Annotated in this window: 87 protein-coding genes, 2 tRNA genes and 2 pseudogenes (1 of these 91 only partly in view); 53 read left to right on the forward strand and 38 right to left on the reverse strand. The window is 51.3% G+C overall.

The features are described from left to right. From C2M36_RS17085 to creD, 11 genes are all read left to right on the forward strand, one after another. A protein-coding gene (locus tag C2M36_RS17085) for a S8 family serine peptidase (RefSeq protein ID WP_158678831.1) crosses the window boundary here: on the forward strand, window positions 1–2,397 show its 3' portion. The gene continues 813 nt to the left of window position 1, outside the view; only the last 2,397 of its 3,210 coding nucleotides appear in the window; its start codon lies beyond the left edge, outside the window; the stop codon is at window positions 2,395–2,397. Further along, window positions 2,315–4,051 (forward strand): Ig-like domain-containing protein, encoded by a 1,737-nt coding sequence (locus tag C2M36_RS16760; protein ID WP_158678832.1) that lies wholly within the window; start codon window positions 2,315–2,317, stop codon window positions 4,049–4,051. The genes C2M36_RS17085 and C2M36_RS16760 overlap by 83 nt, the downstream gene beginning before the upstream one ends. Before the next feature lie 199 nt (window positions 4,052–4,250). Then, the gene (locus C2M36_RS01355; protein WP_158678833.1) at window positions 4,251–5,114 is read left to right on the forward strand and encodes a MipA/OmpV family protein; all 864 of its coding nucleotides are present in this window, start codon (window positions 4,251–4,253) and stop codon (window positions 5,112–5,114) included. After that, window positions 5,114–5,506, forward strand: a complete 393-nt coding sequence (locus tag C2M36_RS01360) for a DUF3019 domain-containing protein (protein WP_105253390.1) — start codon at window positions 5,114–5,116, stop codon at window positions 5,504–5,506. The genes C2M36_RS01355 and C2M36_RS01360 overlap by 1 nt, the downstream gene beginning before the upstream one ends. Beyond that, window positions 5,506–6,222 carry a response regulator transcription factor gene (locus tag C2M36_RS01365; protein WP_105253391.1) on the forward strand — a complete coding sequence of 239 codons (717 nt, stop codon included), beginning with the start codon at window positions 5,506–5,508 and terminating at the stop codon, window positions 6,220–6,222. Before C2M36_RS01360 ends, C2M36_RS01365 begins: the two co-directional genes overlap by 1 nt. A 5-nt stretch (window positions 6,223–6,227) precedes the next feature. Next, complete coding sequence (locus C2M36_RS01370; protein WP_105253392.1) at window positions 6,228–7,427, forward strand: ATP-binding protein; 1,200 nt, start codon at window positions 6,228–6,230, stop codon at window positions 7,425–7,427. A 67-nt stretch (window positions 7,428–7,494) separates the two neighbouring features. Beyond that, window positions 7,495–7,944, forward strand: a complete 450-nt coding sequence (locus C2M36_RS01375; protein WP_199882997.1) for a response regulator — start codon at window positions 7,495–7,497, stop codon at window positions 7,942–7,944. 17 nt (window positions 7,945–7,961) lie between these two features. After that, on the forward strand, window positions 7,962–8,165 hold the full coding sequence (locus tag C2M36_RS16865; RefSeq protein ID WP_234399071.1) for a winged helix-turn-helix domain-containing protein: 204 nt from the start codon (window positions 7,962–7,964) through the stop codon (window positions 8,163–8,165). Further along, window positions 8,152–9,402: a two-component system sensor histidine kinase CreC gene (creC, locus tag C2M36_RS01380; protein WP_234399062.1), complete on the forward strand. Its 1,251-nt coding sequence runs from the start codon at window positions 8,152–8,154 to the stop codon at window positions 9,400–9,402. The genes C2M36_RS16865 and creC overlap by 14 nt, the downstream gene beginning before the upstream one ends. Then, window positions 9,380–9,631, forward strand: coding sequence for an ATP-binding protein (locus tag C2M36_RS16945; RefSeq protein WP_234399064.1), 252 nt, complete (start codon window positions 9,380–9,382; stop codon window positions 9,629–9,631). The genes creC and C2M36_RS16945 overlap by 23 nt, the downstream gene beginning before the upstream one ends. Before the next feature lie 76 nt (window positions 9,632–9,707). Continuing rightward, the gene (creD, locus tag C2M36_RS01385) at window positions 9,708–11,006 is read left to right on the forward strand and encodes a cell envelope integrity protein CreD (RefSeq protein WP_105253393.1); all 1,299 of its coding nucleotides are present in this window, start codon (window positions 9,708–9,710) and stop codon (window positions 11,004–11,006) included. A gap of 68 nt (window positions 11,007–11,074) precedes the next feature. Here the strand turns inward: creD and C2M36_RS01390 are convergent, their stop codons facing one another. The 3 genes from C2M36_RS01390 to C2M36_RS01400 all read right to left on the reverse strand — a co-directional run bounded on the left by C2M36_RS01390 (window position 11,075) and on the right by C2M36_RS01400 (window position 15,326). Further along, window positions 11,075–12,367, reverse strand: a complete 1,293-nt coding sequence (locus C2M36_RS01390; protein WP_233998359.1) for a LysM peptidoglycan-binding domain-containing protein — start codon at window positions 12,365–12,367, stop codon at window positions 11,075–11,077. Between the two features lie 253 nt (window positions 12,368–12,620). After that, window positions 12,621–13,916 carry a sensor histidine kinase gene (locus C2M36_RS01395; RefSeq protein ID WP_105253394.1) on the reverse strand — a complete coding sequence of 432 codons (1,296 nt, stop codon included), beginning with the start codon at window positions 13,914–13,916 and terminating at the stop codon, window positions 12,621–12,623. 6 nt (window positions 13,917–13,922) lie between these two features. Continuing rightward, window positions 13,923–15,326 carry a sigma-54-dependent transcriptional regulator gene (locus C2M36_RS01400; RefSeq protein WP_105253395.1) on the reverse strand — a complete coding sequence of 468 codons (1,404 nt, stop codon included), beginning with the start codon at window positions 15,324–15,326 and terminating at the stop codon, window positions 13,923–13,925. 226 nt (window positions 15,327–15,552) lie between these two features. Here C2M36_RS01400 and C2M36_RS01405 point away from each other — a divergent pair, with 226 nt between their 5' ends. The 12 genes from C2M36_RS01405 (at window position 15,553) to C2M36_RS01460 (ending at window position 33,379) form a co-directional block, all read left to right on the forward strand. Continuing rightward, the gene (locus C2M36_RS01405) at window positions 15,553–16,806 is read left to right on the forward strand and encodes an efflux RND transporter periplasmic adaptor subunit (RefSeq protein WP_105253396.1); all 1,254 of its coding nucleotides are present in this window, start codon (window positions 15,553–15,555) and stop codon (window positions 16,804–16,806) included. Between the two features lie 10 nt (window positions 16,807–16,816). Continuing rightward, window positions 16,817–17,521, forward strand: a complete 705-nt coding sequence (locus C2M36_RS01410; RefSeq protein ID WP_105253397.1) for an ABC transporter ATP-binding protein — start codon at window positions 16,817–16,819, stop codon at window positions 17,519–17,521. Window position 17,522: 1 nt separating this feature from the next. Then, entirely contained in the window at window positions 17,523–19,919 is a 2,397-nt protein-coding gene (locus C2M36_RS01415) for an ABC transporter permease (protein WP_105253398.1), read from the forward strand. Between the two features lie 55 nt (window positions 19,920–19,974). Continuing rightward, window positions 19,975–22,377: an ABC transporter permease gene (locus C2M36_RS01420; protein ID WP_105253399.1), complete on the forward strand. Its 2,403-nt coding sequence runs from the start codon at window positions 19,975–19,977 to the stop codon at window positions 22,375–22,377. A 92-nt stretch (window positions 22,378–22,469) separates the two neighbouring features. After that, entirely contained in the window at window positions 22,470–22,772 is a 303-nt protein-coding gene (locus C2M36_RS01425; RefSeq protein WP_105253400.1) for a DUF6482 family protein, read from the forward strand. Between the two features lie 148 nt (window positions 22,773–22,920). Then, complete coding sequence (locus tag C2M36_RS01430; protein ID WP_105253401.1) at window positions 22,921–23,691, forward strand: DeoR/GlpR family DNA-binding transcription regulator; 771 nt, start codon at window positions 22,921–22,923, stop codon at window positions 23,689–23,691. A 55-nt stretch (window positions 23,692–23,746) separates the two neighbouring features. Beyond that, a complete protein-coding gene (gene glmS, locus C2M36_RS01435; protein WP_105253402.1) occupies window positions 23,747–25,567 on the forward strand; it encodes a glutamine--fructose-6-phosphate transaminase (isomerizing) in 1,821 nt (606 codons plus the stop codon). Window positions 25,568–25,711: 144 nt separating this feature from the next. Beyond that, a complete protein-coding gene (locus C2M36_RS01440) occupies window positions 25,712–26,542 on the forward strand; it encodes a TnsA endonuclease C-terminal domain-containing protein (protein WP_105188718.1) in 831 nt (276 codons plus the stop codon). Continuing rightward, a complete protein-coding gene (locus C2M36_RS01445; RefSeq protein ID WP_105188717.1) occupies window positions 26,526–28,604 on the forward strand; it encodes a DDE-type integrase/transposase/recombinase in 2,079 nt (692 codons plus the stop codon). The genes C2M36_RS01440 and C2M36_RS01445 overlap by 17 nt, the downstream gene beginning before the upstream one ends. Next, entirely contained in the window at window positions 28,604–30,259 is a 1,656-nt protein-coding gene (locus C2M36_RS01450) for an AAA family ATPase (protein ID WP_105188716.1), read from the forward strand. Before C2M36_RS01445 ends, C2M36_RS01450 begins: the two co-directional genes overlap by 1 nt. A gap of 1 nt (window position 30,260) precedes the next feature. After that, entirely contained in the window at window positions 30,261–31,769 is a 1,509-nt protein-coding gene (locus C2M36_RS01455) for a TnsD family Tn7-like transposition protein (RefSeq protein ID WP_105188715.1), read from the forward strand. Beyond that, the gene (locus tag C2M36_RS01460; protein ID WP_105188714.1) at window positions 31,766–33,379 is read left to right on the forward strand and encodes a Tn7-like element transposition protein TnsE; all 1,614 of its coding nucleotides are present in this window, start codon (window positions 31,766–31,768) and stop codon (window positions 33,377–33,379) included. Before C2M36_RS01455 ends, C2M36_RS01460 begins: the two co-directional genes overlap by 4 nt. A gap of 280 nt (window positions 33,380–33,659) precedes the next feature. On the opposite strand, the gene C2M36_RS01465 is transcribed toward C2M36_RS01460, so the two are convergent. Continuing rightward, window positions 33,660–34,316: a TetR/AcrR family transcriptional regulator gene (locus tag C2M36_RS01465; protein WP_105188713.1), complete on the reverse strand. Its 657-nt coding sequence runs from the start codon at window positions 34,314–34,316 to the stop codon at window positions 33,660–33,662. A 181-nt stretch (window positions 34,317–34,497) separates the two neighbouring features. On the opposite strand from C2M36_RS01465, the gene C2M36_RS01470 reads away from it, so the two are divergent. Genes C2M36_RS01470 through C2M36_RS01480 form a run of 3 tightly spaced genes read left to right on the forward strand, consistent with a single transcriptional unit; the run spans window position 34,498 to window position 38,583 of the window. After that, complete coding sequence (locus tag C2M36_RS01470) at window positions 34,498–35,982, forward strand: efflux transporter outer membrane subunit (RefSeq protein WP_105188712.1); 1,485 nt, start codon at window positions 34,498–34,500, stop codon at window positions 35,980–35,982. Further along, entirely contained in the window at window positions 35,979–37,535 is a 1,557-nt protein-coding gene (locus tag C2M36_RS01475) for an MFS transporter (RefSeq protein WP_105188711.1), read from the forward strand. The genes C2M36_RS01470 and C2M36_RS01475 overlap by 4 nt, the downstream gene beginning before the upstream one ends. A gap of 13 nt (window positions 37,536–37,548) precedes the next feature. Beyond that, window positions 37,549–38,583 carry an HlyD family secretion protein gene (locus C2M36_RS01480; protein WP_105253403.1) on the forward strand — a complete coding sequence of 345 codons (1,035 nt, stop codon included), beginning with the start codon at window positions 37,549–37,551 and terminating at the stop codon, window positions 38,581–38,583. A 55-nt stretch (window positions 38,584–38,638) separates the two neighbouring features. Here the strand turns inward: C2M36_RS01480 and C2M36_RS01485 are convergent. Together C2M36_RS01485 and C2M36_RS01495 are read right to left on the reverse strand one after the other, a co-directional pair. Further along, a protein-coding gene (locus C2M36_RS01485; RefSeq protein ID WP_105188710.1) for an IS3 family transposase occupies window positions 38,639–39,801 on the reverse strand; the annotation gives its coding sequence in 2 pieces (ribosomal slippage) (window positions 38,639–39,546 and window positions 39,546–39,801; 1,164 coding nt in all). Window positions 39,802–40,786: 985 nt separating this feature from the next. Continuing rightward, window positions 40,787–42,229 carry a serine hydrolase domain-containing protein gene (locus tag C2M36_RS01495; protein ID WP_105253405.1) on the reverse strand — a complete coding sequence of 481 codons (1,443 nt, stop codon included), beginning with the start codon at window positions 42,227–42,229 and terminating at the stop codon, window positions 40,787–40,789. A 414-nt stretch (window positions 42,230–42,643) separates the two neighbouring features. Between C2M36_RS01495 and C2M36_RS01500 the strand changes: the two genes are divergently transcribed. Beyond that, window positions 42,644–45,112, forward strand: coding sequence for a cation-translocating P-type ATPase (locus C2M36_RS01500; RefSeq protein WP_105253406.1), 2,469 nt, complete (start codon window positions 42,644–42,646; stop codon window positions 45,110–45,112). 117 nt (window positions 45,113–45,229) lie between these two features. Here C2M36_RS01500 and C2M36_RS01505 read toward each other — a convergent pair whose 3' ends face one another. Continuing rightward, window positions 45,230–45,730, reverse strand: a complete 501-nt coding sequence (locus tag C2M36_RS01505; RefSeq protein WP_105253407.1) for a hypothetical protein — start codon at window positions 45,728–45,730, stop codon at window positions 45,230–45,232. A 761-nt stretch (window positions 45,731–46,491) separates the two neighbouring features. Here C2M36_RS01505 and C2M36_RS01510 point away from each other — a divergent pair. Further along, a complete protein-coding gene (locus C2M36_RS01510; protein ID WP_105253408.1) occupies window positions 46,492–47,262 on the forward strand; it encodes a hypothetical protein in 771 nt (256 codons plus the stop codon). 141 nt (window positions 47,263–47,403) lie between these two features. Here the strand turns inward: C2M36_RS01510 and C2M36_RS01515 are convergent, their stop codons facing one another. Further along, window positions 47,404–48,846 (reverse strand): amidohydrolase family protein, encoded by a 1,443-nt coding sequence (locus tag C2M36_RS01515; RefSeq protein ID WP_105253409.1) that lies wholly within the window; start codon window positions 48,844–48,846, stop codon window positions 47,404–47,406. 223 nt (window positions 48,847–49,069) lie between these two features. Here C2M36_RS01515 and C2M36_RS01520 point away from each other — a divergent pair, with 223 nt between their 5' ends. Together C2M36_RS01520 and C2M36_RS01525 are read left to right on the forward strand one after the other, a co-directional pair. Next, the gene (locus C2M36_RS01520; RefSeq protein WP_105188704.1) at window positions 49,070–49,303 is read left to right on the forward strand and encodes a TIGR02647 family protein; all 234 of its coding nucleotides are present in this window, start codon (window positions 49,070–49,072) and stop codon (window positions 49,301–49,303) included. A gap of 161 nt (window positions 49,304–49,464) precedes the next feature. Continuing rightward, window positions 49,465–49,836: a DUF3703 domain-containing protein gene (locus tag C2M36_RS01525; protein ID WP_105188785.1), complete on the forward strand. Its 372-nt coding sequence runs from the start codon at window positions 49,465–49,467 to the stop codon at window positions 49,834–49,836. A 78-nt stretch (window positions 49,837–49,914) separates the two neighbouring features. Here the strand turns inward: C2M36_RS01525 and C2M36_RS01530 are convergent, their stop codons facing one another. From C2M36_RS01530 to C2M36_RS01560, 7 genes and pseudogenes are all read right to left on the reverse strand, one after another. Next, complete coding sequence (locus C2M36_RS01530) at window positions 49,915–50,547, reverse strand: response regulator transcription factor (protein WP_158678834.1); 633 nt, start codon at window positions 50,545–50,547, stop codon at window positions 49,915–49,917. Continuing rightward, window positions 50,540–54,025 carry a hybrid sensor histidine kinase/response regulator gene (locus tag C2M36_RS01535; RefSeq protein ID WP_105253411.1) on the reverse strand — a complete coding sequence of 1,162 codons (3,486 nt, stop codon included), beginning with the start codon at window positions 54,023–54,025 and terminating at the stop codon, window positions 50,540–50,542. Before C2M36_RS01535 ends, C2M36_RS01530 begins: the two co-directional genes overlap by 8 nt. Window positions 54,026–54,063: 38 nt before the next feature. After that, a complete protein-coding gene (locus C2M36_RS17090; protein WP_105253412.1) occupies window positions 54,064–57,798 on the reverse strand; it encodes a S8 family peptidase in 3,735 nt (1,244 codons plus the stop codon). 18 nt (window positions 57,799–57,816) lie between these two features. Beyond that, on the reverse strand, window positions 57,817–60,066 hold the full coding sequence (locus C2M36_RS01545) for a hypothetical protein (protein WP_105253413.1): 2,250 nt from the start codon (window positions 60,064–60,066) through the stop codon (window positions 57,817–57,819). Window positions 60,067–60,435: 369 nt separating this feature from the next. After that, a pseudogene (locus tag C2M36_RS01550) lies at window positions 60,436–60,816 on the reverse strand (YbaN family protein); the annotation flags it as partial. Window positions 60,817–60,959: 143 nt separating this feature from the next. After that, window positions 60,960–62,279, reverse strand: a complete 1,320-nt coding sequence (locus tag C2M36_RS01555) for a porin (protein WP_105253414.1) — start codon at window positions 62,277–62,279, stop codon at window positions 60,960–60,962. A 226-nt stretch (window positions 62,280–62,505) separates the two neighbouring features. Continuing rightward, a complete protein-coding gene (locus tag C2M36_RS01560; protein WP_105253415.1) occupies window positions 62,506–63,000 on the reverse strand; it encodes a MarR family winged helix-turn-helix transcriptional regulator in 495 nt (164 codons plus the stop codon). Between the two features lie 204 nt (window positions 63,001–63,204). Between C2M36_RS01560 and C2M36_RS01565 the strand changes: the two genes are divergently transcribed. Continuing rightward, a complete protein-coding gene (locus C2M36_RS01565) occupies window positions 63,205–64,059 on the forward strand; it encodes a D-hexose-6-phosphate mutarotase (protein WP_105253416.1) in 855 nt (284 codons plus the stop codon). A 125-nt stretch (window positions 64,060–64,184) separates the two neighbouring features. Here C2M36_RS01565 and C2M36_RS01570 read toward each other — a convergent pair whose 3' ends face one another. Next, the gene (locus C2M36_RS01570; protein WP_105253417.1) at window positions 64,185–65,339 is read right to left on the reverse strand and encodes a tetratricopeptide repeat protein; all 1,155 of its coding nucleotides are present in this window, start codon (window positions 65,337–65,339) and stop codon (window positions 64,185–64,187) included. 465 nt (window positions 65,340–65,804) lie between these two features. Here C2M36_RS01570 and C2M36_RS01575 point away from each other — a divergent pair, with 465 nt between their 5' ends. Next, a complete protein-coding gene (locus tag C2M36_RS01575) occupies window positions 65,805–66,419 on the forward strand; it encodes a PQ-loop domain-containing transporter (protein ID WP_105253418.1) in 615 nt (204 codons plus the stop codon). Window positions 66,420–66,482: 63 nt separating this feature from the next. On the opposite strand, the gene C2M36_RS01580 is transcribed toward C2M36_RS01575, so the two are convergent. Further along, window positions 66,483–69,008, reverse strand: a complete 2,526-nt coding sequence (locus C2M36_RS01580; protein ID WP_105253419.1) for a zinc-dependent metalloprotease — start codon at window positions 69,006–69,008, stop codon at window positions 66,483–66,485. Between the two features lie 394 nt (window positions 69,009–69,402). On the opposite strand from C2M36_RS01580, the gene C2M36_RS01585 reads away from it, so the two are divergent. From C2M36_RS01585 to C2M36_RS01605, 5 genes and pseudogenes are all read left to right on the forward strand, one after another. After that, window positions 69,403–70,560, forward strand: coding sequence for an efflux RND transporter periplasmic adaptor subunit (locus C2M36_RS01585; protein WP_105253420.1), 1,158 nt, complete (start codon window positions 69,403–69,405; stop codon window positions 70,558–70,560). A gap of 9 nt (window positions 70,561–70,569) precedes the next feature. Then, a pseudogene (locus tag C2M36_RS01590) lies at window positions 70,570–73,700 on the forward strand (efflux RND transporter permease subunit). A 311-nt stretch (window positions 73,701–74,011) separates the two neighbouring features. After that, the gene (locus tag C2M36_RS01595; RefSeq protein WP_234399065.1) at window positions 74,012–74,617 is read left to right on the forward strand and encodes a chitin-binding protein; all 606 of its coding nucleotides are present in this window, start codon (window positions 74,012–74,014) and stop codon (window positions 74,615–74,617) included. Window positions 74,618–74,837: 220 nt separating this feature from the next. Next, on the forward strand, window positions 74,838–76,904 hold the full coding sequence (locus C2M36_RS01600) for a S9 family peptidase (protein ID WP_234399067.1): 2,067 nt from the start codon (window positions 74,838–74,840) through the stop codon (window positions 76,902–76,904). Beyond that, a complete protein-coding gene (locus tag C2M36_RS01605; RefSeq protein ID WP_105253423.1) occupies window positions 76,894–77,487 on the forward strand; it encodes a DUF938 domain-containing protein in 594 nt (197 codons plus the stop codon). The genes C2M36_RS01600 and C2M36_RS01605 overlap by 11 nt, the downstream gene beginning before the upstream one ends. On the opposite strand, the gene C2M36_RS01610 is transcribed toward C2M36_RS01605, so the two are convergent. From C2M36_RS01610 to C2M36_RS01620, 3 genes are all read right to left on the reverse strand, one after another. Next, a complete protein-coding gene (locus C2M36_RS01610) occupies window positions 77,464–78,612 on the reverse strand; it encodes a GNAT family N-acetyltransferase (protein WP_105253424.1) in 1,149 nt (382 codons plus the stop codon). The two genes, C2M36_RS01605 and C2M36_RS01610, sit on opposite strands and share 24 nt — an antisense overlap. Further along, window positions 78,605–79,945: an alpha/beta hydrolase gene (locus tag C2M36_RS01615; protein WP_105253475.1), complete on the reverse strand. Its 1,341-nt coding sequence runs from the start codon at window positions 79,943–79,945 to the stop codon at window positions 78,605–78,607. The genes C2M36_RS01610 and C2M36_RS01615 overlap by 8 nt, the downstream gene beginning before the upstream one ends. A 102-nt stretch (window positions 79,946–80,047) precedes the next feature. After that, window positions 80,048–80,533, reverse strand: coding sequence for an Lrp/AsnC family transcriptional regulator (locus C2M36_RS01620; RefSeq protein WP_105253425.1), 486 nt, complete (start codon window positions 80,531–80,533; stop codon window positions 80,048–80,050). Window positions 80,534–80,654: 121 nt separating this feature from the next. Here C2M36_RS01620 and C2M36_RS01625 point away from each other — a divergent pair, with 121 nt between their 5' ends. Then, window positions 80,655–81,827: a PrnB family protein gene (locus C2M36_RS01625; protein ID WP_105253426.1), complete on the forward strand. Its 1,173-nt coding sequence runs from the start codon at window positions 80,655–80,657 to the stop codon at window positions 81,825–81,827. Between the two features lie 3 nt (window positions 81,828–81,830). Next, window positions 81,831–82,940, forward strand: coding sequence for an aminotransferase class V-fold PLP-dependent enzyme (locus tag C2M36_RS01630; protein WP_105253427.1), 1,110 nt, complete (start codon window positions 81,831–81,833; stop codon window positions 82,938–82,940). On the opposite strand, the gene C2M36_RS01635 is transcribed toward C2M36_RS01630, so the two are convergent. The 4 genes from C2M36_RS01635 to C2M36_RS16870 all read right to left on the reverse strand — a co-directional run bounded on the left by C2M36_RS01635 (window position 82,923) and on the right by C2M36_RS16870 (window position 84,391). Next, window positions 82,923–83,432 carry a DUF4124 domain-containing protein gene (locus tag C2M36_RS01635; protein WP_105253428.1) on the reverse strand — a complete coding sequence of 170 codons (510 nt, stop codon included), beginning with the start codon at window positions 83,430–83,432 and terminating at the stop codon, window positions 82,923–82,925. The two genes, C2M36_RS01630 and C2M36_RS01635, sit on opposite strands and share 18 nt — an antisense overlap. A gap of 437 nt (window positions 83,433–83,869) precedes the next feature. Further along, window positions 83,870–83,962, reverse strand: a tRNA-Ser gene (locus C2M36_RS01640). A 23-nt stretch (window positions 83,963–83,985) separates the two neighbouring features. Further along, window positions 83,986–84,076: transfer RNA gene (locus C2M36_RS01645), tRNA-Ser, on the reverse strand. A gap of 174 nt (window positions 84,077–84,250) precedes the next feature. Further along, complete coding sequence (locus C2M36_RS16870) at window positions 84,251–84,391, reverse strand: hypothetical protein (RefSeq protein ID WP_199882998.1); 141 nt, start codon at window positions 84,389–84,391, stop codon at window positions 84,251–84,253. A gap of 277 nt (window positions 84,392–84,668) precedes the next feature. On the opposite strand from C2M36_RS16870, the gene C2M36_RS01650 reads away from it, so the two are divergent. Continuing rightward, window positions 84,669–85,529, forward strand: a complete 861-nt coding sequence (locus C2M36_RS01650; RefSeq protein ID WP_158678836.1) for a diacylglycerol/lipid kinase family protein — start codon at window positions 84,669–84,671, stop codon at window positions 85,527–85,529. Between the two features lie 9 nt (window positions 85,530–85,538). On the opposite strand, the gene C2M36_RS01655 is transcribed toward C2M36_RS01650, so the two are convergent. Then, the gene (locus C2M36_RS01655) at window positions 85,539–86,453 is read right to left on the reverse strand and encodes a DMT family transporter (RefSeq protein WP_105253430.1); all 915 of its coding nucleotides are present in this window, start codon (window positions 86,451–86,453) and stop codon (window positions 85,539–85,541) included. 97 nt (window positions 86,454–86,550) lie between these two features. Here C2M36_RS01655 and C2M36_RS01660 point away from each other — a divergent pair, with 97 nt between their 5' ends. Continuing rightward, window positions 86,551–88,014, forward strand: coding sequence for an aminotransferase-like domain-containing protein (locus C2M36_RS01660; RefSeq protein ID WP_105253431.1), 1,464 nt, complete (start codon window positions 86,551–86,553; stop codon window positions 88,012–88,014). On the opposite strand, the gene C2M36_RS01665 is transcribed toward C2M36_RS01660, so the two are convergent. Next, on the reverse strand, window positions 88,011–88,793 hold the full coding sequence (locus tag C2M36_RS01665) for a YggN family protein (RefSeq protein ID WP_105253432.1): 783 nt from the start codon (window positions 88,791–88,793) through the stop codon (window positions 88,011–88,013). The two genes, C2M36_RS01660 and C2M36_RS01665, sit on opposite strands and share 4 nt — an antisense overlap. Before the next feature lie 342 nt (window positions 88,794–89,135). Here C2M36_RS01665 and C2M36_RS01670 point away from each other — a divergent pair, with 342 nt between their 5' ends. Beyond that, window positions 89,136–89,324: a PA3496 family putative envelope integrity protein gene (locus C2M36_RS01670; protein WP_105188682.1), complete on the forward strand. Its 189-nt coding sequence runs from the start codon at window positions 89,136–89,138 to the stop codon at window positions 89,322–89,324. 26 nt (window positions 89,325–89,350) lie between these two features. On the opposite strand, the gene C2M36_RS01675 is transcribed toward C2M36_RS01670, so the two are convergent. Further along, window positions 89,351–89,650: an AzlD domain-containing protein gene (locus tag C2M36_RS01675; protein ID WP_105253433.1), complete on the reverse strand. Its 300-nt coding sequence runs from the start codon at window positions 89,648–89,650 to the stop codon at window positions 89,351–89,353. Continuing rightward, window positions 89,647–90,294 (reverse strand): AzlC family ABC transporter permease, encoded by a 648-nt coding sequence (locus C2M36_RS01680; RefSeq protein WP_442792634.1) that lies wholly within the window; start codon window positions 90,292–90,294, stop codon window positions 89,647–89,649. Before C2M36_RS01680 ends, C2M36_RS01675 begins: the two co-directional genes overlap by 4 nt. A 178-nt stretch (window positions 90,295–90,472) precedes the next feature. Here C2M36_RS01680 and C2M36_RS01685 point away from each other — a divergent pair, with 178 nt between their 5' ends. Together C2M36_RS01685 and C2M36_RS01690 are read left to right on the forward strand one after the other, a co-directional pair. After that, on the forward strand, window positions 90,473–91,108 hold the full coding sequence (locus tag C2M36_RS01685) for a cytochrome b/b6 domain-containing protein (RefSeq protein ID WP_105253435.1): 636 nt from the start codon (window positions 90,473–90,475) through the stop codon (window positions 91,106–91,108). A 196-nt stretch (window positions 91,109–91,304) separates the two neighbouring features. After that, the gene (locus tag C2M36_RS01690; protein WP_105253436.1) at window positions 91,305–94,688 is read left to right on the forward strand and encodes a S8 family serine peptidase; all 3,384 of its coding nucleotides are present in this window, start codon (window positions 91,305–91,307) and stop codon (window positions 94,686–94,688) included. A 60-nt stretch (window positions 94,689–94,748) separates the two neighbouring features. Here the strand turns inward: C2M36_RS01690 and C2M36_RS01695 are convergent, their stop codons facing one another. Together C2M36_RS01695 and C2M36_RS01700 are read right to left on the reverse strand one after the other, a co-directional pair. Further along, window positions 94,749–95,201 carry a c-type cytochrome gene (locus C2M36_RS01695; RefSeq protein ID WP_105253437.1) on the reverse strand — a complete coding sequence of 151 codons (453 nt, stop codon included), beginning with the start codon at window positions 95,199–95,201 and terminating at the stop codon, window positions 94,749–94,751. Between the two features lie 115 nt (window positions 95,202–95,316). Continuing rightward, the gene (locus C2M36_RS01700; protein WP_105253438.1) at window positions 95,317–95,787 is read right to left on the reverse strand and encodes a DUF2721 domain-containing protein; all 471 of its coding nucleotides are present in this window, start codon (window positions 95,785–95,787) and stop codon (window positions 95,317–95,319) included. Between the two features lie 144 nt (window positions 95,788–95,931). Here C2M36_RS01700 and C2M36_RS01705 point away from each other — a divergent pair, with 144 nt between their 5' ends. Both C2M36_RS01705 and C2M36_RS01710 read left to right on the forward strand, forming a co-directional pair. Beyond that, on the forward strand, window positions 95,932–96,303 hold the full coding sequence (locus C2M36_RS01705; protein ID WP_105253439.1) for a DUF4870 domain-containing protein: 372 nt from the start codon (window positions 95,932–95,934) through the stop codon (window positions 96,301–96,303). 62 nt (window positions 96,304–96,365) lie between these two features. Further along, the gene (locus C2M36_RS01710; protein WP_105253440.1) at window positions 96,366–96,800 is read left to right on the forward strand and encodes a YqaA family protein; all 435 of its coding nucleotides are present in this window, start codon (window positions 96,366–96,368) and stop codon (window positions 96,798–96,800) included. Window positions 96,801–96,809: 9 nt separating this feature from the next. Here C2M36_RS01710 and folX read toward each other — a convergent pair whose 3' ends face one another. The 4 genes from folX to nadE all read right to left on the reverse strand — a co-directional run bounded on the left by folX (window position 96,810) and on the right by nadE (window position 99,461). After that, complete coding sequence (gene folX, locus C2M36_RS01715; RefSeq protein WP_105253441.1) at window positions 96,810–97,172, reverse strand: dihydroneopterin triphosphate 2'-epimerase; 363 nt, start codon at window positions 97,170–97,172, stop codon at window positions 96,810–96,812. A gap of 8 nt (window positions 97,173–97,180) precedes the next feature. Then, complete coding sequence (folE, locus tag C2M36_RS01720; protein WP_105188672.1) at window positions 97,181–97,735, reverse strand: GTP cyclohydrolase I FolE; 555 nt, start codon at window positions 97,733–97,735, stop codon at window positions 97,181–97,183. A gap of 11 nt (window positions 97,736–97,746) precedes the next feature. Further along, a complete protein-coding gene (gene folM, locus C2M36_RS01725; protein WP_105253442.1) occupies window positions 97,747–98,454 on the reverse strand; it encodes a dihydromonapterin reductase in 708 nt (235 codons plus the stop codon). A 164-nt stretch (window positions 98,455–98,618) separates the two neighbouring features. Beyond that, window positions 98,619–99,461 (reverse strand): ammonia-dependent NAD(+) synthetase, encoded by an 843-nt coding sequence (gene nadE / locus C2M36_RS01730; RefSeq protein ID WP_105253443.1) that lies wholly within the window; start codon window positions 99,459–99,461, stop codon window positions 98,619–98,621. Window positions 99,462–99,730: 269 nt separating this feature from the next. Between nadE and C2M36_RS01735 the strand changes: the two genes are divergently transcribed. The 4 genes from C2M36_RS01735 to C2M36_RS01750 all read left to right on the forward strand — a co-directional run bounded on the left by C2M36_RS01735 (window position 99,731) and on the right by C2M36_RS01750 (window position 105,674). Continuing rightward, window positions 99,731–101,989, forward strand: a complete 2,259-nt coding sequence (locus C2M36_RS01735; protein WP_105253444.1) for a penicillin acylase family protein — start codon at window positions 99,731–99,733, stop codon at window positions 101,987–101,989. A 150-nt stretch (window positions 101,990–102,139) separates the two neighbouring features. Then, complete coding sequence (locus tag C2M36_RS01740; protein WP_105253476.1) at window positions 102,140–103,006, forward strand: MBL fold metallo-hydrolase; 867 nt, start codon at window positions 102,140–102,142, stop codon at window positions 103,004–103,006. Window positions 103,007–103,066: 60 nt separating this feature from the next. After that, on the forward strand, window positions 103,067–103,996 hold the full coding sequence (locus C2M36_RS01745; RefSeq protein WP_105253445.1) for an SPFH domain-containing protein: 930 nt from the start codon (window positions 103,067–103,069) through the stop codon (window positions 103,994–103,996). Between the two features lie 277 nt (window positions 103,997–104,273). Further along, on the forward strand, window positions 104,274–105,674 hold the full coding sequence (locus C2M36_RS01750; RefSeq protein WP_105253446.1) for a fasciclin domain-containing protein: 1,401 nt from the start codon (window positions 104,274–104,276) through the stop codon (window positions 105,672–105,674). A 70-nt stretch (window positions 105,675–105,744) separates the two neighbouring features. On the opposite strand, the gene C2M36_RS01755 is transcribed toward C2M36_RS01750, so the two are convergent. The 4 genes from C2M36_RS01755 to C2M36_RS01770 all read right to left on the reverse strand — a co-directional run bounded on the left by C2M36_RS01755 (window position 105,745) and on the right by C2M36_RS01770 (window position 112,049). Continuing rightward, window positions 105,745–106,080, reverse strand: a complete 336-nt coding sequence (locus tag C2M36_RS01755; RefSeq protein ID WP_105253447.1) for a helicase-related protein — start codon at window positions 106,078–106,080, stop codon at window positions 105,745–105,747. Continuing rightward, window positions 106,041–109,922, reverse strand: a complete 3,882-nt coding sequence (locus C2M36_RS01760; protein WP_105253448.1) for a DEAD/DEAH box helicase — start codon at window positions 109,920–109,922, stop codon at window positions 106,041–106,043. The genes C2M36_RS01755 and C2M36_RS01760 overlap by 40 nt, the downstream gene beginning before the upstream one ends. 100 nt (window positions 109,923–110,022) lie before the next feature. After that, window positions 110,023–111,177 carry an iron-containing alcohol dehydrogenase gene (locus C2M36_RS01765; protein WP_105253449.1) on the reverse strand — a complete coding sequence of 385 codons (1,155 nt, stop codon included), beginning with the start codon at window positions 111,175–111,177 and terminating at the stop codon, window positions 110,023–110,025. A gap of 17 nt (window positions 111,178–111,194) precedes the next feature. Further along, window positions 111,195–112,049, reverse strand: coding sequence for a type 1 glutamine amidotransferase domain-containing protein (locus C2M36_RS01770; RefSeq protein WP_105253450.1), 855 nt, complete (start codon window positions 112,047–112,049; stop codon window positions 111,195–111,197). Between the two features lie 106 nt (window positions 112,050–112,155). Between C2M36_RS01770 and C2M36_RS01775 the strand changes: the two genes are divergently transcribed. From C2M36_RS01775 to C2M36_RS01785, 3 genes are all read left to right on the forward strand, one after another. Next, entirely contained in the window at window positions 112,156–113,064 is a 909-nt protein-coding gene (locus C2M36_RS01775; protein WP_105253451.1) for a LysR family transcriptional regulator, read from the forward strand. Window positions 113,065–113,466: 402 nt separating this feature from the next. Next, window positions 113,467–114,999: a carbon-nitrogen hydrolase family protein gene (locus tag C2M36_RS01780; RefSeq protein ID WP_105253452.1), complete on the forward strand. Its 1,533-nt coding sequence runs from the start codon at window positions 113,467–113,469 to the stop codon at window positions 114,997–114,999. Further along, window positions 114,999–115,316 (forward strand): DMT family transporter, encoded by a 318-nt coding sequence (locus C2M36_RS01785; RefSeq protein WP_105201118.1) that lies wholly within the window; start codon window positions 114,999–115,001, stop codon window positions 115,314–115,316. Before C2M36_RS01780 ends, C2M36_RS01785 begins: the two co-directional genes overlap by 1 nt. Window positions 115,317–115,343: the final 27 nt, after the last annotated feature.

Genomic DNA, 115,343 nt, shown 5'->3' on the forward strand with positions numbered 1-115,343 from the left:
ATTTATTCTTACCCTGAAATCACTAATACCTACAGCGACCCTGTGTTTGCAGAGTCACGTCCGGCCTATGGTGAAGACTACAACAGCCACGGTTCACACGTAGCGGGTACTGCAGCGGGTAACATTCTTTATGATGTGCCATTTAAGCTGGCCTCGGGCGAAGCGCAATCAACGGGTGTGGAAACGGATCTGGTCTTTGAAGAAGTATCGGGTATGGCACCGCATGCGAATATCATTTCTTACCAGGTATGTTGGCCCGGTGGGGGCGGTGACCCCTATGCTGGCTGTCCAACTACCACTATTCTAGCCGCGATTGAACAGTCGATTATCGACAATGTTGATGTCTTGAATGCATCACTGGGTGGTCTTGAAGAAGATCCATGGCTTGACCCAATCGAACAAGCATTTTTCAATGCCGCTAATGCGGGTGTCTTCGTTGCCGTTGCAGCGGGTAACTCTGGGCCAGAGCTAAGCACAGCTGACCACTCATCACCTTGGGTAACTACGGTTGCTGCTCATTCACCGTCTTCAATTGTTGACTTCGGTGCAAAGTCGTTGGAAAACATGTCTGGCGGTGACACTGCTGCGCCGGCTGCTATCAAGGGTTACTCTTCAACATTTGAAGAAGTAACCGGCCTTATTGTTAAGGCGGAAAACTTTGAGAACCCGGGTACAAACTCATTCAACATCGCGGATTGTGATATCCCATTCCCTGCTGGTACATTTGATTTAGCGGATGACCCGGCAACGGCAGATATCGATGAAAGCACACAAGACGTGATTGTTACGTGTCGTCGTAGCTCGCGTCCGCTGTACGAAAAAGCAAATAACGTTGCTGCGGGTGGTGCTGAAGGTGTCATCATTTACAACCGCTTTAGCTTCCAAGACAGTGCGACAATCCCTGTTATTCCTCACCCACTTCCAGCGATCCACATCACTAATGAAGACAGTGTTGAGCTAATGGAGTGGTTGGACTCAGGTTCAGCGCACATGGGTACAGTCACGGGTGCTCAGAGTGAGGTTGTGCCGGTAGACAAAGAGCGCGTAGCCTACTTCTCAGGCCGTGGCCCATCTTATTTCGGTATTGATACCATGTTGGTGGATATTGCCGCACCAGGTGTTGATATTTACGCGCCTAGCTCGGATGACCAGCCATTTACCAACAACCCACGCACTGCTGATTGGCAAACCATGTCGGGTACCTCAATGGCGAGCCCACACGTAGCCGGTGCCGCCGCATTGCTACAACAATCTCACCCAGAGTGGTCAATTGCCCAGGTGCAATCAGCCTTGATGCTAACAGCCGGTAACGATCTCACTAATGCCCGCTTCTTAAGCAACTATAAAGATGATGGCATCAAGTCCAGCTTGCAGGACATGGGTGCAGGCCGTATGCGTGTTGAGTTGGCCGACAAAGCCGGTCTAACGCTGCATCAAGATATTGCTGACATGGCAGATGCGAATCCGGCAATGGGTGGCCGTCCTGAGGATATGAATACGGCGTACGCGGTTGATAATACATGTCCAACAAGCTGTACATTCGTGCGTGAGTTCACCGCAACAGAAGACGCAAGCTGGACTGTACACACAGAGGAATGGATTGGTGCGTTCGAATTAAAAGCCGAGCCTGCCCAATTTGATATCAAGGCGGGTGAAACGCAGCAAATCGTTATTACCGCCACCAGCAAGCCAAATTCAAGTGCAGCAAGCTATATCGACTTGAGTGGTAACCAAGGCCAAGTAACCCTGGTATCAAGCAACAGTGCGTCGCCAGTGCTAGAGCTGCCGGTATGGACATTCACCGGTGATCGCGGCTTACCTGATTATGTCAAAGTAGACGCACACCGTACTTCAGCTGAAATTGAAGTGGGTCCGTTTAACACTGCGGAAGTAACTGACTTCACCGCACGTAGTTACGGCATGGTTAAAGGTGATGCGAAGACAGTTAAACTCTTCTCTGATCCAACTGCAGGCGACCCGTTTGACCTTCATGAAGAAGAAGGGGAAATGGTTAACATCAACCACGTTGAATGGACACAAGTGCCAGAAGGCAGCAAGATGTTTAGCGCAAGTGTAGTGGGTGCTGAGCCGGTAGAGCGTGTGATTCTGTTCACGGGTCAAGACGCTAACGGTGATGGCATGGCCAGCATGGACGAAGTGCTGTGTATGTCGACCAACTACAGCATCAATAACTTCTGTAATATCGTTGAGCCGAATGCGGGCGACTACTTCACCGTGTTTATGAGCACCGCTTATATTCAGTATGGCGAAGTTGATGAAGGTCGCGATGTAACCATTGCAACCGGTGTTGTAGGTGAAAACAACGGTGGGTTTAATTGTCAGTGCCGAGCAGCAAATTTCTGGCTACGAGCAATACAATGTAAACCTGGCTTATAACCTTCCTGAAATGGAAATCGGCGATATCTACTTTGGTGGTTTCGACCTAGGTTCAAACCCGCAAGACGCGGGTAACTTGGGCTATGTGCCGGTACTTATCTCGCAAATTGACGATGACGTGACCTTCACTGCAGACAAGCACCAGGCAAGCCCGGGCGATGTTGTTAACTTCACGGTTGATGTGATTGCGAACAATGAAGCACAGGCGCGTAACTTTGCTCTGACTACGGACTTCCCTGAGGGTATCCAGATCATTGCCGACAGCATAGTGACAACCGCATCGACACCTGTTGCTCCGGAAGTTGCAGACAATGTGTTGTCATTGGTGGGCGTACAAGAAACGACGAAAGATGTGGTTCGCAACTACATCATGACGACCAATGTAACCGACCAAAAATGTTCGCTGTTAGCGGGTAATTCACCTTACCCGGATTACCTGAACTTACGTGACTTAGGTTGGCGTACCCTTGAGGGTGTTGAAGGTCGTTACTACAACGAGTACAAGTACTCCTTTAAAGAATTGATGCAAACCGATATGGATGTGTCATTCCCATTCTTTAACAAATATCACTTTGACTCAATCAAGCTAAACCCAGCGGGTCTAGTGACCTTTGGCGACCAAGGCCGTACCACGCCGTTCCACGTTGAATTCCCACGTGCAGCGAGCATGCCGCCTCCGCCTCCTTACATGATTGCCCCTTTCTGGGTGGGTGATAACACGATTCCTGAGCGCATCGATGCCAGTTCACGTGTTCCTGGTGATCCGAACGCGGGTATCACGCCAACCTTTACTTACTCCCGTGAGTGGTTGGTACTGGAGTGGGATAACGTTGAGCGCGCTTACTCGGACGGCCAGAGTGTCGACTTTGAAATGTTCATGCGTATGGGCATCAACTATGAGCCGGGTGAGTACGAACTAATGTTTGCTTACGACAATGTTAACCTGGTTGATAATCAAGGCTCTATCGGCTTTAAAGCTGCCGATGGTCGTATCCTAGTAGATGGCGACATGCCCATGGATATCAACTTGGGTGACGGCTTTGCCTATAACAATATCGACGAAGTTGTGCATGACGGCTTAGTGGTTTGTATGGACTACACAGGTCCTGAAATCTCTAAATTCAGCGTAAGCTTTGATGCCTATGTTTCTGAAAAAGCGGCTAACCAGGTACACACCTTGTACTTGAATAATGGCCTTGAAGGTTCAGACACAGAGCGCTTGAGTGTAGAGCTTGATGTGATGGGTAACATTACCTTGGTTGACCTAAAAGACCTTTCTGTTGCTGAGAATGAGTCTGTTAGCTTTGATGTTATCTACGCAGACAAAAACGGTGTAAGTAATGAAATCCTGGTAACCGGTGACAACGTCGCCGCTCAAGTGAGTGGCCATGAGTCTGGTTCAACCGTGACCTTAACGCCGGATGCAAACTTCCACGGTGAAACGCACATTACCGTGATGGTTAAGGACAGTGTTAACGGTACCGATATGGCCTCGCAAACCTTTATGCTAAGCGTAGTGTCAGACGGTAAAGAGCCGGAAACATCAACCGAAACCGAAGACGCAGTGAAAGCAAAATCATCAGGTGGTTCAATGGCCTGGATGCTACTGCTATTCATGCCGTTAGCGCTGCTTCGCAGAGCTCGTAACGGTTAACTTTCATAGACCCTAGTAAGTAAAAGCCAATTGGAAACAATTGGCTTTTTTTCTTACGCAAAAACATTTTTTAATTATTAATAGAGTTTCCAAATTGTTACAAAAGTGTACATTAATTGCGTTGACTGAGACCCCCCCTCAGGCGATGCTGCTACCTCAATTTAAGCGGTGTTATTCATTAACGAGAGTCGGTAGCAAGGTGTATAAGGCAGGGCTATTACTGGTTATTGCGCTATTCAGTGGCGCTCTGAGTGCGAGTGAAGAGACAATCTACACCGCTCATTCAGGATGGCAGTTTGGTCTTAGTGCCGGTTATGGTGAAATCGAAAACCCGATTCATGATGCCGATGATATTCCCCTGTATGTGATCCCCAAGGTCGAAGTGTTTTACGGCGACTTTGCCTTTAGCAATTTTGAGCTGTCTTGGACCCCTTTGAGTAATGACAACCACCAGTTGTCCTTCGTCAGTAAAATGAATCGTGATGGTTTGTATTTTATTGACAGCCTGGCAGCGAGCTCGGTTGTTGCGTCGTTGACATCCACTGTGATGCCGGGGGCTCCGCGTCCACCCAGTGCGCAGCAACAGCCCAGAGACACCAAAAAAGTCGGTGATATCACCAAAATTCGTGATCGTGAGCTGTCTTTTTTGGCCGGTGCCCAATATTTATATGATTGGCAACAATGGCGTCTTAGTGCCAGCTACTTTACTGAAATCACTCACTATCATCATGGTCAAGAAGGCTCGCTGGTGCTTTCCCGTTATCAGCAATGGCACAAGCACTTACTGGTGGCTGCGGCGGAAATTCAGTACCAAAGTAATGAGATAACCAAGTACTATTACGGTAGTCAGCGCCAGGAAATTGTTGCTGGCTTTTCCCGCTATCAGCCAGAGCACGCGTTCAATAAGAGCTTACAGCTAACCTACCAATATCAAATTAATGAAGATTGGCGATTTATTTCCGATCTTAAGTGGCAGGTGCTCGACAGCGAAATTGCCGACAGTCCGCTAGTATCGAAGCAGCACCTGCTTTCTTACTACGCTGGGGTGGCGTGGAGTTTCTGATGAGTCAACGTGTGGCTATGCAGTTTATCCTCCCCTTATTCCTGTTGCTGATACACAGCGGCAACGCCGGTGCGCTTGAAAAAAACTATATCAAGGCCAAACCGGAGACCTGCGTAACAACCCAGCCCAGCTGCCAGATAAACCTATTATTAAGTTGGCAAGGAGAGCCCACCACGACCTATTGCTTACAGGTTGAAGCCCGTGAGCCAGAACTAATTTGTGACGTCCCCAATCGTGCCCAGCACTATAAATTGGCATTGGAATCCGCTTCCGATGTGATGATTTATTTAGTGCGCAAGCAAGATAAACAGCGAGTTGCGCAGGTGATGATCGACGTTCAACGCCACTTTCTAAATCAAAAGCGTCGCAAGGTAGCTTGGAGTATTTTTTAATGAGTGAACAACAAAAATCTATTCTTTATGTCGAAGATGACCTGAAATTGGCCGAGCTTATCTCTTCCTTCCTAATTTCTAATGGTTTTGCTGTGACCCATATTAGTTCACCCCATATCGCTGCATTTGAGATGGTGAAGCGGCGTTACGACCTGGTGCTACTCGATATCGGTCTACCGGAGAGCGACGGCTTTAAAGTTTTTGAAGAGCTGCAGCGCCAGTATTCGGTGCCGGTTATTTTTCTCACCGCGCGACAAAGTCATGTGGATCACATTCATGCCCTGGAGCTTGGTGCCGAGGACTACCTTACAAAGCCTATTTCGCCCTCTATTTTGTTGGCGCGTATCAATCACTGCTTGCGTCGCAATGAGCTAAAATACTGTGCCAAGAACGCCGCTCAGTCGCAAACCCTGACCATAGGCAACCTGGTGATCAATCGTTATCAGCGTCAGGCGAGCTTAAATGGCGACCGCCTTGAGCTCACCACGGGTGAGTTCGACTTGTTGGAAAAACTCGCCTTTAACGTTGGTCAGGTGGTCAGTCGTGAGCATTTGTTCGAAGCCGCTATCGGCCGTAAGTACGATGGTCAAAACCGCACTATAGATGGTCGTGTCAGCCGTTTGCGCAAAAAGCTGGGCGATGCCGATGAACATCCAAGTCGCATTATCACCGTATGGGGTAAGGGTTATATCCTTTCACCGGATGCGTGGAAGTGAGCTAAGTGCTCAAGGTTTATGGTTACCTTTTCTCAACCCTGGTGCTGTGTCTAGGCATAAGCGCTTGGCTGATTAACAGCCATCTCGGCGACACCGCCATTGCCAGTGACGCCGAGCTTGCCCTAGCTCGGGGCATGCTGCAAACACCGAACCCACAGACTAGCCACCTGATCAGCGCAATAACCCTGAGCGATATTCACTTTGACCCCCACATAGACGAGCAGCTGCGCAGTGGTGCGGTAGTGCCCATGCTGGATCAAGATAGTCAGTTACTTTTTTACTACCTCGATGGTAGCCAACAACGGATCTTGATGCTCGGCCCCTTGCCGCGAGCGCAACGCGATTCGCAACAGACGCTGATCAGTATGTTGTTTTATACCAGCGTCGCGGTGGCCGTGCTGCTGGTGTGTTGGCCATTATTTCGCGATCTCACCCGGTTACGTCAGGCCAGTAAAAAAATCTCCGTGGGTAACTTTAGCGCCCAGGCCCGGCTGGGGCGTTTAAGTGCAATTAAACGCATCGGCGATGCCTTTGATGAGATGGCTGAAGAATTAAAAAACCAAAGTGATTATCAGCGCCAGTTGATCAATGCTGTATCCCACGACTTTTTCACGCCCATCAGCCGCGCTAAATTTGCCCTGGAAATGGCCGCTCACCAGCCAAGCGGTGCCGTCGACTGTAATAGCGTGCTGCAAGACCTCACCGAGCTGGAAATGCTGGTGGAGGAGTTTCTAACCTATGCCGAGCTTAATCAGTGCAAGCCGACGATCCGCCCGGTCGCCCATGATGCCAGGGAGTTGTTAGAGCAGGGCTGCGATAAATTTCGCATCTATAGCGATTTGAGCATACATATAGACTGTCACTGCGAGGTGATTGAGGTGGATAGGCGCAGTTTCTTGCGTATTCTTACCAACCTAATGAGCAATGCCGTACGCTTTGCCCACACCCAGATTCATATCAGTCTGCGTGCTCATCCCCATGGTATTGAGCTCACCGTGGCCGATGATGGCCCCGGCTTTAATGAGCAGCTCAGTCCCAGACTACTCCAGGCCTTTGTTAAAAATCACCAAGTTGCCCAGCGCGAGCACACCGGCGTGGGCCTAGGCCTATCCATCGTCAGCAAGTTGTGTCTGTGGAATGACGCCGATATTCAACTGGAGCAAAGCGCGACCTTAAAGGGTGCCTGCGTGCGGATCGTGTTTTAGTTGATAAACCGGTATTGTCCTGTAACTATAGGCCGGAACAATAAAAAAGGGACAGATGGACAGCAGCATGACAAGCCAGCGAATTGTAGTCATTGAGGATGAACCGGCCATAGCCGATACCCTGGTACATGTGATTGAACAAGCCGGATTAGCCGCTTCCTGGTGTGCCACCGCCGCCCAGGGATTAACCGCTATTCAAGATGAGCCTGCGGCCCTGGTGCTGCTCGATGTAGGTCTCCCCGATGGCAATGGCTTCGAGCTTTGCAAACAGATACGCACCTTCTCCACTGTGCCTATTATCTTTTTAACCGCCCGTAGCGATGAAATCGACAGGGTGGTAGGTCTTGAGATCGGTGCCGATGACTATGTGACCAAGCCCTTTAGCCCCAGGGAAGTACTGGCCCGCATTAAGCTGCGCATACCAAGGTTGAAGCCCCAGAGTCTGCGGCACAGGTCTGCACCGGGCTCCATGCCCGCCAATATGATTTTTATGTCGGCGCTCAGGCACTGCAGTTAACGGCGCTGGAATATAAGCTGTTACATAAGCTCCATAGCCAGCCGCACCGGGTTTTTAGCCGCGAACAACTGATGAGTGCCGCGGACATGGCTAATGCCTCTCACTACGCCCGCAATATCGATTCCCATATCAAGGCCATACGCCAAAAGCTGAAGTGTCATGATCTGGCAGAGGTGATCCACACCAAGCGCGGTTTCGGGTATTTCTATGAACCCAAGTAGCCATCCTTCCTGGGTTGATAAGCTGTTTCAATGGCCCCGTATTCCCCTTGGCTTACGGTTGTTTTTGCTGTACGTGGTCGTGGTGGTGTTAACCACCTATGTGGTCAGCTCAACGGTGATGCGCGAGATTAAGCCCACGGTGCGACAGGTGAGCGAAGAAACCCTGGTGGATATGGCCAACCTGCTGGCAACCTTGGCGGCGCCACACCTGCAACAGGGCACCTTAGCGCGCAGTGAATTTGCCGAGCTGTTGACTCACTTCGGTAAACGCGACCCGAATGCGGCGATTTGGGGCGTGGACAAAAGCAGTATTAACCACCGGATCTATATTACCGATGCCGACGGTATCGTCCTGGTTGATTCATGGCAACGGGATGTGGGAGCAGATTTTTCTCGCTGGAATGATGTGTACCTGACCCTGCGCGGCCAGTATGGTGCCCGCTCCAGTGCTCAATTGAGCGACGACCCGGATTCAACCGTAATGCATGTGGCGGCACCCATTCGGGTGGCTGGCGAGATCATTGGCAGTGTCACCGTGGCCAAGGCCAATCGTTCGGTACAACCCTTTATTGATAAGGCCAAATATCGAGTGCTTACCTGGCTGGTGGTAATGAGTGTGGTGGCCTTGTTACTCGGGGCGCTGATCGCCTGGCGCATCAACACGGCGCTGGACAAACTGGCAGACTACGCCGCCAAAATGGGCCGCGGCGAAAAGGCCAAGCAGCCGGTGTTTCGCATCTTTTATGAATATGGGCAACTGAGCGATGCCCTGGCAGCCATGCGCGCTAAGCTGGATGGTAAAAACTATGTGGAGCAATATGTGCAAACCCTGACTCATGAGCTGAAAAGTCCACTGAGTGCCATTAAAGGAGCGAGCGAGTTGTTGCAAACGCCCCTGACGGAGCAAAAACAGCGGCTCTTTGCCAATAATATTGAAAAAGAAAGCGCCCGCATGCAGCATCTTATCGACAATCTTTTGGCCCTGACGCGACTTGAAAAGCAGCCACAATTGCAAAATAAAGAAGTGATTGTTCTCGCCCCCTTGATCGCCCGGGTATGTGACTCCCTGTTGGCTCCCATTACCCAAAAAAAGGTGCAGATGCAGCTTCAATGTGACCCTGGGTACAGCCTGCTTGGCGATGCATTCTTGGTGCAACAGGCGCTCTACAATTTGTTTGGAAAATGCCCTCGATTTTGTGGTGGAAGGCGGCGAGGTGAACATTTCGGTACATCTTGAGTGTCATCGCACCCTGATACAGGTAGTTAACCAAGGCCCGGCCATACCGGACTACGCCCTCGGTAAGGTATGCGAGCGTTTTTATTCGCTGCCGCGTGCCAATGGCCAAAAAAGCACCGGCTTGGGCTTAACCTTTGTTGAGCAGATTATGCAACTGCACCAGGGTGAGTTGTTGATAGCCAATGTGCCAGGTGGAGTGCGCGTCACCCTGGTATTTACAACTCCATAAAATCTCCACATTAACCGCACCTAAACTCCAATTTGGCTGAATAAGCTAAGGCTATTCATCACATGGAGTTTATTAAATGAGACAAAAACTAGGTAATAAATTACTCATTATCGCCGGCCTTATTCTGCTGATTTTGGTGCCCATCATGTTGATTAAGGGATTGATCTTCGAGCGATCCGAGCGTCACCTGCAAGTACAGCAGGAAATTGCCCGCAGCAGCAGCGGCGAGCAGGGCATCATCGGACCATTTTTGTATTTGGAATATGTGGAAACCAAGCATAACGAGCAGGGGCAAAGCTATTCCGTGTTACACAAGCAGGTACTGTTGCCGAGCGAGCTAAAATGGCAGGCCCAGTTAAGCACGTTCGAGAAGTTTCGCGGCATCTATAAGGCCAATCTGTACCGCTCGCAAAACGATATTTCAGCCACCTTCAACACGCGAAAACTCAAAGGCTATGTCGACAAAAATATTACCAAGTTCAATCTGGTGATGGTAGTTCAGGATATTCGCGGTATAGGCGTTGGCAGCGCGGTAAAAATGGCCGGTAAGCCATTGGCGTTCCAGCCCGGTAGTCAGATAAAACAACTGGCCGATGGCGTGCATGCGGCTTTGGACTTGCAAGGTCTGTTGGCGAATGACAGCGTGGCGGTGCAGATTAACCTCAATCTCCAGGGCATGAAGCGTTTCGCCATAGCTCCCGTGGGGGAAGAAACCCATGTTTCCATGAGCGCCGATTGGCCTCACCCAAGCTTTGTTGGTGACTACTTGCCAACTTCGTCAAGCATAGATAATGAACAGTTTACCGCCATTTGGCAAACTAACTTCTTCGCCACCAATATGCAGGAGTTGTTTGGTAACTGTGTGCGCAGCAATGGCGATTGCAGTAATTTGCGCGAGCGCAGTCTGGGTGTAAATCTGGTGGATGGCGTCGATCACTATCTGAAAAGCCACCGCGCTACCAATTATGCACTCTTGGTGTTGGTACTGGTGTTCTCAAGCTTCTTTTTACTGGAGATCCTTCGAAAAGACGCGATTCATCCGGTGCAATACGGCTTTGTTGGCCTCGCCATCGCGGTGTTTTATTTGTTGCTGGTATCGCTCAGCGAGCATTTTGGTTTTAATCTGGCTTATATGTTCTCGGCTTTGGCTTCTGGCTTGCTGTTAAGCATTTATGTGGCTGGCATGCTGCACAGCTCGCGCCAGGGGGTGGTATTCTTTGCTGGCATTGCGTTGCTTTACGGGGTCTTATTCAGCCTGTTGGCGGCGGAAGATTACGCCTTGTTAATGGGTGCAACCCTGGTATTTGCTGTACTGAGCTTGATCATGATGCTGACCCGCAAGTTTAACTGGTATGGCAATAATGAAAGTGAATGAAACAGGGCTTAGCCCTGTGGAGTCTGAAAACAATAAGGCCGCTATTTAGCGGCCTTACTTCTAAGGGGTTAGCTGCGTGATAAAAACAGCGTCAGGGTTTCGCCAATACGCAGGGTATCTTTAGAAAGGTTGTTCCACTGCTTGAGCTTGGCCACGCTCACCTGATAACGGCGGGCTATTTTCCACAGGCTATCGCCACGAGCCACCTTGTATTCGATTTGCTCATCCGCGAGCACCGGCAAAATAAGTTTGTCGCCAATGCGGATGCGGTCCGATTTAAGGTTATTAAAGGTCTTCAGTTGCTGTACCGTGAGCGCATAACGTGCGGCAATCACGCTCAGGCTATCTCCCCGGGCTATGGTGTAATGCTGCCATTGGCTGTAATCACCGCTTTGTTGGTCGGCGATGAGTGTTTGCCATTGCTGTTTTTTCTCTACCGGGACAACAATATGTGGGGCATCTATGATGGCTGGAAAGCGGATCACTCCATGGTTGAGCTGCTCCAGCTTACCCCATTTGCTCTTATCGGCCAGCACCACGGCACCGGATAGCGGCAAGGTGGTAATGCTTGGCTGGTTATTGATTACCGGAAATTCCATCTTCTGGTGCTTAAGCAGTTGTACCGCCGCCAGCAGTTTTGGGACATAGTGGCGAGTTTGTTTAGGCAGCTTAAGGGCGAAAAAGTCGGTGCTTTTACCGGCCTTTTTATTGTTTTCAATGGCTTTTAATACACGGCCTTCACCGACGTTATAGGCGGCAATGGTGTGATACCAGTCGCCGTCAAAGCGTTTGTGCAGATATTCGATAAAGTCCAGTGCCGCCTGGGTGCTGTCGATCACATCCTGACGACCGTCATACCAGGGGCTTATTTTTACACCAAAATACTTGGCCAGAGATGGGGTGAGCTGCCACAGTCCCGAGGCATGCTTATGGGAGTAGGCACTGGCATCAAAGTCACTTTCTATCAGCGGCATTAGCGCCAACTCAATGGGCAAGTCGCGCTTTTCCACTTCGGTGACTATGTGGTACAGGTAGGGCTCGGCACGGCGACTGATCTCTTCCATGTAGTTAGGGTGTGCCAGATACCAATCAATACGTCGCTGCACCGCAGGGTGATTAGAGTCGGCAAAGCGCAGTTGCATGCGAATACGTTGCCATACATCATCAACCTGTTGTGGTGTGAGCTTGGTTTCAACCTTGGCCTGCTGGTCTTCCTGCGTGTCGCTGGTGTGGTTGGTATTGTTGGCCGCGCTGTCCTCGCCCGGCGCCATATCCTGCTGTTGCTCCTGGTCGGCAACCGGCGGCGTATTTTGACAGCCCGCCAACACCAGGAAAAAAGAAATAAATAAAATTCGATACATAAAAATTCAGTGTTATTTAGATAAAAAGTTACATGTGCGCTATTTGGGTGGTCATAGCGAAAGGGTGTGAGCTTAATCGGTTAGCCTGAACACAAAGTGAGCTAAATCTGAGCGCCAGCTTAAGTGACTGAGCCACACCTGAATATTAATTTTTTGCCTCAAGGTAGACCGTTGATTCGTATAGTGGTTCCTTCTGTGCTTGAGCATAGCACATAGGAAGGTGCAGAGCGTAAATTTACCCCCGGTCTAAGCACTAACCAAACATGCAGCGAAAACAGGCGCCATCGGGTAGCGGCTGGTAGATAAGGTCGCCGCCATGGCTGACCATGATTTGTTTGCTGAGCGCCAGGCCTATGCCTGAGCCCTGTTGTTTGGTGGTAAAAAATGGCACAAACATCATTTCCTGAGCCTGCTCGCTGATCCCACCACCACTATCGCTTACAGCAATATAGAGTTGGCCCTGGCCATTTTTATCTATCTCCAGGCGCAGCTCTTTGCGATTCTCGCGCTGGCTCATGGCTTCGATGGCGTTTTTAATCAGGTTGATCAGCACCTGCTCAATTTGCTGGGCGTCACACATTACCAAGGTGTCGGCGGTTGTCTGCAGCTCAAGGTGGATTTGCTGCTGTGCCAGGTCATGCTTTAACAGGGTGCAGCAGCGCTCAACCACGGCCGCTAACGATTGCACGCTGAGGTCCGGCTTTGGCAGATTGCTAATGGAGCGAAAGCGGGCGATAAAGTCGCTTAAGCCCTGGGTACGGCTTTTTAAGGTGGCCAGTGCCAGCTCAAGGTCTTCCTTGTCTTCCTGATCGGCAAAGCTCAATTGTTCGGGCATTAAGCCGGTGCAGGTTTGCGCTAGAGACGACAGCGGGGTGATGGAATTAGCAATTTCATGGGTCAACACCCGGGTGAGTCGCTTATAGGCCTGCTGCTCTTTGTGCAACAGCTGCTCATGGATTGATTGCAGGGTTACGATTTTTAGCGCCTGACCCTGGATGGTGGCAATACTCAGTTGCACCGACAGGGTGTCCTGTTGTTCACCTCGTTGCCACAGCGCCGTGGACTGGCTGTTGCTCTGAGCTTCTTCAATAAAGAGCCCAATTTGCTCCAGATCCCGGGTGTGTTTAATGGCTTTGCCGAGTAACCTGGCTACCGCGGGGTTATGCTCTATGGCGTCACCTTTATGGTCAAACACCAGCACCGCCATATCGATATGGATAAGCAGGGTCTGCATAAACTGGGCTTGTTGCTCGGCGGCTAAGCGGGCCTGAAGAATTTGCTCTTTAACCTCGTCATACTGCACCCGCATCGGATGCGACTGGGTCAGACCCAGGCTGCTGTCGCCATTGGCCAGGGCTTTGAGTGCCAGTTGTGCCTGGCGGCTTTGTCGCCTAAATAGAACGACTATTCTGTAGCAGCTTATCAAGGCGCCAATCATCAGGCCCGTGGTCAGGGCGGGCAGGTGCCAAAAGGTATAGGCATACTGAGCCCCAAGGATGCAGGCCAGCAGCATCACCAAGAGCAGGGCAAGTTTAGTCTGTGCTTGCATGTCGAGCTAGAGTCCGTATTTTTCAAGGCGGCGATACATGGCGCCACGGGTTAACCCCAGAGCCTTGGCGGCATGGCTGACATTGCCCTGATAATGGGTGAGGGCGGCGCGAATGGCTTGGTGTTCCAGCTCTTCAAGATTGAAGGTGGAAAATACCTGAGTGTTGCCGCCTTGCGGGCTTTCCGAGGCCGCATTGGTGCCGGAGGCGACCACAGAAGCTATGTCCAGCTCGGTGCCACTTGAGAGGATCACCGCCCGCTCTATGGCATGGGCCAGTTCGCGCACGTTGCCCGGCCAAGGGTAGTCGCTTAGTGCCCGCATGCTTGAAGTTGAGACACCGAGTTCGCGTTTATATTTCTGACCAAAATGATTGAGGTAATAGTCCACCAGCAGGGGAATGTCTTCGCGACGTTCGCGCAGTGGTGGCAGCGCGATTTCCACCGTGTTGATACGATACAGGAGATCCTGACGAAAGCGACCTTCGCTGACGCTTTGGTGCAGGTTGTCATTGGTGGCGCTGATCAAACGAATATCCACATCTATGGTTTTACTGCCGCCCAGGGGGGTGATTTGTCGATTTTGCAGCGCCGCCAATAGCTTCACCTGTTGCTCAAGTGGCAGGTTGCCGAGCTCATCTAAAAACAGGCTGCCGCCGTTGGCGAGTTCAAAACGGCCGACACGATCTTCTTTGGCATCGGTAAAGGCGCCTTTTTTATGGCCGAACAGTTCACTCTCCAACAAGGAGGCGCTCATGGCCCCCATGTCTACGCCGATAAAGGGGCCCTGATGACGCAGGCTCTGCTGGTGAATAGCATGGGCGGTGAGCTCCTTGCCGGTGCCGCTTTCGCCGGTGATCAGTATATTGGCGTCGGTCTGAGCGGCTTTCGCTATGGTGTCGAACACCCGTTGCATGGCCTGGCTTTGGCCTAAAAATGCAAACTTGTTGCTGTTGAGGGCATCGTTAAGCCCCTGGGTTTGGCGTTTAAGCTGTCCAACCTGGCGCTTATCTTTACCGTGATTAAAGGCCGCAGCCACGCTGGCCAGCAGTTGCTCGTTTTGCCAGGGTTTGGCGATAAAGTCGGCGGCGCCGGCCTTAATGGCATCCACCGCCAGTTGAATATCGCTGTATGCGGTCATCAACAAGACCACTATGCTGGGGTCCTGCGCGGCAATTTTCTTCAGCCAGTAAAACCCTTCCTGCCCGCTGATGGAGTCCTGGGTAAAGTTCATATCCAGCAAGATGACATCGATGGGCTGATCCGCTTCCTGTTGGGCATTGATAATGCCCTCGATATCGAAGGGGTTATCCGTGGTCTTCACCACCTGATAGTGCTGTTTTAGCAGTAGTCGTGCGGCGATCAGAATATCTGGGTTGTCATCGATGATGAGAATGGCACCGGCATGTTTCATATTTGTAATTATTATTGTGTGTTTTCAGTAGCCTAATCCAAAATAGGGACAGTGTCCATTAATGGACGTTGAGTCATCGGGTAAGTGTTCTACCAGCGGACACCCGTTCTTGAGCCTACTCTGTAAAATTCATATAACCATATGTTTTTATTGACAAATAAATTTTGGCACGGGAATTGTTACATTCATGGGTAATTAGCACTTAGAACAATCGCAAGGCGTTGACATGGATAAGAAAATTGCCCGCTCAGCAACAGATAAATACCTGAAGAAATCACTTCTTGGGCTTGGCTGCCTGGTGGTGGCCGCAGCCGCCTATGGCCTGACCCAAAGCGATGCCCAGGGTCGCAGTCAAACGGTAAATGACCAAAATCTCAGTGTAAGCACGGTGCACCAGGGCGAGTTTGTCGATGCCCTAAGCCTGCGTGGTCAGGTGGTACCGAGAACCAGTATTTATCTCGACACCATAGCCGGGGGCCAGGTGGAAGAGCGGCTCGTCGAACAGGGCGAGTACGTTAAAAAAGGCCAACCCCTGGTGCGCTTAAGCAACACCAACTTGCAGCTGGATGTAATGAGTCGCGAAGCCCAGGTCACCGAGCAGCTTAACTTTTTGCGCAATACCCAGATGACCATGGAAACCAGCCGCTTGAATCTGCGCCGCGATCTATTGGAAATCGATCTGAAAATTACCCACCTAAGCCGGCGATTAAAACAAACCGAACCCCTGGTCAGTAAAGGCGTCTTGGCCAAGGAGCAGTTGGCTGAAATTAAAGAAGACCTTGCCTATTACCAGGCACGCAGGGAGCTGACACTGGAACGCCAGCAGCAGGAAAGCAGTATCCGCGAGGTGCAATTAGCCCAGCTGCAGGACAGTGCGAAAATGCTGGAGAAAAACCTGCAGTTTGCGCGTAAGAATCTGGAAAATTTACTGATCACCGCGCCCGTTGCCGGTTACCTCAGTGAGCTGGATGTGGAAATTGGTGAGTCCAAGGATCGTGGCGCGCGACTAGGGCAAATTGATATCCCCAACGAGTACAAGCTGGTGGTACGCCTCGATGAGTTTTATCTCAACCAGGTTCAATCCGGGATGGATGTGGTCATTGAGCTGGAGCAGGGCAAGGTAAATGCTCAGGTCAGTAAAATAGATAGCAGAGTGCAGCAGTCACAGTTTCAAATCGAAGTCGATTTACCTAAGGATATCAGCAACATCAAGCGCGGCCAAAGCCTGGACATAGAGCTGATGCTGGGTGATAGCCAGGCCAATGCCCTATTGCTTAAACGCGGCGCCTTCTTTACCAGCTCCGGTGGTAACTGGGTGTATGTGATGAGTGAGGACAACAGCCAGGCGCTGCGCCGTGAGATTCGCCTCGGCAGAAAAAACCAGGATTACTACGAAGTGCTCAGTGGTCTTGAGGTCGGTGATCGGGTGATCACCTCCAGCTACAGCAACTTTGATAAAGCACAACAATTACAGTTTTAAGGGAACAACAATGATTAAACTTACTAATTTATCTCGTGTATTTCGAACTCAAGACGTTGAAACAACAGCACTAAATGACATTAACCTAGCGGTGAATGAAGGCGAGTTTCTGGCCATCATGGGGCCATCCGGCTGCGGCAAATCGACCCTGTTATCCATTTTGGGCATGTTGGACTCACCGAGTAGCGGCCGCTTTGAGTTTCTAGGCGAAGACATCGCCGGCTACAGTGAAAAACAGTTAGCCGAGCTGAGAAAAGCATCCATCGGCTTTGTATTTCAAAGCTTTAACCTGATTGACGAACTGACTGTATTTGAAAACGTTGAGCTGCCTTTACAGTATCAAAATATCTCAAAGAGTGAGCGCAAGCAGCGTGTAGAGGCCATTTTAAAGCGCGTCGGCATCGATCATCGCGGTGATCATCTACCGCAGCAACTTTCCGGTGGTCAGCAGCAACGCGTGGCGGTGGCCAGAGCCTTGGTCATTAACCCTAAACTTATTTTGGCGGATGAGCCGACCGGTAACCTGGACTCCAAAAATGGCGATGAAGTAATGGCCATGTTGCGCGAGCTTAACTGCGAGGGCACCACGGTGATCATGGTGACTCACTCGGAGAAAGAAGGTAATTATGCCGATCGCCTGGTGCGCCTGCTGGACGGTCAGATCATGGTCGACAAAGCCAATGCGGTGAGCACTAAGACCGCTGAGGTAGCCTAATATGATCGCCAGTTACCTTATAACGGCCCTGCGCGCATTTAAGCAGCAAAAACAGCATTTTGCTTTGAATGTGATGGGCCTTAGCGTGGGCTTGGCGGCGGCCATTCTGGTGGCGCTCTTTGCCATCAATGAGCTCTCGTACGATAGCCAACAACCTCATGCTGAGCGTGTTTATCGCGTTGGCCAAGATTTCTCAAAACTTGGTTTAGCTGTGATACCTCTTTTTAATTATATGCAGTCAAAACAGGCAGAAGATTACAGCCAGGTTGAAGAAGTATTTGGATTAACCATGGTAGAGCTGACCCGTGAAGCCATGGTTGATGTGAGTTACCGTAACCAAGGCTATAAGTTAAATGCCTTGTATGGTGCTACAGCAAATATTGAAAACTTTATTGCTATGGAAACGCTTGCGGGTGACTTAAAAACCGCAATGAGTACACCAGACAGCCTGGCCTTAAGTGAGACAGAAGCACTGCGCATTTTTGGCCGTACTGATGTGGTTGGTGAAACGCTGACGCACGAACAAGGACAGTACACCGTTCGCGCAGTGTTTGCAGACTTAGCTGACAACACTCACTTTGCCTTTAAAAACCTTGTTTATGTTAAGCATGAGCCAAGCGAATTTAATGTGAACAGTAGTTATGTGTATATGCGTTTAGCTGCGGGTACCGATACAGACGCATTAGCTAACACCTTAACAGAGCGCTTTTTTAGCGGTTCTATGCTTGAACAAGTTAGTTTAGAACTACATCCATTACTTGATTTACACCTAACGGCTAAATCTCCTTTTGAAATGAAAGCGGGCGGTGCTAAACAAGTGGTGATGATCTGTGTCGGTTTAAGCGTGTTACTTATTCTTATTGCAGGTTTTAACTTCATTAATATGACGGTAGCCCAGTCGACTAAACGTGCAAAAGAAGTCGGTGTGCGTAAAGCGCTAGGGGCAAGTAAAGGCCAATTAGTAACTCAGTTTCTATCTGAGTCAGTGTTGGTTTCGATGCTTTCAATGGTGATTGCTTGTGCCTTAGTGGAGCTATTTTTACCAAGCTTTAACCAATTAGTAGACCGCGAATTAGTAGTCAACTATGCCTCTGAATTTGGTCTTGCGATTATTGTGGTAGCGATTGCTGTGGGCATATTAGCTGGGCTTTATCCTGCATTCTTTATTTCGTCATTTAGTGCAAAACGAGTTTTAAGTGGTGACTTACAACGTGGTAATACAGCAATATGGGTTCGTAAGAGCTTACTAACCCTACAGGCATCGTTGGCAATAGGTTTAATTGTTGCCTCGGTTACCTTGTTAAAGCAGTTAACTTACTTGCAAAGCTTGCCTTTAGGCTATGAAACAACACAAAGATTGGTTATTTCAGAGCTACCTGTAGGGGAAGTATTCACGAAAGAAAAAAATGCCTTAGTTAACCGTATTAGTGCAATTCAAGGCGTACAGCAAACAACAGTAATTGATACCCGTTTAACGCTTTCAATCAATAATACACTTATGCCAACGTGGCCAAATGGTGAAGCGTCTGGCAGCTTAACTCCTGTAGTAGGCGCAAGCTACGATGTGGTAAAAACGCTAGGTTTAAAACTGGTTGCAGGGCGTGATTTTAGCCGCGAGTTTGCCGGTGATTGGGCAAGCCGTGAAAATGGGGTAACAAGTACAGGTACGATTGTGACTGAATCTGTCGCAAAACAAGCGGGTTACACTAACATGAGTGAGATTATCGGTAAGGTAATTAAAGACTCAGGTAGCGGCGTAGATATGCGTGTTGTGGGTGTGGTTGAAGATGTAAAAGTAGGTAATGCTAAAGATGCCAACTCTAATATCATGTTTTTGTGTGGCTTTAACTTCTTAACACCTGTATCTGAATTTATTTTAACGATTGATCAGCAAAACTTGCCTTACATTAAAACTCAGCTCGCTGAGGTATTAGCAAGTACAGCCAATATCTATGAGCCTAAAATTAACTTACTCGCAGACAACTACAAAACCTTGTTAAAAGGTGATGAGCGTATTTCGAATGTAGTTTTAATCTTTACCGCTCTTGCTGTGTTCTTAACCTGCTTAGGTACCTTTGGTTTGGCTTCGTTTGCAACAGTGCGTCGTCAGAAGGAAGTGGCTGTTCGAAAAGTTCTAGGCGCATCACGCATCAGTATTGTTAATATCATTGCTAAAGAGTTCTTAGTGCTGGTGGCAGTGAGTATTGCTATTGCATATCCAGTGACTTACTTGCTAGTAGGTGATTGGCTGGCAAACTTTAATGACCGCATTGAACAAGCTCTGTGGGTGTATTTCGTAGCAGCCGCCGCTGTGGCAGCGATTACCTGGGTTACCGTTGCAAGTTTAGCCTTTAAGGCCGCAAGCACCAGACCATCGCTTATCTTACGATATGAATAACAATAAGTTAGCGCTTCCGTGGAAGCGCTAGCCGATAAAACTTAGAGGTGACATCATGTTTACCAGTTATTTATCTTCAGCGGTACGGGCTTTTATCAAGCACAAACAGCATTTCTTTTTGAATCTGTTCGGTTTGAGCGTGGGCTTGGCGGCGGCCATTCTGGTGGCCTTATTTACCCGTTTTGAAATGGCAGTGGATCAGTACCAGCCCAATGCCGAGCGCACCTATCGCCTGTCCCAGTACTTTACCGTCATGGGTACCTCCGCACCCATCACCAATTTATACGCGGTAAGAGATCTGGCGAAAGGCACAGATATTGAAGACATCTTTGCCTTACAAATGCATCCCAGGCTGTCGGGAGACTTTAATGCCAATGGCAACTTCTTCAAGATGGAAGACTTGTTTGCGGCAACCACCAATATCCGGGATTTTATTCAGCTCGATGTGCTTTATGGCGATCTGGATGCGACCCTGGCGGCACCCAATAAAATGGCATTGAGCGAAAGCGAGGCGATTCGCCTGTTCGGCCGTGCCGATGCCCTTGGTGAAACCATCAGCAAGGGCCAGATCCGCTATCAGGTTACGGCTATTTTTAAGGATCTGCCCGACAGCACTCACTTTACCTTTGCTGGCCTGGTGGCCATGGTTAAAGAAGCGCCTAATTACCGTATCAACAATTTCTACACTTATGTGCGTTTCAGCGAGCAGGCCAATATCGCCGCAGAGCAAGCCCTGTTTGCCAAGGCCTATGCGCAACTCGTCTATCCAAATCAGGAAATGGGCTTTGTTGAGGTCAGCTTTCAGCCGCTGACCGATATTCACCTGCATGCCAATAGTCGCTATGAACTTAAGGCTAACGGCTCCTCCACCGTGGTGGTGATCAGTTTTTCTTTAAGCATCTTGCTGATTGTGTTGGCGGCCTTTAATTTTATCAATATGAGCATTGCCCAGGCGGCAAAGCGGGCCAAAGAAGTGGGTGTGCGTAAAGCCTTGGGAGCGAGTAAACGACAGGTTATTAATCAGTTCCTGCTGGAGTCTGTGCTTATTACCCTGCTGGCCGCACTGCTGGCCTGTATTCTAGTCGAGTTGGTCTTGCCCACCTTTAATCAATTGGTTGAGCGCGACCTGGTGTTAGCGTATTTCTCTGATTTTGGCCTGCTGCTGGTTGCCATTGTCTTGCTTGTCGGCGTGCTGGCTGGCGCCTATCCGGCATTTTTTATGTCGGCATTTAGCGCAAAACGAGTGTTAAGCGGCGATATTCAACGTGGCCGTAGCGCCAGTTTAGTGCGCAAAACCCTGCTTATCCTGCAGGCCTCCTTATCGATAGCGCTGATCATCGGGGCTTTCTCATTGCAACAGCAGTTGCAGCACCTGCAGTCCATTCCGGTGGGCTACGAGAAACAATACCGTTTGGAAGTGGATGATATCCCTGCCAGGGATTTGTATATAAGCCAAAACCATGCCCTTACTCAGCGTATTAATAACATTGATGGCGTGCTGGCGAGCAGTATTAGTGATGCCTCGTTTACCTCCACCTTTAATACCAGCTTTTCTATCACCTCGGATAATGGCGTCTTGCGTGATAGCGTGATCCCCTTCGTTGGCGTGGGCTTTGATATCGTCGAGAGTTTAGGTTTGGCACTGGTGGCTGGTCGTGACTTTAATCGTGCGCATGGTAGCGATTGGTATAACCAGGACGCCCAGGGCAATAGCCACGCCAGCATCTTAATTTCCGAGTCCTTGGTACAGCAGGCGGGTTACAGTAATCCCGAGGATGCTATCGGTAAGTTGTGGTACAGCAAGGATGATGACCGTCAGGATGTGATGCGAATCGTCGGCGTGGTTGCCGATATCACCATGGGCTCTGCGCGAGACGAATCGTCGCCACTTATTTTGATCTGTGGTTTAAGCTGGGCCAATGAAGGCAAATTGATCATCAAGTTTGAGCCACACTTGTTTGAGTCGGTTAAGGCTCAGGTAAAACAGCTGCTGGCCGACGAACTCAAGGTATACAACCCGGACTTGGAGCTGGTGGCGGATAATTACCAAGCTCTGTACAAGAACGATCAACGTATCTCGGTGTTGGTAAACGTGTTTAGCTTATTGGCAATTTTCTTAACCATGTTGGGAACCTTTGGCTTGGCGTCTTTTTCCGCATTGCGACGTCAAAAAGAAGTGGCGGTGCGTAAAGTGCTCGGAGCCTCGCGTATAAGCTTAGTGAACCTGTTGGCTAAGGAATATTTATTGCTGGTGGCCATTAGCACCGTCATCGCCTTCCCGCTAACTTATTGGTTTGTTGGTCAATGGTTGGCAAACTTTAATGAGCGTATCGAGCAGGCCTTATGGGTGTATGGCGTTGCTGCTGTTACGGTAGCGGCAATCACCTGGCTTACCGTGGCTACGTTGGCCTTTAAAGCGGCGAGCACGCGACCATCGCTTACCCTGAGGTATGAATAACAAATAATAGGGCGCACATTGATTGCGCCTTTTTAATCTTTTTGTTCCTCTGCTACGTTTAATATAGGTGAGCACTTCTTAGGAGCAACACCATGCAAGCCAATCTATTGAAAGCTGCCCTCGCAGACAGCCATTACCGTGCCATTATCCTCAGCTATGCCGATGCCAATCATTATTTGGCCGGGGTGATAGATACCCTGGGTAATTACCATATGTTGGTCGACCAGCAGGATGTCACCAAGTCCTTTAATTCGCTGCGTGAAGCAGAGCGGGCGTTATCGGCGCTCGGTGCCACCCAGGCGCTGTTGAAGATGCAGTCGGCTTATGAAGAGCTGGGGCCAAATGACGGCTTGGAAGAGCATATTGCCGATCTTGAGATACGCCATCTCACTTAGCCCCTTCCTAAAGTAAGGTGCGGACATTCATCGGTCTCTTAACCAATGGCGTCAATGTCCGCGCTTTAGTAACAATTTAGCAATTGAGCTTTGCCTAAAGTTTCGACTATAATGCGCATCTTTCGAATCGAAACTTATTTATTACTAAATGACCAAACGTAACACTCAACAGCGCCGCCACACCATACTTAACCAAGTTAATGAGCTGGGTGAAGTGTCGGTTGAAGCCTTGGCGGAGCAGTTACATACCTCAGAAGTTACGATTCGAAAGGACTTAGCCTCGTTAGAGCAAAGCGGTCTGCTATTGCGCCGTTATGGTGGCGCCATCGCGCTGCCGAAAGAAATCGTCGCCGGCAGCGAGTCGCAAGACTCGGCCCGTAAGCGTGCCATCGCTAAGGCGGCGGCGCAGCTGATTAAAGATCACCACCGCATTATTATCGATAGCGGTCGCACCACGGCGGCGATGATCCCCGAGCTGGCTTCTAAACGCGGCCTGGTGGTGATGACCAATGCCATCAATGTGGCCAGCCGGTTACTGGCGTTGGAGAATGAGCCCACCCTGCTGATGACGGGTGGTACCTGGGACCCGCATTCGGAATCCTTTCAGGGCCAGGTGGCCGAGCAGGTACTGCGCTCTTACGATTTCGATACCCTGTTTATAGGCGCCGATGGTATCGATGTTTCCCGTGGAACCACCACATTCAATGAGCTGATCGGTTTAAGCCAGGTGATGGCCGAGGCCGCTCGCGACGTGGTGGTGCTGGTGGAGTCGGAAAAAATCGGTCGCCGTATCCCGAATTTAGAACTGCCTTGGCAACAGGTCAGCACCCTGATCACCGACAGCAACCTGGCGCCCGAGTTGCGCCGGGAAATCAGCGCCCATGGCGTGCAGGTGATCTGTGCCGAGGTAAACGAATAAGCCCGATCGACAACATCGGGCAAAAAGATAACACATACGTGCAAATGGAGAATTTATGTGTGGAATAGTTGGTGCCGTTGCAGAGCGCCCAGTAAACAAGATTTTAGTTGAAGGTTTAAAGCGCCTTGAATACCGTGGCTATGACTCGGCCGGTGTGGCCTTGTTGCAAGGCAGTACCCTAAACAGCGTTAAAGCCGTGGGCAAGGTTGCCATGCTTGAGAGCGCCTTAAACGATGCCGGTGTATCCGGCACTACCGGTATCGCTCATACTCGTTGGGCCACCCACGGTGGTGTAACCGAAGCCAATGCGCACCCGCATTTGTCGAACAATGAACTGGCTTTGGTACACAACGGCATCATTGAAAACCATAGCAGCCTGCGCGAAGCGTTGAAGGGCGATGGTTACACCTTCCTATCGGAAACCGATACCGAGGTCATGGTGCACCTGATCCACCAGCTACGCCAGCAACACGATACTTTGTTAAGCGCGGTCCAAGCCGCGGTTAAGCAGCTTGAAGGCGCCTACGGTACCGTGGTATTCGACAAGGCCAACGACAATGAAATCATCGTTGCCCGCTCAGGTAGCCCGCTGGTAATTGGTCTGGGTCTGGGCGAGAACTTTATCGCCTCCGATCAGCTGGCCCTGTTGCCTGTAACTCGTAGCTTTATTTTCCTGGAAGAAGGCGATGTGGCGCGTATTACCCGTGACAGCGTCGAGATTTTCGACCTGAACGGCGAGCCGGTGGAGCGTGAGGTGGTGGAGTCAAACATCACTCAGGACGCCTCGGGCAAGGGCGAATATCGGCACTACATGCTCAAAGAAATTTACGAACAACCGATGGCGGTGCGCAACACCCTGGAAGGCCGTTTACAAGACGACCGCGTAGCCGTTGATGCCTTTGGCGACAGCGCCACGCAAATCTTTAAAGACGTGCAGCACGTGCAGATCATCGCCTGTGGTACCTCTTACCACTCGGGCATGGTGGCCCGTTACTGGCTTGAGCAGTTTGCCGGCGTCAGCTGTAATGTCGAGATTGCTTCCGAGTTCCGTTATCGCGAGTCGTTTGTGCACCCGAACAGCCTGCTGGTAACCATTTCTCAATCTGGTGAAACGGCCGATACCCTGGCCGCCTTGCGCCTGGCCAAAGAGCAGGGCTACATGGGCTCTATGACTATCTGTAACGTACCTGGCTCGTCATTGGTGCGTGAATCTGACTTGGCCTTTATGACCAAGGCCGGCGCCGAGATCGGCGTGGCCTCAACCAAGGCCTTCACCACACAACTTGTTGGCTTATTGATGCTAACCGCATCGATTGCCCAGGAAAAGGGCCTAAACCAGGCGGAAATCGTTAACGCCATTAAGACCTTGCCAAACAAGTTGGAAGAAGCACTCTTGCTTGCCGACGGCATCGAAGCCCTGGCGGAAGAATTCGCCGACAAGCATCACTCGCTGTTCCTTGGTCGTGGCTCTCAGTACCCCATCGCCATGGAAGGGGCGCTGAAACTCAAAGAGATCTCTTACATTCACGCCGAAGCCTATGCGGCGGGTGAGTTGAAGCACGGCCCATTGGCGTTAATCGATGCGGATATGCCGATCATTGTAGTGGCGCCAAACAACGAGTTGTTGGAGAAGCTGAAATCTAACGTGGAAGAAGTGCGCGCTCGTGGCGGCATCATCTATGTGTTCGCGGATAAGGATTCACATTTTGAGTCTGACGACACCATGCGCGTGATCAACGTCAATCATGTTGAAAACGTGATTGCCCCTGTGGTCTACACCATCCCATTACAGCTACTGTCTTACTATGTAGCCGTCATTAAGGGCACGGACGTCGACCAGCCTCGTAACCTGGCCAAGTCGGTTACCGTAGAGTAAAAAAGGCGCGGAAGCGCTTTTTTTTTGTGGGATAGTAATAAAGTATCATACTAAGTATTAAAGTATCATACTGAGAAATAAAGTTGCATACTGAAACCGCCGATTCTATGCTCGATTAATGAGCAAAGTCCGGCGGTTTTTTTCATGGCGTCACACAATAAGAGATCTACTGAAGCCTTGTTTGCAAGGTGGATAAAAGAAGGTCGAGGCAGCGGCCAGCATGCTGACTACAAACCCTGGCTGACGGTTAGGGATCTGCCTTCCCTGGGGCGGGTCCATCGCGTCTTCGGCCACAAATCCAGGCGTACTCACCACCTGTTATCCGATCTCGAACTTTCCGTCTTTCTGCTTCTGGAATGGCACAGCGAAATTACCCAGGTCCGCGAGCAGTTTCCCCTTGAAAGAGATGTTACCCGTCAGCTGGCCATTGAGGCCGGAATAAAGCACCCGTGTATAGCGGGAGTCGATCAGTATATGTCGTCGGACTTTCTGGTGGACTCGGCCGACGAAAAAGAGTCCAGGTTTGTGCTGCAGGCGAAATACCGAGAGGCGCTTAACGATGTTCGAACGGTGGAAAAGCTGGAACTGGAGCGCCGATATTGGAAGGGGAAGGCCTTGCCCTGGTATCTGGTCACGGAAGCAGATGTGCCAGCCGTGGTGACTCAAACCATCAAGTGGCTCTATCAGGCACAGCGGGAGGAAGAAGAGGATGAAGAGCTGACGTTGCAGCAGATCGAGTTCTACGCCCATCACTTCGAAAGGAACCCGAACAAGACAGTACTCGCTATCTGTAAGGAACTGGATGCAGCCTACAGCTTGCCACTTGGCGAATCGCTTTACGAGGTGAGGCGGTTGTTGGCCAAGCGCTATTTCACCTTCGATATCTTTATTCCTACCACCAAGCTTAAAGCGAAGGACTTGAAAGCCGGAGATCTGGGATTTATCCGGGAGGTGTATCTTGTTTCGAATCAATGAGGTGCTACAGATCGGTGAACGCCGTTACCGTGTGCTTCAACTGCTCGGCGAGCATCTGGTCTGGATTGACATAGACGATGATTCGGCCTTTCCCGAGATCACGTCGGTCGGTGAGCTGGTAGAAGCCATAGAGCTGGAGAATCTGCAGCGTACGGAAGACCCTTACAAGGAGCTTGCCTTTGAATCCCCGCAGGAGGGCAGTATTGCCAGAACCAAACGGGATAGTAACTATGCTCTGATCAAGCCTTTGCTTGAGCTGCCCGATTTTTTTGAGCCGAAAAGCCGGGGCAAAGTGATCAACAGCATTCTTGCCGAAAAAGGCTCTACCAAGCAAACGCTGTACCGGCTAGCCCGGCGATACTGGCAGCGGGGACAGATGCCGAATGCTCTGTTGCCTGACTACAAGCACTCGGGGGGCAAGGGTAAGCGACGGATTGCCAAAGACAAGAAACTGGGGCGTCCTCGCAGAGACATGCCGGGGGTCGGAGCCAAAGTTGATGAGTTTACTGAACGCTTGTTCCGTATGGCCATAGACAGATACCTGCTGAAGGATAAGGGACACTCTTTTCCCTATGCTTATCGCCGCTTTCAGACCTTGTATCGCAACTATTTTCCGGATGTTCCGGAAGAAGAGTTGCCCAGCAATTGGCAGATGATGCACTTCTACAAACGCGAATATTGCCAGACGGAAACGCTTAGCAAGCGCGTGTCGAACATTGAGTACAACAAGGACATCAGGCCTTTGCACGGTACGGCGAATACCCAGGTGCTTGGGCCTGGATCCCGCTACGAAATCGACGCCACCATTGCCGATATTTATGTGGTTTCTGATAGCGAACGGGGAAACATCGTTGGACGGCCCGTGGTCTATATGGTGATTGACGTATTCAGCCGTATGGTGGCCGGCTTCTACATCGGATTCGAGGCCCCTTCCTATGTAGCTGCCATGCAAGCCCTGTATATGGCAGTGACTGATAAAACGAGCCATTGCAGGAATCTGGAGTTCGATATTACTCTGGAGGACTGGCCGTGTGTGGGACTTCCGGATGCCATCCTAGCAGACAGAGGTGAACTGCTGGGGCATCAGATAGAAAGCCTGGAAAGCAATTTTACGGTCAGAATAGAAAATACGCCGCCTTACCGGGGCGACGCCAAAGGTATAGTGGAGCGAAATTTCAAGGCGATACAGGCGTCTTTCGGTCCTTTCGTTCCCGGTTTTGTATCCGGCACCAAGGTAAAAAAGCGAGGCGGAAAGGATTACCGGCTGGATGCCAAGCTGACAGTAAGGGAGTTCGCTCAGATTATCTTGTCGTCCGTGCTCTGCCACAACCAATACGCCGTCTTGGAGGAGTACGACCGGGACGCTGACATGCCTGCGGATTTGCCCTCCACCCCTATTCACCTGTGGAACTGGGGCTTGCAGCACAGAACCGGACGTTTGCATCAGGTTGATCCGGATGCCCTGCGTGTGGCCCTGTTACCGCGACAAAGGGCTACCATCTCGGATAAAGGGGCCTGTATGTTCGGTATCTATTACACCTCATCGGAGCTGTTGCAGCAGGGCTGGTTGCACCGGGGCAGGGGTGTTAAACGGCCTGCGAGTATTGAAGCTGCCTACGATCCTATGGTGGCCGATCAAATCTATCTTTTCCCGGAAAAGGGCAGCATCAAGTACTGGACTTGCAACCTGGCTGATATATCCCGGGAGTTTCGGGGCGCTTCGTTCTGGGATGTCTGGCAGATCAGAGACGAACAGAAGAAAACGATGGCCAAGGCCAAAGTGCTTTCGGGGTCTAAAAAGCGACAGCACGAGGAATTTGTCATCGACAAAATCGCTCATGCTGAAAAGGCGGCACCTGATACATCCGGCATCTCCAATGCTCAGCGGATCAGGGACATTAACGAAAATAAACGCAAGGAAAAGGAGAGGGAGCGGGCCGAGAAGGCGTATCGCTCAGATACGGATAAAAACCAGCCTTCAGGAAAGGTTATTCATATTTCCGAATCCGAACCGGATCTGGATTATCCGGATTACATCGACGAATTGTTTGAGGACGACTGATGCCTTTGCCAGAAAACTTTGTTGATGCCGTTTACATCGACCCGGGTCTCGATCGTTATCGTGGTAATCCGTTAATCGAGGCCCTTCCGCCCATCATGGATCTGCAGGCTCTTAAGGTTAAGCTGACCGGCAAGCTCACATTCAACCCACAGGATTGCTATGAAAAAGGGCATCTTCGTGCCCACCAGATCAGTGCACTGCTTGACGATTTCTTCCAGCCTTTGTCGATCCATAAGCAGCTGGAAGAGAAAATATCGGTGATGATCCGCGGCGGTTATGTGGGCCGCAACATAGCTGACGGCTCGTTGAATAAGAGGATGCAGGAAGGCTACCAGCGCATCATGTCCGGTGCTACAAACGACTTTCGCTTCGCTCAATCGAATTCTACCGCCAAAAGTCTGTCGTTGATCGGTTGTTCCGGCAGCGGTAAGAGCTCGACCATCAACCGGATCCTGGCAACCTACCCGCAGGCCATTTACCACCAAGAATACAATTTTGTTCAACTGACCTATCTGAGAATCGAGTGTCCGTCTGACGGTTCGCTGAAGAGTCTGTGCCTGAACTTTTTCCGCGAGGTTGATCGTACACTCAGTACCGGCTACGAGGAGAAGTATGCTCGCAAACGCCACAGCACCGAAGTGCTCTTATCACTGATGGGGCAGGTGGCAACACAGCGGGCGCTGGGTGTTCTGGTCATCGACGAAATACAGCGACTGACGCTGAAGCGTTCGATCAGCAAGGAAGCCATGCTGGAGTTTTTTGTTGCTCTGGTAAATGTGATCGGTGTTCCCGTGATCATGGTCGGCACGCCCAAGGCCAGATCCATATTTGAAATGGAACTGCAGGCCGGCAGGCGCAGCGCCGGATTCGGCTCGTTGTTCTGGGAGCCGGTGCAGCGAGAACCAGGCAGGGTCGATCCCAGGACCGGCAAGCCAAGAAAAACCGAATGGCAGGCTTTTACCGACAAGCTCTGGCAATACCAGTGGCTGACTCATCGTGACGAGGTACTGAGCGAAGAAATTCGTGATTGCTGGTTCGATCTGTCACAGGGCGTGCTCGATATCGTGGTTAAGCTGTTTGTACTGGCACAGATGCGGGCCATATCGACCGGGTTGGAACGAATAACCGTTAAACTGCTGCGTACTGTGTATGAGCAGGAACTGAAGCCGGTGCACCCCATGCTGGATGCCCTGCGCAGGGGAGATCCTGAGCTTATCGTCAAATATTCTGACCTGCAGTTGCCGGCGATGGACAAACGCCTTCTTGAGCTGAGGAAGCGGATTGACGAACGGCAGGCCGAAAAGGAAATCGAGCCGGCCTTCAGCGGCAACGATAAGGCACTACGGTTGTATACCATGCTGCAGGCGATGGGCTGTGAATCGGTGCTGCTGCAACCCCTGATCGAAAATGCCTTCAAACAGCATCCAAATCTTTCCTTGCCGGAATTGAGCAAGATCATACTGGAGTGGTACTCCGAACCCCCCAAGCCCAAGAAGACCCAAATCGAGAAGATGAAACCTGCCAACTGGCACACGCTGCCTTCCGAAGATTTAAGGTTCAAATTCTCCCAGGCTGAAAAGGGGCGACTCTACGACGACTTGATGTACGGCAAAGAGCTGTTTGATGTGCCGAGTTGGTTGAAGAAAGTAGGGTGACATGCTGGGTTTCCCTCTGCCTTATTGCGACGAGCTTTTGTACAGCACCATCGCGAGGTACGGGATACACAGCGGCATAGTGTCGCCAAAAGAATTGCTGCAGGAAGTGTTTGGCGATACCAAGATTATTGCGACTCCTGATTTACCCGGTCATCTGACACGCATAGCAGACCTCTATCCTGAAGTGGTTGGAATCACGCCGGGCGACCTGCTTTATGAACATACCCTCTTTCCCCTTTACGCCCCATTTATCGGTGAAGAACGGCGCAGGTGCCTGACCCGTGAGCTCATGGCAAACAGAAAAAGTACGGTCCATCTCACGGCTGGAGTTGCGGCTTCTCGGATCAAACAACCTGCATTTCTCAGATACTGCTCAGGTTGCATAAAAGAACAGATCAACCTGTATGGGGAATGCTACTGGCGGAGAGACTGGCAGGTAGCCGGGGCTGAGAGTTGTCCGGTTCACGGTTTATTGGTCGAATCTGATATTCGTCGTCACGATATGCACAGGCATCTTTTCCAGGCCGCCAGTGAGAGTGCTTGCCCAGCGGTCGTACAGCAGCCCGGAAGCTGGCAAAGTGACCTGATGCTCAACAGCATAAGAGAATTGCTGAATCTTGGGAGCGTAGCTGTACCTGAGCTCTGCCAGTGGACCCAGTGGTATCGAAACCTGGCGGCTGATAACCATCTAAACAGAGGCACCCAAGTCCACCACGATTTGGTTGCTAACAGGATCGTCGAGTTCTGGGGAGAAAAGTGGCTTGGCCAGTACAGACTGTTGCCGAAGAGCGGTGAACCCTGCTGGTTGCGCAATATGTTCCGAAAGCACCGTAAGGCGTGCAGCTATCTCGAGCATTTGGTTGTACTCCATGCCTTATTGGAGCCAGGCTGGAAGCTGGCTGATGTCCTTCGAGTCGTTGTTGGGTTTAATCCGGCTGCAAAGGCTGTTAACGGGGTGTTGAAGGGGACGGATAAGGCCCAACTGAACGAATACCGAAACAAATGGCTGGCTGCAGTCGCACAGCATGGCACCAAGCATGCCCGCAGTCATGGATACGGGAGTATCTATGCCTGGCTCTACCGACGTGACAGAGACTGGTTAATGAAGACCAACGAAGCTCACAGAAAGCCGGAATATGAGCATCTGCCCAAGGTCAGTTGGGCTCAGCGGGACAGGCGAGCGGTCAGGAGGCTGATAGATCTTCGAGAGCAGAGCGAGGTGCAACTGGAAGCTCCCAGGCGATCGATGAACTGGTATTTAAATCAATTAGAGCACAAGGCAAGCGTTGAGAAACACCTGGATTTGCTACCTTTGTGTAGTTTGTTTTTTGCTCGGTACTGTGAAAGTATATTCGAATATCAAATAAGAAGAATCACCTGCACCGTCATACACATAACACGGGACGACGAGCCACTGAAACGCTGGCAGGTGCTGAGGGGAGCTGGCTTGAGCGAGCAGCGACTGACCGACCTGGCCCGTAGATTTCTTGAGGAGGTACTCGAAATTTGAACAGCAGCACCTACCTGAAAGGGTTCAAGGACGATACCTGGCTCAACGGGATTGGCGATTTTTTCTGCAGGATGGACGGAGTTAGGTGGGGGATCAACTTAAGCATCTACCCTAGCAAGGAGCATGGAAAGGATGCGATTTCTCTTTCCAATGCACCAATTTTGATACGCAAAAAAATCATCAATCCAACCAAAGACTATTACCGCAAAAATTACGAGATAACTTTTTCAGTACCCTCGGATCATGAATGGCGAATTGACACACTTGAGAACTGCCCGGCCATTGAACGGCGGTTGCATAAGGAAGCCAGGCAATATTGTTTCGTGTTCCACCACCCGGACGGTACCAGGATCTATCTTCCCCAGTTCGAACTGGCGAGGGCGCTCTTTTTTCACAATGGCTATCTGGCCCGCTCTTCGGTAATTCACGATGTATTGAACAATGAGTTTGCAGTTGAGTACGACAACGTGTGGGAAAGGGCCATCATCAACGTACTGGATACCTGCAATTGTCCGGCAGAGCTGTTTAATGATTACGGTTATCGCCGGGTACTTGCTTGGTTGCTGATGGATGAAGATGCCAGGCGTTCATACGATAGTATTGGCAATTACCAGCTGCGTAATGGAGCTGATGACGGGCAATACAGAGTATGGACCTTTCAGTTCGAACCTCCAGTACTGGAAGGTGCCAGCCTGAAGTTGAAAGGTAATTTTGACCCAGAAAGCCAAACGTTCTTGGTTTACGAGGTTACCAGCATAAGAAATATTCCCGCCAACTTACCTGAGCATATCGAGTTTTACAGTCCCAAGTTTTTCACTCGGGTCGCTGGGAAAGGTGTAGTAGCCGGCTCTGCTCTTGAGCGGCCGCCTGGGTATAACGTGGATGACGCGGCGGAAGGAAGCCGGGAAAACAAGCCGGTCATGATTCGAGAAAACACGACTGAGCTTGCGTTCAATCGTGTGGTGGAGACGTCGAAGATCAGCAAAAAGAGAAAGTCCACGGTGAAAGGCCACGAGAACGATGGTGAGCAGGGTGAAGTTTCCAAAGATGTCAGTACCGAAGAGCAAGGACCATACGGAGGTCTGATAAGCGCCGAATGGAACAATCTTGATGACCAAACTGATGATGCTTACCTGTATCTGAACAAATTCGAGAGCTACTTAAAAATGCTCGGATTACTTAGGGATAAATATGGCTTTAAGGTCAACACCGATCCACTGAGAAAGTTGCCGAATATTGGTAAATGCAAAAAGCATATATTGGAAACTGATCAAAATCCGAGGTGTATGTCGGTCGCCCATGTTACAGCAGGCCTCACAGGGTACTATCTGCTGGAAGTCGATACTTCAGATGCAAGCAAGGCCTTATCGACAAAAGTGATCTTGGCCAAGGCTATCGGCGACATAGAGCCCCACTTGTTTGAGATGGAAAAGCAGTTGCTTAAGGCATCTCTATCCTGGCCGAAGCAGCATTTGGATAACTTGGTCGGTGCAGAGAATCACACTTGGATTCCACACCAAAAGTCTGACAAGCCCGGAGCAATTACCGCAGAGGACATTGATAAGTGGGCTGAAAGGGTGTTTGTGAGGCTGATTTCTACAGAACAATAATCACACAATGCATCTCAAGAGGCACATGCAAAGCCTGGCTTAGCGGCACAAATTGAAGGCTCTGAGTTTGCAAGTTGTGCGCTTGCAGCCGGACATCGTGATTAGGCTATACCGGGTTTATCACATGCTTGGTATTTACCCGCCGCCAGCAGGCTCCTGATATAAGGACCGGTGGCCCTACTCCCCGCATTTTCCCGTGAAGTTGCCAATTACCTTCTCGATCCTGTGGTGCTGTCAGAGCAATTAGTTTTTGCCATCAAGTGTTTATGTTGATTCTGGTTTATTTATCACCGCCTCCGTAGGCACGCATAAATAGGGTCACTACATTGGTTACCCAAGTCTCTATCTGCGCTGCCGAGGGTGGGCTGTCCGGGTAAGTCAGGTACTGTAACTGCAGCTCGCTGCGGACCAGGTTTACAAACATACAGGCGACGGCCTCCAGACTGGTGTCACCAAAATTTACTTCACCGGACTGGCTGGCACCGGCTAACAGATCGGCAACCAGCCTGGCACTAACCTGCGGCCCGGCACGGTAAAATGTATGTGCCAGAGCAGGAAAGCGGGCGCTTTCGGCAATGGCAACACGATATAGTGCCAGTCCGGACGGGGAGAGCACCACATCCAGATAGGTCCGAGCCAGTATGCCCAGGGTTTCTTTCAGTCGCCCCGGCTGAAAGCGGATATTATGCAGGGCTCTGGTAAAAGCAGCGCACTCGGATTTGATCACGGCGGTAAAGAGCGCTTCCTTGTTGGTGAAGTGCGCATATACCGTTGATTTTGAAACCCCGGCTTCGCGCTGGATCATGTCGGTGGTGGCAGCACTGAAGCCATGGGCCAGAAATACCTTTCGAGCAGCCTGCAAAACCTTGAGTGCTTTACCACTAAGCTCGGTTTCACCCGAAAGGGAAACATGTTCGGTTAGGTTGCGTTGTTGCATCTGAATCGGCCTCTTGGCAATGATGTATATTCTTGACACTGTATCGAACTGTACGGTACAGTGCAAATTGTATCGCTATCCTGGTGCATCCCATCGTTCTTGGTGGGCAATGTTACCCGGATTATTTTTTTGCCACCAGTTCGAACCGATCGGTTCGAACTGAAGTGTTCGGTGAGCTTATATGACTCCACAATCGTTGTTACCTTCGCTGCGTAAATCCACGGTAGCGCTCAGTATACTGCTGCTTGCCGGCTGTGCGGTCGGCCCCCATTTTGTTCAGCCCGGCAACAGTCTGCCGGGAACGCCGTTATCGCCTCGGGATGATTACCGTCATATGCAGGAAACATCCGTAGTCAATGTGCCTGTGCAGTGGTGGGTACTGTTCAATGATCCGATATTAACCGAACTGCAGCAACGAGCCCAGGCCGGTAACCTGGGCCTGCAAATGGCGGCGGAACGCATAGAGCAAAGCCGCGCACAGCTGGGTATCACGTCGGCCCAGCTGTTGCCCGGTGCGGCGGGCAATGCGAGCTATTCCCGTGGCGGGCTCAGCCAGCACGGCCGGCTGGCCGCGCTGGGAGCACCGACCAGCGCCACCGGTTTCTGGCAACTCGGATTTGACGCCAGCTGGGAGCTTGATCTGTGGGGGCGAGCTCATCGAGCGCGCGAAGGGGCCACTGCCGCCCTTGAGGCGAGGGTATACGACCATGAGGCGACCCGGGTGGCATTGTCCGCTGAGGTGGCCCGTGTTTACCTGCAATTACGGGGCACCCAGGCCCAGCTGAACATTACGCAGAAAAATCAGGCGATTGCCGAGCGAGCCCTAGAACTGATCGAAAGCCGTGAACGCAATGGGGTAGCCACCGGCTTTGAGGTCGCGTCCGCTCGTGCGCAAGTGGCTACAGTCAAGGGCATGGTGCCTGCGCTCATTCAGCACAGAAACGCTTTGATGAATGCGTTGGCCTTACTGCTGGGAGAGCAACCGCGGGCATTCGACACCGAGTTGAAAAACGCCATGCCCCTGCCTTCATTGCCGAGCAAGGTGCCGATGGGGGTTCCATCCGAGCTGGCGCAGCGACGACCCGATATTCAGCGTGCCGAAGCCGAACTGCATGCGGCCACCGCCGCCATCGGCGTTGCCAGGGCTGATTTCTATCCCCGCATTGGCCTGGGAGCTCGAATTGGGGTAGAAGCCTTTGAATCCGACGACCTAGATAGTTGGGATTCCCGCTTTTTTTCCGTCGGCCCTACCGTTTATCTGCCCATCTTTGAAGGGGGGCGGCTGAAACAGCGACTAGCACTGAATGAGGCGAAACAAAAGCGCGTCGCGCTGGCCTACCGGCAAACGGTACTGCAGGCCTGGCACGAAGTGGATAACGCCTTGGATGCCTGGGCAGCACAACGCAGCCAGCACGCCAACCTGCAGGTGTCCTACGAGCAGAACATACAGGCGCTGAATGCCGCCGAGCGAGGCTACCAGCAGGGTGCGGTGGACTATTTGCGAGTACTGTCCGCACAGCGCAACGTGCTGGAGAGCGAATCCCGGCTCAATGACAATGCCACCGACGCCACCCTAGCGCTGGTGAACCTCTACAAATCACTAGGGGGCGGATGGGATCCGGACGCCCTGTCGATTGCGCCGTCATCCCTGGAGGCGGACCAATGAGCACGGTCGTAGTACAGCCGCCCGCAAGCTCGCCTGCTGTGGCGGCAAAGCCATCCGGGCGCGCGCTTGGTGGCCTGGTCGGCATTCTTGTCGCCGCCATGATGGCGGGGCTGAACAACCGCGTTGGTGCGCTGGCGCTGGCGGACGTGCGAGGGGCGTTGGGTTTTAGCCTGGACGGCGCCTCCTGGCTTACCACTGTGTATACCGCCGGTGAGCTCATCGCCATGCCCTTCGCCGCCTGGTTTGCCATTACGCTGTCCATACGGCGCTTTGAGCTGTGGATGATTGGCACCTGCGCATTATTGGCCTTGGTGATGCCCTTTATCCAGCGTCTCGATCTGTTGCTCGCCCTACGCTTCGTGCAAGGTGTCGCTAGCGGAACTATGATTCCCTTGCTGATGATGGCGGCATTGAAATTCCTTCCTGTCCATATACGGCTGCATGGTCTGGCGTTGTATGCACTGACGGCTACTTTCGCACCCAATGTGTCGATCTGGTTGGCTGGGCATTGGACTGACGGACTGCTCGACTGGCGCTGGGTGTATTGGCAGATCATACCCTTGGCCCTTATCGCAGGTGGGCTGATTGCCTGGGGGCTGCCGAAGGATGCCATTCAGACCGGGCGTTTCCGGCAAGCCAATTGGGTTGGCCTGGCACTGGGTGCGCCTGCGCTGGGCCTTATTGCGGTTGCTCTGGATCAGGGAGTGCGGCTGGATTGGCTTAACTCCCCCCTGATTGTCGTGTCATTGGTGGCTGGCTTCACTTTGCTGGGCGTCTATCTACTTACTGAATGGTACCACCCTTCTCCGTTCATCAAGTTGCAATTGCTGGAGCGGCGCAACCTGGGGCTGAACTGTACACTGTTTGTCTTTCTACTGGTAGTCATGAGCTCCGGGGTGATGTTGCCAATGCACTACCTCGGGCCATTACAGGATTACCGCCCCCAGCAGATAGCTCCCATTGGTTTGATTATCGCCTTGCCACAACTGATCTTTGGCTCAGTAGTAGCGGTCTTGCTGTACCAGAAATGGGTCGATGCTCGCTTCGTCTTCAGCCTTGGCCTGCTTTTGATTGCGCTGGCGTGTTTCTCGGGCAGTTGGCTTACTCCAGATTGGAATCGGGATCAGTTCGTGATGGTACAGATGCTGCAGGCACTCGGCCAGCCCATGGCGGTGGTATCAATGCTGTTTCTCGCCACCAGCGTGGTGCGGCCTGGCGAAGGTCCTTATGTGTCGGGAACCATTAATACGCTGCGTGCTCTCGGCTCATTGATAGGCGGTGCCGTGGTCGGGCAGTTCCTGACGGTTCGCGGACGCTTTCATGGGGAAATGTTGCTGGATCATGCCGCGCTAGCTGAGTCCTCTCTCTCATCGGTGCCTGAGCCGTCCCAGTTGATGGGCATTGTCGGCCAACAAGCATTGGTGCTGTCGGTGGCGGATGCCTATCGCGCCTTGGGGGTTCTGGCACTGCTCTTGATTCCTTTCGTGCTGCGGCTGACCTACATTCCTGCGCCTGACCTGAAGGCCAGTACTTCTTTATCATCATCTTCATAAGGAGCATTTCATCATGGCATTGCCAAAGAAAGCCAAAATCACCAGTGCAGTACTGCTATTGGCAGTCGCGATAGGCTGTGTGCTTTATCTCAATCGGCCAGAATCAAGCGCATCAAGTCAGTCCACAAAAGATGCTTATGTACAGGCAGACTTCACTTTTGTTGCCCCACAGATTGCTGGGAAGGTCGATCAGATATTCGTGGAGGAGAACCAGCAGGTGAAGGCAGGGGACTTGCTCGCGACCATTGACGATCGGGATTTCGTCGTCGCCGTGGATGCCGCTAAAGCACAAGTTTCCGGTGCTAACGCCAGTGTCGCCAGTCTGGAAGCTCGTCTGGCACAGCAGCAAAACGTGATACACCAAGCGCAGGCAGCCGTTGCCATGGATAAGGCCGAGCTAGTATTGGCGAGAGCTAACCACGAACGCTATCGCAACCTGGCCGCCGATGGTTCAGGTACTGTCCAAGCCATGCAACAGGCCCAATCACAGTTGAATATCCGTCTGGCGAGCCAAGAGAAGAACCAGGCGGGACTAAAAGCGGCCCAGCAGCAGGTGGCCATTCTGCAAGCTGAACTGGAAAAGGCCAAAGCAGCGCTAGCCCAAGCCCAGGCCGCTCAAGCCGCAGCGGAATTAAAATTGTCCTATACGCGTATCACGGCCCCAGTTGACGGTACCGTGGGACAGAAATCGGTTCGTGTCGGAGCCTTCGTCAATACCGGTACTCCACTGCTAGCAATCGTTCCACTTGATGCCGTCTATATCCAGGCGAACTATCGCGAAACGCAATTGGCTCATATCCAAATAGGACAAACGGTGGACATCAAAGTAGATGCCTTGCCCGGCGCCACCCTGAAAGGGACAGTAGAAAGTTTAGGCCCTGCTAGTGGGGTCAGCTACTCCGCCATTGCGCCACACAATGCAACCGGTAATTTTACTAAAATTGTGCAACGCCTTCCCTTACGCATTCGCGTGGATTCTGGTCAGCCTGAGGCGAATAAACTACGCGTGGGTATGTCTGTGGTGCCAACCATCCAAACCCGGAACTAATGAGACGTAAGAGTTGAGTTTGAACTTGCTGCTGCTCAGTGGCGATTTGTAGTGGTCAACTAATCCCGGACAGTAAATTAGACCGATTCTCGGCCTGAACCGGTGGCAAGCCGTCATTGTGTTGATGAGGGCGCTGCCGGTTGTCGTAGTTCATCAGGTAATCACCGATGTCTCTTTTGGCTTCCGTCATGGACGGATAACCGGTCGCTGGCACCCATTCCGTTTTCAGGCTGCGGAACAGTCTTTCCATCGGGGCATTGTCCCAGCAGTTACCCCGACGGCTCATGCTCTGTGTTATGCGGTAACGCCACATCCGTTGCCTGAACAAGCGGCTGGTATATTGGCTGCCCTGGTCTGAGTGGAACAGCAGTCCTGATGGTTGTCCCCGCAGCTCGTAAGCCATGTCCAGCGCCCTGGCTGCCAGCTCGGCATCCGGGCGATGAGAGAGTGCCCAGCCGACCACTCGACGACGGTACAGGTCCATAACGGTAGCCAGATAACACCAGCGGCTGCCGGCCCAGATATAGGTGATATCCCCGCACCAGGATTGATTCGATGCGGCGGGCGTAAACTCGCGATTCAGCCTGTTTGGGATATCTGGCCGTTCAACCGTGGACGTTTTATAGGCGTGAGAGCCGGGTTGCTTGCATATCAGCCCCAGCTCCTTCATCAGACTTCTCACCCGGTAACGGCCCACCTGATGGCCTTGCTCTCGCATCATCAACATCAAGGTGCGACTGCCCGCAGACGACCGGCTGGCCGTAAACAAACGGTTCACTTCACACCGCTCCCTGAGGTGTTGCACATTCACGATACGTTTGCGTTTCAGGTAGTCATAAAAGCTGGATGGAGCGACACCAAACACGCAGCAGACCAGTTCAACCGATTCCTGCCCTCTCAACTGGTCTATCAGCGCGTACGTTCGAGTTCGTCCTGCATCAAGAGAGCGGTGGCCTTTTTTAATATGGCTTTCTCTCGCTCCAGCCGGTTGATACGTGCTTCCAGCTCCTGTATCCGCTGTTGCTCCGGTGTCAGGGCCTTGCTGGCTGGTGTGGTGCCTTTGCGCTCTTGCTTAAGCTGCTGGACCCAGCGTCTGAGGATGGTCTCACCGACATCCAGCGAGCGGCCGGCCTCGGCGATGGAGTAACCTTGGTCAAGCACCAGACTGGCAGCTTCAAGTTTGAATTCGGATGAGAAAGAACGTCGTTTTCTGGTCATGGAACACCTCTTGTTACGGTGGTGACTGTACCACCTTAAATGGTGTCCGGGAGCATTAGACCACTACACCTCGATAACACGGCCGATCCCCATAGATTTAGTATGAGACTTTATTACTTATAATTAAGGCTTTAACAACTAAATTTGTCTGATGAGTATGATACTTTTTTCAAAAATGACTTGAATCCCAAGCCACAGAGTCCGCTGTACATGGATTTTAAGTATGAAACTTTATTACTCTCCCACATTTTTGTCGGAGAGGAATAAAGTTTCATACCGATATTGAGCAAAAAGCCGACTTTACGTCGGCTTTTTAGTGCTTAGGACAATCTAGGGAATATGCGACGCATCGAGAATGAACTGGTTGTAAACTCTAATTACGGATGCAACTAATTAGGGGGAGGTTTACAAATTCATCTAAGTCTACTTTGAAGGCTACTTACATAAAAAATCCTCATATTTTACGAGGCCTTAGTCTATCTAACTAGTGCGTTAGTCTTTTTTCGTCGTGGATTCATCATACATCACAACACCAATCGAAAGTAAGAATGAACTTGGCACGATAATAAGTAAAGCGACACCTAAATTCTTAACACTTATCAGTGTCACATCTCCACCCAAAAATACTTTCAATAATGATATTAAAAGTATTGCGACGATAAAAAATAACGTAACTTTACATACCTTAGACCAGAAGTTGCTCATACTCATCCTCTAACATCTATTTTCTGTTGTAGTACAACTATCGTTATATACATTAGTGACTGTTGTACTTATTACATCTGAAACTGTCTCAGTAGCGGCCCACCAACTCCATATTTTTTCATGGTATTGTCGGAAAGGAATAAAGTTTCATACTAAGTATTAAAGTATCACACTGGGTAATAGAGTTTCATACCGATTTTGAGCAAAAAGCCGACTTTACGTCGGCTTTGTCATTTGGTGTGAATGGGCTCCCGCATTCACCTGTTGCGCCACATAATTGCTATTTTATATGGCTGTATTTCAACGAGCCGTTAGTCAGTGAATACGCCTGATCTCCAGTTGGTGAAAAGGATATCGGGCGCTCTAATGCGCCGAAGTTGGCGTAGTATTGCTCCTCATTTTTCAGCAAGGTGCCCGTCAATTCGCCCCATTTCACTTTTACCTGCCCTTTATCTACATAGAAGTGCATATTTGGCCAGGCCTCATTGTTGTTATAAGTGCCCAATAAATCTGGGTTTAAGGCTTCTCCCCGTACTATGTGTGAAAGATCGGGGGCGCTTGCGCGTTCTTTTTCTATAGACTTGGTTAAACGCTCCTTTTCTGCAGTAAGGTTTTGTTGGGCGTTGTCTTTTTTTAGCAGGGTGTTATACGCAAAGTTAGCCATTACGTGAGGTAAGACATATGCGGTGTCCAGATTGGTCATGGCAATGATCCCCAGCTTCTGCTCGGGCATAAACGACACGTGGACGCTATATCCGCCATAATTGCCAAACCGGGTTAATAGTCGCTCTCCATTGTAGCTGGCACTATCCCAGCCCAAGGTATAGCCGTCGCGGCTATAAGTGAAATACTCTTTACTCTGTTTAACCTGCGTATTGTGTAACGCTGTAAAAATATCGTGGTCGGCCAGGGGCGAGTAATCCCGGTTAATATTTGCTTTTAGCCAGATTGCCATATCTCCCATGGTGGAAACGACGCCGCCGGCAGGGTGCATGGTTTTATCAACCTTGTGGTGCCCATATGCAAAAACGTTCCCATTGCGAGCGCTGGTAATTCCCGGCAGGATAGTCTTCACCTCACTGATGCGAGTTGTGGTGTTGTGCATGCCAAGTGCAGAGAAAAGGTGCTCATCCATCAGTTCACTCCAGCTTTTTTCGAGTTTTTCTTCGGCTATCATGCTGGCAACGATAGGTCCTGTATTGGAATACCTGAAGGAGTAGTCAGGGGCAACCAGAACCTTGTTATTGAGAGAAGCAACAAGGTCTACCTGGTCTTCGAATCCTAAAAATGCGGTTTTAAACGAATGTTGAACACTGGTAAAACCGGCGGTGTGGGTCAGCAGCTGCTTAATTGTTATTGCTGAGGTGTCGACTTTCGGTGTGGCTATCGGGTTTGCATCATAAGTGCCGAGAGGAGCGTTTAGATCTAGCTGGCCTTGGTCTGCTAAAATCGCAAATAGCGTACTGGTCATTGCCTTTGTATGTGAGGCAAGCAGAAAGGGGGTATCCGCAGTGAAGGCTTTATTTTCTTTCGTATAACCGGTGAACAGTACAAGTCCATTCTGATCTACGACAGCCAGCATATGGGTCCCTACTAATTTGTTTTCGGTCGCAAGTTGCTTAATCGTATTACTGATTGTTGTTTTATCCTCTTCGCTCATTCCTATGCTGGAGAAGCTTGTTATCGACAGTAAAAGTGCCCCGATAATGACGTTGCCCTTCATAAAAGCGTTCCTTTTTATAAGTTTTTAGAGGCTTAACTAAGCAAACCTTGTTCCAATGTTAATGCTTTGATTTGTATGGATAAAATTAATGTAAAAAATGACCGAGTGCAGAAAAGTATAATATTCGGTCATTTTTGTTAACTTTTGGCTTTTTTGAAAGAAGCAGGCGTTACGGCACTTGTTCTTGATGAGGACGAGTGAATGTTTCACTAAGACACTTCCCCTAAAGTAGGAATAACCAAGCCAGCCACTTTATATTCGGTACCGTTTGATTTTCATCGAGTTGTTCAAATCATGCTTCTACCCAATCCCTTTGCGATAGCGCAGCATCCAACCGGGCTGATGTTTCCCTATCGCCCCTTTATAAAGCGGCCTATATTTAGTGGGTTATGAACCTGAGCCAAGAGCGCCGCTATGCAACGCACAATTCCTCCCGAGAGACTGGATGACTTGAAAAAAGTCGGCTCTGGGCTCGATGGTGAGGAAGTAACGCAACGGCGCATGCGCTATGGCGATAACCGCATTGCCGAGCAGGTCAGCGGCGGCCTCAGGGCTTTGATTATCGACACCATTAAAGATCCTATGCTGTGGTTTTTACTGATCACCAGTGGCCTGTTTGCTGTCACTGGCGAATTGACCGAAGCCGGCATTTTGTTGCTGGCCCTGATACCCTTTCTTGGCATGGATGCTTACCTTCATCGGCGCACTCAAGCTTCTACCCAAAGCCTGGGGCGTCGTCTGGCTTCCCTGGCGCGGGTTGTGCGCTTAGGAGGAGAGCAAATTATTCCCTCCGTGGAGCTGGTACCCGGTGACCTGGTGCTTTTAGACCCCGGCGACTCGCTGCCGGCGGACGGAGTATTCGTTGGCGTGCAGCAGCTTCAGGTCGATGAGTCAACCTTGACCGGGGAAGCCTTCCCTGTACACAAGCTGGCACTGCAAGAGCCGGACAAGCTAAAGGCGACCGAGCGGGTTGCGGCGACGCACTGGGGATATGCCGGCACCCGTGTACTGACCGGCTCGGGCCGCATGCTGGTAACCCATACCGGGAAAGGTACCTTGTACGGTGAAATCATTCAGTCGGTGCTCCACGGCGGTCATCAGCGCACACCCTTGCAACTGGCCGTGGCCGAGCTGGTTAAGGTGCTGCTTATTATCGCCAGTGTTATTTGTGTACTCTTGGCCGGAACCCGCCTTTACCAGGGGCATGGCCTCATCGATGCGCTGCTGAGCGGGCTGACCCTGGCCGTAGCGGCGCTGCCGGAAGAGTTTCCCGTGGTGCTCACCTTCTTTCTCGGGGTGGGAGTGTATCGTCTGGCGCGTCGTCAGGCCTTGGTGAGGCGTGCCGTTGTGGTAGAGAACATAGGCCGGGTTTCTTGTATCTGTACGGATAAAACGGGCACCTTAACCGAGGGGCGCCTGCAACTCGCGCATCACTACGCGGTCGGCGACATCGACGAAACACGGCTGCTGCAGATTGCTGCCTATGCATCCCGAGCAGACAGCGGCGACCCTATGGATCAGGCTATCCTCGTATCAGGTGCTCCACTGGATCATGCTGTATTACATACCTTTCCCTTTACCGAAGCTCGCAAGCGCGAGACGGCGGTGATTAGGGAAGAAACAACGAAGCTCATAGCGGTCAAAGGTGCGCCGGAAACCATATTGGCCCTGTGCGATCTTGGTGGGACTGATTTAGAGCTGTGGCAACAGCAGGTCGAAAAGCTGGCGGGAACCGGGCACAAGGTGATCGCCTGCGCCTGGCAAGAGTTGGATGACCAGGCCCAGTGCGATCAAGAGCCCGAGCAGGGTTTTACGTTGGCCGGGCTGCTGGCGTTTGAAGACCCACTTCGCGACGGTGTAAAAGAAGCCGTGGAGATCTGTCAGCAAGCGGGAATTCGGGTCATTATGGTGACAGGGGATCATCCTGCTACGGCGACCGCCATTGCCAGCGAAATAGGCCTGCATCAGGGGAAGCCCAGGGTGATAGAAGGGGAAGCATTGGCAAGCAGTCTAACTAACCAGGATAGCCGAGTGTTGGATGGGGTTGATGTGATCGCACGCGCCGTGCCCGCGCAAAAACTGGCGTTGGTGCGCGCCCTTAAGCAAGGTGGCGATATAGTGGCGGTTACGGGAGACGGGGTAAACGACGTGCCGGCCATTCAGTCGGCGGATATCGGCATTGCCATGGGCGAGCGCGGTACCCGCAGTGCCCATGAGGCCGCGGCGATTATTTTACTCGACGATAACTTTCGCAGCATAGTGCAGGCGATCGCCGAGGGGCGCCAGCTCTTTAACAATCTACGCCTGAGTTTTGAATACCTGCTGCTGGTCCACATTCCCTTGGTTTTAACCGCCGCGGTCATCCCTTTTCTCGGATATCCCGTTCTTTATCTGCCGATACATATCGTTTGGCTGGAGATGATCATTCATCCCACGGCCTTGCTGGTGTTTCAAAACAGTGCCGATACCTCGCACCTAGCCCCCGCTCAAGCCCATGGGCCGGCCCGGTTTTTCTCACGGCGACACTGGGGCGTCATTGTGTTCAGCGGGGTTGTTTTTACCTTGCTGATCACCTTTGCCTATATCCGCAGCCTTGGGACGATACAAGATGTGGAGCATGCCAGAGCCATGGCCCTGGTTGCGCTGACCAGCGTCAGTGCCGGTATTACCATTGCCCTGAGCAGGCTGCGTACCCTGGCGTCCCGGGTTTTGGTGGTCTTCACCATGCTGGTCAGTGTTTTGCTGATTCAAGTCCCGGCATTGGCCGACTTGCTACACCTGTCGCCCCTGCACCTGGACGACTGGCTGCTAGCCATGGGCAGCGGATTTATCGCCGCAGCGATCCCTTTTATGCTGACAAGTCGGTCGAGAACAGGAGCCTGATAAGTAAACAAGAATAATTAGGCAGCTTCCCTTGGCCCGGAGGCCTAGTAATGACTGCGGCGCTGGCTATCGGCCTGACCTGCGGCAAGAGGCAACAGAAAGTGCGCATACGCACAGTTAAGCGTTATCCTTATCCTGGCGCTGTTTAAAGTGCTCGATCACCGCTTTGACGCGCGCTTCAATGCTCTGTTCATCTTCCGGCATGGTGATATCGCCATTGGGCAGAGTAATGATGCGTTCCCGGACCGTCAAGGGCGTAAGTGTGCTATTGGCTTTGGTCGGTTGCCATGATTGATACGCATAGTCCATATCCAGTAAGTCTTGCTGGGTGATTAAGTTCGCGGGAAGGGTTTCGACTAAGCGCAGGTTGCGGGCGTAACCATTGGAATCTATCTCATAATCGAATATCAGCACGCTGAGGCCATCGGTTACTAACTTATTTCTGGCCTTTTTTGCTGTGTTGGTGAGTCTAAATGTGTTGTCTGCGGGCTGCCAATAGTCAAACTTTCCAAAATAGCCCACATCGATTGGCTCCTGTGCATAGTAAGCGTCTTCAGGGATGGATTTACAGGAAATAAGCAAGGCGGTGGCAGCGAAGCAAGCGATAAGTCGGAGCATAGTTTATAAAACCTATTTATTTTTATTAGAAATCGTTGTTTTTAAGGCGTTATAACTGGCAGTGATTGGCCGAGAAAAAAGCGATTACTTTGGGTTGCTAGTCACTCAAACATAGGGAGAGTTGGTGGTTAACTCAAGACCCAAAATTGTACAAAAGTGTCGCAAAGCGGTGCTTAATGCGGCTTTGCTAATGGGAATGAGTCGAAGGCGTTAAAAAAACGCTTGCAGCTTTTGAGAAGAAAACCGGTCACGGTTGTCTGGTGTCAAGGGCAAGTGTGGGCAGAGGTTTCGCTATATAATGAAATAGCAGTAAATTTATAAGGCAAGCTAATAAAATAGGTGGTGTTTAAAAAATTAAATTACGCAGAGCGATAAATTTATTTTTCCTTTTCTGTTGCCTGAACAAACTGAATCAGTGACCTTGAAGGGGATAAAATAAAACAGATAAATAACAATGCGTTAATTTTTTAGGTGGAGGGCGCTTGAAAGCTCATTTGGCGCTTCGAAATTCAAAAAGATCTGAAAAGATAGTAAGTAACTTCCGATAAATCAAAAAAATTTTTTATATTCCTTGTTTTTCTCACCCTTAAGAATGAATTTTTACTTGCAATCCCTTTAAATTGACTAAAATGTTTAGACCACATTTTTAACCAGAACGGTTATGTGGAGTACCGCAGTAGCAAGGTATTGAAGATCCCATAGTAGTTTTATGGCTCACAGTTATTAATCAAAAACTATGGTTTACAAACCAGGGAGTTCACATGAAATTAAACACTCTACTACTCGCCGTATCCATCGCAAGTTCTGCTTTTTCCGCTCATGCCGCCGGTAATGCATCGGCCAAGTTTGCGGCTGCTTGGAATGATGAACCTATAAAATTAGAGTCTATTGCCAGTACCACTCCGCCAGCGGATGGTGAGGAGCTGCCTCCTCACGAAAGACATGGGTATCTGCTGACCACCATCAAGGTGCCTCAAGACAAAGAGTTATTGGTCGGTGTGTCTGCGGAAATCGGCCTAGTCACGGATACCACTGTAAAAGGTAAAGATGGCGCAGCGGCAAAAGCCGTAGCGGGTGCCAGCGTTGAGGTGGAACTTGTTGCAGTTAAAGCAGGCACTGAGATCACTGCAGCCCCTGGTCCTGTGATGCTGTCTAAGCGTGTGCAGGAGCTGAGTGCCACCTTGGGTGGCGTGCTTGAGACCTGCACCGACCTTCCTGGTGATGACGGTTTACCTGATGGCACAATCGATGTGGCTACTGAGTGTACAACAACTGACGAACAAATTGGTTTAATGCAAGACACCCTAGCTTCTCACCACTTTAACTTCATTTTGCCTAATATGGATGCAGGCATCTATGAAATCAGAGCGAAGTTTTCAACTAGCGCCTCGGCGGCAGTGGAAGTTGACGGTGATACAGCCTCCGCTGATTCTGCGGCAAAAGCTCTTGTAGGTAAGACCATGGTGACCGTACAGCAAGTACGTGCGGTTAAAGGTAGCCTGGCTGATGTGGACATAGTGGAAAACAACTAAGGCAAACAGATGCCAAGGATAATGACTGCCTGCCTAGCAGGCGGTCATTGGGCTCAAACAATGTTTTGGGCATTGGTTAAAGCCATCAGCTGTTCGAGCTGATGGCTTTTTTTATTGCTTGTTGTTTAAACGCCGCAGCCCTTATTGAGCTTGTGCTGTAGCAACCTTGGCCTTCGCCGCATCGAGCATGGCTTGCAGTGCGGCGCTGTTATAGACCTGGCCACGGCTGATCAGGGTGCGGATATCACGGGTGTGACTGATATCTTCAAGCGGGTTGCTGCCAAGCAGCAGTAGATCGGCTTTTTTGCCCGCTTCCACGGCACCATATTCAGCTTCTTTACCCAGCCATTTTGGTCCCGTAAGTATCGCGCTTTGCAAGGCGCGCAGTGGGCTGAGACCGCCGTCGACATAAATGGCGAGCTCGTCATGCAATGCCTTACCCGGATAAATATAAGAATTGAGATAACCCGTGTCCGTACCGGCCATAATGGTCACTCCGGCTTGGTCGAGCAGGGGAAGAAGGTCCCGAGTGGCGCGAAAGCGGGCTTTGCGTTCGGTGATCTCATTGGCATCGGCGGCGGCCTTTTGTGCCGCACGCTTAACCCGCCAACTGTAAGTGGCCTTAAGGCCTGGGCCGAGTAAATCGAGCTCCGGGTCATTCAGGTGATCGTCTTCGTCGATAAAGGCGATAATCTGGCTGCCTATCAGGGTAGGCACGACCGCGGTGTCGTTTTCGGCCAGGACACGGTATTTGCTTAGCGCAGTTTGCTCATCAAAATTGGCGCGAATAATGGGCAGGGCACTCCAATAACTCAGTTCGCCGCTACGCACCTCGGCGGAAATTTCTGCTTCATTGCGGGCACCGGCTTTTAGCAGGTAAGGCATGTGTTCAATGCCATCAAGGCCGGCGTTAGACACATGGGTGACCGAGAGCGCAAAGGGGATATGGCCGCTGATCGGCAGGCCGCGTTTTTTTACTTCCTGCACGGCCTTCAGGTAGAGCTCGGGGGTCAGGGCACTGTCGGTGATCTTAATAAAGTCGACGTCCATGGCCTCAAGTTGATCCAGGGCTGCATTCATTTCTGCCTCGGTTTCTACCTCCAGGTCGCCGGCCCAGATTGAGTTCTTCCCTTCTAGCTTGGGGCCCGAGGTAAACAGGGTTGGCCCGAGTAGTTCATTGTTATTTATCGCCGCCCGCCAGGTGAGCACTGAATCGCTGATATCGGCGGCGGCATCACGCACCGCGGTCACGCCATAAGCCAGGTACAGAGGTAATAAATCTTGGTTCTCAGCAATCAGCTTTTCGCCGCCACCAAAGTGCACATGCATATCCCACAGGCCCGGCATAATATACTGGTCTGTGCCATCGAGCTGGGTGGTGGCATTAATATGCTCGGCATCTTTGCCTACCCAGATAATTTTATCGCCGCGGATTGCTACCTGCCGATCGGCATCAATGTTGCCGGTTCGCACATCGATAATATCCACTTGGGAAATAAGCACATCGGCCTGCAAGGGCTCGGGAGTGCTGTTGCAGGCACTCACTAGCAAGGTGGCGCACAGCGCCGGGAAAAGTTTTTTCATCGTTATCTCCTCATTTTTACTGAGACTAACAGCGGTGCCCAGTTGCCAACAGTCGGATGCGATAAAGCGGGGCTGGGTGCCGATGAATCAGCAAGCAGGATGCGGGCAATCAAGCCCATGGCTTATATTGAAATACGAAAATATGATTTGCCGCAGGGCAAAATTTGTTGCATCGTCTAGCATTAATACAAGCGTGATAATAAAAGCAACAAAGGAAAATAATATGCGTATAAATCAAGCCATGGTAGACGAGATGGAGTTGCTGGCTAAGTTTCCTCGCGCCAGCCATATGCAGGGCATTAAGGTGCATAGTGATGCCGATGAGGCTATGCGCGAAGCGGCACGACGCCTGTATGAAAAGGGGATTACCGATAGCCCGGATGGCGGCTACCTAACCGATCTGGGACTGGATTTGGTTAACCACCTCGACACCTTACACAGTGCATTAAATTGTTAATGCCCTAATCTCTGAATGACCGAGGCAGCAAGCCCTTGCTGCCTGCTTCCCTTGCTCAGGCTTCGTGTCTTCAGGCTGCTGCACATTGAGTCCACAAAACCCTTGCCTTGGAGTTAACACTAAGGTTTATGCTGGTGAAATTCTTACCACAGGAGCACAGCATGAACTTTACCCAAGCAATTCGTTTTTCCGTCCTGCGTGAGTTGGCACAGGCGCGCAGAGCCCGTCGGCTAGCCTTCAGTGCGCAAGAGTTTACGCATTTGGAGAATGCCCATGTGCTAGGGCAGGAGTCCACCTATTGGCATACCTACACCCATTGGCGGATGCTGGTGTGGGGTTGGCAACACAAAGTGTATCCCGAGGTGGCGGGGCAGGTTTTACGTATTGTTGGCGCCCTGAGCAAAACCGCCATCGGTTTATTGCCAACGGGCAACACAGGGGGCGCTAATGTAAGCCCATTTAAGCCCATGCCACTTTCATCCGAGTGTGCTCAGGCCATAGCGCAGGCCAAGTCGCGATGCGCTAAGGGCTAGGTTAAACTGCTGGTGTGGACGCGCCGTTAATAACCGTTAAGTAGGACGGTTGCGATCTTAAATGCAGATGTCCTAATGTTAGCGTCCTTCCTGCTCGATAAATATCTTACTGGCTTGCGTGCGATTACTGACCCCAAGTTTAGCGAAAATGGCAGAAATATGATTCTTGACCGTTTTCTCAGAGATGTTGAGTGTGGATGCAATTTGCTTATTGGCATCGCCATTGGCCATGAGGTGCAGGACCTTGAATTGCGAAGGGGTCAGGCTTGCCAGTAACTCATAATGCCGTTGCTGTGCGCTGGGTAAGGGAGTGACGCCGACAGCTGTCGGGAATTGATATTCACCGGCAAAGATGCGCGTAAGGCTGCTAACTAGCTCGTTAATATCCACCGATTTCGATAAAAACTCTGACGCGCCGGCTTGCAAGCATTCCTGGCGAGTATCCTGACTATCATGGGCACTGAGAACGACAATGGGCAGCTCTGGATAGGTTTGCCGCAGGGAATAGATGCCACTGGCACCGGTCGCTCCTGGCATGTTTAAGTCCATGATCAGCAAGTCCAGTTCGCCATCATCTTCTTGTAGCTTTGAAAACAGAGCCAGGTAGCTATCGGCGTGCTCGATATAGGTATTTTCCAATCGGTTTAAGAGCGCACCTTTTAGGCCGGCTAAAAAAAGCGGATGATCATCGGCGATGAGGATCTTATTCATTGTTCTGTGCATCTCCCAGCTGTTGGATAAGCCATGACAGGCGGCTGTATTTAATTGGTTTGTTTAAAAAGCGATAACCAAAGTTAAGTCTTATTTGCTCTCTTATGCGGATGTCTTCCGACATGATAATGATGCGGCTTTTATGCAGCGCAAAGCGCGCCGCTATCTGGCTTGCGACCTCTGTCCCCAAGGCCCCGTTATCAAGATGATAATCGCAAATAATCATTTCCGGCTTGGGCCCAGGGTAACACAGCGCTTGTCCAGCGCTTAAAAACACACTCGGTGCAAAGCCACGTTTTGTGACCATTGCGGCCACCTCATTGGCGTAGGTTGGCTCATCATCAATTATCAAAACGTTTCTGGTGACCGAGGGGGCTTGTTGTGTCGTTACTCGCTTAGTGCTTTTAGGCAGAGTGAGAGTGAAGGTACACCCCTGTGCGCTGGAGTCCAGCTCTATATCAAGCGCGAGTATCTGACAGATTTGCTGCACTATGGTCAGCCCCAGGCCGCTGCCCGCATAGCTTTCGGTGCCTCGGAAAAAACTGTTGAACACCTTGTCCTTAATCGCCTCGTTGATGCCTTTGCCCGAGTCTATGATAGCCAAGGTATAGGTCTGCTCCTGCGCCGCTAGTCGCAGCTCTATGTTGCCTTTTTCCGGGGTGTTTTTGATGGCGTTATCCACGAGATTATTTATCACCCGTGCCAATAAAAAGGGATCGGTTTGCACCCAGGCCTCGGAATGCGCCGTGGTGAAGGTCAGTTGTTGTGACTTTTTTTGGGCAAGATGGGAAAAGCGACTCACACTCTCTGCAACCAGGGCGCATAGGTTTACTTCGCTTATTGTTGGCTTGACCATCTTAGCGTCAAATTTAGAGATGCTGACGATAGAATCAACCAATTGATCTAATAGTGTAATCTCATTGATTATCGCATCGCTATTGGAGCTGTCCGCAGGCAAGGTATTGAGCAGTTTTAAGCGAATGGCGTTCAAGGGGGCACGCAAATCATGGCTGGCGGAGGCAATAAAACGGGTCTTATCCAGGTTGGCCTTCACCGCAAGTTGTTGTTGTTCTTTATAAAGCTCTGTTTTCGCTGCTACTTCTTGCGCCAGCCGCTTGGCATACGACTCTTGCTCCTGATGCTTATGGCGAGAAAGCGCCAGCTCGGCATTTTTTAAACGCAATTTAACCACAAAGCCCAGCGCAACCAGGGCGAAGGCGAGGCCGATATACAGGGCAATCATGGAGGGCAGCAGGTAAAACGGCGGTTTAACCTCAAAGCTTGATTGGATAAAGGCTTTTTCTACCGAGTCATAGCCGAGCACCTTGGCCTGGATGCGATACTTGCCGGGCTTGGGTTTGATCAAGGTGATATAGCGAGAGCGACTGGGCAGCCATTGCGATGCCTGCGAGTTTTGGCCAATTAATCGATAAAGTAATTGGCCGCTCTCATCATGGGGCAAGCTGGCACTCATGGAAAACTCGATTACACTCGGGTCGGTAATGCGGATCCCCTCGCTAAGCGGTGTCGATTGGCCGTCAATGGACAAATCGGTAAAGGTGATTGAGGTTGGCTTGCTGTGGTTACCTAAGCGCTCTGGGTCGACCAGCAGCAACTCTGAGTTATTGGCGAAATAGATAAACCGATCCAGGCGGCCACAAAAGTCGGTGATGGGAATAGCCCCTAATCCTTGCGCGCCAGTATAGCTGCGCAGCGTTTTATCTTGACTGTGATAGACGCTCACACCATGGCGAGAGCTTATCCATATCCGCTGCTGGCTGTCCTCAACCACGCAACTGGCAGAGGGAATGAACCCATCACTGGGAAGTGGCAAGCGCGTCAGACTGCTTGTCCCTGCCCTTGTATCCAGGGTAAAGACTCCTTCGTCTAAGGTGGTGATCCACAGCCGAGCTGAGGAGTCTAAAAACAGACTGGTCACGGCCTGAGCACCGTCGATGGTGTGCAACCGGACTGGCTGGTTTTGGGTCAGTTGCTCAAGCGCCAGTTCCATAACACCATGACGCTGACTGGAGATATAGAGCTTGCCATGGGCATAGGCCGTATCGATTACCGAGGCGAGCTCCAGGGGGAAGCTGCGCATTATTTGCAGCGCCGCATTATCAAATTGAGCCAGATGCAGGTATTTATCATCGACCACCACATAGATATCGGCGTCTTTAAGATAGGCTAGATAGGTGATGGGCGCTTGTGGATCCGGGCGCCCATGAATGGGGTGCGAGGTATAGTCTAAGCCATTAAACAGGGCAAGATCATGGAAGTTTTTCACCGCGGTGGTGTGATCACTGATAAAACGCAGGTTTGCGGTGTCGAGTCTATGGGGCAAGGTCTGCCAGCCCTGCGCTGGAGAAAATCTGTGTTGTTGGCTTTGGGTTAGGATGACTAATTCATCCTTATCGATAAATTGCGTGAGGATGGGCCCTTTAAAATCAGGTGCTTGCTCGCTCAGTGCATGAAATTCATAGGCCGTAGGAGAGACATGATAAAAGCCGCTGTTGGTGCCGATAAACAGCTCGTTGTTGTCGCCGATGTCGGCAGCCAGTGCCATTTCCGAGTTGCGGTAGCTGTTATTAAGGCTGGTGGGTAAGACCACCTGATTGGGTATGGCCCGGTATCGGTCGATAATGACCACGCCACGTTTAGTGACCGCATACACTTGTTCCTCCCTAACCTGCAGATTCGAAATCATATTCGAGGGCAGGGTATTATTTTGTACGCGCAGATGCTTTTTAAGGCGGTTTTGCTGGTCGTAGACAAACAGGCCCTTGTTGAAAATACTGAGCCACACATGTTGATTGCTGAAGTCGACCCAAATGGCGCGAATATCTTCTTTGCCACGGGCCAGGTTCTCTAAATTGAACAGCCGGTGTTTGTCCGTTTGCCAGTTATAAAGCACCAGACCGCTCGATGTCATAAGCAAAATATGGGCTTGGTCATAGTGCGCAAATGAGTTTACCTGCGCGCCTTGGTAAAGCGCGCTGGAAATAATCGTCAGTTCATAAGTGCGTAGGTTTATTTCGAGCAGTTGCCGATTGGCCACGGCATAGGCCTTGGTCTCGCTAACAAAAATCATGTTAGTGACACGCTGCAGTAGTTTGTTGGGATCCGGAAAGGGGTGTGCCCGGAGGCTTTTGGGTTCAATTAACTCGATCCCCCCCAGGCCCAGCACCCAGATGAAGTCATCGCGGGCATGAATTTGGGTAATGGGATTAAAGCGAATGCCCTTGTCTTTTTGGGCGCTTTTTTTGAGTTGGATTACACCGAGCCCGTCGACTATGCTCACCCCGCCGGGGGTGGCCAGCCAAAGTCGGCCAAATGCATCTCTTTCGATGTCGTAAACACTGTTATGCGTCAGCCCCTTGGTGGTATCCCAGCGCGTGGCATATGGAGCCAGGTGTTCGATAGCCTGAACACTGCTTAGCCAAAACAGGCATTGTAGGATGAGTAAGCGAGACAGCATAAGCAAATGAGCTCCCCATTGGGGAGCTCCGAATGTGTTTATAGCAACTTTCGTCTAACTATGGCTGGCGCCAAGAGAATTAGCAACCAAAAGAGACTACCGGATGAGGAGTTGTTTTCGACCTCAACATTGACCCTGGCCGTCGTCGCGAATTCGCCATCGCTGACGGTGACTTCAAACACCAAAGTGGTATCTCGCTCTACGTCCGGTGTTTCAAGCGTAAGTTGGGCACCCGAAGTATTCGCTGCCATCGCTGCAGGTCCTTGTAATTGTTGCCAAACAATTTCAAGTTGGTCCCCATCTGGGTCGCTGCTGGCGGTCGCATCCAGGGTGAAGCTTTGTCCTTCTTTAACGCTTAGCGTCGAGTTAGATACGGTCGCTACCGGCGCATGGTTAGGGTTTTGCTGCACCAAGTTACCAGAGAGCTTGTCGCCTTTAGAGTTGCTCAAGGTAAACGTATGAACGAACTCTCCCTCAAGAGGCTGTGCCAGGACGGGGCTCAGGATCAGCGCCAGTGGCTCAGTTGTATTTGCCGGCTGTGTGGCGTTGACTAATAGGGTGTTACCCTCAACACGTACATGTTCGCTTTCTGAACTGGCAATAAAGCCTGGCGCCAGGGCGATATTGGCGGTGTAACTTACGTCTTCATCAAGGGGGTTAGGTGCGAGTGTGAGCGTCAGCTCTGTTGGCACACCCGTACTGATGTCTGTATTGGCCGCGGTTAAGGTCATGGCACTTGAAAGTTGGTTAACAATCACGCTGGTCGTGCCGTGAGATACCGACATGCCCGTGTATTGGTCTTGTTCGAACACTTCGATGCTGCCGTAATAATTGGTGTTAGCGTCGAGTTGTTTGTCCCACAAGATGGTGAAGGGCATCTTTTCAAAGGCACTGCTATTGGTTGCCGGTAAGACATTCATCGACACCCAGTTTTCCGGTGTGCTGCGCACTACGTCGATGGCGATAAGGTCTTCTTCGGCACCCGAGCCTTCATAGTTCCATGCCATTACCCAGTATTGGCCTGGGGCATCGCCGCTTAGGGTACACTGCTCACCCACATTGCGTGTGCTTGCGGCCACACAGACGCGTTCCACCGCTTGTGGTAGACCATCACCATTGGTGTCTAAGCCAACAAACAGGTCGGCATCCGTTGCTTGCGAGCGACCAATAATAATGTCCAGCGGCGCACCCTCAGCAACATCTAACATGAAAAACGCGGCGCCCTTGTCGAAGCTGTCGAACGGCGTGTTGTTATCATCCGCTGAAATTTTCAGCTCAGTCGTTTGCCCCTTGATAAGTGGGCTATGGGTGATAAAGATTTGCTCGGGGCGACGGAAAGCATAGTCTTTGATATCGAACCCGGCGTTTTGCCAGTAATATTCTTGCGACACCGTACTTGGCACATGTGCGACCAAGGGTTTAATGCGCAAAGGCAAGGTTAACGAGGGCTGTGTAACAACATCCGAGGTTATCTGCACATTGCCATCGATCCATTCGTCAGCGGCCCATTCACTGAATGTGGCGGCAATTGTCACCGTCACTTGCTCGCCGGCACTCAAGGTGACTTCGGCTGGGGTAAAGGTCATCTCGCTGATGTAGTAGTTGTAACCCTTTTGACTAAAGCGATAGGTGCCCGCTTGAGTCGCGGTGAAGGTTCGCTCCCAGGTACAGGTACCGGGACAGTTGCTGTCGATTAGATAAGGGACGTTAAGTGCCTTCACATCGCCTTGCAGAGCCGGATTGGCCGCCATGAACTCTTCGGTGCTGACCGCCATGATTAAGCCTGCGTTGGCTGCTTTATCGACGCGGATCATACCGGCACCGCGATCCCAGAGGTCTGCGGATTGACCATCCTCGGCGCGGGTCATTTGACTGTTTGCCGTCATCATCAAGGCAGACTGTATCTGCGCGGGTGTCCAACTCGGGTTGATTTGTCTGAGAAGGGCGGCAGCGCCAGCAACATGAGGCGAAGCCATCGACGTCCCTGACAAGAAGTTGTAGTCGCTGGGCGTCGGGTTTGCGTTGAACGGCTGTTCGTCGGCGTAGGCGCCGTAAATATCGGTTCCCGGAGCGGCCAGATGTGGCGAGAGCAACTCAGGAAGAAAGCTGGTAGGTCCGCGAGAAGAGCTGATATTGACGATGTTGCCCTGGTCGCTTTTTCTCGTAGCAGCACCGGCATTGATGCTGATCACGGGCGCTGACTCGGAGCGAGCCCAGGCCAGTAATTCTTCACCCTGAGACTGGGTAATTTGCATCCCTGCGATAGGGTATGGAATTGAATATTGCTCTGTGTTGCTGCCGTCGACGTTACGGATCACCACGCCCACACCACCGAGTTGAGCAATACGATCAACTTTGTCATAAAGGCTGATGCCACCGCGATCGCAGAGCACAATTTTGCCTTCTAGTTCGGGGTAGTCGCGCCAGGTAAAGAAATTACACTCCTTGCGAAAGCTATCAACATCACCGGCATACACCAGCTCGGCACTCACGGCTTCGCTAAAGCCACCCAGGCCTTTGATATCGGTGAAAGACACGGTTACACCGGGACCCGCACTCAGGGTTTTTTCCACAACTCGGTCATGACTGGCATTGGCAACCTGCGTTGTCCATGGCGCCAGGTGACCGACTGTGTTGCTTCCCGGACCTGAGTTACCAGCGGATAAAGAAACAAAAACACCCGCCTCGGCTGCCGATAGAAACGCCAGGTCTAACGCCGAGTTCCAAGGTTGAGGACCTTCAACGCTGGGGCCAATAGACATGTTGATAACGTCGACGCCCGCATTAATGGCATCTTCCACCGCTTTCACCATGGCGCCCATGTCACACCCGGAAACAGGTAAACAGACTTGGAATGAGACAATATTGGCGTGTGGAGCGACCCCGGATATCTGTGCGAAGTTGGTGCCCGCAAGGGGAGTGCCATCACTTTCTGGCGTGTTGCCTGGTTTGTGAACCGGCACATTGGTAAGCACATTTCCCGCTGCGGTAGAGGCAACGTGGCTACCATGGCCATTGTAGTCTTCGCCCACATGAGGGCGAACGTCACCAAAGCTATCTGTGATGCTGGCGTAGCTGAACACCCCGATCAACTTGTCGTTACAAAGACTTTTATTTTCTACACAGTCACCAAGGTAGTTGCCGCTGCCCAGCGGGTTGGTGTGTGTATAACCGTCACCGCCGGTGGCCTGGAATGAAGGGTGGTCGGTGTTTACGCCCGAGTCGATAATACCGACAACCACGCCCTCGCCCTTGGCGCCGATGGCCTGCATCGTTTCACCATTCCAAATAGGCTTGGCACCAATAAATTCCGGGCCTACATCGGTTTGCATTTCATAGCTGATTTGGCGTTCTACCTTCAACCCGTTCGGTAGGCTGAGCAGCTTTTCGGCCTGCTTCTCGGTCAGCTCCATAGACACGCCATTAAAGACGGTGTCGTAGCTGTAAAGGATCTCTTTCTTTTCACCCAACAGGCTTTGCGCCTCTTGATGAAAGGCCTGCTGCTGGCTTTTTACCTGCGCTTTAAATTGTTGAGCAAACTGAGTCTGAGTATCGAGCTTGCCTTTAAACGAAGGTTCACTCTGAGCCGCAAATGCCAGGGGCTGTCCACGTAAGTGCACAAAATAACGATTGGTTGCGCCCTCGTGGTCCTTGTTTAGGACCGTGTTGACCTTATCTTCAAAAGAAAAGGGTTTGCTGAATAGGGCCTGTGGGCCTGATGCACTGGCCATGCAGCTCATAGCCATGCTGATGGCGATTAATGACTTCTTCATAATAATTCTCTTCACTTGTTACTTGGCGTGGCGTGGACGACGGAATAAGCAGGCACCGAATAGAGCCAGCAGGCTCATGCCAAAGGAGCCACCCGATTTGTTGTTGGTTACATTGACGTCCACCTGGTGGGTCGCAGATTCACCATGGGCATCGGTGACGGTCACCGCCAAGGTGGCTACCTCGTCGCTATCAACAAAAGGAGCACTGCCCTGAGTGGTAAGCGACTGGTTGTTGCTGAGCGTGATGCTTGGGCCGCTAACTTGCTGCCATTCAATGTTAACTGGGCCTTTAGCGCCGCTGAGCGCCAGATCTATGTTGAAGTGGTTGCCTTCTTCCACATTCACGCTGCGGGTACCAGATAAGCTGGGCTGTTTATCGTTCTCGATAATCAGGGTGATGTTTTTGGTGGTGACCGTATCGCCGTCGTCGACGACCAAGGCGAAGGTCAGACTGGTTTCTTCTTTAACCACCGGGCTGGTGAATTTAAGCTCCATCGCCGCCGGATCAAAATCGACCTCGGGACCGCTGGTTTGCAACCATTCGATATCCAAAGACGCATTGTCGGGATCGGTTACTTCCGCAGACACCACTACCATTTCATCTTCGCCGGCCTGAACCTGCTCCGGGAGCGCGATAGTTGGCGCATCATTGATTGCGGCAATGTTGAGTGTGTAGGTCATGCTGGTTGAACGGCTGCTGTCGTTTTTATCGGCAAGCGTGACCACAAACGGCAGTTGCCCTGAAAATTCCGGGGCGGGGGTGATGCTCAGATTAAGCGTATTTGCGCTCACTTGTGCACTGAACTGGGTGTCGTCTTCTGTGTTTACGCTGGCAACCGTGACGCTATATTCGCTTTGAAGCTCGTCCACAAAGGGGATGCTAAACGCAAACGCTTCATCTTCATTGGTGTGCAGCGGGGTTTCGGGCCATGCCAAACGCAGACCTGATTCAGTGCCAACCTCGCCGTCCTGGCGAATACTTTGTACTTGCACCGGGGCGTCGCTCGCGAACGAAACACGCAGGCTGGCAATGGTTTCGCCAAAGGGAGAATGGGCAATACTGTGACCATTGATCACACCCTGGACATCGGCAATGACTTGATTATTGAACACCTGGCCATCTTGGCTAAAGTCAACGCGGTAGAGGTTTTCGGTTTGCGAGGTGTAGTCTTCCGATTTGGAGTAAACCCAGGAAAAAGTATCGTTATAGCGACTCAAATAACCTGCTGAATAATAACCAGAATCTTGCTCGTCGCCATACAGGATAGGCGCTAACGACACCGGCTCGGAACCAAGAGTAAGGGTACCATCATGACCCACATGTTGCATAAACAGACCATAGTTACCGAAGTTGGTGCGCGAAAGCTGTGCCGCCCAGGTCACCACATAGCCCTCATCGGTGGCAACAATGGATGGGTGCGCGACAGTATCGAATAAAAAGTCATCACCATGAGACAAACGCAAACCCGAGTTGGGGAACTGCAATTTGCCGTCGGCATCGATATGTTGATAGAGAATGTTACTGTTAAATTCCGTTGGGTGAGACCAGGCCAGGGTGACACCGCCCATGCCATCTGCGACTAATGAGGCTGCGCCAAAAGAGCGGGGGGGCAGTTTGATATCACCAAACATAATGGGCTGTGGCGACTCTCCCCACAGCGGCTTACCATCAAAATCATATTTTTGGATAAACAGAGAGTTGGCGCCATCGCTCTCGCGGACTCCGGTGAATAAAACAACAAGGCCATCTTTTACCGGCGTAAATGAGGAGAAGCGTGTTGAGCCCATTTGCTCCGCCGTGCTCCAAAGCTCGTTGCCTTGCTTGTCGAGCATGCCAACCGCCACTTTGGCTGAACGAGACATGGTGTCGTAATCAAGTGCATAGAAGAGCTTGTCACCAGCGCTTGTGAGGTGCACAGGTAAAGTGCGTCCTGCATCTTCGGGAGCGGGTATGAATGGTGTCTCCCAGCCCGGCGTGCCATCCGCATTGGTTTTAAAAATCATGGTGCCATAGGGGTACACCTTTAAATCTTCAATGCCAGTGTAGATAGCCCCTTCGTCATCTAACATCATTGACCAGGTCAGGATGAATGACTGTTGGCGCTCATAGAGGGTTTTTGCTCCCTGCTCCCAGGCGAAATCGCCGTTGCGGTCCAGCTTATTGATTAGAAAATCGTAGCCGGTTGTTGGATCGGAGTAACCAATAACGATATTACCCTGATGATCAACCAGTGTTTGGTGTGATGCGGCACCTTCAGTGGCTGTCACAAAAGAGGAAGTATCACTCCCCCATTTTGCTAACACTGGTGGTGTCATGCTCATGCTAACAGCGAGCGCTGTTGCCGATAGAAGAAACCTCATAGATACTCCTGTTAATGACTTGTTGTATTGAGAACTGAGTGATTATTCATCAGCACAGGAGCGGATGTAATCGATCAAAGGTCCCAAATCATCTGGGAAATAAGTCCTATAAGGCGTTAATGTGCTGTGACCAGGGAGTAGAATTAGAAAGGGGTAATGTTGTTTTTTCGTAACTTAATATCTTGTTAAGTAGAGCAAAAATAAGTGATGTGTGAGGAAGAAGATGGCCACAAAGGCAGTTAATTGCGGAGAGCTTGGGTAAAGGGACTCGGTGCGGCTTGGGCGGCGGATCAGGTAAGCCAGTACGCTGGCCTCGACGGCCGCCACCAGTACCACGGCATAGCTTGGGGCCGCTGAAAACATCATCATATACAGGCCGATGCTCATGCCTAGGGCCGCCAGCCATTTGGCCTTGGTTGGGACCACCCTATGCTGGCGCCAAGCCGATAGAATGGGTCCGAACCTGGGGTGCTCAAGCAACCAGGCTTCAAGGCGCGGGGAGGAGTGAGTAAAGCAGGCCAGGGCGGCGATAAAAAAGATGGTGGTCGGCATCACGGGCAGGGCAATGCCCACTATGCCCAGGCCGACAAAACCTAAGCCTAGCGCTTGCAAGGCAAGGTTCTTGTAGCGTTTTAGATGCCGACTAAGGGCAGTTATCAGGCTCACCACACAATTCCACAACCCCTGTTAGGGGCAGTGTACTAAAGCCTGGTTAAGGCCGCTATGGCTTTTTTCTAGCGATGATCAAGCCCAGCACTGGTTGACGGTTGATTTAGCAAAAAGGGCCTCGCGGCCCTTTTTTAGAAGTAATATCCGATGTTGATATTAAAGCGACGCTCGGTTTCGTCACTGTCGCCGGCGATGGAGCCACCGACAAACGGCTGGTTCTTCGCATGCACCAGATCGAAATAGGTGAACAAGCCACCTGCCGCTACCGAGAAGCCGGTGACATTCATCCAGGTATCGGCGCTGTTATCCGATTTGTCGTAGATGATGCCGTAGTCATTATAAAACTGCAGCCCCGTTACCGCGCCCCATTTTACCGGCAGGCTATAGGCTATATTGGCATTGGTCATGGTTGCCTCGGCGGCAATGCTGTCGTAAAAGGAGTAAGCACCTACCGCCATGCGATCGACATTGTCGATATCATAGTTATATTCACCATGCTGTAACTGCAAATTCCAGCGCCCCAGGGTGCTATTGAGGTGAACCGCCCAGGCATAGTAATCGCCCACACGGTCGTCGCCGTCATGCAGATCGCCACGTAATCCAGACACCCCTAGCTCGGTTTTGCCACCTTCATGTTCAAGGTGGTAGCCGTAGCGGCCGGAGAAGGTGTTATATTCGCCAATGGCATTGGTAGGTTCGGCATAAATGCCCTCATCGGCGCTGCGAAAACCAACTACATCATAGGAGTAGCGATCGCTGCGGTTATCGACATAGCCGTCGACGCCACCGAGTTCATCGTTTTTGAAAAAGCCGAGGTCGAGCTGCCAGTTGTCGGCAATTTTGCGCTTAAACAGCAGGCCTAGGTCGTGATCGTCCTCCAGACCCACATAATAGGTGGTGCCGAAGAAGTAGTTGTGCGAGTTATAAGGCCAGTTCCCGAATGGGACCTTGGTAATACCCGCCTGCACCTGCCAGTCGTCGGCGAAGTCATAACCCACATAGGCATATTTTACCGCGGTCATATAGTCGAAGAAGCGGATCTCGGCATTGAGTTCCACATCGCCAATATCACCGGCGAAGTTAACGCGGAAAATATCGAAATCGAAGTCGCCGCCGCGGTTTTTATTGTCGTCGTCGTAGGAGGTATGGCTGTAGTTGGTACGTACGGCACCGCCAATGCGAATACCATTTTCTTTTTCTTCGCTTTGTTGCGCTACGCTCTGTTCCAGTTGCTCTTCCTGTTTAGCAATGCGTCGGGTGATCTGCTGTTGCTCTTGTTCTTGCTGTTTGGATTTGCGTTCTGCCGCTTCGAGCTTTTGCTGCAACTGTTGCATTTGCTGCTGCATTTGCTCAAGTTGCTTTTTCATTGCCTCCAATTCAGGGTTGGCCAGTGCCGAGCCAGATGCCAGGGCTAAGCTTACCGCCAATGCTGTGCTGTTGAAATTAATCATAATAACCTTTTGTTGTGGCCCGTTCCCCTAGCCTAGACTAAGTTTCGGGTTTTTACGAAGGTAGGCCCGGATCCGGGGCGACTGGTCGTTTAGAACCGAGTGTCTCAGCAGAGTGTCTCAGTGAGTTTCTCAACCCTGAACAAGCGGTAGCCATGACCAGGCCTCTTATCGAGCCCAAAGATGATTAATTAGTGTAGCAAAAGCAAAAGCTTAGGTTAATGGGGGATTATTCGCCCTTGTTGCTCTCTGGGGGCTTGGTAATGGCCCCAACTTCCAGCAAAGGCGAAGCGTCCAGGTTGTCGGCATCCATCATCGCGGCAATGCGTTGCATGGACGAGAGCAGCAGGGTTTGCTCCCATTCGGCCAGGTTGCTGAATTTGTCGATAAAGTGTTCTTGCAAGGGCTGTGGCGCCTTGTTCAACAGGGCCGTTCCCTGCTCGGTGAGATAGAGGCTGACGCGGCGCTTATCGAGTTGGCTGCGTACCCGATTGACCAGGTCGCGGCTTTCCAGGCGGTCGAGAATATTAGTGACCGTGGCCGGGCTGAGATTCACGTTTTGTGCGATGCGACTGGCGGTAATGCCGTCGGTTTGCGCGACTTCATTCATGATCAGTAACTGAGGTCCGGTTAACCCCGAGGTCTTGTTGAGTTGTTTGGAATGCAGATCGATAGCGCGAATAACCTTGCGTAGGGCAATTAACAACTCATCATACTTTTGCATTTCCAATCTCCAACCTGTAACCCCGCCATTATACCCGTAAAAAGCGCCTCGGCCACCCTCTGTGCACAAACTGGTGAATGAGCGGCTTATGGTGTGAATTTGCTGGGGGATGACAAGGTGATGAATTATTTTGCTCATATATTTATTTCGTGCGGGACTTTGGGTAAGGTGAATCAGCACCGCTTTATCGTTAAGGATTGAATAATGCAGCTTTCTTCGAGTGTTTCTATTACCCATTGTGATTCCGGCCTTGAGTATTTGCAGGTGGACTCGCCCCTTTGTCAGGCGCGTATCTTTCTCCAAGGCGCACAGCTTACCCAGTACACTCCTGCATGCGGTAAAGATTTGATCTGGGTATCCGCGGAAGAGGATTTCCAAAGTGGCAAGAGCATGCGTGGCGGCATTCCCATTTGCTGGCCCTGGTTTGGTGTGCATCAACACCCGGACTGGCCGATACATGGCGTTGCCCGGGTGTTGTTGTGGCGAGCCGAAGAGGTGCAGGAAACGCAGGATGAGATCCGTATTAGCCTGTCCTTGCCCATGACCCAGGTAGACCCCGATTACTGGCCTCATAAAACCCAGTTGAAGGTCGAATACGTGCTTAGTGCTAAACAACTTGAGGTGCGTTTAACCAATACTAACCTGGATGATCATGTGATCCAGTTCACTCAGGCTCTGCATACTTACTTTCCCACCCCGGATATTACCCAGACCGAGGTTGATGGTTTGCAAGGGGCGCAATATATTGAATTTGGTGAAGGGCCTTTTGAGCAACAAGAGGTGGTGCGTTTTGGTCGCGAAACCGACATGGTTTATAGCGGTGCCGCTGCTTTGCAGCGTATTCGCACTCCCAATGGCACCATAGAGGTAGAGCGGGAAAACTCACGCTCTTGTGTGCTGTGGAACCCCTGGGTGGACAAGTCAAAGCGCTTATCTAACTTTGCCGATGACGAATACCACCGCATGCTGTGCCTGGAAGCGGCCAATGTGCTGGATGATAAGGTAGAGCTGGCACCGGGCGAAAGTCACACCTTAGGTACCCTGATACGCTGGGGCTAAATAGCTTGTGATGTTCTTCGATTTAACAATATTCCTAGGTTCGGTCACGGTTTTCAGCGAGGGTATGTAAAAGACCTCAATTAACAGCCCCTAGTACTTAGGAGCTGTTAATTAAAAGTTGCGCACTAATGTTTATGTAGGCGCTTTAGGGCTTCATACTTTGCCTGATAGCGCGTTTTATCTTGGCTGGCACGAGTTATATCAATTGCGTGTTGCATTTCATTTAGCGCAACATGGGTTTTGCCCAGTTGGTAATTCAATAAAGCCATATCTACATAGGTCCGGGGTAAATAAGGCGCAATTTTGCGTGCACGTAAAATATACTGGGACGCAAGAGTAAAATTGCCCAGTTGCGCCGAAGTGTGGGCTAGGTGAAGCAAATGATAGGGGTCTTCCGGGCTTATAACCCGTAATTGCTTTTCTAGTTTTGCGACAAGCTCCTGGTCTTGGAGTTGCTTGGCCACAACGACATAGTTACTAATAGCAATGGCGTTATTGGGGTCAGAATCCAGGATGAAATCATACATTTCTTGGGCGGTAGTTAGATCCCCGGCTCGGCGGTGAAGCACAGCAGCTATATTCAAGAGTTCTAAGCTGCGGGGTTTATACAAAAGCGCTTCCTGAATGTAATTGAAGCCAGTGTTTATGTCATCAGACAGTAGTGCCTGGGCTGCATGGTTAGCATAATACTTGGCTATTAGGTCATCTATTGTTGCTCCACCTGATACTATGCCGGAATTAGAAGGAAAGTAATCAATGATTAAACTGGAGCGAAATGTAAATGCATTAGGGGTTTCTTCTTTTGGCGCATAGAGTTTTGTTCTGAAATGACTGGAAAGCAGCACAACATTAGCTTGCCCAGCAAAAACGGGTTCTTCTTTCATTAGCTGGTAACCTGTTTCAACACCTGCTAAGTCTGCATAAGCTTGTACCACCAATGCCAAAGATATACAGTTTCCTTCCTGGTGTAGCAAAGATTCTTTTGCGGTAAAGGTGGTTCCATCATAACTAAAACTGCTTAATAAATTTTCAACGTAGTTATAGACAATAATTTCGTCTCGCAGGCCGTTTGCGTTTGCTTTATTTCTGTATTCATTAAACGATTTTATTTGAGACGGCGTGAGCGAAAATAGGCTGGCCCTGGGCTCTACATCCTCTTTTATAAATAAACTTGCATTAAGGGAGGGGGCTTTGGGCTGTAATTTACTTTCTTGAACAGGGTTGCTTACGCAAGCCGTTGCTAGGCAGAGCGCTATCAAGCTCAAAAGAAAATGATGCATAACTACTCCTTGTTTATTTACGATTAACTTATGACCAAATCTGAAGCAATGCAAGTGCAAGTTTAGCCTTGGCTTTTGGGCTATTCTCTTTCACTGTTTGCTGTGAATGGTCACTCCTAGCGTAAGCGCTGGTTTACAAGACTTAAGCGCACAGATTAATGCTCTACTCTTGTCAAAATAAGCAGCAAATATACAATGCGCGGCTTCTTTAAAACCGTTAAAAATCATGCGGTTACAAGTTTAAACTTGGTATTAACCGCGATTTTCAATGGTTAACTTTTTAATATCAATTCTGTTGGGTATGTGATCAGAGGTAGCGCTGGATAAATGATGTGATAACAAGACGGAATTTTTCTTATGTAGTTATTCTACATGGAAAAATCCCAACGCAGTTAGCACGATATTTAGCCCGCTAGAATGATTAGCTATTTAAGTGAATTGGTATAATTACCAAAAGAGGTTGCCTTGACTCAGTATCTAGCCCTGTTTGCGTCCTTGATTCTGGCCTTTAGCTTTTTACCCATGCTAAATAAAATCCGCAGAAATCGCAGTGTGTCCGGGGTTTCTCTGCTGATGATGAGCTTTGGAGTGGCACAAAGCATTTACTTTATTGCTTTTAATCTGTTCTTTGAACGTTATTACATGGTGTTGCCGTTTGTAGTAACCGGGCTACTCAGTGCACTGATCCTCTACTATTTTGTTCGTTATAACGCCAGCGCTAGCCAACGCCGAAGATTATTGCTGCTCTTGGCCGGCACCTTGTTGCCCTTCGCCTTGCTGTTTAGCGCCCAAATCGAAGCCGGTGAGTTACTCAATGCCTTAACCTTTGTGGCCTTGCTGATGAGCTCTATTCGCGTGATGCCGCAAACCTATAAAACCATCCGCAGCGGCGATGTTTCCAATCTCAGTGCCCGGTATTTTATTCTGCAGTTTATTGCCGGTGCCTTTGGTCTGCTGGCGGAGCTGGCCATGATTACGCCGAGTGTGGCGCATGTGTTGAATTTTGTGATGATCCTTTTAACCAATGCGGCGCAGTTGGCCTGTATTCAATACTATCGTCAACGCCCGGCCATGGCCTAGTACAGAATTGACCATAAAAAAGGCCACTTGAAGTGGCCTTTTTGTTTTTCTGCGGTGGTTAGCTTAAACGGCTAATGCCTTGTCGATCAGCAGGTTGATATACTGCTTATTGGCCTTGGCCGCCGCGCTGGCACCCCAGGCAACATTCTCGTCTCGGATCTGCTGCAGTTGCGATAATGCCGCCGCCTTGGCCAGGTTGTCATAGCCGCTAGGCTTCTTCACGCCGGCGATGGTGATTAGGCGGTTAACGTATTCCACCTGCAGGTTATGGCTCAGGCTGCTGGCTTCCTTGGCGTCAACAAAAATAGCCGCGGTTAGATCCTGCATCATGGTGCTTAAATCGTACTCGTTACCGTATAGGCTGGAGTCCGAAATACGCTGCAACACATTCTTATGCAGTAGCTGATTAAGAACCCCTTGCTGCATGGTCAGTATCATCGCATGCGCTTTTGGATCTTCATTCTTACCATAGTGATTAAAGCCACGGCGCTGCTGCTGCAGGTAGTTGTACAGCGGCTGCATGTCTTTGAGGACATCCGGGGCAAAGACCTTATCGGCCAACACCTGCATGGCTGCCTTTTGACGCTCCAGTGGAACCGGTGTAAATGGCGCCTTGGCGTTATCGCCGCCAACCACGTTACGCTCGACATAAATACCGCCGATCTGGCGAGAAATCACTTCCGCCTGCTGTTTATATTGGCCGGCGAGGATATTGGCAGACACCACCAACTGCTGGTGGCTTTCGCCTTCAACCAGGGCCTTGGCTTTAAGCTCGGCCAGCAGGCTTTCTACTAAGGCCATGCGGTCGGCGCCGTAGGCTACCGGGTTTGAAGATAGGTCGCCAATCATCACGCGGGGGTCGATATGACGGCCCGGGGCACGCATATCATCGGCATCGTTACCAAAGGCCAGCTGATGCTCACCGGAGCGGGCAAGAATCTTCTCTAAACGTGCCTGTTCGGCCTTGGCATCATTAAGCGCCTGGCTGTAGCCAAACTCGATCGCCCAATCGTCATAAGGCCCTGGTTTAGTTTGGAAAAAGTCGCCTTGTTCAACGCCTTTTGGCGCTATGTTGGCAGGGGCGTAATCCATCACCGAGCCGGTGACTATGCCTTGAGTCAGGTTCTTATCATGCACCTGCTTTTCATCCCACAAAATGGATGACTTCATGTTGTGGTTCAGGCCCAAGGTATGGCCGACTTCGTGCAACACCAGCTGGGTCAGGCCCTGGCGCAGGATTTCCTTGTCGCTAATATCGGCGCCGGTAGCCAGGGTGCTGGCCAGGATCATGTTTTGCTGTAACTCATGGCCCAGTGAGCAGTTGAGCTCTTCGCCGCTGGCTTGATTAGTGGCTAGGCCGCTTGCGCCGAGGCTGGCCGCACCTTGTGAATACAGGGTATCGTAGATCCAACGGTTTTTCATAAACACGTATTCAAGCATGATGTCTGAGCCCAGGATTTGACCCGTGAGCGGGCTTGCCAACGCTGGGCCATAACCGCCGAATGGTGGACGAGGCGAAGAGGTCCAGCGTAACACGTTGTAGTTGATATCACCGGCATCCCAATCGGCATCGTCTGGTTGTACCTTCACGACCAGGGCATTTTTAAAACCGGCTTTTTCAAACGAGCTGTTCCAGGCTAAGACGCCTTCTTTGATGGTATCGCGCCACTCTACCGGTGTGGTGTTTTCAATCCACCAGACGATTGGCTCAACCGGCTCGGAGAGCTCTGCGCTTGGGTCTTTTTTAATCAGGTTCCAGCGTTTGATTACGTCTTTATAGGGTGCCCAATCCGCCGAGGTCATGTCGTCGAACTGGTTGCTAAAGTAGCCGATGCGGGCATCGTCATAACGCGGCTGGTAGTCGTTCTCTGGCAGTGCCACGAAGGAGTGTTGCACCTTGATGGAAACCGAGCGCGGATCGCTGATCGCCTGTGAACCACGGACACTGGGGTTGGCGTTGTTAAATACGTAGTCGACAACGATATCGATATTATTGGGGTATGGACGGTGTTTAATAATGCGCGACTTTTTGTCGTCCAGCTTGCCCAGCTTAAAGCGCTTCTTGGCGTCTTTGTCATCCGGGTTGCTCCATGGCGATACCTTGTGCAGCGCTTCGCTTAGGAATAACTGATCTACTTTAAAAGCGACTTTACCTTTTTCTTCCACTTCAATCGGCAGGCTGGCGAGTACGGCTTCACTGATATTGGCTTCGGCGGCACGAGCAATGGCGCTGTCGTCGTCGAATTGATAGCGCGGGGTTTTGCTAACAATGTCGATGCGGTCAAAATAGCGACGAAATTCAATCAGTTTGGTTTCACGGTAGGCACCACGAAAGTGCCCGGCATCGGTGACACCATCTACGGTATGCGCAAAATAAACATAGGGCTTGTTAAGCTGCGCCTCGGTGATCACCATGAGGTTGTCACCGCTTTTCGGGTCTTGATAAAAGTCGAAGACGCCATCGTAAAAGATCTGGTCGGCGGTAGTTTGCGCCAGTGTTTTAGTTTTTTCTTCTTCTTTATCTTTGGCCAAGGTGGCCTGGCTGCCTAGTGCAAGGCTAAGGGCCAGCGTAAGGGTAGAAAGTTTCATTGGGTTCCCTGATGTTGCTTGTTGTTATCAAAGCAGTGTACTGAAACTGGTTGTCGAAAAAACCGGGAATTGCTTAGAGCCCGGCTTGGCATCTCTATTTTTGATTTAATCAATTGATAATTATGTGTTTTTACTTTGTAACAAAGTATGGCAAAAGTCATTTTGTCGCACTTTTTCGCTGTTCTCAGCTCGGTACAAGCGACTTAGGGAGGGGTTGAATACTGATCTGCCAAGGGATACGACCCGTATTGGTTCAAAAAGCATTTATTGATCAAGTACAAAGCAGTACATTCTGGGTGTTGCTAAAATTAATACTTGTTTACAAATGAAAGATTACTAAAAAGCAGCATGTTGTTAATATGTGCTGAATAGAATTTTATCAAGGTGATCGGCCATGCATCAGGCATTAAAAAAATCCTTAGTAGCACTCGCTGTCGTTGTGGTTACGGTAGTCGCCGCTGGCGGCATTATGGCATCGGCAAAGAAGCCGGATGAGACCAAGCAGGTCGATACCCGGCCTGTCGTTGAGGTGGAGTCCCTGGCCGCCAGCGATCACCAGGTACTATTGACCAGCTATGGTGAAGTACGACCGCTAGAGCATACCTTGCTGGCCGCCCAGGTCAGCGGCGAAGTGGTAAGTTGGAACAAGGGCTTTGTGGCCGGCGGCATCGTTGCCCGCGGCGAGCTGCTGTTCACCATAGAGAAAGACAACTACGAGGCGGCGGTGCTGCAGGCCGAGGCCGAGGTTGCACGAGCTCAGGCGGCTTTAATTGAAGAGCAAGCGCAACAGCAGGTGGCCAAAGACGAAGCCGCCCGCACCTCAGGGGTCAAACGTTCGGCCTTATTCCTGCGAGAACCTCAGGTGTTGAGTGCTCAGGCGGCAGTGAAGTCTGCGGAAGCGGCGCTAAAACGGGCGCAGCGTGATTTGGCGAACTGCGAAGTTCGCGCCCCTTACGATGCCCTGGTGATCTCCCGTGATATTGGTCAGGGCCAGTTTGTGAGTCCGGGCAGCAAGGTCGCAGAACTTAATAATATCGAGACGGCGGAGATCATCCTGCCTATCGCCGGCTTCGACAGCGCCTTTTTACCACCGCGTGTTGCCGGTTTATCGGCGACCATTACTCAGGAAGGGCTCGGCGGTTATAGCCGCAGTGCGGTGATCGACCGAGATTTGGGTATCGTCGATAGCGCCACGCGCATGAGCAACCTGGTGGTGCGTATAGACGACCCTTACGCCATTCACACGCAGCAACCTAAGGTCAAATTTGGCAGCTATGTGCAGGTGCAATTCCCGGGGCAAACCCTGCGTGAAATTTTCCGCTTACCGCAAGAGTTGGTTAATAACAAAACCGTGTGGGTCGTGAACAACGACAACCTGTTGCAGCCGCGTCAGGTCACCGTAGTGCGTGAAGAAGATGAATTTTTCTTAATCAGCGAGGGTCTGCAAAGCAGTGATCGCATTGTACTGACGCTGCCTGAATATCCACAGCAGGGCATGGAAGTGCGTATTGCCGGGCAGGTGAGTACCAGCCCAAGCAACGATCAGCTGTAGGAGGTGCCCATGCAAACACCAAAGCAAACCGGCATTATCGCCTACTTCGCCAATAACTCGGTGGCCGCCAACCTGATGATGGTGTTTATCATCATCATGGGTATCGTCAGCTACTTCACCATTCAGCGGCAGATGTTCCCCAACATTGAAATTAACTACATCAATGTGACCGCCAACTATCCGGGTGCCTCGCCGCAGGAAATAGAAGAAAGCATACTGATCAAAATCGAAGAGTCGCTCAAGGATGTGACCGAGATCGACAAGGGGGTTTATCGCGCCTTTCGTAACTCCGGGCGCGCCTCGCTAGAGGTAGACCCGGATGCCGAGCTCAGCGATGTGCTGGATAAGGTGAAACTGCGCGTCGATGGCATTGCCACCTTCCCGGCGGGCATGGAGCCGGTCACCATAAGTCAGGTGGAATTTCGCCAGGACGTCATAGGTATGTCTTTGGTGGCCGATATCCCCCTGACCGAGCTTAAGCCCATCGCCAACGAAATAGAAGACGAGCTGCTGCAACTGGGCAATGTGTCCCTGGTGCAAAACGATGTGCCTTTGGACGAAATTGCCATCGAGATCAAGCCTGATACCCTGCGCCGATATAACCTGACTCTGGGCGAGGTAGCCAACGCGGTGCGCCGTTACTCGGCCAACTTTTCCGCCGGCCAGCTGCGCACCGATGCGGGCATTATTTCCGTGCGGGTTGAAGCGCAGTCATACTCTGGCGAGGAGTTTCGCAATATTCCGGTGAAGATAGGCGCCAATGGTGCCAAGGTGCTGTTACAGGATGTGGCGCAAATCAAGGACGGCTTTGTTGAAGGTGAGCGCTACTTTAAGTTTAACGGCAAAAATGCCATCTACCTGAGTGTTAAGGCGACCAAAGAGCAAAACATGATCCCGGTGGCGGAGTCGGTTAAGGCCTATATCGACCAAAAGAATAAAACCCTGCCCGCCGGGGTGACCATCGAGCCGCTTATGGATATGACTTATTATCTGAATGCGCGACTCGATATGATGCTGAAAAACCTGTTTCAGGGCGCCATCCTGGTGGCCTTGATGCTGACCCTGTTTTTGCGCTTTAAACTGGCGCTGTGGGTGATGATTGGTCTGCCGGTGTGTTTTCTCGGGGCGCTGATGACCATGCCCATCTTTGGCATCAGTATTAATATTGTCTCCTTATTCGCCTTTATTATGGTGCTGGGGATAGTGGTTGATGACGCCATAGTAATAGGCGAGAGCGCCTACTCCGAGATCGAGAAAAAAGGCGGTGGCGTCGACAATGTGGTGCGCGGCGCACAGCGCGTGGCCACCCCGGCGACCTTCGGGGTGTTGACCACCATGGCGGTATTTGCACCCTTTACCTTATCGAGCGGCCCGGAGCGGGCATTTTTCTTCGGCATCGCCGTGGTGGTCATGGCGTGTTTGGCCTTTAGTCTGATCGAGTCAAAGCTGATTTTGCCGGCGCATATCGCCCATACCCGTTTTGGCCCCATCAGCTCCAGCGGTTTCCGTGCCCGCTTTAATGATAAGTTTTTTGGCTTTGTGAATGGCACCTATCGTCGCTGTGTGGAGAAGAGCATAGAGTGGCGCTACGTGGTCTTGCTTGGGTTTTTAGGTATGTTGATCCTGAGCTTTACGCTGATCAGCAGCAACCATATTCGTGTGGTGCCGACCCCCAAGGTGCCCCATGACTTCCCACAAATCAGGGTGGAAATGAACGACAATGCGTCGGACATTCAAACCATCAACGCGATTCAGAAAATCGAGCGCATGGTGCTCGATGTGGACACACAAATCGAACAGGAATTTGGCCAAAAGATGGTGCGCAGCCTCTTGGTTTTCAACCAGGGCCGTACCGAGGCTCAGGTACTGGCGCCTTTGGTTGATGAAGATTTACGTCCATTCGATGCCTTTGAGTTATCGCGGCGCTGGCGCGAGGCCATGCCGGAGATTGCCGGGGTGAAATCACTGACCATTTATGATGACGTGAATGGCAATCCTGGTGGTGATGGCGAATTCGGTTATCTGCTATTTGGTTCGGATATCGAGACCCTTAATGCCGCCGGTCGTCAGTTTATAACCATGTTGCAACAACAACAGGGCTTGTTTGACATCAGTTCCACCATAGACCCGGCCAGCAAGGAAGTGCAGATGAGCCTTAAGCCGGTCGCTTACGACCTGGGTTTGGACCTGCAAAATGTTGCCAGCCAGGTCGGCGCCAGCTTCTACGGCGGTGAGGCGCAACGCGTGATCCGCGACGGTGAAGAAGTGCGGGTCATGGTGCGTTATCCCAAGTTAACCCGTGAAGCCTTTGCCTCCCTTAAGCATGCGGTGGTGATGACTCCGGCTGGTAAAGAAGTGTTGCTTGGTGACGTAGTAGAACTGCAAGAGCGTCCGGGGATCAGTTACATCCGCCGTGAGGGGGGTTATCGCACCGTTTATATCTATGGCAGCATAGACGAGGAAAGGGTGGAGCCCACCGAGGTGGTCAAACGCATTAAAGAAGATTTGTTGCCGCAATTACAAGAGCAGTTCCCATCGGTGAAAACCGAGTTGGGTGGCTCCATTGAAGAGCAGCAGGCTCAGGCCAATGAACAAATCCTCTTCTTTATCGCCGGGATGATCATTGTTTATATCCTCTTGGCGGTGCCGCTTAAGAGCTATAGCCAGCCACTGATCGTGATGTCGGTGATCCCCTTCAGCTTGACCGGAGCCCTGTGGGGTCACTTCTGGTTCGGCCTGGACTTAAGTACCATGTCTTTCTTTGGTTTAATCGCCGCCGCCGGGGTGGTGATTAACGACTCCTTGTCATGACAGATTATGTGAACCAGGCTCGTCGTGAGGGTTATACGGTAAAACAAGCCGTGGTCGAAGGCGGCTGTGCGCGTTTCCGCGCTATTACCCTGACCTCGATTACCACCTTTGCCGGGGTCTTGCCGATCATGTTTGAAACCAGCTTGCAGGCCAAGTTTGTGATCCCCATGGCGGTGGCGCTGGGCTTTGCGGTAATGTATGCCACCTTACTCACGCTGATCCTGGTGCCTTGTTTGTATGTGATCCTCGGCGATATACGGGCCGCGTTCCGCTGGGTATGGCAGCGTATCAGAGGCACGGTGCCCCGTCATAATGAGGTTAAAGCGTAATAAATTGAGAAAGTTACCCGCTTTCAGTTAGCGTTAAGATTCGCACTTCTATCCTTTGATAGTCTTGGGTGTATTTTTACCTGGCCTGTATGCTCTTTACGCGTCTGGGCTTAGCTTTAAAAAGGCATTACACCCAAGTGACTTTGCTAGAGATGAACTTAACAGGTCAACACCTTCTAGTTATAAAGTATGGTATTGAGTGGCCCTTTACCCTAATTAGTTGCTATCTTTTTTAGGGTGTCACTACAATAGCCACTACTTTGGTGTTCAATGAAGTGTGCTTTGGTCGCTGGCCATGCAAGGGGTAACAGTTGCAATTAGCCGAACATACAGACATTTACTCGTACATGAGCGGGTCTCTTCCCGAGGCCAGTTGGCTCAGTGTCGGTACCCTAAGCAGCCATACTCAGCTGTTTCGCGGGGATATTGTCGAAGTTGAGGTCTATGACCGACAAGGTTTGGTGAAAGGGCTGAGTTTTAAGCTTCATATCCAGTCCGATCAGCAAGGTGAGCCGCAAAACTGGTCTCGCGAAGTTGCCAATTATATTAATACCCATATTCCCTTGATGCAGGCGGGAAAGATCACCGAACATGGACTGATCGTCGCCTATCGTGGCAATGAAATTTTTGCTTGCTCAAGCAGTGGTATCAGTGAGGTGGTGATTAACTACAACTGTGTGGCAAAAAATCAACATCAGGGTCAGCATAATAACCAGGGTTATGATCATATCTTTCCCATTGACCATGAGTTGTATTGCGCCGGTGATCGTGTCTTGCATCTAGCTACCGGCAAGGTATACCGCTGCAAGCCTTGGCCCTACACAGAACTGTGCCGTTTAGGCGGAACTAATCGAGAACAATACGAGCCAGGAGTGGGTCTTAATTGGCGTACCGCGTGGCAAGAAATAGAGTCGTAGTCGCGAAAAGTACAAGTGATACTAATTCTGTTAAGTATGTGAGCAGGTATAGCGTTGGATAAATGATGTGATAGCAAGGCGGAATTTTTCTTATGTAGTTATTCTCCATAGAAAAATTCCAACGCGGTTAGCATGATATTTAGCCCGTTAGAATGATTAGCTATTTAAGAGAATTGGTATGATACACTGACAATCCTGTTTCAGTGTTTCGAGGTTGTGCGTGCAAGCTCCCATCGCCAAAAAAATCCCCCATTTGCTTACTCAGCATGGTCAACAACGACAAGACGATTACTATTGGATGCGTGACGATCAGCGCCAAAATCCGGAAGTACTCGAGCATTTACGTGCAGAAAACGCCTATTGCGATGCCCAGTTAGCTGCTAGCTCCGCACGACAGGAGCAAATTTTCTCCGAGCTTAAGGCGCGCATCAAAAAAGATGACAACACGGTTCCGGTACGTGATGGCCACTACTGGTATCATAGCGAGGTGTCGGGGGATGACGAATACGCTAGGCACTATCGCGCCAGCAGTTTTAGCGGCGACAACAAAACCCTGCTGCTCGATGTTAACGCCCTTGCCGCAGGCCATGAGTTTTATGACTTGGCCGATATGACGGTAAGCCCCAATGAACAACTCCTTGCTTATTGTGAAGACACCAGCGGTCGTCGTATTTATCAGGTGCGTATAAAAGACCTGCAAAGCGGTGAGTTGCTCGACGACGTGCTGCATGAATGTGAAGGGCAAGTGGTGTGGGCCAACGACAATCGCACCCTGTACTATGTTAAGAAAGATCCACAAACCCTGCTAGGGTTTCAGGTTTTTCGTCATCGTCTGGGCAGCGCCCAAAATGATGATGAGCTGGTGTATGAAGAGCAGGACCGAAGCTTTTACATGGGCCTGGGTAAAAGCCGTGATGAAAGCCTGATTTTTATCGATCTGGAAGCCACCGAAACCAGCCATACCTATGTACTTGATGCCGATGATCCTCAGGCTCAACCTCAGCCGCTTATGCCCCGCGAAATGGGCCATCTTTATGATGTCGATAAACTCGGTGAACATTTTTATATCATCACCAACCGCGCAGCGAAAAACTTTCGCCTGATGCAGGCGGATGCCACCACCATAGCCGACCCCAATGCCTGGCGTGAGCTGATCGCGCATCGCGATAATGTCTTGCTGGAAGGCGTCGACCTGTTTAATGGCCACTGGCTGGTAACCGAGCGCGAGTTGGGGCAGATCCGTTTTGTCGTTTATCAACATCAGCAAGGCAAAATGCAGGGCGAAGGACACATCCTGGGTTTTAGCGATCCCTGTTATTACGCCGGTGTAGGGGTGAACCCCGAACCGGATGTTAGCAGTGTACGTATTTACTACAGCAGTTTGACGACGCCGGGAAGCCTGTATGAATTCGATCTCAATACCCTGGAGCGCAAGTTGCTGAAACAGCAACAGGTACTGGGTGAGTTCAATGCGGCCCACTACCAAAGCGAACGGCTGATGATCACTGCGCGTGATGGGGTGCAGGTACCCGTTTCCCTGGTGTATCGCCGCGATACCTTCAATAAAGACGGCAGCAACCCATTACTGCAATATGGCTATGGTGCATACGGTATCACCATAGACCCCAGTTTTTCGAGCAGCATTTTAAGCCTGCTGGACCGTGGTTTTGTCTATGCCATTGCTCATATTCGCGGCAGCGAAATGCTGGGCCGCGCCTGGTATGAAGCCGGTAAGCTGGCCCAAAAGCAGAACACCTTTAATGACTTTATCGACGTTACTCAGGCACTGGTGGCGCAGGGTTATGGCGCCGCCGATAAGATCTTTGCCAGTGGCGGCAGTGCAGGTGGCCTGTTGATGGGAGCCGTGGTTAACCAGGCGCCGCATTTATATCGTGCCATTGGCTGCCATGTACCGTTTTTGGATGTTTTGACCACCATGCTTGATACCAGCATTCCGCTTACCACCAATGAGTATGACGAGTGGGGCAACCCCAATCATGAACAAGACTACCGCACCATAGCCGCCTACTCACCCTATGACAATATTCGTGCCCAGGCCTATCCTCATATTTTGGTGACCACAGGCTTGCATGACTCGCAGGTGCAATATTGGGAGCCCATGAAGTGGGTGGCCAAGCTGCGTGAATACAAAACCGATGACCATTTACTGTTGTTTAAAACCGACTTAGAGAGCGGTCATGGTGGGGCTTCTGGGCGCTTTAAAAGCCTGGAGGAAAAAGCGCTGGAATTTAATTTCTTCTTAACGACCCTAGACTATGAAAATTAGCGGCTTATCCCAGGCATGTGAGAATAATAAGGGGCCTATCCTCGCCGAATTAACGCAGATCTTTGCCCATACTCAGAGAGTGTTGGAAATTGGTTCGGGCACCGGCCAGCATGCGCTGCATTTTGCCGCGCATCTTCCCCACCTGCTTTGGCAAACCAGCGATTTGGCTTATAACCATGCGCTGATCAACCAGGTGATCGGCACTGCCGAGGGCGATAACATTCTGCCGCCGCTGGCGTTGGATCTCGAACATAGCTGGCCGTTAGCGCAAGTTGACGGCATTTTCACCGCCAATACCCTGCATATTGTCAGCGAGGAGCTGGTGCGGGCATTTTTCCATGGGGTGCAGCGGCACCTGAGCCGGGGCGGCAACTTGTGCATCTATGGGCCCTTTAATTACAACGGTACTTATACCAGCGAGAGCAATGCTCGTTTCGATGCCAGTTTGCGCGGGCGCGACCCGCAAAGTGGTTTGCGTGAGCAGCAATGGGTGGTGGGTTTGGCCGAGGCCGCCGGGCTCGAGCTCTGTGCCGACATTGCCATGCCGGCCAATAACCGTTTACTGCACTTTATACGGAGATAATCCTGCACATTGTTGCATATACCGGCTATATTGCTGCGTTTCGCGAACGATAAAGTCCTCAATGGCCGCCTCAAAGGGGCTGTTGATAAAACGGTGGCAGGAATGGGTCAGCTGGGGGGTAAAGCCTCGGGCTAATTTATGCTCCCCCTGGGCGCCGCCATTAAAGTGCGCCAACCTCTCTTTGATACAATATTCAATGCCTTGATAATAACAAAGCTCGAAGTGCAGGCGGTCATAGTGCTCAAGGCAGCCCCAGTAGCGCCCGTATAGGGTGTCTTTGCCGCGCAGAAACAGGCTGGCGGCAACCAGGTTATCGCCATCATAGGCGCAGATCACCACTAACTGTTCACTCAGTCCCTGTTTGAGCCGGGTAAAAAAGTCGGCATTTAAATAGCCGAGATGACCCGAGCGTTTTAGGTAAGTACGTTGATAAAAGGCGCTGAGCGCCTGCATATGCACCGACGTAATTTCATCACCGCTGGCAACCTCAATTCTAAGCCCTGCCTTGGCGACCGCGGCACGCTCCTTGATTATATTCTTGCGTTTGCGGGCCTTTAATTGCTGGCAAAATTCATCAAAGTTACGGTAGCCTTGATTGTGCCATTGAAACTGCACCGTAATGCGCCTGGCCAGACCTTGCTCTTGTAATTGCTCGGCCAGGGCCTGCGAGCAAAAATTGATATGCCAGCCGGACCAGCCCAATTGCCGCGCCTGCTCATCCAGGGCGTTACCTATGGCTGCGAGAGCCTGTTGCCTATCCACCGCCTCGCTTAGGGCTAAACGCGCCCCGGTCACCGGCGTAAAGGGCACGGCGCACAGCCACTTGGGGTAATAGTTAAAGCCATGTGCCTCGTAGGCTTCGGCGATGGCCCAGTCGAACACGTATTCACCGTAAGAGTGGCTTTTAATATAGCCTATGGCTAGGCCAACAGGTTCTTGGTCGTGGTACAGCAGCAAATGGTGGGGTTGCCAGCCGGTGCGAGCGCTGGCGCAGTTCGTTTGCTCCAGGGCACGAATAAACTCATAGCTGGAAAAGGGATCCTCGGCGGCGGCAAAAAAGCGCTGCCAGAGCGACCGACCCACCGCCTGTATGCTGGGAACAAAGCGGACACTGAAGTTATTCATGCACACGCTCGAGGAAGGTGCGCATATCCTGCTCCAGCTCGGCATAAAAGGGGTTATAGGTCAGGCGCTTAAGTGGTCCTTTGGCCAGATTTGCTGCGGTGCGCTCGCCAATCAGTACCTGAGGCTGGGTTTTACAGCGGCGGTATGCCAGGTCGTCTTCAAGGTAGGAACCACAGTTGCGATAGCGTCCCTGAGCCCCGTAATAGGGATGATTTGGCGCATTAACCACGCTGATATGCGATAAGTCGAGGATCTTGTTACAGGGTGCCTGATTGGCTTTGCAGGCATAGTTGCGCAGCGGGAAGTCATCGCCTAAATAGTTTAGTGCCCCTTGTGGATTGCCATAATAGACCAACATATCCTTGGCGCTGTTGGGGCGTGCCTGGGGATTATGCCAGGCCTTAGCCAGGGCCAGGGTGGCGTGTGCGTCTATGGTGGTATCCACCTCGCTTTGGACGATAAAGAGCGGCAAGTCGGGCAGAGTTGCCTTGGCTAGACGTTCGTTGTCGATACGGCGCATGGCCTCATGGGCCAGGCTCGCGGCGGCAAAAGGGAAGGACTCGTACTTGGCAAAGTCGATATCGGCGTCTTTATCTATCCAGTTTACGAAGGGGATACGGTCTATCCATTTCGCCAGCCAGCCCTGCTTATTATGGGGCTCGGTTGCCGGTGACCACAGCATCAAGGCCTGAACTTGGCTTGGTACCGGCTGTTCGATGAGATTAGCCAAGGCCAACGCGGCACCGGTGGAATAGCCGCCGATAATGACCTGATCGAAGTCTTGGCTGGTGCGGGCGATGGCGTAGTTTGCCAGCGCCCGCCATTGTTTAAAGCTCACCTCTTGAAGATCGCTGGCGGCACTGCCATGGCCGGGGAGCAGCACGGTGCGCACATTAAAGCCCTGGCGATAGAAAAAGGCCGCTAATGAGTGATAGCTGAAGGGAGAGTCGGTCAGGCCATGCAGTAACAGTACGGCTTTATTGCTAGTGGGGTGTCGTAGCTCAAAGGGACTCAGCAGGTCGCTCACGGTTAAGTCGGCCTCTAGGCTTCCTTGGGCTTGCAGTAACTTGACGGTTTCCGTGTGCACCGGGCAAGGCAGGCCGGCTCTGGGGTTTCGCGTCTCTATCCACTCCCGGGCCGAGGCCAGATAAGCGCTGAAGGGCGGCAGGGTGTCAAGCTTGAGCGCTCGCACGGAGGCGTCATTGGCAAAGCGATGGGTGCCGTTTTTTTTAGCCGCCATGATGTAGTCGATATCGTCGATATGACTAAGGCAGGTTTGTGCCCAGGTTACCGAACTGGTTAGGCCGAGTAGGAAACATAAAAACAAGCGCATCGCTTTGATCTCTGGATAATTTATAACGGGCAGCATAACAAAGCGGTGATTTTACGCCTAGCCCTAATCGCGAGCCCTGAGCGCCAGCCCTGAGCGCGAGCCCTAATCGGACAAGGGCAACTGCCAGCGCGAGAAGGTTTGTTTAAGAACCACGGTGGACTCGATCGCCGCGATATCCTGGCAACTGCCCAGGGCGTGTTTGACAAAGTGCTCGTAGCTGACCAGATCCCGTGCCACGATTTTTAACAGGTAGTCGTATTCGCCGGTGATCACCGAGCATTCCTGTACCTGAGCCAGTGAGGCCACATGATCCTCAAAACGCTGGGCGGCACTGGCGGCATTTTGGGTTAGTTTGATCAGCGCATACACAGAGATTGCAAAACCCAACTTGGCGGCATCAAGATGAGCATGATAACCGCGAATATAACCGGCCTGCTGAAGCTTGTTGATGCGGCGCAGCACCGGCGTATCGGAAAGGTTAACCCGTTGCGCCAACTCGCTGACCGCCATGCGCCCATCTTGTTGCAGCAGGGCCAACAATTGCAGGTCTTTTTGGTCGATTTTTATTTTTTGGTTGGAATCACTCATTGTCTAATCTTTTTTAGAGTATCCCTTCAAATATACCCGGTGTTTGTGGTGAAAGTTAAGTAATTTCACTTTTAAAGCTATGCTAATTTGTAGTCATTATCGACTAATTTACGAGCGTATTATGGTTAGCCACTCAGCCGCGTTTGATCGCTGGATCCGCACCGATTTCGTTTCCTTTAATAACGAACTAGAAGACTTGTATTGGCAACAAGAGGACAAGGCCAATGTTGTTGGCGTTGGTGAGGAAATTAAAGAAGCCATGGTGTTACAGGGTAACGCACTTATTCAGCGCCTGGTGGATGAGGGCAATACCGACCAAGGCTTTGATAAGGCCTTTGATCTGTTAGGGAATGTGGGCTTGTTTATGGCCGCTTGTCGTCGCCATGAGATCACCGAACCGTCGCGGGAAACCCAATCGCCATTGACGGCAGCCTCGACCTTGGCCATGCATATCGGTGCCTCGATTGGCGTTACGCCACGCTTTGCCACCGCCCATTTAACCACGCATAACAGTGCCGAGAACGGGCTGTATAAACGCTTTACCGATCTGGCCGACGAGAAACTTTTTGTCGATTACAATACTAAAGGCATCCTCGCCTATAAGCGTGCCGCCGATGCCCTGCTACGCTTGCAACCCTTAGGGATTTCTCACCCCATAGCCGCCGATCTCCTGTTGGTGGCCGAGCAGGCTTTAAAGGATGTAATGGCGAGCAACCGCTATCTTTTTCAACACCTGGATACCGATCGTTTCTTCTATTGCGTGCGGCCCTATTACAAGCCCTATCGTGTCGGTAAAGAGGTGTATCGTGGTGCCAATGCGGGTGATTTTGCTGGTATCAACGTCATTGATATGCTGTTAGGTCTTTGTCAGGCCAATGAGGTCAGCTATTCGCAACTGCTGGTGGATAAGTTTCTTTATATGATGCCTCAAGATCAACAGATCCTGCGCCACTGCATGCGTTTGCCTTCCTTTATGGATGAATTTCTTCAAGTCGGTGAGCAGCATCATAAGGCCAGTTGGTTCCAGGAAAACCTCAAAGCCTTTTTAACCGTGTGCAAGCTGCATGGGCAAACCGCCATTCAGCACCACAATCAGCTGGTGGAGAAATACATTCGCGTGCCGAATGAGCAACTCGGGGCCGAGCATCAAGAAAAGGTCACCGCCAGTGGTCCGCCCTTGCCTGTGCTGTTGGCGCAGTTGGAAAAGCTCCGTGACCGTCGTGCCGCCCGTCCTCGCGATGATATTTTTACCCGCTTCGATGATGTACAGCGACTAACTAAGATGGTGGATTAAGCCTTGAAAAATCAGTTTCGTTTGCCCGCAGGGCCCTATTTCTTAAGTCACTCGGTCGGTCGTCCACTGCGCTCGACAGAGCAGCACTTTCATGAGCATTTTTTTGCTCCCTGGCAACAGGGACAAAGCGAGCCTTGGCCCCAATGGCTGGGGGCGGTAGAGGACTTTACCGCTGCGCTGGCACGTCTGTTTAACTCGGATGCCAGGTTGTTTTGTCCCCAGCTGAACCTTTCCAGCGCTCTGAGCAAGCTGGTGATGGCGCACCCGAGTTTGTGCAAAGCCAAATGCAAGGTGTTGATGTCGGAACAAGACTTTCCCAGCATGGGTTTTGCACTGCAAAAGTCTCTGGCTCCCGATAGTGAGATAGTGTTTATTCCCGCCGCCGAGGATGTCAGCGATATCCAGGTGTGGCAGAAGCATATGCAAGCGGATATGGATCTGGTGTTTATCAGTCAGGTGTATTCTAATTCCGGGCGCCAGGCGCCGGTGGCCGAGATAGTGAGCGCCGCTAAGCAGTTGGGGGTTATGAGTCTGGTCGATGTGGCGCAGGGAGCCGGGGTGCTGCCCCTGGATTTAGCCAAGGTGCAACCGGACTTTATGATAGGATCGAGCGTAAAATGGCTTTGCGGTGGCCCGGGAGCCGCCTATTTATGGCTTAGCGCCGAGCAATTACCTGGCTGTGAACCTAAGGATGTAGGCTGGTTCTCCCATGCCAATCCATTCGAATTCGATATCCACCATTTTGCCTATCACGACAGTGCGCTGCGTTTTTGGGGAGGCACACCCAGCGTTGCCCCTTATGTGTTAGCGGCGCACAGTATCAATTGGTTTAATGACTTTGGCATCGACAAGGTACGCGCGCATAACCTGAAACTGCAAGGGCAATTACTTGAAGAATGTGCCCCCCTTGCGGCATCACCACTGGATGCACGGCGGCGCAGCGGTACCTTGATTCTTCATGCCGGCGACAGGCAAGAGCAGATGATGCAGGAGTTAGCGCAGCATAATATCAGTGTGGATGCGCGCCACCTCGGAGCCCGAGTGTCGTTTCACATCTATAACGACGAACAGGATGTGGCGCAGCTGGTATCAGCGTTAAAGCGGTTTATTTAACTTGGCCGCCGCGTTGATATTTTCTTTGTACTTTTGCAATTCGCTGATCGCCTTCTTTTCATTGTCGATAAGAGCGCGATAGTTGGCGCGTACTATGGTGGCCTGCTGCTTCTTCGCATTGTCGATAGAGTCGCTGCCTAAATAGTTGGCGGTGGCCTGATTCATATTATCAAGTTGCGCCAGATCTTCAGCCATACGCGTTTCGTAGTCACTGATATTACGTTCGTGCATGGCGATGCGGCGGTCGTATTCTTGCGACTTCAGATAGCTGTCTACCTCACTCACATTGGGCTGTTGAGAATCGTCTTCTTCGCTGGTCACGGCCGTCACTGTTTTAGCACCAGAGTAACGCACCTTAATAATTTGCGCGTCTTTGCCACAGGGCTGCTGACTAAAGGTTGCCACGCCATTGATGGTGCATTTATAAACCGCCGCATAGCTGGGCAAGGTGGTCAAACAAAGTGCCGCGGCAAATATAACTGGGTATTTCATAGGACATGTCCGTATGGTTAGGGTTATAAGATTCTAGAACTTTCCATTGGGAAATCAACACCCCGTTAACAATCTAATATATTAGTCGCGGCTATTTCCGCTGACAGAGTGGGTGCTGTGTATAGGTATATTGCCGATAGTATCAAGCTCTAATTAAGCTTTAGTTAAGGAGATGGGGGGCGCGATTGAACTTTGGGCGCTTGCGACTGAACGCCGAAAAGCAAAAAATCGCGACAATACGTGGCTTTTTTAACTAATGGCTTCTATTCGGGAAGAGCGCTTGTGCCTCCAGCGCTTGCAGCCGCACTCACTCCTACGGGCGCCTGCGCGGCTCAAAATGTTCCTGACATTTTGTCGAACAAGGGTTCGAACCAAGTCCGCCTGCTCGAAATTTAGTTATAAAAAAACCGCCGTAAAGGCGGTTCTTTTAAAACTAATGGCGGAGAAGGAGGGATTCGAACCCTCGATAGAGCTACAAACCCTATACTCCCTTAGCAGGGGAGCGCCTTCAGCCACTCGGCCACCTCTCCGGCGCGAATCAGTTTGATAAATTTGGCGGAGAGATAGGGATTTGAACCCTAGATAGGCTATTAACCTATGCCGGTTTTCAAGACCGGTGCTTTCAACCACTCAGCCATCTCTCCATGGGGTAGGATAATACTGAGGCTTGTGGCCAGTGTAAATAGATAATGAATCGTTTGCTTGATTTTTGTGCTAATTCAGTGTGCTAGCTGTAAAGAGAGGGGGTTTTAGGTGCTAAGCTGGTTGGGTCTTAGCACCTAGCCGGTAATACCGAGTAGTAACATTAGTGTAATTAATTACTTGTAGCGCACAACACCGCTAAGAGCGAGCTCTTTACCAAAGCGGTTTAGCTTGGCCATCATTTTTGCCTTACGCTTGCTTGGCTTAACTGCTACGTGACTGGCTGCTGTTTGATTTAGGGTGTTTACTGGATTCATGGTCGCTTGCTCCGGGTTGTGCCTGTGGTTGAAAACAAGTGTATTTTGCAGCTCTTCTGGTTAAAAATAAAACGATAATTTTTGGCCCTTTCGGATAAATTTTACTTATGCGATTAATGTTTTATTAAGCTTGGGTTGAAGTGGTTTTTGCATGAATATTTAAGTCAAAACCTAGGTAAAGGTACATTAATCAAGGTTTTTTAGCTTGTGGCAGCCACTGTTTTAAAATATCGTGCATATTTATTCAGATAAACCATATTTGTTATAGGTGGGTGTTTTGAACCATCAGGCTGGTTATTTACTGCTTTATCATCCGCTGCAAGCAAAGGCACAGCTAAAAACAGTGCGTCAGCGGTTGGAGCAGCTATCCATATCCCATGTTGAGGTGGCTACCAGCGGTGATTTTTACGCCGACTTACAGGGGTTACAAAGCTATATCCCCACTACCGCGCGGTTGATTGTGCTCGGTGGTGATGGCACGCTCAATTTGGCCGCGAATGCCTTTGCCTACAGTGATGTCGAGGTTGCCCTTGTTCCCTGTGGCAGCGGCAATGATTTTGCTCGGCAATGGCGCTGTTCCGAGCAGCAATGGATAGAGGGTGCCATCGCGGGTCGGTGTGTACCCATAGATCTGGGTAAGGTGAACGAGCGCTACTTTATCAATGTCGCAGGCGTGGGGTACGATGCCGCGGTTGTCGGTGCCAGCCAAAATAAACGTGGCCGCTGGGCGCATTTGAGCTATGCGTGGCAGGGGGTGAAAATGCTGTATCGTTATGCCCCTTCGTTATTGCAGTTTTCAACTACCAAGAAGCAAGAGCAAAGGCTACTGATGATGTGTCTGGCCAATGGCCGTTATTTTGGTGGCGGCATGTGCCTGGCGCCTGAGGCGAATATTAATGATGGCCAATTGAGTTGCGTGCAAATAGGCGCCGCGTCATTTTGGCGGCAGGTGCAGGCCTTGATTTTGAGCTATTTTGCGGCCCACACTCGGCTTAAGCAGGTCAACATAGTCCCTGTATCCCAGCTTGATGTGCACACCGCTAACATAGGGATAGAGGCTGATGGGGAGTATATTGGCACCACACCAGCGCTCTTTTGCGTGCAGCGCGATGCCCTGCACTTTGTTCTACCCCTCTAGGCAGATGCCTTAAGCGGGAGCTTGTGTACGTTTGATAAAATGGCCAATTTTATCGAAAGGTGTCAGGACGATAGCATTGCCCAGAAGGACAAACACAAAGCCGTAGACCGTATTGAGCTGCCACACAAAGCCCTCGAACAGGGTGCTTAAAATGACCGCCACAAGTGGGAAGAGCACAATCACATAACTGGCTTTTTCCGGGCCGATATTCTTTAGCAAGACAAAATAACAGGCGAAAGCGATCACCGTGCCAAAGGTGCTCAAATAAAGCAGTGATACCCAATAACCCATGCCGGCGGTGCTAAAGTCCCAACTGACATCACTGAGTAAAACAAAAAATGCCAAGCCTAGGGCACTGTACAGCATGCCCCAAGCATTGCCTTGCAGCACGCCGACCTGAGCATGGGAGTTGCGCACACTGACCATATTGCCAATGGAAGCCACGAGTGTGCCAGCCAAACACAATAACAGACCAATTAACAGCTCATTGCTGAGATCTAAGGTGGCGATGGCCGGCCAGAATAAGATCACTATGCCCACTATGCCTAACAAGGCACCAAAATAGATGCGTTTGGCTATGGGTTTGCCAAAGAACAAGCGGGTGTTGAGGATATTCATCAACAGCAAGGTACTAAAGGCGATGGAGCTCATGGCCGAGGTCAGATAATGCTGCGCCCAATAGAGAATAAGGTAGTTGGCGCCGAAGTTACACAGGGCCAGCAGGGTAAAGAAGCCATGATCGCGGGCGCTAAAGCGCATCGGCAGCTTTTTAAGCAGTACATAAGTCCACATAATGGCGGCGGCAATCGCAAAGCGCAGGAACAGCGAAATCTGCACCGCGACATCGCCAAGCTGGAATTCGATGGCCAGCCAGGTTGAGCCCCAGATCAGGACGGTAATAAAATACAGCAGGGCGTTGTTCATGGCGTTTTTCTCGAGGCAATTAAAGCTGGTATTTTAAAGTTATTCTGTATACTGTACATAAACAGAAAACATTATTTTACACCTGTACAGATTTGCTATGTCGCGCATTATTAATAAGCAAGGTAATATTTATCTATATCAGCAAGTGATTGACTTGATTAAAGATATGCAGTCGCATGGCACCTTAAGTGCGGGTGAAAAGCTGCCGTCTTTACGCTCGATGGCACAAAAGTTATCCATTAGCATTCCCACCATTCAGCAGGCCTATCAAGAGCTCGAGCGTCAGGGCGTGATCAGTGCCAGAGAAAAATCCGGCTTCTATCTCAATGCCGGCTCCGAGCAATGTCACCAGCCCCGTCGCATTCAACTGGCGCGCCAACCGGTGGCGGTTAATAAGCAGGCTTTGATAGAGCAGGTATTTGATGGCCTCCATCGCGCCGCCGTGGTGCCCTTGGGGATCGCCAACCCGGTGGCGGTGAACCCCACCGACAAGGTGTTAAGTCGCACCATGCGTAAGGTGATGAACGTGGCCGGGCATCAGTCGATCAATTATGGTCCCTTGGATGGTTTTGCGGCGCTGAAAAAACAGATTATCAATCGTTATCTGGATTTTGCTATCGGCGTTAACAGTGATGAGTTGATCATCACCAACGGTGCCCAGGAAGCCTTGCATATCGCGGTGCAATGTGTGACCCAGGCGGGCGATATCGTCGCCATCGAGTCACCCTGCTATTTTGGCATTATTGAAATGCTGGAAAGCCTGGGGCTCAAGGTGATTGAAATTCCCATGTGTCCACAGCAGGGCGTGTGCGTCGATGATTTGCAGCAGGCGTTTGCTGAGCACGATATTAAGGCCTGTATCTTTTCGACCAGTATAAGCAATCCATTGGGTTCGAAAATGCCCGAGGAGCGGCGCCAACGTTTGGTGCGTTTGGTGGAAGAGCAAGGCGCGGTGCTTATCGAAGATGATGTCTATGGTGAGCTAGCCTACGAGCAAGATGGTGCCAAACCGGCACAGTATTATTCCACCAAGGGCAATGTGATCACCTGTTCGTCGCTGTCAAAAACCGCGGCGCCAAGCTACCGCGTGGGCTGGATCATTGCTGGAAAATTTGCACCTCAGGCGCGACGCTTAAAGCGTGCCATGAGCTGCGCTTCTTCACTGATGAATCAGTGGACCCTGTATGAATTTATGAATAGCGGCGATTACGATAAAAACCTGCGCGTTATGCGCCAGCGCCTGGCGCTCAATAAAGAGCGAATGCGTGCCTTAGTGCAGCGACATTTCCCGCCGGGGACCCGGATGACCAACCCGCAAGGGGGCTGCGTGTTGTGGTTGCAACTGCCGGCGCAATATGACGTGATAGCCTTGTTTCATCTGGCCTTGGAGGCTGGGATCAGCATTACTCCCGGGGCTATTTTCAGTGCTACCGATAAATATCGCCAGTGTCTGCGGTTGAGCTTTGGGGTGCCGTGGAGCGAGGAAGTAGAAAAGGCAGTCGCCCGGTTAGGGGCGCTCTGCCTGCAAGTGCAAAAGGGTAAGGCAAAGGCTAAAGCTTAGTTGCCTAGCAGCTGATACTCTCTCAGTTCAGGGATCATGCTAAGTAATTGTGCTTCCTGCTGCGCCAGTTCGCTAAACGAATGACATAGCGCATCGGCACGCTCTTCAATATGAGCGGCCTGCAGTTCGACTCTTTGCTCGACCTGCTCACCAAGGCGCTCCATGCGTTGCTCAAACTCATCCATGTCGCCGCCCGAACCCAGTAGTTCAGAGCCCAGGGCGATAAAGATGCTGCCGATAGACTGCACCATGGCCTGTTCTACGGCTTGTTCAAAGTCTTCGTCAAACTGGCTTTCAATATCATCACCTAGCTGTTCAAAGCTTTGTTTACCCATCACAAAGGCACCGTCCTGGTAGAAGGTTTGCTCAATATTGACGCCGATATTGTCGACCAAATCGCTAAGCGCTTCATTGTGACTGATGCCAAATGCCGCCCCGACTTCTTCTAATGCCACTCCGGCTATTTTCACGCCATCCAGAGCTATCTGGGCCACCTCGGGCATATAGGTACGAACCTTGTCGGTGTAATCTGCCAAGGCCTGTTGCTGCTCGGCGTTTAACTCAACGGGCTGACCATCGACCTCAAGCAAGCCATCGCTATACACCAGGTGTTGGTTATTGGCATTGGTGATCTGTAGGCGTTGCGGCTCGATACGCACATCATTTTTAAATTCAATGTTGCATTGCTTAGAGCCAAACGACAGCGAATTTGCTTCCCCGGCGATGGCCGTGCCTGAAAGACTAAGGGCAGAGATAATGGCTAGCGTGCTGGTATTCATGATGATATTTCCTGTTATTCTGTTGACCTAATGAGCAATACAATTTCGATGCCAAATAATAAAATCATTAAAAATCATAACCTTGTGTTTTTGGCGTTAAGGCGGTTGAGGCCAGGGTTAGTGCCTATGGCTAACATTTAGCGAAATTAACAACGGCGGTAAGCCGGGTTATTTTGAGGCCGAGAATGATTAATAAAAGATGTTTGTCGAAACGATAAAAAAATCTCACTTTTCAGTTTGGGCTTTAGCGGCTATTTATTCACTCGAAGGCGCCTAGCCCTGAATTCGCCGGACCCAAGTAAGGGAAGGGTGAGAACTGATTTAGATTTATTGGAGTGTATTGTGGGTAAAACATATTCCTATGATGCGTTTGAAGACGAATTTGTTGCAGATGAATATGAAGCGATGGGACGCAATCAAAATGACCGTCGCAAGCGCAAAGTTAAGAAAAAGCTGGACGACTACCTGGAGCAGCGAAAGCTAAGAAAGCATCTTGGTAGCGATGACTTTGACGACTATTTGAATGAATAATTAAAGGGGCTTTGGCCCCTTTGTTGTTAGCGCAGCACAAAAAAGACCGCCATGGCCAGTATGGTGGTGGCGTAGATGCTATGGCTTTTATAAGCGGTAATGATGGCAACGAGAGCGGCGACAAGATACGGGTTGCTGTAGCTAAGTTGCCACTGTCCGCCGGGTAACACGACAATAGGCACCCAGATGGCGGTGAGCACCGCCGGGGCACTAAAGCTTAAAAAACGCTGCATTTTAGGGCCGACCCGAAATGGCAGGGCGCGGTGTAAAAACAAATAACGGCTGCCAAAGGTAATGGCCGCCATCAGCAAGATGGTGGTGATCATGGCTGCTCCCCGCGGCTGAGAACATAGCCAAAGCTCATGCCAATAAGGGCGCTAAACACCAACCACAATTCCACTCCCCAGGACTTCAGTAACGCGGCGCTTATCCCTGATGCCAACACGCACGCCAGAGTGGGCCAATTTTTAATGGTCGGGATCACCAGGGCGATAAAGGTGGTGGCAATGGCAAAGTCGAGCCCGAGATTGGTTAAGTCCGGCAGCAATTGCCCCGCGACTATGCCCAGCAGGGTCCAGATATTCCAAGCGACATAAAAGCTAAAACCGGCACTGAGGGCATAGATTAGCCGCACTTGGGTCTGATAAGCCTTAGGGTGGTGAGAAAAAGCAAAGAGCTCATCGGTCAGCACAAAACTCACCGGCAAACGCCACCTGAGGGGTTGCGCGATCACCTTCTGGCGAATGGCCAAGCCATATAAAAAGTGCCGTGAGCTGATGATAAAGGTGGTGATGGCTATGGTCAGTAAGGGAGTGTCGTTTGCTATCAGCTCAATGGCCACCAACTGTGCCGAGCCGGCAAAGACCAATAAAGACATCAGTTGCGCTTCTATAAGGCTAAAACCATTCTGCATCGCCAGCGAGCCGCATAATAGCCCCCAGGGCAGCACGGCGAGGTTAAGGGGCATCATATCGAGTTGCCCCTTAATAAAGGCTCTTTGCCGCAGCTTAGCAGCGCGTTTTGTGTGGCTGGAGTAGCCTTTGGCATGGCCCATTGAATTACTCATAGTTAAAAAATAACCAAGTTGATTTCGCACCGACGCTAGAGTTTGGCATAATCACGGCTATTGCAAAAGAAGTGGAGCAGTTATGAAAGTTTGGGATGGATATATACGGTTTTTCCATTGGGCCCTGGTGAGCTGTTTAGTCGGCTTATATTTCTCCGCCGAGGAAGGAGCCATGGAGCTGCATTTTGTACTGGGTTATATCACCCTGGCGCTGTTGGTAACGCGTTTAATTTGGGGCCTGGTTGGCAGTGATACCGCACGGCTATCGGCGTTACTGCACGGCCCTAAAGCGGTTGCAGAGGCACTCAAGGCCAAGCATTTAACGCCCGGACACAATGCCGCCGGCAGCTATATGGTGTTGGTATTCTTTGCCTTAATTTTGTTGCAACTGGTTACCGGCCTGATGGCCACCGACGATATTATGGTTGACGGTCCCTTGGTGCAATACGTCTCTTATGAGTGGGTTGAATGGGCCTCCTCGCTGCATCATCAGAATTTTGATTGGCTGTTAATCGCCATAGGTTTGCACCTTGTCGCCATTATTGTTTATGCCCTGCGTGGTAAAAAACTGGTCCCGGCTATGGTGACCGGCCGTAATCAGCAAGTGAGCAACGCCGCACGACTGAAAGCCAGCTGGCCGGCCTTTGCTCTTTTTGCCGTTTTATTGGGTGTGCTGGCAACAACCTGGGGATATGAGCCGCTGCAAGCCCTGCTGTAGCGATGAATGACGGTTGTTTACATTTAGTTACAAATTGCTGATTGGCTGCTAGGGCGCGTTGGATGCGGGGTTATGCCCCGCATCTGGAAATTAACCTTGTGTTTACACGTTTACAGTGTTGTAACGTTCCTGTTTTGGCTTTATTGTCCGAAAACAACAATAAAGTAGTAGATTTAACAACAAAACAGGTATCCCTATGAATAATAATAAACTTCGCCGCAGCGCAATTGCGCTAGGCATCTCATCTGCGCTGTTAAGCGCACCGGCCATCAGTGCCACCTTACCTGCACAAACTAAGCTACTGGGTTCTCAGTATGAATCACAGGTACAGCGTCAGGTAGCTGAATTTAAACAACAAGAAAAAAATGCGGTAGCCTGGTTGGTCGAACTAAACGGTCAATCACTCTATGGTGTCAACAAGTCACAACAAGCGGCTTTGAGCGCGAATATTACCGATATGCAGCAGCGTGTAATGAGCGACATGCAGAACATGGATCTCGGTCTTAATGTTATAACCCGTACTTCAAGGTTGGCCAATGCCTTGGTTGTTGAAGGAGAGGAAGCCGAAGTACGTCAATTGGAAAACCATTCTGACGTTAAAGCCGTTTACCCTGTTTATGACTACGAGCTGGCCGTTGCAGATAGCGCCGATTATATTAAGGCTACGCCTTTGGTTGAAAACGGTCTTGCTAGCGGTAAGGGAGCGCGTGTAGCGGTTTTAGATACAGGTATCGATTACACCCACGCGGCCTTTGGTGGTGAAGGAACGGCAGAAGCCTATGCTGCAGCCATTGCTGATGAAACGGTTACCTGGCCTCAAGGCATAGTGCAGGGTGGTTATGACTTCTATAACATGGATGATGACCCCATCGATAACGGCACCAGTCACGGTACCCATGTATCCCATTCTGTGACCGGTATTGCCCCAGATGTAGAGCTATTCGTTTATTCAGTTTGTGCGGGGACCTGTCCAGGGGTTGCCCAGCTTATGGCTTTAGAAGAGGCGATGGATCCCAATAAAGACATGGACATTGCCGACCGTGTCGATGTGATCAATATGTCTCTAGGTGGTGACTATGGCGATATCGCTGAAAGTGCCGTAGGCCTATTTATCAACCGTGCCGTGACACTGGGTACTAATGTGGTGATCTCCGCCGGTAACGATAACAACATTCCGTATATTGTTGGTGGACCTAGTACGACCGAAAATGCCCTGTCTGTAGGCGCGATGACGCACCCTACCGACGAGGTGCTTAACGCTAAGGGTACGGTTGCAGGTGAAGAAGCAGTGTTCCAAGCGGCGAGTTTTGGTCCGCAAGAAGCATTTAGCTTTAGCAGCGAAGATACTGAGCTGGTTTACCCGGATGCGAACCAAACTGCCTGTACGGCCTTCGCTGATGGTACAGATTTCACTGGCAAAGCTGTGATCTTAGATCGTGGTGCTTGCGCATTCACACAGAAAGTACTCGCGGCGCAAGAAAAGGGTGCTGCCTTTGTTATTATCGCTAACAATAATGATGATGGTACGCCGGCGCCTATGGGCGGCTTTGATGCGGCAGTCACCATTCCATCAGTGGGAGTTAGCTACGCAACAGGTATGCAGCTTAAAGAGGGTGCAAGCTTTAGTGTCAGTATTGAATCCGTGGTTACATCGGGTGCGGTCGCAGGTTTCTCATCGCGTGGCCCTTCGGTAAGCGGCTTACTTAAACCTGAAATTACTGCTCCAGGCGTAAATATTATGACTGCGCACCCAGGCACGGGCGATGGCTTGAGCGGTGCAAGCGGTACCTCTTTCTCTGGTCCAATTACTGCGGGGGCAATGAGCATTCTTAAAGAAGCCTTGCCCGAGCGTAATGCCCTTGAGTTAAAAGCGACGCTAATGAATGCGGCAAACTTAGATGTCACCATGACACCTAAGGCGATTGACGAAAATGCCGAGTTAGCACCGATCAGTATTATCGGCTCTGGGTTGGTAGACGTGGAAAAAGCAGCCAACTTACCGGTTGCAGCCTGGGCTAAAGACACCGGTCAGGCGGCGCTTTCGTTTGGCTTACACAGCCTGGCAGAAGCAGCCACTATGACCAAAACGGTGCAGGTGAAGAACTTCTCAAATTCAGCGAAAACATACGACCTAGCCTGGCAGCACCGCTTTGCGGATGATCAAGAATCTGGCGCTATCAGTGCTGAGTTCCCGTCGTCAGTGACAGTGCCGGCAGGTCAAACGGTTGAGTTTGATGTTACCGTCACTATCGACCCAACTAAGCTGCCAGAATGGCAAGTGAACTTCACTAACTCGTGGTCAAATGATGCAGGTGCATTACTGACTAAATCTGAGCTAGATGGTGCGCTTGTGTTTAATGAAGGCGGTGAGCATGCATTACACATGGTCTATCACGTGCTGCCACGTGCGGCGGCAAAACCTGTACTAGATGCACAAAAAACAGAAGAAGGTGTTGTATATACAATTACTAATGAAGGCGCTACTGACTTTGAGCCGGTGATCATTGAAAACACGGCTACGGATGAAGTGGGTGACGCTGAGCGTCTGGATATTGTTTCTGGTAGTGTTGAAACGCTACAAGTTCCTGCCAACTTCTGTGCTTCAGGTTATGGCGTATTCACAACTATCGTTTTAAATCAGACTATTACCTCTAACTTTATCGGTAACTTTGCCGCCGATTATGACTTAGACAGTGATGGCGTTTGGGATGCCCGTGCGCATTCATTGAGCTACCGTTCGTTCGCAAATGGTGTGCCACCCATTCCTGTTACTTACTCAGTCCCAGCTTACTCCTTGAATAACCTGTACTTCGATAGCGGTACTAATTTTGTGACGCTGCAAAACTGTATCGAAGACTATGGCTTAACCGCTGCCGATCTGGGTATGGTAAACGCCACGGTACGCTTTAGAGTGGGTGAAGGCTACTATGATAGCACTGGTGCTTATGCCGTCGATATGGCGCAAGGGAGTTATAATTTTGCCCCTGCTCGTGTTGTGGCCATGGCTGTGGATGCTCAGGGCGATGCAGTAGAAAGCCTGGCTCCGGGTGAGTCGGCGCAATTCCTATTTGCCGATGCAAACTTTACCGTTTTGAGTACTTCTGGTTCTGCCGCTGTGCTTGGTTCGGCGCGTGGCGATATGGAAGTTGCACCAAGCTTGGCCGATGCCGAATTCAGCGTTGATGAAAACACCGCTAAAGGCACTGTGATTGGCACCCTGGCGGCAATGCGTAATGCTCCGTTGGCGGGCGCTATTTCCGAGTTCATCGTCACTAGCTCTACGTCAACGGCAGTGGAAATCAATGACATGGGCGAAGTGGTTGTGGCTAACGCCGAGCAATTGGACTTTGACGCCGGTCTTGAGCAAATCACTCTGACAGTGGTTGCCACCGACACCTATGGTCAAATTTCTAATGAAGCGACCGTAATGGTTAAGGTGAATAATCTGGCGGATGAAGCTTCTGAGCAACCCAAGCCACAGCCAAAGATTGAACCTAAGAAGAGCACCAGCTCAGGTACTTGGGCCTGGTTGACTCTGCTGATGGCACCGGCGTTATGGTTACGTCGTCGTCGCAGCTAAGCTAACAGTTGGGCACAAAAAACGGCGCTTATTGCGCCGTTTTTTTATTGCTTAAAGAGCTTAGTCTTTAAATGACTTATGACAGTCTTTACAGCCTTTCGCCCAGTTTTGGAAAGCCGGTACGATAGTTTCTTGGTCGCCGCTTTGTGCTGCTACTGCTAGCTCTTGTGCGTATTTGGCAAAGGCATCGGCCTTGGCATCAAAGGTTGCACGGTCTTCCCAGATGGCCGGAAGTGCGCTGGTGTCGCCCTTATCGGTGCCAGCACCGAAGGCTTCCCAAGGCATTTGCGATAGCGCTGCGGCATTGTTGGCGCGCATGGCAAAGCGCTCGGCGTCGAAAGGCACCTTGCCTTTAAGCATGTCACCCATGTCGGCGATTTGTACACGGATCAGTGAAAAGGCCGATTTACGGTAGTCGATAGCATCTTCTGGTTTTTCGAAAACCGAGTTTGCCACAGCTGATGATGAGCTGGCAGCCAGCGCGATTGCAGTGATAATAGAGTGTAGTTTCATTCCATTAGTCCATTATTATAAAAATTATGTCCCTTTTTACCTAAGGGATGCAGTGAAGACAAGCCTGGCTAGGTAATTAGCATTGTACAGACCTGTCAGCACTGTGAAGAAGTATTTACTCACCCAGGTCGATATCGGCAAAAATCATTCCTCGGCGCATGCTTCTAAAGGCGAGATAAACCTCGGCGAGCAGGGAAATAAACGCCAGGATCAGCAACACCATGGCGATCATAAAGCACAGGGCTATCGCAGTGCCTAGGTTAACAGATTGAATATTAGCCATAAAAAGTAACATAACCACAAAACTGACCAGGGTGGCGCTGAGCACGCTCAAGCTAAATGCAAAATGGATATAGCGGGCGCGTTTGAGCAGGGCGCGTAATTCTGTGGTCAGGGAGTGGTTAAAATCTTCATCGCTGCTAATTTTTAGCTTGCGCTCTAAGGTGCGAGCGCGGTCGGTGATGCGTGCCAAACGACTTGATAGCACCCCCAGGGTGGCGGCGATGCCGGTGATAAGGAAAACTGGGGCAACGGCGGTTTGAATCACCTTTGCCATGGTGAGAATATTAACGACGTCTGTGTTCACACTGACTCCCACAGAAAGACTGACAATGCCGTTAGTCTAGCGGCAATTGTTGATGAAGGATAGAATTTTGCTTTGGCGAAAAGCTGGACACTAAGCAATAAAACTGAGAATCTCAGTAACTTAACAACAATCACAGGAGTGAACATGGAACCGGTATTACCTGAGAACAACAACCAAGCGAAGAGCAATGATGAGAAGAGCATGGCGATGCTCTGCCATTTGGCCGCGTTAGCCGGCTTTATCGTGCCTTTTGGCTCAATCTTAGGGCCTTTAATTATCTGGTTGGTTAAAAAAGAAGACATGCCTGTTGTCGATCGCCATGGTCGTGAGTCATTGAACTTCCAGTTCACCATGTTGATCGCCTACATCGTTTGTTTCTTACTGATTTTCGTGGCCGTGGGTCTTTTGCTACTGCCAATCGTCGCCTTGTTCTCCTTTATCATGGTGATCGTGGCATCGATTAAGGCCTACGAGGGTAAAGAGTTTAGTTATCCATTGACGATTAGATTCTTATAAGCGGTGAGATCGGTAGCAAGATGCCCAATTCGGTGTTCGGCGGTTAAGGCCAGGGAGCTGTTTTGCCCTATTTAAGCCTGTTTTTGAGCGCCTTTATTGCTGCTACCTTGCTGCCCAGCTCTTCGGAGCTGATGCTCAGCGCCATGGTGGTCAAGGGCGGCTTTTCTCTGTCCCTGCTGTGGCTCAGTGCAACCTGTGGTAATGTGCTGGGGAGTTGTGTGAACTATGCCCTTGGCACCCAGGTCACGCGTTTTGCAGATAGAAAATGGTTTCCCGTTTCCGCCAAGGCCATGGCCAGGGCGCAGCGGCAATTCAACCGCTTTGGTGTGTACAGTCTGCTGTTCGCCTGGTTGCCGGTCGTTGGCGACCCGCTGACCTTAATTGGCGGGGTGTTTCGGGTGCGCTTTAGCCTGTTCTTGCTGCTGGTGAGCATAGGCAAGGGCACCCGGTATCTGCTGGTGATCCTGATGGCGCTTGGGCTTGAGGAGTTGCTCTAAGCGCGCTCGCTAGTGCGGTCTTTGCCAATCCAGGGTCAGTGAGACCGAGTCGGCAAAACGCAGTGCATGGGGTTTGTCCACCCGAGCCTTGGCGTAATGCACGCTGGGATGGCTGTGACACAAGGCCAGAATCTCTGCCACCAGTTTTTCCAATAATAGAAAGTGCCCCTGCTCCACCACCTCGATCACCGCCTTGGTGATGGTTTTATAATTCAGCGCCTGCGCTACTTCATCTTGCTCGCAGGCTTTGTCGGCGGGGTAATGAATCTCCAGATTGATCACCACATCCTGCTTTTTTTCCCGCTCCTCGGGGTTAAAGCCGATATAGGTGCGCAGCCTGAGGTTGGTCACATTGATAATGGCATTGGTCATAAGCTGTCCTAGTTTTTAACCAGCTGTAGGAATTCATTGCGGGTTTTCGGATCGGTGCGGAAGTTACCCAGCATCACCGAGGTGCGCATTTTCGAATTCTGCTTTTCCACGCCACGCATCATCATGCACATATGCTGTGCTTCAACGATAACGCCCACGCCCTTGGCGCCGGTTACCTCTTCTACCGCCTTGGCGATCTGGTGCGTCAGCTGCTCCTGAATTTGAAAACGGCGCGCAAACATGTCGACGATACGGGCAAATTTCGACAGTCCCAGCACCTTGCCATCAGGGATGTAAGCGATGTGAGCCTTTCCGACGAAGGGCAGCAAATGGTGCTCACACATGGAATAGAGCTCTATGTCCTGAACCAAGACCATGTCATCGGCATCCGAGGTGAAGACCGCATTGTTGGTGATTTCTTCCAGCGTTTGTCGGTAGCCCTGGGTCAGGTGTTCCATGGCTTTGGCGGCGCGCTTGGGGGTGTCGAGCAGGCCTTCTCGCTGTGGGTCTTCGCCGACGGCGCTGATGATCTGCTTAAAGCTGTTTTTTAAATCGTCGTGCATAGTGTTCTCGTCTATTTTAAATGGCGGCCGCCGTCGATGGCGAGGCTGCGCCCGGTAATATAGTGACTATTGAGCAGCAGCTCTACGGCGGCGATAATTTCCTGGCAGCCGGGCTCGATGCCCATAAGGGATTTGGTTAAGGTTTTTTGTTTATATTGCTCAGAATCGTGGTCGTTGAAAATGATCAACGACGGGGCAATGGCGTTGACCTTTACTTTTGGCGCCCATTTGGCGGCGTACGACTTGGTCAGATTGTCGAGTGCGGCCTTGGAGGCTGCGTAGGCCAAATGTTTCGGGCTGCCGGTTTCGACCACATAGTCGGTCAGATGAATGACATCGGCGTAGCCCTGCTGTTGCTGGAGCATATCGGCACAGTACTGATTGATCAAATAGGGCACCTTGGCATGAATACGCATCATGGCGTCAAACAGCTGGGCATAATCGCTGTTGTTGGCTTCGCAATCCCAACTCGAGGCGTTGTGAATGATCGCCCGCAGCCCATGGGTGTGGCCGCGTAGCTCGTCAATAAACTGCATAATGCTGTGATCGTCGCTAAAGTCGGCGGCGATGCAGATCGCCCCTTGCGCCGCCAATTCGTCCACCGCCGGGTGGCGGGTACGGTAGCTAATAATGACGTCGTGACCCTGGGCCAGCAGATGGGAGGCCAGAGCAAGGCCAATGCGCTGCCCGGCGCCTGTAATTAAAATAGGAAAAGACATAACTTCCAAAGGCTAAGAGCTTATAACCTTTACTATAAACAAATGAGTTCGTGATTGCAGTGTTTACGTTTACAAAAGCGTGGGCGATCACTGTGTTAGCAAAGAAAAAGGTATTGGGCAGGTGGCTAAGCAGGGCACCGATAAGACACCGGTGCCCGACCAGATCAGTCGTAAATAGTGGGGATAGGCTGACGCTTATGCTGGGTGCGCTGGTAGATGCCGATAATGTGTTCTTCAACCTCGGCGCTGACCGGCTTGCCTTCTAAAAAGTCATCTATTTGGTCGTAGCTTAGGCCAAGGGCGACTTCATCGGCCAGTCCCGGGCGGTCACATTCGAGATCCGCGGTAGGAACCTTGTGTACCAGATCACGAGGCGCACCTAAGGCCTCGGCCAGGGTACGCACCTGGCGTTTGGACAGGCCGAACAAAGGAGCAAGATCGCAGGCGCCGTCGCCGAACTTGGTATAAAAGCCGGTGATGTTTTCGGCGCTGTGATCGGTGCCGACCACCAGACCCTGAGTCAGACCGGCGATCTCATACTGGGCTATCATGCGCTGTCGGGCCTTCACATTGCCTTTAACAAAATCCACCTGCGACTGGGCCGGCAGGGTCATTGAAGTTTCGGCTGTGCCAGAGGCGATGCCAGCCAAAACCTGCTCATGCATATGATCGCTGGCCGGTTTGATATCTACGGTTACGCGCTGGCTTGGCTGAATAAAGTCAACGGCCAACTGGGCCTCATGTTCATCGGCCTGCACGCCATAGGGTAGGCGCACGGCAATAAATTGATAGCGCTGGGTGTTATGTTCCTCATTGAGTTCGTTCACCGCCAACTGGCACAGACGGCCACAGGTGGTGGAATCGACGCCACCGCTAATACCTAAAACCAAACTATGGCAATGGGCCTGCTGTAGACGGTGCTTAATAAATGCCACACGACGGGCAATTTCCTGGTTAACATCAATGCTTGGTTGCACCTTCATTTCGGCAACGATTTCGGCTCGCATAACTCCCCCGCTTGAGCTCAATGGTGAGTCGCTATTATGTAAGTATTTAACTAAAAGTTAAAGCGCGGATAAGGCGAACCCATCTACATCCCCAAGCGCCTGAGTTGTGGTCTGTTTCAAGGAGCCAAAACGCTGCCTTGCCCCTAATAACCGCCCTTTTTGGTCATCATGTTTTCACGCAAAAGACGCAAACTCGGTGATAACGCCAACAAACGTGGAAAAATGTCATACACTGATGGGCAGAATAATAATAAAAGGATGGGATATTTATGTTGAGGTGGGTGCAGCGTCTGGTGGTCGGCGCGATCATTTTACTGTTACTGGGCACCGCGGGTGTGTACGGGGCATTGTCTCTGAGTCTACCAACCCTGGACGGGCGCGGCAGCAGTGATGCGCTCGAGAGCACGGTTACCATTAAACGCGATGCTCTGGGGCAGGCCATTATCGATGCACAAAGCATGAATGATGCGGCCTATGGTTTGGGCTTTGCCCATGGTCAGGACAGATTTTTCCAAATGGACTTATTGCGTCGCAACTCCGCCGGTGAACTCAGTGAATTATTCGGCGAGGCGGCACTGGAGCTGGATAAAAAAATGCGTTTTCATCAGCTGCGCCAGCGCAGTGAACGTATTTTCGCGCAACTGCCGCAGTCCCAGCAGGCCTTGTTAAGCAGCTACAGCCGGGGCGTCAATGAGGCGCAGCAGGCGCAGACCCTCAAAGGCTTTGAGTACCTGCTGAGCGGCGCCGAGGTCACACCCTGGCAGCCAGAGGATAGCCTGCTGGTGATCTACAGCATGTATCTGGATTTGCAGGCCAGTAACTTCGAACGCGACATGGTGCTGGAGCAAATAGAGCGGCTTTACTCTAGGCAGATGCGCGAGTTTTTAACTCAGCCCAGTCCCTATCAATCGGCGCTGGACGGCAGTGAAATCAGCTTGAAAGAGCTGGCCATTCCCATGCTGTCAGCCGCGAAACTCAGCGCCTCGGTGCCAGAAATTGTCGCTTCGCGCGAGGTGGGCAGCAATAACTGGGCGGTCTCCGGGGAGCTGACCAGCAGTGGCCAGCCCATGGTCGCCGATGATATGCACCTGGGTTTGGCCGTGCCAATTATTTGGTATCGCGCTCAGTTAAATATCGCCGATATACAGGTCACCGGGGTGTCGCTCCCCGGGGCACCGGCCATCGTCGTTGGTAGTAATGAGCATATCGCCTGGGGATTTACCAATGCCTATGTTGATACCTCGGATTGGATCCGCCTCGACGGCGATGACAGCGTGGAAAAGGTGCAGGAAACTATCGCCATTGCCGGTGGTAAAACGCATGAATTCAGCCTATTAATGAGTGAGTATGGCCCGGTGCAAGAGGTCAATGGCCAGCGCTATGCGCTTAGTTGGGTGGGCCACTACGATTATGCCGTGAACCTGGATCTGGCGAACCTTGCCACCGCCGCCTCTGTCACCCAAGCCTTTCAAATCGCCGATAACGCCGGGATGCCGGTACAAAATTTAATGGTGGTGGATAAGCAAGGACAAATTGGCTGGCAACCCATGGGCGCCATTGCGGCTCGCACAAACCCCAGCGATGTCGCCCTCGATGCACAAGAGTTTCAGGCCGAGTGGCTCAGTAATGAGCCACAGCGCCCGCGAGTTATGAACCCCAGCTCAGGTCGTTTATGGAGTGCTAATGCCCGGGTGATATCGACCCGGGAGCACGAAAGGTTGGGAGATGGCGGTTATGCCCTCGGTGCCCGCCAGCAGCAAATTCGCGACCGCCTTTTCGCCCAATCCAGGTTCGACGAGCAGGCGTTCTTAGCCTTGCAGCTCGATAATGAGGCGCGCTTCTTGGCTAAGTGGCAGGCGCTGTTAGTCGCAACGCTCAAAGAGCAAGGCAGCACCCAGAATTTACCATTGGTTGAGCAATGGCAGGGCTGTGCCTGTGCCGACTCCATCGGCTATACCATGGTGCGCTATTTTCGCAGCGCCGTAATGGATACCCTGTTTGCCGATATAGAAAGCAGTTTGGCAAGGCATCAGCTATCTCTCGGGCCTATTAAGCGAAATTTAGAGCCGGCCACCTGGCAGCTGCTAGACAACCCAAGCGTATGGGGCTTTGCCGATAAACAGCAGTTGCTCAGTAAGAGCTTTAATCTGGCACTGGCGCGTCTGCGCGGTAAATTTGGTGAAGATACGGCGAATTGGCGCTGGGGTAATGTCAACGCCATGGAGCTGAAACATCCTTTTGCCAAGCAAATCCCGCAGCTCGGGAGCTGGTTGAACATGCCTAAAGTCGAGGCCTTTGGTGATAGCTTTATGCCGGCGGTTCAGCGCACCGACTTTGGCGCCTCACAACGCTTTATTGCCCAGCCTGGGAGGCTGGAGCAGGCGATTATGGCCATTCCCGGCGGCCAATCGGCGCATCCCTTGTCGACTTTTTACCGTGCTGGTTATGAGCAGTATGCCACTCACCAGGCCACGCCTTTGCTGCCCGGCGCGCCAGAGCATAGATTGGAGATCCGTCCGGCTCGCTAGCTCCATCAGCGGTCGCAACCCGAATCAGGTTGCGGCCTTTGTTACCTGGTGAATAGGGCTTATCGGTTCGGGCAATTTGCCAGTGATACACTACACTAGGTTTATCGAAAACAAGCTACCAAGGATACAATAATGAATAAAAACAGCATGATGCTCGCCATTTTGGCCGCCGGTGTGGTGACTGCGCTGACGACAAAGGCCGTTCAGGCAGCGGACGTTGAGGTAACCAGCCAGCAGCTGGATAAGCATATTTACGTATTATTCGGTCGCGGCGGTAATATTGCCGCTCATGTGGGCGCCGACGGCACCTATATTATCGATGACCAATTCGCCAAGCTGGCGCCGCAAATCAAAGCCAAGCTTAAAGAACTTAACCCCAATGCCGCAGAATTCGTGTTGAACACCCATTATCATGGCGATCATACCGGCGGTAATGAGGTATTTGCGCAGGCGGGTGCCCATGTTATCGCCCATCACAATGTCCACAAACGCCTGGAAGAAAAGCATGGTGCGGGTTCTGAATTTTTACCGCGCCTGAGCTTTGGTGCCGACCTGACTTTGCACTTTAATGGAGAGCACGCACGCCTGGTGCATTATGCCCACGCCCATACCGATGGCGATGCTGTGGTGTTTTTTAGCGATGCGAATGTGGTGCATATGGGAGACATCTACTTTAACACCGGAGGCCTGCCCTTTGTCGATGTTGATGGCGGAGGCAGTGTCGATGGTATCCTGGCGGCGCTGCAAAGTATTGTCGAGCAAATCGATGACAACACCCAGGTGATCCCCGGTCATGGACCGGTCAGCGACAAGGCCGGACTAATGCGGTATCAGGCTTTGGTGGCCAAGGCCAAGGCTCTTATGCTCGAGGCCATGGAAAAAGAGCAGACCCTGGATGCCGTGATAGCGGCGGATCCCTTTGCCGAACTGAATTTAAAATACGCGGAATGGTTGCCGAAGGAGCGGGTGATCACCCTGTTTTACCGCAGTCTGGGCGGTAAAGACTTGAAACCTTAATTTAACATCTGTAATCGCTTACTTTATACTCCTTGTTCTTAGCCACAAGGAGTATAAAGAATGAATAACAACAATAACTTGCCAGATCTCACTGCCTCGGTAGGCAAAAAGAAGGGGCTGATCGGCACTATTTTCGTGGTGCTGGTATTGCTACTTGTGGGGTTCAAGAGCATGTATACCGTGGATGAAGGCCATGTCGGTATTATCAAACGCTTTGGTGAAGCCACCGAGCAGGTTAACCCTGGCCTGCATACCAAGATCCCCTTTGTCGATACGGTAGAAATGCTGGAAATCCGTACCCGTAAAAACGTCGAAAAATTGCGTGCCGCCACCCATGAGCAGATGCCATTGACCGCAGAAGTGAGCATCAACTGGACGGTTAATCGCGAGGAAGCCTTTGATCTATTTAAAAGCTATGGTGGTTTAACCCAGTTCGAAAGTCGTATTCTCGACCCTAAATTGCGTTCGGCAACCAAGGATGCTTTGGCTCGTTATAAGGCCGAAGAGCTGATCCAAAATCGCTCGCAGGTTATCGCCCGCATTGAAGAGTTATTGCTGGAAGAAATGAAGAGCTACCCGGTTAAGCTGGACTCAGCGCAAATCGAAGACCTGGTATTGCCACCTAAATACATTCAATCCATCGAAACCAAGCAAACAGAGAAAAACCTGGCCGCAGCAGAAAAGCACAAGCTAGAGCGCCAGAATCTGCAGGCGCAACAAGAGGTGAACACCGCTAATGCGCAACGTGATGCCGCCAAGGCCAAGGCCGACGGTCTGGCCTATGCGATCAAGGTTGAAGCCCAGGCAGAAGCGGAGGCTATTCGTATGAAGGGTTTGGCTGAAGCCGAAGCCATGCAAAAGAAAGCCGAAGCCATTAAGAACAACGCCACCTTGGTTGAGTACATGCGTGCACAAACATGGAACGGACAAATGCCAACCACGGTTATGGGTTCGGATCAGGGTATTCTTTGGAATATGAAAGAGAAGTAAGTGCCTTGGCATACCGCATTAAGATGATTAGTGCGGTATGCCTATACCTACCCCCCGACGAGCTCTGCAGCGAACTCTTCTGCAAACGCTTGCCTGAGCCATGTTAATACTTTAGGTAATTTCCCTTCTTTTTAAGCACTCCGAGTCCTCGGTAATGGCCAAAATTTTCAACAGGTTATGCTGGCGCTAAGAAAAAACAGTAAATTTTTTGATCGCTTTTTGCTCAGCCCCTCGTAGTAACAAGGGCTATCTAGTTACACTAATGAGGGATTAAAACGTGAATAAATTACTTAAAACCCTGTTGTTACCCAGTTTGTTGGTACTTACTACGGCCTGTAGTGACGATGACGACGATAAGACTCCGATACAACCGGAACAGCCGCAAACCTCCGTGGTGGATGTGGCTGCTGCGTCTGACGATTTCGAGACCCTGGTCGCCGCGCTCGAAGCAACCGGGTTGGATGCGACGCTCAGCGACATGAACGCCCAGTTCACCGTTTTTGCGCCTACAGACGATGCGTTTGCCTTGCTGGGCGAAGACACCATTAATGCCCTGCTTGAAGACCCAGACACCTTGTCTGAGATTCTCACCTACCATGTTCTCGACTCTCGCGTTGAATCGGGTGCCGCCGTCTCCGCCGCGGGCTCCACCGTGGCAACGGTCAATGGTGCATCGATTGGCTTATCCTTATCTGGAGACGATCTGCTGGTGAATACTGCAACGGTCACTCAGGTGGATATCACCGCGACCAATGGGGTGATCCATGTGATCGATGCGGTGCTGATGCCGCCCGCGTCAAGCGACGAAATGCCGACCATGAATATAGTCGAAACGGCCGTCGCCGCAGGTAACTTTACAACTCTGGCCGCCGCCCTTGAGGCCGCTAATCTGGTCGCTGCGCTAAGCGACGAGAGTGAAACCTATACGGTCTTCGCGCCCACCGATGATGCCTTTGCGGCGTTGGGCGAAGAGACCATCAATACCCTGTTAAACAATACCGAGGTGCTAAGCGAAATTTTGCTTCAGCATGTGGTCAGCGGCGAGGTTGATGCGGTCACGGCTTTCAGCCTGAACGGCACGCAAGCCGAGACACTGTCCGGCAACATGATTGATATTATGATCGACCCCGAATCCGACACCCTTAAATTTGGTGACGCTACCGTGACCATGACGGATATCATGACAACCAACGGCATTATCCACGTGCTCGACACCGTGGTGGTCGGCGACGTTCAAGTGCCCGCACCAGCTCAGTCAATTGTTGATATTGCCGTTGCCGATGGCAATTTCACCACCTTGGTTGCAGCGCTGCAAACCACTGGGTTGGACTTGGTGCTGGCCGATATGGAGCGCGAATTCACCGTCTTCGCACCTAATGATGCGGCTTTTGATAAGTTAGACGAAGCGACCGTAGAGGCCTTGTTTGCCGATGCCGAGGCCCTATCCGATCTCTTGCTCTACCATGTTCTGCCCGATACGACTGTGCAATCGGATGCCGCCATTGCCGTGGCCAACTCGGATAATCCGGAAATCACCATGGCTAATGGGGATATGGCTACCTTGTCGGTTCAAGACAGCATGCTGTATATCGACCAGTCGCAGGTGGTAGCCGCTAATGTTGCTGCAGACAACGGGGTGATCCACGTTATTGATTCCGTGCTGATGCCCACGCCGTAACGTCGTTAATTATTGTGAGTACCTTTGGCCCGCGCTGTATGCGGGCCTTTTTTATGGGTGGGAACCGCCTTTAAAACACTTCCTTTAGGGTGGCCATCATTTCCTCAACCGAGAGGGATTGTGGGGTGTCGTAATCGCTCAGCAGGCTGTCGGCGAGATCTCGCTTATGCTGGTGCAGGGCGAGGATCTTCTCTTCTATGGTGCCCTTGGCAATTAGGCGATAGACGGTAACGGGACGGGTTTGCCCGAGGCGATGAGCGCGATCCGAGGCCTGCTGCTCCACCGCCGGGTTCCACCAGGGGTCCATATGTATGACATAATCGGCGGCGGTCAGATTCAGGCCAGAGCCACCGGCCTTAAGGCTGATCAAAAACACCTCGCCAGCGCCATTTTGAAAGGCGTCAATGCGGGTTTGTCTGGCCGCCGCAGGCGTCGAACCATCAAGATACTATAGCCAATCCCCTGTTGCTCCAGGTACTCGCGGATCAACTGCAAGTGGCCAACAAATTGGCTGAATATCAGCGCCCTATGATTGTTTTCTCGTAACTCTTCAAGCAGGTGTCCCAGGGCCGAAAGCTTGCTGCTGGTTAGCGTGCTTTGTTCGGCCACCAATTGGGGATGGCAGCAGGCCTGGCGCAATCTGGTTAACTGGGCCAGCAATTGGATGCGTTGTTCCCCCGGGTTATCGAGCTGCTGTAATTGCGCTAATTGCTCCAGGGCATTTTGTCTCAGTGCTTCATAAAGGTGCTGCTCGTCTTCACTCAGGGTAATGAGTTGATCTATGTCGGTGCGCGGGGGCAGCTCGGTTAGCACCTCGGATTTCAGGCGGCGCAGAATAAAGGGTTTGATCAGCTCTTTAAGTACGCGCTTGGCTTTGAGTGCCTTGGCGGGCTCCTGCTGCTGATTGTCTATGGGCAGCATAAAGCGGCGACCGAAACGCTTTAGGTTGCCGAGCAGTCCTGGGTTAATAAATCGAAACAGGCTCCACAGCTCAGTGAGGTTATTCTCTATCGGCGTGCCAGTGGTGATCAGGCGAAAATCCCCTTTTAGGGCATAGGCGGCGCGGGTACGCTTGGCCAACGGGTTTTTCAGGGCCTGGGCTTCGTCGGCAACTATCGTATGCCAGCGCATTTTTTCCAGCGTTTCAATATGACGCTGCATTTGCTGGTAACTGATCACTAAACAATCAAAGGCACCGCTTTGTTCTATGGCTGCTTGCTGCGCCTCGGCAGTTTTTAACTCACTAAAGAGTTGTACCCTGAGAGTCGGGGCAAATTTAGCGGCTTCATGATGCCAGTTAAAACAGACCGAGGTGGGCGCAATAATCAGCGCCGGCCCCTTTGCCGCGCGTGCCACCAAGACCGCCAACGTCTGCAGGGTTTTACCCAAGCCCATGTCGTCCGCCAAACAGCCGCCCGCGCCCCAGTGGGCTAGGCGCATGGCCCAATCAAAGCCATCGACCTGATAGTCGCGCAACTGTGCCTGCAGGGTATTGGGCAGGGTCAGGGTTAAGGCGTTGGCCTCACTCATGCGTTGATGTAATTGCTCCCAGCCGGGTACGGTTTGCATCCGCATGCCGGTGGTATGGTCACGAAGGAGGCGACTGCTGAGGGGGTGATAGAAGCCTTGTTCGGCGGCGCCGTTGAGCACATCCAGCTGGGTTTTTAACTGCTCGCTAAGGGCGAGTATGCGGTTATCTTCCAGGGTAATAAAGCGCCCGCCGCTGGTGGCCAGGGCATCGAGAAGCTGGCGTAACTCCAGCACCTTGCCATCGTCCAAGGTGGCGCTGCCGCTAATATCGAACCATTCGTTATGCTGGTTAATACTTAATTGAATGTTTTCGCTTTTCAGCGGCTTAGTCATATGCAGTGTTTTGCCCCTGGGCCAGCGCAGCTTTATCGGCAGCTCCTGGTTGGGCTTGCTAAGGGTCAGTTGTAGTTGCTCCAGGGTGGCCAATGCCAGCTGCCAATCCGTCTGAGCCAAACAGGTGTCCTGCATGGCCTGAAAATCCGGACATTGGCTATCCAGTTGATCCAGCAAGCGTTGCTCGTAGGCGAGGTCGCGCTCCAGGGCGATGCGTTTGCCTTGGACATGGGCGCTCACATGGCGACTGCCTAAGCCGGGCTTCATTGCCGGGCCATGCTCGCCAAAAGGCATGACCACACAATCGAAGTTCAAGCCGGTTTTCAGCGGCGTGATATTGATCACCAGGTGTTTATCCGGCTCGGTTTGGGCCAGGGTTTCGCCAATACCGTCGATATCCGATTCGATATTGATCAGCGGCGCTATGGCCTTAATGCCATCTATGGCCTTTTGCTTTGCATGGGCCGGTATCACCAAGCCGGATTCGCCGATAATTTTGGCAACTTTAAGGTGATTGGCGTTGAAAATGCTAAATTCTGCCAGGCCGTCACGGACCTGCTTAAGGCTGACCACGGGGGGCTCAGAGTGCGTGGTTAACGCGGGAAGATGAGCGATACTCACGCTTAAATCCGGACCATGGGCGACGATACGAATGGTCGGTTCACGCTGCACCAGCTCAAGGGCGCGGCCTTCGCTATCAATCACATTAGCGGCACCCACCACAGCGGGGAGGGCGTTACTTAGGTTGAGGCGATACTCCTTGCTGCGGTAATAATCCTTGCCCGTGCTTGTTTCAATCTGGGCGCAGATGGCCTTGTCCTGCTCGCTTAAATGAAAGCGTTCCGGTTCATTAACCAGGTGTTTTAAACTCAGGGCCTTGCCCTTACTCCAGCCCTGCTTAGTGCGCTTTTGCTCTTTGGCCTTCAGGCTGGACTCGAAACGGCCGATATCCAGTTGCCACACTATGCGGCTCGGCTCTTCGCTGTTTTGAACCGCTGGGGTATCCAACGCCAGCAATTGCTCCAGGGCAATATCCCAGCTTTCCTGCGAGCGCATAAGTTGGGTTATATCGAACGTTAACTTTGGCGATTCACCGGATAGTTGCCTTAAAAAGTCGGCAAATAACGGGAGTTGGGTGTGTTCAAAGAATCGTATCGCATCGGCCTTTAATGCCAGCAGCCAGGGTTCGGGTGTGCGCACACTCCAGGTGTAGGCTGCTAAAGCAAAACACACGTAGAGGTAATAGTTCAGCTCACCCTTTTGACAGTAGCTAAGATATTCTTGGCGAAAAAGATAAGTATCTCGCCCTTGCAGATGCAATAACAGGCGTCGCAGCACCAAATCAATGGACAGGGCAAATTCGCCACGCTGTTTGTCCTGCTGCTGGTTGTCGAGCTGGGTTTGCAGCGTTAGCCAGGATGAGGTGTCGCCCTGCTGGCCTTTGCCCAGCACCAGCAGGGTTAGCTGATAGAAAATACCGTACAGTCCTTCAATGTAGGGCTTTTTACGTTTTTGATAGCGGCCTTTTTCCTGCTCGGCCTGGGTAAACAGGCGCATGGCCTTGGCGTATTGCTGCTGCAAAAATGCCAAGCTGGCACGCAATAACAGACTATAGAGAGAGTTATCTTGCTCATTGAGGTGCGCGTTTAGTTTGTCCAGTTGCCCCGACAGCAGGTATTGCTCGGCCTTTAAATAATGCAGCCAGCGGTTAGCCGGCAAGGCGTCGCAGGCCTGATGCAGCCAATGTAAAAGCTGCGCGGTACTTTGCCCTTTGTGCCTGTGTGCCGCCAGCAAGGTGGCGAAGGCCTGGTACTGTAGGCGTTCATCCAGAAGTTGAAATTCATCAAGATTAAAAGGGTAAAACACCAGGCTGCATAGCGCCGGTGTGTGCTGCCAATCAAGCTGCATGGGATTTTTAGCCAGCCCCATCAGTTCCTTCACTCGTCCTAGCTCACCAAGAAAATACATATCGCGCAGCAAGCGGCGCTTGTCTGTGGTGTTGTCTTGCCATTGGTAGCTGTTAAGTACGGGCGCCACCTGCTCGGCGGCGGTTAACAGGGTAACGAAGAGGTTTTTACTTATGCTGCGTTTTACCAGGGCATTGGCAATCAGGCGGTTGATGATATAACCGTGACGGCTTTGTTGTACCAGCTCCAGGGCGCATAAATCGGCGATGATATGTGTGAGCGCCTTGTCGGTAATTTCCTCAAGGCCACGTAATTCACTGTGCGCTAAAATACGCCCCAGGGCATGTAACTCGATGGGCTTATAGATCACCGCCAGCGCTTGCGCCACATGTTGATGGGCTGAGTTACACTCATTAAAGCGATGTAACAGGGAGGCGATGCTCTCGTTGAGTTCGGCGGTGATGGTAATAAAGCGCATTAAGGGGTTAGAAGGTACTGATTAAGTAGCGAACACGCTAACAAAGCGATGGGGGATGGGCAAGAGAAAAGGCCGCTAGGCGGCCTTCGAAGGCTAGATTTTATAGCGCCAACTTGAGGATCTTAGTGGCTACCTCCGGCGTTATATCGCCGTGCTCACCCAAGGCCGAGAGGCCATTGCGGCGCAGGTTGTCTACCGCCTCGCTCACCGCTTGCTCCTGTAGGTCGTAATCGCTTAAGCGCGTTTTAACGCCCATTTGCTCGAAAAAGTCCTGAACTGCTTTGATCGTGGCGTCAATCAAGGCATCTTCATCGGCATTTTCAAGATTGAAGACGCGGCGACCCAGTTGCAGGATTTTCTCGCGTTTTTGCGCTTTTTTCTCGAACATCAACGCCGGTAATACTATGGCCAGGGTTTGCGCGTGATCCAGGTTATAAAGCGCCGTGAGCTCATGGCCGATCATATGGGTGGCCCAGTCGTGGGGTACGCCCTGACCGATTAAGCCATTGAGTGCCATGGTCGCCGACCACATCACATTGGCCCGCACGTCATAGTTTTGCGGCTCGGCCAGTGCCAGTGGGCCTTGCTCGATCAGGGTCGATAAAATGCCTTCGGCAAAACGGTCCTGCAGCGGCGCATTAACTGGGTAGGTGAGGTATTGCTCAATCACATGCACAAAGGCGTCAACCACACCGTTGGCTACCTGGCGTGGTGGCAGCGAATAGGTGTAGGTAGGGTCGAGCACCGCAAATTGTGGCTGCACTATGGGTGTACCAAAGGCGCGTTTTTGTTGCGTCGCCTTCTTGGTAACCACTGAGTTGCCATTACTTTCCGAGCCGGTTGCCGGCAGAGTGAGTACCGCGCCTATGGGCAGCGCGCTTTTTACCTCGGCGCCATTGACGAGAATATCCCAGCCATCGCCCTCATAGTGTGCCGCGGCGGCGATGTATTTGGCACCATCGATGACACTGCCGCCACCCACGGCAAGAATAAAGCTGATATTATGCGCTTTGACCACGTTTAAGGCCTCGCTCAGGGTTTCATAGGTGGGGTTGGGCTCGACACCGGCAAACTCCACAAAATCGAATCCTTCCAGGGCGTTGACAACATCGTCATACACGCCATTTTTCTTAATTGAACCACCGCCATATAAGAATAAAATCTTGTCGCTGGGCGCCAGGAGCGTGGTGATTTGCTTTACCTGGCCCTGGCCAAAGAGAATTTCCGTGGTGTTTTTAAACTCAAAATTCAACATAGTGCTGTTACTACCTCTTATTTGCTGCGCTGCTGCAAAGCAGAAATTAATGCCTTAGCTAATTGCTTGTCTGAAAAGGGGTTTTGTCCTGTGATTAATTCACGGTCGACCACCACATTGGGTTGCCAATCGGCGGCAAATTGCATCTTGCCGCCCGCGGTGGCCATGGCTTTTGCCGGGTAATAACGTAGCTTCTTACCATTTAATGAGCCTTCAAAAGTCGCTTCTTCAGGGTTAGAGAAGATGGTCATGCTGTAACCCTCATACAGCCAGTCAGTTGCCTGTGCCTCGGCACCTTGAGCAATGTTTTGCTCGTACTCCACTGGGCTTTGCTGGGCCGATAGCAAGGCGATGGGGCCGTGGCAGATTGCGGCTGTTGGCTTACTTTGCTCATGAAAGTGCTGCAATATGGTGCGAACATCTTCGTTATTGGCTAAATCGATTAGCGGCGCGTGGCCGCCGGGAATAAAGACACCGCTGTATTGGTTCAGGCCCTGTTCGATCACTTCCCTCAATGTGTGGGTGTCGTTAATCCCCTCAAGGTTGGCGATCACCTCTTGAATGCGTGCCATTTCGGCCTCGTCATCGCCAAAATACATGGCCTGCACCGAATTTTTATCAACCGCCGGCGCGTTGCCTTTGGGTGTGGCGAGAACCAGTTCATAACCGGCCTTAAGTAACTCGTCCGCCGGCACCCCGAATTCATTGAGGTAATAACCGGTTTCATAGCTGCTGCCATCGGCAAGCTGCATCTGGGTTTCGCTGGATAATAACACCAGTATCTGTTCGCTATTTTCTTGTGCCTGTGCGGCGCTGGTGGCCGTCAGTGACAGAGCGGTTGCGAAGACCGCGGCAATTTTTTTCAAACTCATCTGTGCCTCTGGTTAATAACCAAGTTAGGTGAAAGATGTATCCAGTATAGTTAAGCTCTATAATAAGTAGAATTCAGTTTAATTTGGGTTAGGTATAAAATATCTGATGTCTTACTTTGTCCAGCTTCGTACCTTTGTTGAGGTGTATCGTTGCTTGAATATTTCTCGGGCGGCGAAAAACCTTGGTTTGTCGCAACCGGCGGCAACCGCACATATTCAAAGTGTGGAGTCGACCGTGGGCAAGACCCTGTTCACCCGACGGCACCGAGGGGTTGAACCGACCAATTTGGCTCATGAGCTGGCGGCGCAAATCGGCGGTCATTTTGATGCCATAGAGCAGAAAATGGCCTCGACCCGCAGCCGTTCAAATGAAGTACGTGGTTCCATTACCCTGGCCGGGCCGGCGGAATACATCAGTTATGTAGCCTCGGCCCAGTTGGCCAACCTGCTGCAGGGTGGCCATGTCGATGTCAGTATTTTGCCCGGCAATCGTGAGCAGATTTATTCGGCCCTGGATAACGGCGTCGCGGATTTGGCCATTACCGCCTCCTTACCCGATAGCAGCATGTATGACTATCAGGTGCTGGACTCGGAGCGGCTGATGTTAGTGACCCATAAACTGCTGGCCGACTCATTACCGACCCAAGAGGTAGATGCCAATTTACTCAACACCCTGCCGGTGGTCGCATATAGCACCCAGTTGCCGCTGATCCGTGAGTATTTCGATGTGGTGTTTAAGGCCCATTGTCGTTCGCAGATTATTGCCACCTGTCCGGATATCCGCGCTCTGGCCGGCATAGTGCGCACCGGCGTGGGCTATTCCGTGTTACCCGATTATTTATGTTATGACGACCTGCGCAGTGGGCGCCTGGTCAGCCTCGGACCTCAGGGACCGGAGAATAATATTTATCTGGCCTGGCGTAAGGGCGCCTTGGCGCATCCACGAGTGAATTATGCCCGCGATATTCTGATGGCGTTCTCCAATATTAATCGTTATGCATTTCATCGCGAATAGTCTTTCGTTTTGGTGAGATTATCACCACAATAGATTGAGGGTCTGTTTATCTTTGCGGTTTACTTTATGTTCAATCTAAACGCATTCTGATGAATATAATCACTGATTTATGTGGTTAAATTCATCCATGAAGCTTGGTTACATCGCGCATCCATGCGCTCACCTCGCTAAGCTGCGAAGCATTGCTTCGGTCTTGCTCGCCTATGTACATAGCGAGCAACACAGAGCAGGAGGCGTTTAGATGAACCCGTAGGGCAGCGCTTGTAGCGCATTTCTACTGTGTTGTTACATGTTTATGTAGAATAACTACACCACACATGTGCCGCCTTGTATAAATACACTACAAACTGCTGCAGAAACAAACAACAAAGGTCAACAGACCCTAATTATTAGGAGATGAGCATGTCGGTCGAAACAACCCGTTTGGCTATTTGTAATCTGGCGAAAGAGCAGTACCCGCAAATCAAAACCCTGATGGATGAAACCTACCCGGAGCTCGGCGGAGCCTGGCCCAGTCACACCATTTTCCGGTTGATAGACCAGTTTCCCGAGGGACAAATAGGCATAGTCGACGATGACAAGCTGGTGGGCATTGCCCTGAGTGTGCAGGTGGATTACGGGCGTTTTTCTAACCCCCATACCTATGACGATATCGTCGATAGCCATGACCGGGTGTTTAGCGACCCCAACGGCGACGCCCTTTATGGTTTAGATGTGGCCATTGCCTCGAGCCACCGCGGCATGCGCCTGGGCCGGCGTTTATACGATGCGCGCAAGGAGTTGTGCCGTCAGTATAACCTGAGAGCGATTCTGGCCGGTGGCCGCATCCCTTTGTATCACAACTTCCGCGAGCAAATGTCACCCATGGAGTACATCGAAAAGGTGGACCGCAGGGAGGTGTATGACCCTATTCTGAGCTTCCAGTTGGCGAATGATTTTCAGGTAAAGCGGCTATTGAAAAAATACCTGCCGGAGGATGAAGAGTCGGAGGGCTACGCCACCCTGTTAGAGTGGAACAACATTCTCTTTGAGCCGACCGATACTGTGCTTGAAAGCACCAAGACCGTGGTGCGGGTTGGTGCGGTTCAATGGCAGATGCGCCAAGTGGAAAGCGTGGATGAACTGCTTAAACAGGTGGAGTACTTTGTCGATACCGTGTCCGATTATCAAAGCGACTTTATCCTCTTCCCGGAGTTTTTCAACGCGCCATTGATGGGGCTGCATGAACACCGCAACCAAACCGAGGCCATTCGCAGTCTAGCGGAATACACGGACACCTTCGTTAAGGCCATGTCGCGTATGGCGGTGGAATACAACGCCAATATCATCACCGGCTCCATGCCCTTGGCAGACGGTGACATTATCTATAATGCCAGCTACTTGTGCCATCGCAGCGGCAAGGTGGACGAGCAACGCAAAATTCATATTACTCCGCACGAGGCCTATGACTGGGTGATCCAGGGTGGCGATAAAATTGCCGTATTTGAAACCGATGCCGGGCGCGTCGGCATTCAGATCTGTTATGACGTGGAATTCCCGGAGCTGTCACGTATTCTCGCCGAGCAGGGGCTGGATATTCTCTTCGTGCCCTTTTGGACCGACACTAAAAACAGCTACCTACGAGTGCGCCATTGCGCCCAGGCCCGAGCCATAGAAAACGAATGTTATGTGGTGATTGCCGGCAGTGTCGGCAACCTGCCTGAGGTGGAAAGCCTGGACGTGCAGTATTCGCAGGCCGCGGTGCTGACGCCGTCGGACTTTTCTTTCCCCCATGATGCCTGCCTGAATGAGGCTACCCCTAACACCGAGATGCTGCTGTTCTCCGATTTGGACATGGATAAATTGAAGATCCTGCACAGTGAGGGTACAGTGCGCAACTTGAAGGATCGTCGCGGCGATCTCTACGAAGTAAAATTGGTTAAGGAGAACGGCTAGTGGCCTGGGTGTATTTGATTTGTGCGGGATTATTTGAAATTGGCTGGCCGGTGGGACTGAAGTTGGCGCAGGAGCCGCAAACCCGTTGGTTTGGCATTGCCATGGCGGTGATCTTTATGGCCATTAGCGGCTTTTTGCTGTGGCTGGCGCAAAAAACCATTCCCATGGGCACTTCCTATGCAGTGTGGACTGGCATCGGCGCCGCTGGCACCTTCCTGGTGGGCATCCTCTTCTACGGCGACAGCTCATCGCTGATGCGCTACTTTGGCGTGCTATTGATTATTGCCGGGGTGATCACCCTGAAACTTGCGCACTAAGCGCTTAATATTTGTTACTAAAAGAAG

Origin of the sequence: Pseudoalteromonas sp. T1lg75, from assembly GCF_002964705.1 — a bacterium.
In the GTDB taxonomy this organism is placed as follows: Bacteria; Pseudomonadota; Gammaproteobacteria; order Enterobacterales; family Alteromonadaceae; genus Pseudoalteromonas.

What these genes read in the sequence shown, in the direction of transcription:
- C2M36_RS01625 (WP_105253426.1), top strand. Translation starts at nt 80,655, where the DNA reads ATGGTTAGCCACTCAGCCGCGTTTGATCGCTGGATCCGCACCGATTTC.
- C2M36_RS01660 (WP_105253431.1), top strand. Translation starts at nt 86,551, where the DNA reads ATGTCGCGCATTATTAATAAGCAAGGTAATATTTATCTATATCAGCAA.
- C2M36_RS01695 (WP_105253437.1), bottom strand. Translation starts at nt 95,201, where the DNA reads ATGAAACTACACTCTATTATCACTGCAATCGCGCTGGCTGCCAGCTCA.
- C2M36_RS01405 (WP_105253396.1), top strand. Translation starts at nt 15,553, where the DNA reads ATGGATAAGAAAATTGCCCGCTCAGCAACAGATAAATACCTGAAGAAA.
- C2M36_RS01390 (WP_233998359.1), bottom strand. Translation starts at nt 12,367, where the DNA reads ATGTATCGAATTTTATTTATTTCTTTTTTCCTGGTGTTGGCGGGCTGT.
- C2M36_RS01775 (WP_105253451.1), top strand. Translation starts at nt 112,156, where the DNA reads ATGTCTTACTTTGTCCAGCTTCGTACCTTTGTTGAGGTGTATCGTTGC.
- C2M36_RS16870 (WP_199882998.1), bottom strand. Translation starts at nt 84,391, where the DNA reads ATGAATCCAGTAAACACCCTAAATCAAACAGCAGCCAGTCACGTAGCA.
- nadE (WP_105253443.1), bottom strand. Translation starts at nt 99,461, where the DNA reads ATGCGAGCCGAAATCGTTGCCGAAATGAAGGTGCAACCAAGCATTGAT.
- C2M36_RS01560 (WP_105253415.1), bottom strand. Translation starts at nt 63,000, where the DNA reads ATGCAAAAGTATGATGAGTTGTTAATTGCCCTACGCAAGGTTATTCGC.
- C2M36_RS01430 (WP_105253401.1), top strand. Translation starts at nt 22,921, where the DNA reads ATGACCAAACGTAACACTCAACAGCGCCGCCACACCATACTTAACCAA.
- C2M36_RS01655 (WP_105253430.1), bottom strand. Translation starts at nt 86,453, where the DNA reads ATGAACAACGCCCTGCTGTATTTTATTACCGTCCTGATCTGGGGCTCA.
- C2M36_RS01570 (WP_105253417.1), bottom strand. Translation starts at nt 65,339, where the DNA reads ATGCATCATTTTCTTTTGAGCTTGATAGCGCTCTGCCTAGCAACGGCT.
- C2M36_RS01620 (WP_105253425.1), bottom strand. Translation starts at nt 80,533, where the DNA reads ATGAGTGATTCCAACCAAAAAATAAAAATCGACCAAAAAGACCTGCAA.
- C2M36_RS01555 (WP_105253414.1), bottom strand. Translation starts at nt 62,279, where the DNA reads ATGATTAATTTCAACAGCACAGCATTGGCGGTAAGCTTAGCCCTGGCA.
- C2M36_RS01515 (WP_105253409.1), bottom strand. Translation starts at nt 48,846, where the DNA reads ATGAAAAAACTTTTCCCGGCGCTGTGCGCCACCTTGCTAGTGAGTGCC.
- C2M36_RS01410 (WP_105253397.1), top strand. Translation starts at nt 16,817, where the DNA reads ATGATTAAACTTACTAATTTATCTCGTGTATTTCGAACTCAAGACGTT.
- C2M36_RS01735 (WP_105253444.1), top strand. Translation starts at nt 99,731, where the DNA reads ATGTTGAGGTGGGTGCAGCGTCTGGTGGTCGGCGCGATCATTTTACTG.
- C2M36_RS01480 (WP_105253403.1), top strand. Translation starts at nt 37,549, where the DNA reads ATGGCATTGCCAAAGAAAGCCAAAATCACCAGTGCAGTACTGCTATTG.
- C2M36_RS01765 (WP_105253449.1), bottom strand. Translation starts at nt 111,177, where the DNA reads ATGTTGAATTTTGAGTTTAAAAACACCACGGAAATTCTCTTTGGCCAG.
- C2M36_RS01565 (WP_105253416.1), top strand. Translation starts at nt 63,205, where the DNA reads ATGCAGCTTTCTTCGAGTGTTTCTATTACCCATTGTGATTCCGGCCTT.
- C2M36_RS01760 (WP_105253448.1), bottom strand. Translation starts at nt 109,922, where the DNA reads ATGCGCTTTATTACCATCACCGCCGAACTCAACGAGAGCATCGCCTCC.
- C2M36_RS01365 (WP_105253391.1), top strand. Translation starts at nt 5,506, where the DNA reads ATGAGTGAACAACAAAAATCTATTCTTTATGTCGAAGATGACCTGAAA.
- C2M36_RS01605 (WP_105253423.1), top strand. Translation starts at nt 76,894, where the DNA reads ATGAAAATTAGCGGCTTATCCCAGGCATGTGAGAATAATAAGGGGCCT.
- C2M36_RS01530 (WP_158678834.1), bottom strand. Translation starts at nt 50,547, where the DNA reads ATGAATAAGATCCTCATCGCCGATGATCATCCGCTTTTTTTAGCCGGC.
- C2M36_RS01375 (WP_199882997.1), top strand. Translation starts at nt 7,495, where the DNA reads ATGACAAGCCAGCGAATTGTAGTCATTGAGGATGAACCGGCCATAGCC.
- C2M36_RS17090 (WP_105253412.1), bottom strand. Translation starts at nt 57,798, where the DNA reads ATGAAGAAGTCATTAATCGCCATCAGCATGGCTATGAGCTGCATGGCC.
- C2M36_RS01440 (WP_105188718.1), top strand. Translation starts at nt 25,712, where the DNA reads ATGGCGTCACACAATAAGAGATCTACTGAAGCCTTGTTTGCAAGGTGG.
- C2M36_RS01690 (WP_105253436.1), top strand. Translation starts at nt 91,305, where the DNA reads ATGAATAATAATAAACTTCGCCGCAGCGCAATTGCGCTAGGCATCTCA.
- C2M36_RS01770 (WP_105253450.1), bottom strand. Translation starts at nt 112,049, where the DNA reads ATGAGTTTGAAAAAAATTGCCGCGGTCTTCGCAACCGCTCTGTCACTG.
- C2M36_RS01705 (WP_105253439.1), top strand. Translation starts at nt 95,932, where the DNA reads ATGGAACCGGTATTACCTGAGAACAACAACCAAGCGAAGAGCAATGAT.
- C2M36_RS01360 (WP_105253390.1), top strand. Translation starts at nt 5,114, where the DNA reads ATGAGTCAACGTGTGGCTATGCAGTTTATCCTCCCCTTATTCCTGTTG.
- C2M36_RS01500 (WP_105253406.1), top strand. Translation starts at nt 42,644, where the DNA reads ATGCAACGCACAATTCCTCCCGAGAGACTGGATGACTTGAAAAAAGTC.
- C2M36_RS01535 (WP_105253411.1), bottom strand. Translation starts at nt 54,025, where the DNA reads ATGCTGTCTCGCTTACTCATCCTACAATGCCTGTTTTGGCTAAGCAGT.
- C2M36_RS01450 (WP_105188716.1), top strand. Translation starts at nt 28,604, where the DNA reads ATGCCTTTGCCAGAAAACTTTGTTGATGCCGTTTACATCGACCCGGGT.
- C2M36_RS01395 (WP_105253394.1), bottom strand. Translation starts at nt 13,916, where the DNA reads ATGCAAGCACAGACTAAACTTGCCCTGCTCTTGGTGATGCTGCTGGCC.
- folE (WP_105188672.1), bottom strand. Translation starts at nt 97,735, where the DNA reads ATGCACGACGATTTAAAAAACAGCTTTAAGCAGATCATCAGCGCCGTC.
- C2M36_RS01635 (WP_105253428.1), bottom strand. Translation starts at nt 83,432, where the DNA reads ATGAAATACCCAGTTATATTTGCCGCGGCACTTTGTTTGACCACCTTG.
- C2M36_RS01510 (WP_105253408.1), top strand. Translation starts at nt 46,492, where the DNA reads ATGAAATTAAACACTCTACTACTCGCCGTATCCATCGCAAGTTCTGCT.
- C2M36_RS01685 (WP_105253435.1), top strand. Translation starts at nt 90,473, where the DNA reads ATGAAAGTTTGGGATGGATATATACGGTTTTTCCATTGGGCCCTGGTG.
- C2M36_RS01780 (WP_105253452.1), top strand. Translation starts at nt 113,467, where the DNA reads ATGTCGGTCGAAACAACCCGTTTGGCTATTTGTAATCTGGCGAAAGAG.
- C2M36_RS01425 (WP_105253400.1), top strand. Translation starts at nt 22,470, where the DNA reads ATGCAAGCCAATCTATTGAAAGCTGCCCTCGCAGACAGCCATTACCGT.
- C2M36_RS01615 (WP_105253475.1), bottom strand. Translation starts at nt 79,945, where the DNA reads ATGCGCTTGTTTTTATGTTTCCTACTCGGCCTAACCAGTTCGGTAACC.
- C2M36_RS01580 (WP_105253419.1), bottom strand. Translation starts at nt 69,008, where the DNA reads ATGAAACTTTCTACCCTTACGCTGGCCCTTAGCCTTGCACTAGGCAGC.
- C2M36_RS01680 (WP_442792634.1), bottom strand. Translation starts at nt 90,294, where the DNA reads ATGATGCCCCTTAACCTCGCCGTGCTGCCCTGGGGGCTATTATGCGGC.
- C2M36_RS01585 (WP_105253420.1), top strand. Translation starts at nt 69,403, where the DNA reads ATGCATCAGGCATTAAAAAAATCCTTAGTAGCACTCGCTGTCGTTGTG.
- C2M36_RS01610 (WP_105253424.1), bottom strand. Translation starts at nt 78,612, where the DNA reads ATGAATAACTTCAGTGTCCGCTTTGTTCCCAGCATACAGGCGGTGGGT.
- creC (WP_234399062.1), top strand. Translation starts at nt 8,152, where the DNA reads ATGAACCCAAGTAGCCATCCTTCCTGGGTTGATAAGCTGTTTCAATGG.
- folX (WP_105253441.1), bottom strand. Translation starts at nt 97,172, where the DNA reads ATGACCAATGCCATTATCAATGTGACCAACCTCAGGCTGCGCACCTAT.
- C2M36_RS01470 (WP_105188712.1), top strand. Translation starts at nt 34,498, where the DNA reads ATGACTCCACAATCGTTGTTACCTTCGCTGCGTAAATCCACGGTAGCG.
- C2M36_RS01505 (WP_105253407.1), bottom strand. Translation starts at nt 45,730, where the DNA reads ATGCTCCGACTTATCGCTTGCTTCGCTGCCACCGCCTTGCTTATTTCC.
- C2M36_RS01740 (WP_105253476.1), top strand. Translation starts at nt 102,140, where the DNA reads ATGCTCGCCATTTTGGCCGCCGGTGTGGTGACTGCGCTGACGACAAAG.
- C2M36_RS01400 (WP_105253395.1), bottom strand. Translation starts at nt 15,326, where the DNA reads ATGAAACATGCCGGTGCCATTCTCATCATCGATGACAACCCAGATATT.
- C2M36_RS01665 (WP_105253432.1), bottom strand. Translation starts at nt 88,793, where the DNA reads ATGAATACCAGCACGCTAGCCATTATCTCTGCCCTTAGTCTTTCAGGC.
- C2M36_RS01465 (WP_105188713.1), bottom strand. Translation starts at nt 34,316, where the DNA reads ATGCAACAACGCAACCTAACCGAACATGTTTCCCTTTCGGGTGAAACC.
- C2M36_RS01745 (WP_105253445.1), top strand. Translation starts at nt 103,067, where the DNA reads ATGAATAACAACAATAACTTGCCAGATCTCACTGCCTCGGTAGGCAAA.
- C2M36_RS01455 (WP_105188715.1), top strand. Translation starts at nt 30,261, where the DNA reads ATGCTGGGTTTCCCTCTGCCTTATTGCGACGAGCTTTTGTACAGCACC.
- C2M36_RS01415 (WP_105253398.1), top strand. Translation starts at nt 17,523, where the DNA reads ATGATCGCCAGTTACCTTATAACGGCCCTGCGCGCATTTAAGCAGCAA.
- C2M36_RS01525 (WP_105188785.1), top strand. Translation starts at nt 49,465, where the DNA reads ATGAACTTTACCCAAGCAATTCGTTTTTCCGTCCTGCGTGAGTTGGCA.
- C2M36_RS01420 (WP_105253399.1), top strand. Translation starts at nt 19,975, where the DNA reads ATGTTTACCAGTTATTTATCTTCAGCGGTACGGGCTTTTATCAAGCAC.
- C2M36_RS01495 (WP_105253405.1), bottom strand. Translation starts at nt 42,229, where the DNA reads ATGAAGGGCAACGTCATTATCGGGGCACTTTTACTGTCGATAACAAGC.
- C2M36_RS01675 (WP_105253433.1), bottom strand. Translation starts at nt 89,650, where the DNA reads ATGATCACCACCATCTTGCTGATGGCGGCCATTACCTTTGGCAGCCGT.
- creD (WP_105253393.1), top strand. Translation starts at nt 9,708, where the DNA reads ATGAGACAAAAACTAGGTAATAAATTACTCATTATCGCCGGCCTTATT.
- glmS (WP_105253402.1), top strand. Translation starts at nt 23,747, where the DNA reads ATGTGTGGAATAGTTGGTGCCGTTGCAGAGCGCCCAGTAAACAAGATT.
- folM (WP_105253442.1), bottom strand. Translation starts at nt 98,454, where the DNA reads ATGTCTTTTCCTATTTTAATTACAGGCGCCGGGCAGCGCATTGGCCTT.
- C2M36_RS01475 (WP_105188711.1), top strand. Translation starts at nt 35,979, where the DNA reads ATGAGCACGGTCGTAGTACAGCCGCCCGCAAGCTCGCCTGCTGTGGCG.
- C2M36_RS01520 (WP_105188704.1), top strand. Translation starts at nt 49,070, where the DNA reads ATGCGTATAAATCAAGCCATGGTAGACGAGATGGAGTTGCTGGCTAAG.